We start from the raw sequence: 112,073 nt of genomic DNA, 5'->3' as shown, positions 1-112,073 counted from the left end.
TGCGGGCATCATCATGGACGCAAAACTGCCGGTCCGTTTGCGCGTCCTCATACCTGCGGTGGAGAATTCCATCTCGGCCAATGCCTTCCGTCCGAGCGATATTCTGACCAGCCGCAAGGGAATTACGGTCGAGATTGGCAACACTGACGCGGAAGGCCGCCTTGTCCTCGCCGATGCGCTGGCATTGGCCGATGAGGAAGAGCCGGAAATCCTGATTGACATGGCAACGCTGACGGGCGCAGCGCGTGTTGCGCTTGGCCCGGATGTGCCGCCCTTTTATTCGACGGATGACGGCTTTGCGGCCGATGTGGCCAAGGCGTCCGAAGCCGTGGCAGATCCGGTCTGGCGCATGCCGTTGTGGCAGCCCTACGAAGCAAGGCTCTCATCCCGCGTGGCCGACATCAACAATGTGACGACCGATGGCTTTGCCGGGTCGGTGACAGCGGCACTGTTTCTGAAGCGCTTTGTCGAGAAGACCAGGGTCTGGGGGCATTTCGATATCTATGGCTGGAACCCGGTGGAGAAGCCGCATTCTCCCGTTGGCGGGGAAGCGCAGGCCATCAGGGCACTCTATCACGTATTGAAGATGCGCTTCCCGGCCGGGAAGTAACGGGGGTACGTCAATCTGTGTCCGGCCGGAAGTTGCAGACCGGTTATGACCGCTTGCACTTCAGGCTGCGAGGAATAAAATGATACGGAACCGAAATGATCTCGGAAGCCGTCTATGCAGATTGAGTTGAAGCCGTTTCAGGCGCTGACATTGTGGAAGGAAATTGCGGTCTCCGAAGTGCGGGATGACGCGCATGACCTGACGATGCGGCAATTGGCCGTGCTGCTGACGGTTTATCTCGAGCCGCCGCCGCACACGATTCGTGGTATGGCTGCCAAGCTGAAGGTGACCAAGCCGGTGATCACCCGCGCGCTGGATACAATGGGTGGTTATGGTTTGGTCGACCGGCACCGTGACGAAAAAGACAAGCGCAATGTTCTCGTCAAAAGAACGGTAAAAGGTGCGCTCTATGTTGAAAAGCTCGGCGATCTCGTCATCGCCAAGGCAAGAGGATTACCCCTGTGACATTGGATAAACGGTTGAATGCATTCCGCCCCGATCTGGCGGACGAAAGCCTGCGCGGACAGGTGGAAGCGGAGCACTTCGTGCAAGGCAAGCCCATGCGCATTGCCGATCCGGTCGTTGATGTGCGTGGTGCAGCACGCGGCGATGCTGGCGTAACCACACAGTTCCTGTTCGGCGATGACGTCCTCGTGTTCGAAGACAGCAATGGCTGGTGCTGGGTCCAGAACGAACGGGACGGATATGTCGGCTATGTCGTCGATACGGCGCTGGACAAGCGTTATGATGAGCCCACGCATATCGTCATCGCGCCGCGCACATTTGTCTATCCCGGATCTGATCTGAAGTTTCCCCCGACCAATGCACTGTCCATGGGATCGCTCGTCACAATAAAGGGCGGCGAGGAACGCCGTGGAACGCTCTACGGCATCCTGCCAAGCGGCGAGGCCATCATTGCCAAGCATCTCGTTCCGATTGATGAAGTCACCGATGATCACGTGGCGGTTGCCGAGACCCTGATGCACACGCCCTATCTGTGGGGCGGTGTGTCCGGTTTCGGAATTGATTGCTCCGGTCTCGTCCAGTTGTCCCTGCTGATGACCGGTCAGTCCGTCTTGCGCGACTCCGACATGCAGGCTGATACAATCGGCGATGCGATCGAGCCGGACGCACATTACAACAATCTGAAACGCGGTGATTTTGTTTTCTGGAAGGGGCATGCGGCGATGATGGCCAGCCACTCCATGCTGCTGCATGCAAGCGGTCACACGATGAGCGTGACGCTTGAGCCTCTGCACGATGCCATCGAGCGTATTGCCTATCTCTACGGCAAGCCGACAGTGGTGCGGCGGCTCTAGTCAGATAGCCCCTCAGTTGGTTGGAACAGAGGGGCTATCATTTTCTTTACCTGTTCAGGTTCAGGCGGCCGATAGTTCAGCCACCTGCTGGAATGTGCGGATGATCTGCAGGCAGGCGCGCGCCGCCTCCTGTCCCTTGATCAGGAAGTGTTTGGTGAAGAAGTCGATGTGTTGGGTGGTTTCCTGGAAATGATGCGGCGTCAGCACGGCTGACAGCATGGGAACGCCGGTCTCCATCTGGGCGGTAAGAAGCGCATTCACCACCGTACCGGCGACGAAATCGTGCCGGTAGATCCCGCCATCGACGACGAGACCGGTTGCGACAATCGCGTCGTACTGGCCGGTCTCGGCGAGCTTCTTGGCCAGCAGCGGAATGTCGAACGATCCCGGCACATCATAGACGTCAAACCGTCCGGCAGTGATGCCTTGGCTTTTGAGTTCGCCCTCAAAGCCGATACGGCACTGATCGACGATTTCCGCATGCCATCGCGCCTGGATGAAGGCGATGCGCGGGGCGAAATGTGGGGTATTGTTATTCTGGAACTGATCCATGTCGGTCTCCTCAAGAGTTGACGTGAATCAGGGCACAACCAAAAACGGTCAGGGACTGCCGGAAAGGCAGCCCTTGCTTTCAGTTGTTCTCTTTCATCCGGACTATACCGTCGGCTTCGGAATTGCACCGAAATCTGCTGACCTTTCCGGCAAGCCGGAAAGCGCTCGCGGGCTCGCACCTGACATCTTTCGATACCCAGTGATTACCGCCGGTGGGGAATTGCACCCCGCCCTGAGAACACTTGCGGGGGCAATCTATCCGAAGGTTTCCGGCCGTCAAAGCCAAATTTTTCTAATACTGGGCTTTCCGGTCGACAATATTTTTAAGCGGCTCGCCGCGCTCGAAGGATTCGATCTGGGCGACGATCTCCGGAACCAGCGCAGACGGGCTGGAGCTTGCGGCCGCATGCGGTGTGATGATGACCTGAGGATGCGTCCATAGCGGGCTGTCCTTCGGCAGGGGTTCCCTGTTGAACACATCAAGCGTGACAGCCGACAGCATGCCGCGTTCCAGCGCGGCCAGGATATCCGCCTCGTTCTGCAGCCCGCCGCGCCCGGCATTGATGAGAATCGGTGCGCCGAGCGGCCCGTCGGCCTTCATCTGGGCAAAAAGGCTCATCGACAGGATGCCCTTGGTCTCCGGTGTCAGCGGCAGCAAGGAAACGATGATATCCGCATCCTTCAGGAAGTCCTTCAACCCATCATTGCCGTGATGGCTGGTCACGTCTTCGACGTTCTGGGGGCGGCGGCTCCAGCCGCTGACCTTGAAACCCAGCATGCGCAGCTTCAAGGCCGCGTCACGGCCGAGCACGCCCATCCCGAGTATGCCGACATTCACCTCATGGGCTGCCGGCTGGCGCCGGTCCTCATGCCAGACCTTGCCGGCCTGCTGCTGCCGGTAGCGCAGGCCGAGGCGGTGGTGATCCAGCACCTGCCAGACCACATATTCCGTCATGCGCATGGTCAGATCAGGGGACACGATGCGCACGATAGGCACATCGGGAATCCGGTCATCATGGAAGACGTGGTCCACACCGGCGCCCAATGAGAAAATGACTTCGAGGTTCGGCAGGTCCGCGAGGGAACCGGGGCGCTGTTTCCAGACCAGTGCGTAGCGAACCTTTTCCTTGTCCGTATCGGTGTTCAGGACAAGTTTGCGCTGCGGGGCGTTCTTGGCAAACTCCGATAGCCAGACCTCCGGGTCCCATCCCGTTACAGCCAGAAAAATCGTGTCGCTTGTCCCGGTCATTCGCTTACTGCTCCCTGTTCCGCCGTTTCTATCCTGAAGGCAGCTGCCATCAGTGCTTTTGTATAATCGCTCTTCGGATTGGCGAAGATTTCCTCCGACGGGCCATATTCAACCGCTTTGCCATTGCGCATGACAAGCACGTCATTGGCCAGCGCTTTCACCACCTTGAGATCGTGGCTGATGAAAAGATAGGCCAGATTGTGCTTTTGCTGCAATCCGCGCAAGAGGTCGACCACCTGCGCCTGCACGCTCATGTCGAGCGCCGACGTCGGCTCGTCCAGCATGACGAAGCGCGGGTTGAGAACCATGGCTCGGGCAATGGCGATGCGTTGGCGCTGACCACCGGAAAATTCATGCGGATAGCGGAAGCGGTTCTCCGGGTCGAGATTGACCTCCTTGAGTGCGGCAACGACACGTGCATCGCGCTCATCAGCCGACAGTTTCGGCTCATGTACGGCAAGGCCCTCGGCCACGATATCGGCAATCGACATGCGCGGCGACAGCGACCCGAACGGGTCCTGAAACACGATCTGCAGCTCGCGCCGCAGCGGCCGCATTTGCTTGAAGGAAAACTGGTTGATGTCCTTTTCGCCGAAACGGATGACCCCTTGAGATGAAATCATGCGCGACAGCGCAAGCCCGAGCGTGGTTTTGCCCGAGCCGGATTCGCCGACAACCCCAAGCGTCTGTCCGGCACGGATGGTCACATCGATACCATCGACCGCCTTCACATGATCGACGGTGCGCCGCAGGAAACCCTGCTTGATCGGGAACCAGACCTTCACCTGCTCGCCGCGCATGACGGGCGCGGCGGACAGATCAGCGGAGGGGGGATTGCCCTTGGGTTCGGCGGCAAGCAGATGCCGCGTATATTCATGCTGCGGATTGTCGAAGATCTGTCTGGTGGGACCGGTCTCGACGATTTTGCCCTTGGTCATGACGCAGACGCGATCGGCAATCTTGCGGACGATGCCAAGGTCATGCGTGATGAACAGCATGGACATGCCCTGTGCCTTCTTGAGGTCGGCAAGCAGTTGCAGGATCTGCGCCTGCACGGTTACGTCAAGCGCCGTGGTCGGCTCATCGGCGATCAGCAGCTTCGGCTTGTTGGCGAGCGCCATGGCAATCATCACACGCTGACGCTGACCGCCGGAGAGCTGGTGCGGGTAGGCATCGAGGCGTTTTTCCGGCTCGCGGATGCCCACTTCATGCAGAAGCGCCAGTGTGCGTTGCCTCGCTGGTTTGTCAGCCATGCTCTGGTGCAGCTTGAGGACTTCGACAATCTGCTTCTCGATCGTATGCAGCGGATTGAGCGAAGTCATTGGCTCCTGGAAGATCATGGTGATGTCGTTGCCGCGCACACGCCGCAGATCATTCTCGTTGCTGTCCAGAAGATCCTGCCCGTTGAACAGGATCTGGCCGGAGGGGTGCGAGGCCGGTGGGTAGGGCAGAAGCTTCAGGATCGATAGGGCCGAGACCGACTTCCCGGAGCCGGATTCACCGACAAGCGCGACGGTTTCTCCCTGGGCGATGTCGAACGAGACATGATCGACGGCAATCGACTGGCGGCTGTTCTGGGTAAAGGCAACCGAGAGATCACGGACGGAAAGAAGGGGGGACGCACTCATTTGAAAGCCTTGCGCGGATCGAACGCGTCACGGGTCGCTTCGCCGACAAAGATCAGAAGCGACAGCATCAGCGAGATGACGATGAAACCGGTCAGGCCAAGCCATGGGGCCTGCAGGTTGTTCTTGCCTTGCGCCAGAAGCTCGCCCAGCGAGGCGGAGCCCGGTGGCAGGCCGAAACCGAGGAAATCGAGCGAGGTGAGCGTCGTGATCGATCCATTGAGGATGAAGGGCAGGAAGGTGAGCGTCGTCACCATGGCGTTGGGCAGGAGATGGCGGAACATGATTGTCCGGTCACGGACGCCGAGCGCCCGGGCGGCATTCACATACTCGAAATTGCGGGCCCGCAGGAATTCGGCGCGGACGATGCCGACAAAATGCACCCATGAGAACAGCAGCATGATGGAGAGCAGGATCCAGAAGCCGGGCGGCAGGATCGAAGCCATGATCAGGAGGAGGTAGAGGGTTGGCACTGAGGACCAGATTTCGATGAAGCGTTGCGCCAGAAGATCGAGCCAGCCGCCGAAATAGCCTTGCATGGCGCCGGCCGTCACCCCGATCACCGCTGACGCCGCTGTCAGGATCAGTCCGAACAGCACGGAAATGCGGAAACCATAAAGCGCCCGGGCAAACACGTCGCGCGCCTGATCATCCGTGCCCAGAATGTTCATGTTGCCGAACGTGCAGTTGGCGTCGTTCACACCCTGCGGATAGCGGGCACAACGCTCCTCGGGCGTATAGAGCCAGAATGGTTTTGACGGTGCCGTATCGGGAAGCTCGTTGTTGACGGTGCGGTAGGAGTAGCGGATCGGCGGCCAGATGGCCCAGCCATTGGCGTTGATCTCGTCCTGGATCACCGGATCGCGATAATCGGTCACCGCATAAAAGCCGTTGAACTTCTCTTCCGGATAATCAACGAGAACGGGAAAGAGAATCTCGCCCTTGTAGGAAACAAGGATCGGCCGGTCATTGGCAATGAATTCGCCGAACAGCGAAGCAATGAACAGGAACAGGAACAGCCACAGGGCCCACCAGCCGCGGCGGTTGGCCTTGAAGTTCTGCCAGCGGCGGGCATTGAGCGGTGACAACCGCGGACGGCGAACAGCAACGGGCTGCGTGCCAATGCTTGTATCGGTCATCAGACATCCCTCCGCTCGAAATCAATACGCGGGTCGATCCATGTGTAGAGGAGATCGGACAGGAGGCTGACGATGACGCCGACAAGGGCGAAAATATAGACCGTGGCAATCACCACCGGATAATCGCGGTTGATGATCGATTCATAGCCAAGCAATCCAAGCCCATCGAGCGAGAAAATCGCCTCGATCAGCAACTGGCCGGTGAAGAAAATTGAAATGAAGGCGCTGGGAAAACCGGCAATGACGATGAGCATGGCGTTGCGGAAGACGTGCCCATAGAGAATTTTGCGCTCGGTCAGACCCTTTGCCCGCGCCGTGGTGACATATTGCTTGCGGATTTCATCTAGGAACGAATTCTTGGTCAAAAGGGTCGTCGTGGCGAAGGCCGACAGCAGCATGGCCGTCAACGGCAGGGCAATGTGCCAGGCATAGTCGACGACCTTGCCGAAGAACGAGAGCTCGGCGAAATTGTTGGACGTCAAGCCGCGCAGCGGGAACCAGTCGAAGAATGAGCCGCCGGCAAAAAATACGATCAGCATGATGCCGAAGAGAAATCCCGGTATCGCATAGCCAACCACGACAACGGCACTGGTCCACACGTCAAAGGCAGAACCGTCCTTGATGGCTTTGCGAATGCCGAGCGGGATGGAGATGGCATAGGATATCAGTGTCATCCATAGGCCAAGCGATATCGAAACCGGCAGTTTCTCCTTGATGAGCTGCACCACGCTGATGTCGCGGAAATAGCTGTTGCCGAAATCAAACCGCAGATAGTTCCATACCAGGATACGGAAACGCTCGAGCGGCGGCTTGTCCAGCCCGAACTGCTTTTCGAGGCTGGCTATGAACGCGGGATCAAGACCCTGGGCGCCGCGATATTTCGAATTGGCCGTGCCGAGGCCAAGCGATTCGTTGCCGTGGCCAAAATCGGCGCCGCCACCGCCGATGCGGTCAAGCGCGTTGCCGCCCTGTCCGGTGAGCTGGCCGATAATGCGCTGGACCGGGCCGCCGGGAACGAACTGTACAATGACGAAGCAGACAAGCAGAACTCCGAACAGGGTCGGTATCATCAGGAGCAAACGCCGTAGAATATAGGCTCCCATTAAGACGGTGCTCCCGGGGATGTCATTTTAAATCTTGCCAATTGCCTTCGCCTTTGTTTCGTCAAGCCACCAGAGCGTTTCAACCGGAAAGCCGTAATCGGGTTTGGGCTCCTTGAAGCCGAACATGTCCCAATAGGCGATGAGGTGATTCGCACTGTACCAATTTGGAATCCAGTCGCGCCTTATACGCAAGAGTCGATCCAGAACACGCATAATCGTGACCAGTTCAGCGCGTGACCTCACGTCGCCGACTTTCTGGATCAGCGCATCGATCACCGGATCCGCAACACCAGCGAAATTGGTGGACCCGGGCAAAGCAGCCGATTTGGAGCCGAACATGGCCTGCAGGCTTTCCTGCGTCGGTGTGGAACCAAGCGAATAGGCCGCTCCCATCATATCGAAATCGAAGGCCTGCAGCCTGACTTGATACTGGGCCGGATCGACCAGGCGCAAAGTGGCATTGATACCGATGGCGTTCAGATTGTTGATGAAAGGTGTCGCTGAACGGGTGAAGACTTCCGCCTGGATCAGCATTTCCACGTTGAGGGGTTTGCCGCTGCGATCGGCGAATTTGCCATTCTGGCGCGTATACCCCGCTGCAGTGATCAGTTCGACCGCGCGGCGCAGGTTGTTTCTGTCGCGCCCCGAACCGTCCGATGCGGGTTGCAGAACCGCATCACCGAAAATCTCCGGCGGCAGCCTGTCGCGCAGCGGTTCGATAATGGCCAGTTCTTCGGCGGAAGGTTTGCCTTCGGCGCGGAAGTCGGATTTCTCAAACAGTGACTGCGAGCGTTTGTAGACATCGTAGAACAGGTTCTTGCTGGTCCACTCGAAATCAAAGCACAGGGCGATGGCTTCGCGCACCCGCGGGTCGCGGAACTGTTCCCGGCGCTGGTTCAGCGCCCAGGCCTGCATCATCGGCCGCTTTTCGCTGGAGAACTCGCGTTTGACGACGCGCTTCTGCTGTATGGCAGGGAAATTGTATTCGGTCGCCCATGTCTTGGCCACGGATTCGGAGCGCCAGTAAATATCGCCCTTCTTGAAGGATTCGAAATCGGGTTGCCGGTCGCGAAAGAACTCGATGCGGATGCGGTCGAAATGGTTGGAGCCGCGCTGCACGGGCAAATCCTTCGCCCAGTAATCGGCAACACGTTCGTATTCGATTGTTTGGCCGGGGAGGATGATACCCGCACGATAGGCACCGGAACCGAGTGGCGCCTCCAGCGTCGATGCATCGAAATCCCGCGTGGCATACCACGCCTTGGAAAAGATCGGTATTCCCGCCGCTATGTCGAGAATGGCCCGGTCGGAATGATTGCCGGAAAAGGTCAGGCGCACCGTGTGGTCATCCACAGCGGCAATTTCCTTGAGTTCCGCCATCATCACCACGAGATCGGGATGCCCCTTTGCCTTGAGCGTCTCGTAACTGAACACGGCGTCATGGGCGGTGAGAGGGGAGCCGTCATGAAAACGCGCTTGCGGGCGCATTTTGAATGTGAATGTCCGTTTGTCCGGGGAAACCGTAACGCTTTCGGCAACCAGGCCATAGATCGAATCGGGCTCGTCCAGCGCCGATGTCATCAGGGAATCGAAACACAGTTCCACACGCGGCGGCGCATCGCCGCGCGCGCTGAAACCGTTCAGCGTGTTGAACGTTTGAGGCGATTGGTTGAGTATCCATATGGACGGCGAGAAGCAGAACGTTCCGCCTTTCGGTGCATCGGGATTGGTGTAATCGAAATGCGTGAAATCCTTGGGATATTTGAGGTCGCCAAAGGCGGAAAGGCCATGCAGCGGCACATCCGTTTTCACCTCCGCCAATGCCAAATGCGGAGCAAGGGCGGACAAAGCCGCCGCGCCGGAGTATTTCAGCAGACTACGGCGGTTCAGATGAACTTTGATCATTGAGCCCGCGCCTTCAGGGCCTGTTCCTTGGCAGGATCGATCCACCAGGAGAACGGATCGATGCCAATATAATCCGGCTGCTTCTCAGGCATCCCAAACTTGTTCCAATAGGCAACCTTGACCTTGTCATCGTACCACTGCGGAACAACATAGTAGTTCCACAGCAGAACCCGGTCGAGCGCATGGGTTGCTGCCACAAGCTCCTCGCGATCCTTGGCAAAGATCACCCTGTCGATCAGCGTGTCTATGGCCGGATTTTTGATACCCATATAATTGCGTCCGCCAGGCATATCGGCGGTACTGGATCCCCAGAAATCGCGCTGCTCGTTCCCCGGCGACAGAGTTTGTCCGATTCCGGCGATCGCCATTACGTCATAATCATAATCATTGACCCTGGCCGCATATTGGGCTGCATCGACAGCACGTATCTGCGCGTCTATGCCAAGTTTGCGCAGATTGGTCATGAAGGGTCCGATCGTCCGTTCGTCGCCCGGATCATCCGCCAGAAATTCGATGGTTAGGGGTTGGCCAGTCGCTGTATTGATGAGCTTTCCATTTTTCTGATCATAACCAGCTTCCCGCAATAGCGAGGCGGCCTTGCGTAGATTGTCGCGTTGTGCCTGCGGCGTGTCAGAAACCGGGTTCTTGAACGCCTCATTGAAAACCCCTTCCGGTACCTTACCTTTGACCGCCTGAAGTATCTCCAGTTCTTTGCCTGTCGGGAGGCCGCTTGATGCCAGCTCCGTGCCGGAGAAATAGCTGTCTATGCGCTTGTATTGACCGAAAAATACATTTTTGCTCATGGATTCAAAATCAAAGGCAAAGTTCAAGGCTTCGCGTACCTTAATATCCTTGAACTTGTCGCGACGCGTATTCAGGAGAAATCCTTGCATGCGGCCAGACGAGCGCTGAGGATACACGGCCTTGATGACATCCCCTCTGGTGAATGCCGGGAAGTCGTAGCCGCGCATCCAGCGGCCAATACTCGGTTCGCCGCGGTAATCCTGGAATCCGCCCTTTTTGAAGGCTTCCCACATGGCGTTTGCGTCGCGGAAATATTCATAGCGAATACGATCGAAATTGTTGCGCCCGACATTGGTGGGAAGATCCTTGCCCCAGTAATCGGGCACCCGGCTCCATACGATGGTTTTGCCGAAGTCGACGCTTTCGATTTTATAAGCCGCTGAGCCCAGAGGGATTTCCGTCGTGGGCTTTGTGATGTCACGTGGCTTGCCGGATTGATCGGTGCTTTCCCACCAGTGTTTTGGCAACACGGGAAACTCGCCGACGATGCCGGGCAATTCACGGTTGCCGCCGCCCGCAAACGTGAAGGTAACCTCTCGGTCCCCGGTCTTCTCGGCCTTTGTCACGTCATGATAATACTTGTTGTAAATCGGGCTCTGCGCCTTCAGAGTGTCGAACGACCAGATGACATCATCGACGGTGATGGGCAGCCCATCATGCCATTTTGCAGCCGGGTTGAGACGGAATTTCACCCAGGAAAAATCATCGGGGTAAGCAACCGCTTCTGCGAGAAGTCCGTAATTTGTTGCTGGTTCGTCAAGCGCACGGCTGAGAAGTGTATCGTAGAGGTATCCGCCCAGGATAGTTCCGCCGGGAAGCCCTGCTGCCGATGTTCCCTGAACAACAAAGGGATTGAGACTGTCAAATGAACCCTGAGCGATTTGATTCAGCGTTCCGCCTTTCGGCGCATCGGGATTTACAAAATCAAAATGCTTGAAGTCCGGCCCGTATTTCGGCTTGCCCAGAGCGCTGACCGCCGTCCGCCACTCTGTTTCCGCAGCCCGTGCGTTCGATAGGGGGATCGCGGCTGTCATGGCAAGGAGGGCGAGGCTGGTCAGGAACGGGCGGAAGTGCAAATCAGGTCTCCACGGTTTCTCTTTTTTGGGCAGTCTAAGAGAAAATGCGGCGGAGAACAGGCCTTCGGCAAAAAAACACGCAGTCTTGATGCCGATACGAAAAAGCCGGGCACTGGGCCCGGCCTTTTCTGGGAATGGGCAACCGAGCTTACTTGGTCGGTGCGGGCGCTGCACCATCGGCAGGCTTAGCCGCATCCGCGGGCTTGTCGCCGGCGGCAGGGGCTGCGTCAGCAGCGGGAAGCGGCTTGGGGCTGTCGGAAAGCGTGCGCAGATAAGCGATCAGGTCCGCGCGCTCATTGTCCTTCTTGTCACCGGCAAAGCCCATGGCCGTGCCTTTGATATAGCCCTTGGGCGATGTCAGGAAGTGATTGAGGTGATCGAACGTCCAGAGTTCCTTGCCGCCCTTGGAGAAATCCTTGATGGCGCCGGAATAGCTGAAGCCTTCATGTGTGGCGATAGGACGGTCAACGATGTCCCACAGGTTCGGACCGACCTTGTTGGCGCCGCCCTTTTCGCCGGTGTGGCAGGCCTGGCAGCGCTTGAAGATAGCTTCGCCGCGTGTTGCATCCGCCGATGCGAGCAGGGTCGCGATCGGTACAGCCGCAGCCGCTGCGGCTGGCGCGCCAGCTTCACCTTCCCCGCCGGCTTCGGCAGCCTGGATGATAAAGCCGGGTTTTTCGGGCGCACGGGAATCAAATACGAAATCCGAAAGGATGCCCGCTGTCATGACAACGAAAACTGTTGCCAGGAACGCCATGGCATATTTGTTGAATGCGCTCGAATCCATTGTCGATCATTGCTCCTCTTGCGGAGGTTCTCATTATCTGGTCAATGCAGACCGCTGCATTACTTGACGAGAGTCCCCTCGTGATCGCGCGGAAACTAGGTCTTTTGCTCAAGACTTGCAACACATATAAGGGCAGTTCTGCCTGAGACTTTTTGACACCGTAGGGTGCTTGTGACGATGAAAATATTGACCCTGATTCCCGCCCGCATGGCCTCCACGCGCCTCCCCGGCAAGCCATTGGCCGATATTGCCGGCAAGCCGATGATCGTGCATGTGGCTGAACGGGCCCTGGCGGCCGGTCTCGGCCGTGCCGTTGTTGCCACCGATAGCGCCGAAGTGAAGGCGGCGGTCGAGTTGCACGGACTTGAAGCCGTCATGACGCGCAGTGACCATGAATCGGGTTCGGACCGCATCTACGAAGCCTTGCTGGCGCTCGATCCGGAAGGCACTGTCGATGCCATCGTCAATGTCCAGGGCGACCTGCCGACCATTGATCCGGAATTGGTCAAACGCGCGCTTCTGCCGCTGCGCGAAGGCCCGGCCGATATCGCTACATTGTGTGTCGAGATCACCAGGGACGATGAAAAGACCAATCCGAACGTGGTCAAGATCGTCGGCTCGGGCATCGGCACCGGGAAAATGCGCGCGCTCTACTTTACGCGTGCGACAGCTCCCTATGGCAATGGCCCGCTCTACCACCACATCGGTCTATATGCCTATCGCCGCGCCGCGCTGGAGCGATTCGTCAGACTTGGCCCGTCGCCGCTCGAACAGCGCGAACGGCTGGAACAGCTGCGCGCGCTGGAAGCCGGCATGCGCATCGATGTCGAGATCGTTGATTCGGTGCCGCTGGGTGTTGATACCCGAGAAGATCTTGAGCGGGCACGTGACATTCTTACTTCAATAAAGGGCAATTGATTATGGCCAAGACCAACCGCATCTCCTTTCAAGGCGAACCGGGTGCCAATTCCGACACCGCATGCCGGAACATGTTTCCGCACATGGAGCCGTTGCCATGCCCGACCTTTGAGGATGCGTTCAACGCGGTTGAAAGCGGGGCGGCTGATCTTGCGATGATCCCGATCGAGAACACCATCGCCGGACGCGTGGCGGATATCCACCACCTCTTGCCGGAATCGCGCCTGCACATTGTCGGCGAATATTTTCTGCCGATCCATTTCCAGCTGATGGTTCTTCCGGGCACCAAGCGCAGCGAGATCGTCACGGTTCACAGCCATATCCATGCACTGGGCCAATGCCGCAAATATATCCGCAAGAATGGCTGGAAGCCGGTCATTGCCGGGGATACGGCGGGTGCCGCGCGGCTCGTCTCCGATGTCAAGGACAGGACGATGGCGGCGCTGGCGCCGCGGCTCGCCTCCAGTCTCTATGGTCTCGATATCTTGGAAGAGGATGTCGAGGATACGGAAAACAACGTCACGCGCTTCGTCGTTCTGAACAAGACGAAAAAGTGGGCGCCGCGCACGTCTGACGAACTCATGATGACGACCTTCGTTTTTCGCGTGCGCAACGTTCCGGCGGCGCTCTACAAGGCGATGGGCGGCTTTGCCACCAATGGCGTCAACATGACCAAGCTGGAAAGCTATCAGATCGACGGCAAATTCACGGCGACACAGTTTTACGCTGATATTGAAGGGCATCCGGATGACAAGAATGTCGCCCATGCCCTGGAGGAACTCGAGTTCTTCTCCAAGGAGGTGCGGATTCTCGGCGTCTACCCGGCGGATACGACATTCCGCAGCAGCCAGGGCGATGGTGAGTAGATTGAGTTTTTAGTCTTCCCAGTTTTCAACGTTAAGTCTCTCGACTCTCTGAAATTCGCGAACATTGCGTGTGATGAGGGTCAGGGACCGCGCGAGGGCCTGCCCTGCGACCAAAACATCGTAAGGACCGATGGGATTGCCCGAGCGTGCAAGCTTCGCCCGCAACTCGCCCGCATGTCTGGCGTCGTCCAAGTCAAACTCAAGTGTTTGGAATTGCAAGCTTTCAACAAGACCGAGATTGTGAACGGCGCGCTGCGATTTGTAGGCTCCGTAAAATAGTTCATGGGCGACAATGGCCGAAATTGCAAAGTCCTGTGGCTGATGTCGGCGCAGTTGGCTGTGCAGCCGCTCATTGCCTTTCAACAAAGCAATGATTGCATTGGTATCAAGCAGGAATTTCATTTGAAATAATCGAGGTTAGGTCTTTCCTGTGCTGCCGGTTTCTCGTTTGCAGCTTTTGCAAAGTCGTCGTCTACCGGGGCTGTAAGAGCATCCAGCCAAGCCCAATTCTCCGGCACCGGTTCAAGAATAATGGATTGCCCGTGACGCCGTATACGAACCTCTGCTGCATCAAATCGGAACTCCTTTGGAAGGCGCACGGCCTGCGAGCGTCCGGACCAGAAGATTTTGGCTTTTTCCATGTCTCACCTCCTTTGAGATATGACAATAATATATACCAATTAAGCAATAGTTTCAATTCAACCTTGGTAGGACTTAGACGTCACTCTCGACCCAGCTGCGGATCAGATGAGCAGCGATGGCGCCGGGTGGCGGCGTCATCAATCCTTCCGGATGCGTCCGGTCGAGCATCAGGGCCACTTCATCGCGTGTGAACCAGCGGCCCGCCTCCAGCTCCGCCTTGTCGAGGGTGTAATCGTCGGACAAAGCCTCCGCATGGCAGCCGATCATCAGCGAATAGGGGAAGGGCCAGGGTTGCGATGCATGATAGACCACCCGGCCGATGGGCAGGTTGGTTTCTTCCAGCGTCTCGCGCCGCACGGCATTCTCGATGGTTTCCCCCGGTTCAATGAACCCGGCAAGGCAGGAATACATACCCGGACCGAAATGGGGTCCACGTGCCAAAAGACACTTGTCGCCGCGCACCACCATCATGATGGCAACCGGATCTGTGCGCGGAAAATGCTGGGCGTCGCAATGCGGGCAAGTGCGCCGGTACCCGCCATCCCGCATCACCGTTTCCGTTCCGCAGCGTCCGCAGAAACGGTGATTCTCATGCCATGTCAGCAGTGAAACGGCTTGCGCCATAGCGCCCAGCTGATCTTCGGGTATGAGGCCTTGCGTGTAGACTGGACGGTATTCAATGGCCTTGATTGCCTCGGGAAGCGCTGTCAGGTCAATGCCGCTCACAGCGGCGAGAACCGGCATATCCTCCTGCATTCCCAGATAGATTGTCCTGTTTGGATTGGGCAGCAGTGCTGCGGCGTCTTCAAGGGCGAAGAAAGCGTTGCCCATGCCGTTTCCCTGCGACACCAATATCTGGCCTTGCCCGATCAGCAGCATGCGCGCCCTTGCATCCGCAAGCGCGACCGTTACCACATCATCGCTGCGGTTTTCGGCGTGGCGGTTTATCCTGTTGCCGGCGAAGCCGACGAAACGGCTCGCTTCCGCTTCCGGAACATCGTAAAGGCGAAATGACATAAGTGGGCTCCAGAAGGCGGGTCCGGAAGGGGACTGGTGGTGATGCTGATTAGATAGCGTTGAGAATGGCGTTCGCAAAGTCCCGTGCGTCTTTTTCGCCGTAGGGTTCGCGCGTGCCATAGCCCCAGACGGGACCGGGCCATGCTGGATCTCCGGTGTTGCGGGCGATGATATGCAAGTGCAGCTGCCGGACGATATTGCCGAGAGCTCCGGTGTTGATCTTTTCGCAATTGACGACAGCCTTGAGCGCCTGTGCGGCAATGCCCGATTCAAAGACAAGCATTGTCTGATCGAGGGGGGTAAGGTCGTGGATCTCGCTGATATCTGCCCTTTGCGGCACGAGAATGAGCCAAGGCCAGCGCCGGTCATTCATCAGGCGCAGATCGCAAAGGCCCAGCCTTGCAATGGGAATCGTATCGGCTGCAAGTTTGCTATCGAGTATGAACGTCATGATTTGCAACAATTAGCAGTTTTTTTGTCGTCCCGCTTGCTTTTTGCGCAAAGATTGCCGATATGAGCCTCGGGAGGTTGGTGGTGGACGAGCCACTCGCCAACCGGGTCAGGTCCGGAAGGAAGCAGCCCCAACGAGCCAGGCACGGGTCGCCGTGCCAGCCTCCCACCTTTATCCTCTTTAAAGCCGTGATCCGGCATTGACGCTGCGGTGTGCAGCGGTACAAACTTGCCCGGTGGAACGAATTCGACATTCGCACCCCGTTTGACATCACGCGGAACATGCGACTGTCAGAATCGGACCACTGGCGCCATGAAGAGCAATGCAGGAGCGGAATCAATCGGGATGGACACCAAAACGGCAGATAGCGCCTATCGCGTGCTCGCCCGCAAATATCGCCCGCAGAATTTCGACGATCTGGTCGGTCAGGAGCCGATGGTCCGGACCCTGACCAATGCGTTCGAGACTGGCCGCATCGCGCAGGCTTGGATGCTGACTGGTGTCCGGGGGGTCGGCAAGACCACTACGGCGCGCATTCTGGCCCGTGCCCTCAATTACAAGACAGCGGAAATCGACAGGCCGACGATCGACCTGTCTGTTCCCGGTGAACATTGCCAGGCGATCATGGAAGGCCGCCATGTCGATGTCATCGAGATGGATGCCGCCTCGCATACGGGTATCGATGATATCCGTGAAATCATTGAGCAGGTTCGTTATCGCCCGGTTTCGGCCCGGTATAAAGTCTATATCATCGACGAAGTGCACATGCTGTCCAATCAGGCTTTCAACGGCCTGTTGAAAACATTGGAAGAGCCGCCGCCGCACGTCAAATTCATCTTCGCCACCACCGAAATCCGCAAAGTTCCGATCACGGTGCTGTCGCGCTGCCAGCGTTTTGACCTGCGCCGCATCGATGCAAACATGCTGACGGCGTTGCTGAAGAAAATTGCCGACAAGGAGAGCATTACGGTTGATGCCGCATCCCTGGCGATGATCGCCCGCGCGGGCGAAGGCTCGGCGCGCGATTCCCTGTCGATCTTTGATCAGGCAATCGCCCACGGTGCGGGCAATGTCGATGCCGAGACGGTGCGCTCCATGCTGGGGCTGGCGGATCGTGCCCGGATCATCGATCTTTTCGAGATGCTGATGCGCGGTGACGTGGCTTCCGCTTTGCGTGAGTTTCGCGCGCAGTATGATGTCGGGGCAGATCCCAGTGTTGTTCTGTCCGATCTTGCCGACTTCAACCATCTGGTGACGCGTATTCGCTTCACCCCGGATGTCGCGGACGACATTTCCCTGTCCGAGGATGAACGCCTGCGCGGACGGGATTATGCCGAAAAGCTTTCCATTCGAATTCTCTCCCGGACATGGCAGATGCTGCTGAAAGGCATTGCCGAGGTGGATGCGTCCAATCGCCCGGTTCAGGCCGCGGAAATGCTGTTGATCCGGCTGGCGCATGCAGCCGATTTGCCGACGCTGGATGAAGCGCTGAAATTGCTGGAAAACGGGGCGTCTTCGACAGGGCAAGCGCCGCGGAGCGATGGTCCACGCTCCGGCAATGGCGGCGGCGAGAGCATGAGCCGCGGTACTCCGGCGGATGCTGTGGCGCCCGTGCGCAGTTCCGTAACCTCCGGCGGTGGTGCCACCATGCGGCTGGTTGAGCAATCAGTACAGCCGGCACATGTTGTTCCGGTCCAGCCGGCTGCCGAGGAGCAGACGCCGGCTGTTCCCGTTACCAGCATCGCCGATATCGTGGCGCTCGCCGACAAGCAGCGCAACATGCAGTTCAAGATACTGGTCAAGAACTGCGTACGGCTCGTCAGCATCAAGCCGGGGCGGCTTGAGATCAATCTGACCGACGACGCGCCAAAAACGCTTTTGACAGACCTGTCGCAGAAGCTCAGTGAATGGACCGGCGCGCGCTGGATGGTATCCCTGTCACGGGAACAGGGCGGCCGGACCATCAATGAAACCGAAACGGCCCGGCGCGATTCCATGCTCAGCGACGCACGCGCCGATCCGGATGTCGCGGCGATCCTGTCGCGGTTCCCCGGTGCCAAGATTATCAATGTACGAATCGCAACACCTGCCGGGCAGGGAAATGGCGATCCGGATGGCATGGACGGGATCGGCTCCGGCGATGATACGCTGGCCCCCGTCGAAGAAGACGATTGATCAAAAGGAGTTTTTCCCATGCGTGACATTATGGGCATGATGAAACAGGCCAAGGAAATGCAGGGTAAGATGGCCGCCATGCAGGAGGAAATCGCGGCGCTGGAGGCCGAGGGCCATTCCGGTGGCGGTCTCGTCACGGTCAAGCTGTCCGGCAAGGGGGCGCTGACATCGCTCAAGATTGATCCATCGCTCTTCAAGGAAGACGATGTGGAGATTCTTGAAGACCTGATCATCGCCGCCCATAACGAGGCAAAGGCGAAAGTTGAGGCCATCATGGCGGAAAAAACCCAGGCGCTGACAGCGGGCCTGCCGATACCGCCAGGTTTCAAGCTGCCTTTTTGAGAGCGGGTCTACAACTGCAAGCTTCTTGGAAAAGATGCGAGCGTGACTTATACTGCTCTTGGAGTGGGCGGCGAGCTTTCGCTCGCCACCCCTCCTCATTCGTGAAAATTGACCCGGACGGTCCATGACCAGCTCGTCCGGGTTTTCTTCACTATGAGGGTGATGCTAAACGGAAAAATCCGCATAGTTCACCTCCAAGTTCAAAGGCAAGGCTGTTGCCGCAGTCGGGTAGCCTATTCTCCCGATGCACCGGCTGGTACGGTGCTTCTGCTTCGCCTTCGAACTTTTGCGCTGTCCGGCGCTTGAGGCGATGATTGCTTCGTTTGTCGTCGGCAACAACGAATGCAGGGTTGTAAATTACGGTCCTCTTTTCCGCTTGAGTTGAGTTGCCGGTGCGTCTCCGATTCCCTATGGGCAAAATTTGCTTTAAACCGGCGATATGTCGAAACGAATCGCCGGTCCCGAAATTGAACGCCTGATCCAGCTTCTGGCCAAAGTGCCGGGGCTCGGGCCGCGTTCTGCCCGCCGTGCGGCGCTGCATCTCATCAAGAAAAAAGAAGGGCTGCTGATCCCGCTGGGTTCCGCCATGCAGGACGCAGCCGATAAGGTGCGTATCTGTTCCACATGCGGCAATGTCGATACGTCTGATCCGTGCATGATCTGTACCGATCCGCGCCGCGAGCGGGCGACGCTGATTGTGGTCGAGGATGTTTCCGACCTTTGGGCACTCGAGCGGGCCGGGTCAATGAATGTCCGCTACCATGTGCTGGGCGGACGGTTGTCGCCGCTCGATGGTGTCGGCCCTGATGATCTCAACATCGGCAGTCTTGTCAGCCGCGTGGCGGAGGGTGAGATCAAGGAGGTCATTCTCGCCGTCAATGCGACGGTGGAGGGGCAGACGACCGCACACTACATCACCGACCAGCTCGCGGATTTCGACGTGCGTATCACGCGGCTGGCGCATGGCGTTCCCGTTGGCGGGGAACTTGACTATCTGGACGAGGGCACGCTGGCTGCTGCCCTGCGCGCGCGGACCTCTATATAGGGAGAAGGCTTTTGATCAGACGCTCGATGCGACTTGCCCTTACGGCGTTGATTGCAACCTTTCTCCATGTAACATCGGGGCTGGCCGCGTCAAAACCGGAAGTTGAAGCGCAGTTCCGGGCATGGCTTGCCAATGATCTTTGGCCCGAAGCCAAGGCTCAGGGTATTTCCAAGGCGGTTTTTGAGCAGGCTTTTTCCGGCGTCACCCTCAATTTCGATCTGCCCGATCTGGTGATGCCGGGTGAAAAACCACAGACACCCAAAGAGCAACGGCAATCGGAGTTCGGTTCACCCGGCAAATACTTCAATGACAAGACCGTCAACGCGGTGACATCGGGCGGCGCAGCGCGGGTTGGCCAATATGCCAAAATCCTCAAAGCAGTTGAAAGCAAATATGGCGTTCCGGGACCGATCGTTCTTGCCATATGGGGGCGCGAAAGTGGCTACGGCAGCGTCAAAATCCCCTACAACGCCTTTACCGTGCTCGGCACGAAAGCCTTTCTGGCAACGCGGAAGGACATGTTCCGCAAGGAGCTTTTAGCCGCGCTCCAGATCGTGGAGAAAGGCTATATCGGCGTTGCAAGCATGAAAAGCTCGTGGGCGGGGGCGCTCGGCCAGCCGCAATTCATGCCGACATCCTATCTCGAACACGCGGTGGATTTTGACGGCGACGGCAAACGGGACATCTGGAATTCCGTTCCTGATACACTCGGTTCCATCGGTCATTATCTCGCGCAATATGGCTGGCAGCGCGGCCGCGACTGGGGCTATGAAGTCAGCGTTCCGCAGAATGTCAGCTGCTCCCTGGAAGGCCCGGATCGGGGCAAGCCGTTCGCCGCATGGGCCAAGCTTGGTATTGCCCGCGTCAACGGCAAGCCGTTTCCGGCCAGTGAAACCAATCGCGAGGGCTTTCTGCTGATGCCGGCCGGGCGCCATGGTCCGGCTTTTGTGGTCACCAAGAATTTCTATGTGATCAAGGAATACAATATGAGCGATCTCTACGCGCTGTTCATCGGGCATGTGGGAGACCGCATTGGCAATGGTGCGAAGGGTTTTTCCGCCGGCTGGGGTGATGTCGGCGGCCTCTATCGCTCGGACATTGCCGGGTTGCAGAAGGTGCTGGAAAAGAAGGGTTATGACGCCGGGGGAGCTGACGGCTTTCCGGGCTTCAAGACGCGGCGTTCCATCGGTGATTGGCAAATGAAACAGGGCCTGCCTGCCACCTGCTTCCCCGACAAAGATCTCGTCAAGGCGATACGCTGAATGCCGAGGCAATATCAATCAGGTGTCTGAGCGCCGGTAACGGGTCATCGCGGCGCCAGACAAGCCCGGTCTCGATCCGTGGCGGCGTGCGTGACAGTTTCAGGTAACGCACTCCGGTCCGGCCAAGATTCTGCAGCGATTCCGGCACGAGTGCGATTCCCATCCCCGCGGAGACCAGGCTGATGATTGTTTGCATCTGGATGGCTTCCTGCCCGATGCATGGGACGGCACCATTGCCGGCATAATAGCCGGTGATCAGATCGTGAAAGGCCGGTGCACTGCGGCGGGGAAAGATAATCAATGGCTCCGACAGTGCGCCTTTGATGTCGAGCACTCCGCTGGACAGATCAAACCTGCCTGATGCCACCCATTCCTCCGGGACTGCAGCGACAAGTTCCTCCTGAAGCAATGACAGATAGGCGAGAGATGCGTGAAGGCTGGCGCGTGACGGCGGAATGATCAAGCCGGCGTGAATGTTGCCATTCAGAAGCGCTTCGATCTGCACGTCGCTGGTTGCCTCCTGCAGGGCGATCTGCACATCGGGATAGCCCGTCTTGTAACGGCCGAGCAGTGCCGGCAGCAGGCTGTAATCGGCTGTGCTGACGAAAGCGAGTTTCAAGCTGCCCATGGTGCCCCGCGCCAGTTGCCGGGCAATGCCGGGAAGCGCGCCTGCGTCGTCCAGAACCTTGCGTACATGGTCCAGCCATTGGATGCCCGCAGGTGTCAATGCGACGCTGCGCTTGGTGCGCGTGAACAATTCGACGCCAATTTCCTCTTCAAGCGCGAGTATGGTCTGGCTGAGGGGCGGTTGAGTCATGTTGAGCCGCGCCGCAGCTCTCCCGAAATGCAGTTCTTCAGCAACAGTGATAAAGTAGCGCAGCTGGCGCAGATCCATATCGTATCTCTAATATGAAATACGACCTAATCAAGCATGAATTATATATTTCACACATGTTTGGAAACGCTCTAAACAGAAGGCAATCCGGTCTTGAACCCAATGTCTTAGTGGAGAAACAGCCATGGCGGTCAATGAACGCTCAAAACACATCACGCAGGGAATAGCGCGCTCGCCCAACCGGGCCATGTATTATGCGCTGGGCTATGAGAAGGCGGATTTCGACAAGCCGATGATTGGCATTGCCAATGGCCATTCCACCATCACGCCTTGCAATGCCGGCTTGCAGCCGCTCGCCGATGCGGCGGTTGCGGCGGTCAAGGCAGCGGGCGGCAATCCGCAAATTTTTGGCACGCCGACCATCTCCGATGGAATGGCGATGGGCACGGAGGGCATGAAATACTCGCTCATTTCGCGCGAGGTAATCGCCGATTGCATTGAGACATGCGTCAATGGTCAATGGATGGACGGCGTTCTGGTGCTGGGCGGCTGCGACAAGAACATGCCCGGCGGCATGATGGCCATTGCCCGGACCAATGTTCCGGCAATCTATGTCTATGGCGGCACGATCAAGCCGGGCAAGTGGAAAGGAAAGGACCTTTCCATCGTCTCGTCGTTCGAAGCGGTGGGGTCTTTCATGGCTGGCAAGATGAGCCAGGAAGATTTTGAAGGCATCGAGCGGCATGCCTGCCCCTCCACGGGTTCCTGTGGCGGCATGTATACCGCCAACACCATGAGTTCCTCGTTCGAGGCGTTGGGCATGTCGTTGATGTCCTCGTCGACCATGGCCAATCCGGATGCCGAAAAGGCGGACAGCACGGCCGAATCCGCCCGCGTCCTCGTTGAGGCCGTACGCCGGGGTATCCGCCCGCGGGACATCATCACCCGCAATTCCATCGAAAATGCCGTTTCGCTGATCATGGCCACGGGCGGGTCGACCAATGGCGTTCTGCATTTTCTGGCCATCGCCCATGCGGCGGAAGTCGAATGGACGCTGGATGATTTCGAGCGTGTGCGCCGCAGGGTTCCGGTGATCTGCAACCTTCGGCCATCCGGCCAGTACATGGCCGTGGATCTGCATCAGGTCGGCGGCATCCCGCAGGTCCTGAAAATCCTGCTCAATGCCGGTTTGCTGCACGGTGACTGCCTGACGATCACCGGCCGGACCATTGCCGAGGAACTGGCCCACGTTCCCGATGCTCCGCCTGCCAATCAGAATATCATCAGGCCGATAGACAAGGCTCTCTACAAGGAGGGACATCTGGCTATCCTCAGAGGCAATCTGGCGACGGGTGGCGCTGTCGCCAAGATCACTGGTCTTAAAAATCCTGTTATCCAGGGCCCCGCACGGGTGTTCGATGACGAGCAGTCTGCGATGGATGCCATCCTCTCGGATAAGATCAGGCCGGGCGATGTGGTGGTCCTGCGTTACCTCGGCCCCAAGGGTGGTCCCGGCATGCCGGAAATGCTGGCGCCGACATCGGCAATCATCGGACGCGGTCTGGGTGAAAGCGTCGGGCTCATCACCGACGGACGGTTCTCGGGCGGAACATGGGGCATGGTTGTCGGCCATGTCACGCCGGAAGCCTTCGAGGGCGGCGCAATTGCCCTCGTCAGGGAGGGCGATACGATTACCATCGATGCCCACAAACAGCTGCTGCAGCTTGAAGTCAGCGATGCCGAACTGGAAGAGCGCCGCAAGGCATGGCGGCAACCAGCTCCTCGCTATACACGCGGTGTGCTGGCCAAATTTGCCAAGCTGGCGAAATCCGCCAGTGAAGGAGCCGTCACGGGTTAGAGGATGGCTCTTGCCATTGTCGCGATGGCAAAAACAGTCTGTCAAAGCATGGGTGGTATGAATGCCACCCATGAAATGCGATCCTGACGCGCAGTCGAATAGTCAGGAAATCAGCACATGCCAGCCTTGGTGAATGGACAATGGATCAAGGGCGAAGTCGCCGCCAGCGAAATGAAAAACGGGGCGTTCCACCGCGAACCGACCCGGTTTCGCAACTGGATTACGGCAGATGGCGTGCTCGACAAGGAGGGGACGCCGACCTTCAAGGCAGGGGCCGGTCGCTACCAGCTCTTTGTTTCCTATCTCTGTCCCTGGGCTTCGCGGACGCTGATCTTTCGTCATCTCAAGGGGCTGGAAAATATCATCAGCGTTGCGGTTGCCGAGCCCGCGCTCGGTGAAAACGGCTGGACATTCACCAATCTCGTTGATGCCGGGCAAAAAGCGCCGCCGGTCCATTACCTGCATCAGCTCTACACTGCCAGCCTTGCGACCTATACGGGCAAGGTTTCGGTGCCGGTGCTGTGGGACCGCCAGGAGGGACAGATCGTCAACAACGAGTCCGCCGATATCATCCGCATTCTGAACAGTGCTTTCGATGGGCTGACCGGTGACAGAAGAGACTTTTATCCCGAAGGCCTGCGGCCGGAGATCGAGCGGTGGAACGGCCTCATCTATGACAATATCAACAACGGCGTCTACCGCGCCGGTTTTGCGAAATCACAGGCAAGCTATGACGAAGCCGTGCGCGATGTCTTTGCGGCGCTTGACCGCGTGGAAATGCATCTGGCCGATCATCGTTATCTGGCGGGGCACTACCTGACGGAGGCCGACTGGCGGCTGTTTGTTACGCTCGTCCGGTTTGATGCCGCCTATAACGGCGTTTTCAAATGCAACATCCGGCGGCTCGAGGACTATCACCATCTCTCCCATTATCTGCGTGAGCTTTATCAATTTGAAAACGTGCGCGACACAGTGAAAATCGATCATATCAAGGCGGGGTATTATTCCATCGCTTCGGTCAATCCGGCGGGTATTGTGCCTGCTGGTCCATTGATTGACTTCGACCGGCCGCATGATCGCGAGCGCCTGACGGGCAAGGGTATTGCCATGCGTTAGCCCGTCGAAAGACAGAACTCAAAATAACAAAGCCCGATGGCCGGATGGAAATGTCCGGCCATCGGGCTTTTTGCATTGCAGCACAATTTTCCTTGTTTTCTGGCTTGTCAGGAATACCCATATGTGAAAATAATATTTACAAAAGAAGATCGAGGAGGAGTAAACGATGAAATATCCGACCGGTTCCCGGTGTCTGGAACAGCGCTGGATACTGTCCGGAGACGTGGGCGAGGTGCAGGTGTGACCGGGTTTTCACCGACTGTCGGCGTCTCCTCGACACATCCGAAGAACATGCCAGCCGATCATGCGGCTCTGCCGGTCTGGAATGCAGAAAACTGGTTTTATGAGGATTGGCCGGTCGGGCAGAAAATCCGTTCGTTGCGGCGAACGATTTCCGAGAGCGACAGCCATTTCTTCAACACGCTGGTCACCGACATCCATCCCTATGTGCAGGACCAGATGTTTGCGGAAAGCGAAGGTATTTTCGGCCGGCGGCTCGTCGCTGGAGCCTTTGTCTTTTCCGCCGGGCTTGGCCTTGTTGCGACCAACTGCGTCAACGCGTTTTCCTATGGCTACGACAAGCTGCGTTTCATCAAGCCGGTGTTCCTGAACGATACGATTTACACGATCAGGACCAATCTCGATAAGCGCCCGCGCTACAAGGATTTGGGGCTGATCCGCGCCAGCTATGAGGTGTTCAAGAACGAAGGCGAGCTCGTTCTCTACTGCGAGCATCTGCAAACGGTGAAATATCAGAACCCCGCCGATTTTATTGGAAAGACCGAGAAGTGATGACCACGGACAATGCTGATCTGCCGCTTGCCGGCCTGCTCGTCGTTGATATGAGCCAATTCCTGTCAGGCCCCTATGCCTCGCTGCGCCTGATGGACCTCGGCGCGCGTGTCATCAAGATCGAGCGCCCCGACGGCGGCGACCTTTCGCGCCGGCTTTATCTGAGTGATACCGAAATCGGCGGCGACTCGACGATTTTTCATGCGATCAACCGGGCCAAGGAAAGTCTCGCGATCGATCTGAAAAGTGCGAGCGACCTTGCGTCCCTGCGAACATTGCTCGGCAAGGCCGATGTTCTGATCCAGAATTTCCGCCCCGGCGTCATCAAGCGACTGGGACTGGATTACGAGGCGGTGAAGGCCATCAATCCGCGGCTGGTCTATGCCAGCATCAGCGGCTACGGCGAGGAGGGCCCCTGGGTGGGCCGTCCCGGGCAGGATCTGCTGGCGCAATCGCGCTCGGGCTTGATGTGGCTGAACGGCGATGAAAGCCAGGGGCCTGTACCATTCGGGCTTGCGGTTGCGGACATGCTGGCGGGTGCCGCTACGGTTCAGGGCGTTCTCGCCGCTCTGGTCAGGCGCGGGATCAGCGGAACCGGCAGCCATATCGAAACGAGCTTGCTGGAATCGCTGATCGATTTCCAGTTCGAAGTGCTGACCACGCATCTGAATGACGGCCGCCGGCTGCCCAAGCGCTCCGATTTCCGCAGCGCCCATGCCTATCTCTCCGCGCCCTACGGTGTCTATCCGACCAAGGATAATTTTCTGGCGCTCGCCATGACGCCGCTGCCGAAGCTCGCCGATCTTCTCGGCCTGGATGAACTGGCACCCTATCGCGACACCCCTGCCAGCTGGTTCACCGCCCGGGATGAGATCAAGCGCATCATCGCCCAAAAACTCGCCACCCAGCCGACGGAACACTGGCTCTCGATCCTCGAACCCGCCGATATCTGGTGCGCGAAAGTCCTGAACTGGGAAGAGCTGATGGCCAGCGAGGGTTTCAAGGTTCTCGATATGCTGCAAAGGGTGGAGCGGGCAGACAATGTTTCCATCCTCACGACGCGCTCGCCCATCCGGGTCAATGGCAAACGGGCAAAGTCGGACCGCGCCGCGCCCCGCATCGGTGAACACAGCGAGGCGATTCGCAAGGAGTTCGGCCTGTGAGCAGCGTTGCGTTGAAAGGCATGACGTGGAGCCACCCGCGCGGCTATGACCCCATGGTCGCCTGTTCGACGCTCTGGCGGGAGAAGACGGGCGTCACCGTTGAATGGGCCAAGCGCTCGCTGCAGGATTTTGAATCCTTTCCCGTGGAGGAACTGGCCCGAACCTATGATCTGATCGTCATCGATCATCCGCATGTCGGGCAGATTACCGCGGAGAACTGCCTCGCCCCGCTGGATGTTGCCGGCCGGGAGGCGGAGCGCCTCGCGCTGCTCAAGGGCAGCGTCGGGCAATCCTATCCGAGCTACCACTGGCAGGGACAGCAATGGGCGTTTCCGGTCGATACGGCAACGCAGGTTTCCGCTTGGCGCCCCGATCTCTTGGAGCAGTCGCCTGGCACCTGGGATGAAATGCTGGTTCTCGCCCGCGCAGGCAGGGTTCTTCTTCCGCTCCGGCCGCCGCATTCGCTCATGACCTTTTACACCTTAAGCGGAAACATGGGGACGCCCTGCGCCACGGCACCCGGAGACCTGATCGAACGGCAGCATGGTATTCGCGTTGTGGAAATGATGCGCGAGATCAGCGCTCTCGTTGATCCCGCCTGCTTCGAGATGGATCCGATTGCCGTGCTGGAACGGATGGCTGCAGCCGGGTCGGCGACTGCCTGCGCTCCGCTGATTTACGGCTACGTCAACTATGCCATTCCCGGGTTCCGGCCGCACTGTGTGGCCTTTGCCGATATGACGGCGGCGGGCGGCAGCGGGCCGGCGGGCTCAGCGCTTGGCGGTACGGGTATTGCTGTTTCCGCTTTTTCCGAACACGGGCAAGCGGCTGTCGATTTTGCCTACTGGATTGCCAGCGGCGATGTTCAGCGCGGTCCCTATGCGCGAACGGGCGGACAACCTGGACATGCGGATGCGTGGGAAGACGCTGCGGTCAATGCGGCAGCGTCAAACTTCTACGCGGCAACGCGCCGGACATTGGAAGCCGCGTGGGTGCGCCCGCGCCACAATGGTTACATGGCGTTTCAGCAATCGGCGTCAGATCGCCTCAACGCGGGTTTGCGCGGTCACCATAGAGCGGAAACCATTATCGATGATCTCAACGATCAGTTCCGCCGGAGTTTCGGCGTGTAGCGTCAGCCCCTGCCGGCGCGCATCTGTCCGGAGCGGCCATAGTCGCTCGGGCAGATACCAATGCCGCGCTGGCATTCGGGAGGATTTTTTCCCGTAATTTCGGTTTCCCGCGGCGTCCACGTCGCATAAGTCGAGCCGCAGGCAGACAAAGCCAGGCCACTTAGGAGTGTCGCGATGGTGATGAATTTCATTCTATGACCTCGACCCAAACAACGAAGGTCACATCTGCCGCAAATGGGCCAGAATGTCAAAGCGGCAAGGAGGGCACCGGAGGAATTGCCTCAAGCGTACCGCTTTTCAGGCCGGGCATCCGCTCCGCGGACGTCCGGATGGGCATTGACTGCGGTGATCACCGCAAGAGCGGCGAGCGAGTTGACGCTGCGATTGCCGCGGTTGAATGCGGTCATCACGGTCTTGGCGATGATCCTGGCTTCTTCATCGCTGCTCGATTGCACAAGAAGGGTGGTGGCGGCCCTGTTGTAGGCCGCCTGCATCAGGTCCCAGTCGTCCTGTGAATAGGCTGGCTCTGGAGGATTTGTGAAAGGCATGGGGAATGGTCCTTTCCTGAATCGAATGAAATCCCGCTTGGGAAAAAGGCTAGCCCTTCAAATGCGGCATGGCAATTCGAAACGATTTGTTGCGCCTGTGGAAGAGCTTACCGCAGTGCAAACAGACAGGCAGCGGGTCCGAACATGGCAAATGCCGTCATGGGTATTGAGCCGGCTTCCACGGTTTGCGGGATGCTGGTCCGAAACCCGCTACATCGTGTTTTCAGCGTCTGTTCTGGCTTGGATATGCCGCGAAAGCCGGGACCACCTCTGGCTGAACCAGGGTGTGACAAGTGAAACCTTTTCAAAGTGTTGGCTGGAGAAAGACGGCTTGGTCTCCTCGAATGTCCAGACCTTGAAGTTCGTCAGCTGGTGCGGCCCGAATGTATAGATGAGAGGAATATCAGCCGCGTCCCGTCCACGGGCGACAACGATGCGGCCAATGCGGCGCTTGTTATGGCGTGCGTCGAATGTGTGCCATTTGCCGCCGAGGTATACCTCGAACCAGGCATTGAAATCCATGGGTGCGGGATCGGCGGGGACACCGATGTCGCCCATATATCCATTGACGTAACGGGCCGGGATGTTCATGCAGCGGCAGAAGGCAACAGCCAGATGCGCAAAGTCGCGGCAGACGCCAACCCGCTCTTCATGTGCCTGCGCGGCGGTTCGTGTAGCGCGGGCAAATCCATAGCTGAATGTCAGGCGCTGATTCACGTAATCACAGATGGCCTGAACGCGTGTCCATCCCGGTTGCACCTGACCGAAAAGGCTCCATGCCAGATTGCTGAGTTCATCCGTTTCGCAGTAACGGCTTGCCGACAGAAAGGCCAGGCACTCGGTCGGCAGCTTGTCGACGGTCAACTCCCGGGCATCGCCGTCAATGGGATCCGGCAAGCCATCATCCCGCAGCACCGCGTCGTATTTCAACGAGAGATTTCCGGCAGGAGCCAGAAGCCGCAGGCAATTGTTGCCGAACAGATCGCGAAAATTCTCCAGCTTCACATCGGGTGTAACGATAGGGCCGCGCTCGCAAACAAGATCGGAAAGCCGGTCCGTCTCCAGATTCAGGTAGGTCGTCATGGGCGTTGGTTCGTTGCATTGAATAGCAATTTCATATCCGACACGGATCAGCATGGCGCATCCTTTTGGGGTTTTGAGGAGAACGCGACAATGACGGTTTGGGTTCCTGTCCGGCGAAAGAAAATATCGCGCGAGGATATCCCTGCAGGGTCCTTCAGCTTTTGTTGACCATAGGCCGGTAAAATCTGAAACGAATGCGCGCGAAGCCCGTTATGCCTGGAGAATGCCATCGTGAAAACCGGTGGATACCCGCAGGGCAGGCCGATTTGAGAATTGGTACGCGTCAGAAGGTGAATGCCGATCTTGCTCCAGAAATGGTTGGGAAGGGCTATGGCAGTAAAACACGGAATATCGCATCGACCTGTTGCCGCTGTTGTCCGCACGCAGATCGCGCGGCAGGAGTTCCGCAATGCGGTGCAGTCCTCCCATCCGTCTCAGGCCGACCGGGAACTTCCTGCCCAGTTCACAGAGTTGCTCAAACGCCTTGAAAAGGCCGAGAAACGCAAACGATAGCCTCCATATGACGGGAACAGGTCAGTTCCGGCTGACATCCTGCATGACCTTGCCCTGGGAGGCGAGATGCGGGTAACGCCCGTATTTTGCCGTGTAGTTGACAAAGCTGCCAAAGGACAAGGCAAACGCCAGGAAGATGAAAAAGACGATGCCAAGACGCTGTACAAGCATGACGGATACCCCTGTGGAACTGGTGCAACACTATGCGGGGTAACCTGAACAGGCGCGGAACCTGTCGTTCATGCAGTGTTTCATTTTGTTAAAATTCTATGAAATTTTTGCCTGTGCCGGGGGGTGTCCCGGCTTCGCCTGCGATGCCGGCTGGAACCGCTGGGGCTGATTTTTTCACCGACCAGCGGTGATGCAGCCGTGCCAGCATCAGGTAGATAACCGGTGTCGTGTATAGTGTCAGAACCTGCGAAACGATCAGGCCGCCGACGATGGTGATGCCGAGGGGGCGGCGCAGTTCCGTGCCAGGACCGGTAGCAATGATCAGCGGTATGGCGCCCATGATGGCGGCGAGCGTTGTCATCAGGATCGGCCGGAAGCGTTTGAGACACGCCTGATAAATGGCGTCCTCGGCCGATAGGCCGGAAACCCGTTCGCCGTGCAGCGCGAAATCCACCATCATGATGCCGTTCTTCTTGACGATGCCGATCAGAAGAATGATGCCGATGAAGGCAATCAGCGTCAGGTCCGTGCCCGTGACCACCAGTGCTAGCAGGGCGCCAAGCCCCGCAGACGGCAAGGTAGAGATGATGGTCAGCGGGTGGGCGAGGCTTTCATAGAGAATGCCCAGCACGATATAGACCGTCAGCAGCGCCGCCAGGATCAAGAGGGGCTGGCTGCCCGTGGACTGGGTGAGCGATGCCGCATCGCCGGCAAATTCCGCATGCAGCGAATCCGGAAGATGCATCTCCAGTACAGCCGACTGCACCGCGTTGTTAGCCTCTTCCAGGGAGGTCCCCAGAGCCAGATTGTAGGAAATGGTGACAGATGGAAACTGGCCCTGATGATTGACGACGAGCGGTGCCAGTGTGCGCTCGATCTTGGCCACGCTGCTGAGCGGCACCTGAATTCCACCGGTTCCGGTGACATGCAGATTGGCGATCTGCGCGGGATCGCGCGCATAATCATTGTTTGCTTCGATCACCACCCGGTACTGGTTACGCGCGGAATAGATGGTGGAAATCTGCCGTTGCGAAAAAGCGTTGTTGAGCGCGCTGTCTATATCGCCGATTGCAACCCCCATCCGGGCCGCGGCAACGCGGTCGATGGTGACGTTGGCCTGCAAGCCGTTCGGCTGGCGGTCGGTCGCAACATCGGTCAGCCCCGGTTCCAGCTTCAGGCGGTCAAGTATCTTCGGCGCCCAGGTGACAAGCTCGTTGTAGTCGGCATCCCACAGGGTGAACTGATATTGCGACTGGGTGGAGCGGCCGCCGGCACGGATGTCGCCCGGCGAGAACAGGAACGTCGAAAGGCCGGCGACGGATGCAAGCGATTTGCGCATGCGGTCGATCACGACAGCGGTCGGGTCGCGCTGTTTCTCCGGCTTCAGTGAAATCAGCAACTGTCCGCGATTGACGCCGGAGGAAAAACCGCCGCCGCCCACCGAGGAGCCAACGCCGGCAACGGCTGGATCCTGGCCCGCGATCTCCGCGGCCTGCCGTTGCAACAGCACCATAGCCGGATAGGAGATGTCGGTGGAGGCCTGGGTGCCGCCCATGATGAAACCGGTATCGTCCTGCGGGAAGAAGCCTTTTGGAACCTTGATGTAGAGAAAGACCGTGATGGCCACGCATGCAAAAATCACGAGAACAGCCAGGACCCGGTGATAGAGAACGCTCTTCAGTGTGCGGCCGTAGAAGCCGATGACCGCATCCAGCGTGCCTTCGACAATACGGCCGAAAACGCCCGGGCGCGCGTCGGTGTCATGGGGTTTCAGCCTGTGCCCGCAGATCATGGGCGTGACGGTCAGCGATACCACGGTTGAAACCGCAATGGTGAATGCAAGCGTCAGCGAGAAGGTCTGGAAGAAACGGCCGACAATGCCGCCCATGAAGAACAGGGGAATGAAGGCGGCAAGCAATGACAGGCTGATGGAGACAACGGTGAACCCGATCTGCCGCGCGCCCTCCAGTGCCGCACGCATCGGCTTCATGCCTGCTTCCAGATTGGCATAGATGTTTTCAATCATCACGATGGCATCATCGACAACGAACCCGACGGATACGGCCAGCGCCATCAGGGAAAGATTGTCGATGGACAGGCCCCAGGCCCACATGGCGGCAAACGTGCCGGCCAGCGACAAGGGCACGGTCACACCTGCCGCAAAGGTCGGTGTGGCGCGCCGCAGGAAAACCATGACGACAGCCATCACCAGGCAGATGGTGGCCAGCAGGGTCCACTGCATGTCGTTCACGCTGGCATGGATGGTCGTGGTGCGATCCGAGAGGACGGCGATGTCGATGCCGGGGGGGATCAGCCGTTTCAGATCGGGCAGCAGTGTCTTTACCGCATCGACGGTGGTGATGACATTGGCGTTGGCCTGTTTTGTGATGTTGAGAAGCACCGACGGCTTGCCGTTATACCAGGCATCCGAACGGCTGTTTCTGACCCCCTGGTCGACAGTGGCGATATCGGAAAGGCGCACGGCGGTTCCGTCACCGCTGCGGATAATGACGCGGCCATAATCCTCCGGTGTTTTCAGTTGTGCATTGGTGCCGATCGAGAAGGCAAAATCGGTGCCGTCGATTGAGCCGACCGGCTCGGCCACATTGGCATTGGTGATCGCCGTGCGCACATTGTCGAGTGACATGCCCATGGCTGCGAGCCGGTCGGGATCGAGGCGGATGCGCACCGCAGGCTGATCGGCGCCGCTGGCCGTCACCTCGCCGACGCCGTCGACTTGCGAAATGCGCTGGACGATAACCGTGTCCGCCGCATCGTAGATGGCGCTGGGCGCGATCGTATCCGACGTCAGCGCCAGAATGAGCACGGGAGCGGCGGCCGGGTTGACCTTGCGGAAACTGGGCAGCGTCGGCAGGTCGGACGGCAAGTCGGTTGCCGCTGCATTGAGCGCGGCCTGCACATCCTGTGCCGCACCATCAACATCGCGTGACAGGTCGAACTGGACTGTAATGTTGGTCGATCCGAGCGAACTGACCGAGGTCAGTTCGGTGACGCCGGCGATGGAGCCAAGGCGCCGTTCCAGCGGGGCGGCGACGCTGGCGGCCATTGTCGCAGGATCGGCGCCGGGACGGCTGGCCGATACGCGGATGGTGGGCAGGTCGACAGAGGGCAGGCTGGCGACCGGCAGAAAGCCATAGGCGACAATCCCGAGGATCAGCAGGCCCAGCGCCAGAAGCGTGGTTCCAACAGGTCTGCGGATGAACGGGTCGGAAATGTTCATAGGGCGCCGTCCGTTTCAGGGGCAGGCGTGCCGGTCGGCCGTCCGATGATGCGGCTGCGCAGCCGTTCGAAACCGAGATAGATGACGGGCGTTGTATACAACGTCAGAAGCTGGCTGAGGACGAGGCCGCCAATGATGCTGATGCCGAGCGGGATTCGCAGTTCCGATCCTGTACCCTGGGCCAGTGCCAGCGGCAGGGCACCGAAGAGCGCCGCGAGCGTCGTCATCATGATCGGGCGGAAACGCAGGATCGAGGCTTTAACAATCGCCGCGCGCGGGTCCAGTCCTTCGGTTCGTTCGGCTTCCAGGGCAAAGTCGATCATCATGATCGCGTTCTTCTTGACGATACCCATCAGAAGCACGATGCCGATGAGCGCGATGATGGACAGATCCTGGCCAAACAGCATCAGTGCAACCAATGCCCCGACACCCGCTGAAGGCAGTGTCGACAGGATGGTAATCGGATGGATGGCGCTCTCGTAGAGCACGCCAAGCACGATGTAGATCGTGACAATGGCCGCAAGGATCAGCCATGGCTCACCCGCCAGAGAACTGGCAAACTCGGCGGCATCGCCGGAATATTGCCCGCGGATGGAATCGGGCAGGGCGATTGCCTTTTGCGCCGATTGGATCGCGGTGACGGCATGGCTGAGCGATGCGCCCGGAGCAAGGTCGAAACTCACCGTGACAGCAGGAAACTGCTCGTCATGGCCGATGACGAGGGGCGCTGTTGTGAACGAGGCGGTGGCAAATGCACTGAGCTGCACCTGTGTACCGCCCGCACCGCTGACGTAAAGCTTGTCCAGCGATTTTGGGTCTGCCTGATATTGCGGCGAGGCCTCGAGGATGATGCGGTATTGGTTGGCCTGTCCGTAAATGGTACCGATCTGGCGCTGGCCAAAGGCGTCATTGAGAGTGTCGCTGACCGCCTGCATCGACACGCCAAGCCGGGAAGCCGTTTCACGGTCGACATTGACGAAGATGCGCCCGCCGCCCATTTCGACTTCCGAAGCGACATTGATCAGGGAAGGATCGCGCTGCAGTTCCGTTGCAAGCCGCTGCGCCCAGTTGACGACGGTCGCCGTATCCGTGCCGGTCAATGTGTACTGATAGGGCGCACGGCTTGTCCGGGTGCTGATGCGGATGTCCTGCACGCTCTGGAATGTGACCTGCACACCCGGAATGCCGGTGGTTTCGCCGCGCAAACGATCGATGATCTGGGCCGCTGAATCAGACCGCTGATCCTGCGGTTTCAGCACGAGGCTGAGCGTGCCGGTGTTGGGCGTGAGATTGGTCGTGCTGGTTCCGACGACGGATACAACACCGGCGACGTCGGGATCGTGTTGCAGCCTGTCGGTGACGATTGCCTGGGTCCGCTTGATTGCCTCGAACGAGGTCGTCGGCTCGGTTTCGATGATGGCCGTTATCAGCCCCGTATCCTGCGAGGGCAGGAAGCCTTTGGGAATAATGACGTAAAGCGCAACGGTTGCCGCCAGGGTTATGGCTGTCAGCAGCAGCATGAGTTTGCTGCGGTCCAGCGCCCAGAGAAGGCTGCTGCGATAGCCCGCTATGATCCGGTCCATCCCGCGGTCGATGCCATGCAGAATGCCGCGGCGTTCGCCTTCACCCCTGCCGTGCAGAATGCGGGCACACATCATCGGTGTCAGTGTCAGCGAAACCACCGCCGACACGACAACGGCGATCGTCAGCGTCAATGCAAATTCGCGGAACATGCGCCCGACAATGCCGGTCATGAACAGCAGGGGAATGAAGACGGCGATCAGCGAAACGGTCAGCGATATGATGGTGAAGCCGATCTCGCCCGCGCCCTTGAGCGCTGCGTCGAGGGGACCTTCGCCGTCCTCTATGTGACGCACGATATTCTCGATCATGACGATCGCGTCATCGACCACGAAACCGGTGCCGATGGTAAGGGCCATCAGGGAAAGATTATCCAGGCTGAATCCTGCAAACCACATCACGCCGAATGTCGCCACAAGCGACAGCGGCAGCGCAACACCCGCGATAATGGTGGCCCGGACGGTCCGCAGAAAGATGAAGACGACAAGAATGACCAGCGCGACGCTGATGGCAAGGGTCAGCTGCACGTCGTGGATCGAGGCGCGGATCGTATTGGTCCGGTCGTTGACCACATCCAGGGTGACACCCGCGGGCAGGGCTTGTTTGAGCCGTGGAATCTGCTGCAGCACGCGCGAGACCGTGTCGATGACATTGGCGCCCGGCTGGCGCATCACATCGATGACAACCGCCGGCTGCCCCTGATACCAGGCACCGACGCGGGCGTTCTCCAGCCCCTCGACGACCGTTGCCACGTCCTTGAGCAGGACGGGGGAGCCGTTCTTGTAGGTGACGATGATGGCGTTGTAGGTCTGCGGATCGACGATCTGGTCATTGGCAGAAATGGTATAGGACTGATGGGTGCCATCGAGCGCGCCCTTGGCACCGGCAACGCTGGCATTGGTGATCGCCGTGCGGATATCTTCGAGCGATATGCCATAGGAGGCAAGCCGTGGCAGGTCCGCCTGTATCCGCACCGCCGGCCGCACGCCGCCCTGGATATTCACATTGCCGACGCCGGTCACTTCGCTCAGGCGCTGCGCCATCATCGTGTCGGCAAAATCGCTGAGGTTGCGGATCGAATAGCTCGTCGAGCGCAAGGCGAGGGTGATGATCGGCGTATCGGCGGGATTCACCTTCGCATAGGTCGGCGGGTAGGGCAGGGTTCGCGGCAGCATGGAGCCGGCGGCGTTGATCGCGGCCTGCACGTCCTGCGCCGCTCCGTCGATATCCCGGTCGAGATCGAACTGGAGGGTGACCTGGCTGATGCCGAAAGCGCTCGAGGATACCATCGATGAAAGCGAAGGAATCTGTCCCAGCTGCCGTTCAAGCGGAGCGGTGACGAGAGAAGCCATGGTGTCGGGATTGGCACCCGGCAGCTGCGTCGTCACCTGGATCGTCGGAAAGTCCACCTGCGGCAAGGGGGCAACCGGTAGCGCGAGATAGCCGAGGATCCCACCGAGCAGGACGGCAATCCCCAGCAGCGAGGTGGCTATCGGACGGTGGATGAAGGGGGTGGAAACACTCATTTCGCGGTTCCGTTGTCAGCCTCTTCGCCGTTTGCGCCAGCATTCTTCTGGTTGCGCCGTTTGTGTTGCCGTTCGCCGCTCTTGGGTGCACCCGCCGATTGTTTGTCATCGGCCGCCGGTGTGCTGTCCGGTGCAGGCGCAGCCCCCTGATCTGCGGTGCTGGTCACCTGCACCTTGGCGCCATCCTGCAGCCGGGCAAAACCGGTGGTGACGACGCGGTCACCGGCTGCAACGCCATCGGCAATGACCGCCTGCACATCGTCCTGCTGCCCAACGGTAACTGGGCGCATGGCAACCGTATCGTCCGGCTGGAGCAGATAGACAAAGGTTCCCGACGGCCCGCGCTGCACCGCTGCAGTGGGGACGACAATCGCGCCGCCAAGTGTCTGGACGAGCAGCCGCGCATTGACGAATGCACCGGGCCAGAGAACCAGTTTGTCATTGGGAAAATTGGCCTTTAGCTTCACCGTTCCCGTGGCCGGATCGACCTGATTGTCAATGACGGCCAGCATGCCGTTGTCGATGACGGTTTTGCCATCACCGGAAATGGCTTGCACGGCCAATGTGCTGGCCGAACTTGCCCGGTTGATCTTGCTCAGTTGCTGCTGCGGAATCGCAAATTGCACCGATATCGGCTTGATCTGCGAAAGCGTGACGATTCCCGTTGCATCGGAGGTGCTGACAATATTGCCGATATCGACATTACGGATACCGGTGCGCCCGTCGATGGGAGCCCGGATGACCGTATAGTCCAGCGTTGCCTGCGCGCTCTCGATGGCAGCTTCGTCGGATTTGATCTGCGCTTCGTACTGCGCCACCAGGGCGCGCTGCGTGTCCGCCTGCTGCTGGGTACCGGCATTGGTCTGGGCAAGCTTCGTATAGCGTTCGAGATCCAGCTTGGCGTTGGTAAGGAGTGCCTGATCCTGTGCCTTTTTTGCCGTCGCCTGGTCGAACTGTGCCTTGTAGATCGCATCATCGATGCGGGCGAGCACATCGCCCGCCTTCACATCCTGGCCTTCCTGGAATTCGATGGCCGCCAGTTTGCCGCTGACCTGCGAGCGGACCACCACGGAGTTGAGAGGCCGCACCGATCCGACGCCATCGATATAGACGGGGACATCGGCGGATTTGGCTTGTGTCACCAGGACGGGCGTGGGGCCGAGGCTCTGTCCGCCGCCGCGCCGCGACCCGCCGCGGCGGCCATTGTCACGCTGGCCGCCGGCCGGTGCGGCGGCATTCTGCGCCGAGATACCCAGGCCATTTGTCCACCAGCGATCCCGCGTCACATAGGCGCCTGTACCCAGCGCCGCAATGACCAGGACCGATATCAGGACACGCGATTTCGATACCATTCACTCACCTGTTCTTGTCGTCCCTCGAAAGGGCATAAGTTAAACAGGACATTAGCGGGTATTGGGGTTGCTTGGAAATTGCCGCAGCCATTAAATTTTGTCCATATTAGAGCCGCTTTTGCTTGCGTCTATACGCCGTTCAAGGCTAGGAAGAATCCGAAACAGATCGCCCTTCTCAAGGTGCCACTTGCTCACTGCCACACGGCTCTATATCGCGTCTTTCGCCCTGACGCTTCTCGCCCTGTTTGCCGTCCTCCAGCTGGGACTGCTTTCGGCCCTGCTATCGGGACTTCTTGTCTACAACCTCGTGCATCTTGCCGCACCCGTGCTGGGTAAACTCGGCGTTTCCAACAGCTTGACGAAGACTCTGGCGCTGGCCCTGCTGGCGATCATTTTCATCCTTCTGATCGTTGCCGCCGTGGTCAGCGGCCTCGGGCAACTGACCAACGGTACCGAAGGGGTTGTCTCGCTGTTCAAGAAGATGGCTGAAATCATCGATACGGCGCAGGTCCACCTGCCAGACTGGGCGAAGGCGTATTTTCCCGCCAGTCTTGATGAGCTGGAATCCATGGCGGCCAAATGGCTGCGCGAGCATGCCGGGCAGCTGCAACTCGTCGGCCGTGATTTCGGCGTTCTGATCGTTCGCATCATCGTCGGCATGGTGATCGGCGGCATGATTGCGCTGAGCACGGTGAATGCATCGCGCGAGCCGGGTCCTCTGGCGGTGGCGCTGGTTGACCGGGCAAGCCTCCTCAGCGGCGCGTTCCGCAACATCGTTTTCTCGCAGATACGCATTTCGGCGCTGAACACGTTTCTGACGGCGATCTATCTCGTCGTCATCCTGCCGATCCTTGGGGTGCACCTGCCGCTGGTCAAGACCATGATCGTGGTGACCTTTGTCGCCGGTCTGCTGCCTGTCATCGGCAATCTGATTTCCAACACCATCATCGTGGTTGTGGGCTTGAGCGTGTCGTTCATCGCTGCCGTCGGCTCGCTTGCCTTCCTCGTGGTCATCCACAAGCTCGAATATTTCCTCAACGCCCGGATCATCGGCGCCCGCATCAAGTCCCGCTCCTGGGAACTGCTTTTGGCCATGGTTGTGCTGGAAGCGTGGTTCGGCGTGGCCGGGCTCGTCGCCGCCCCGATCTACTACGCCTATCTGAAGGACGAGCTGACGCTGCGCAAGCTCATCTAGAGCCTTTCCTGCTTAAACAGATCTGGTTCCATTTAAGCAGGAAAGGCTCTAGTCCGCCGGGTCTGTTGCGCTGCGCGCAAACAGCTGTTCGAACCCATCGACATATTTTTCAAAAAGTCTGGAGAAGATTGCGATGTCTTCGGCAGGCCAGTCGGCGACCACGCTTTCGACAACCGACTGCTTCAGCGCGTGAAGTTCGGCGACCAGGCGTTGCCCGAGCGCTGTCATGACCACGACGATCCGCCGTGCATCGGTTTGCGATGCCTTCCGGCGCAATACATTCTTGGCGACCATCTCCGCCACGATACGGCTGGCGCGCGAGGGGTCGATCCGCAGGGTGTCGGCAATGACGCCGACCGTCACCTCGCCGGCGAATTCGCCGCGGCGGACCGCGTCGAGAACGTCGAGATGGGTCAGTTCAAGGCCGGGCGCCAGCTTCTGTATGGCAAGACGGGCAATCACCCGCCGGCCGGTCATCAGCCGCATGCGGGTCATCACCCGCCCGATGCGCAACAGATCATCATTCGACCCGGTTTGCGGGGTTTCAATTTTTTGTGTCGTCGTAGTTTCCGTCATGATTCCAGCATAACAGATGCCTATCAGCATTAAAATATGCAAAAGGCATTAAAGTGCGATTGACATATGTATGCTAATAGCACATAAATTGCGCCAATCAAAACCGGATACCCCGCTCCATGAACATGACCAACACGTTCGAGCCGCTCGTTGCGGACCCGCGCAAGCGGTTGATGCTTTTCTTCCTTCTGATGGCGGCCATGTTCATGGCTGTGCTCGACAACCAGATCGTGTCGACGGCGCTGCCGACCATTGTCGGCGAATTCGGCGAGCTTGAGCGTTTCGCCTGGATCGGCTCGGCTTATCTGCTTGCCGTCAGTGCGGTGATGCCGGTCTATGGCAAGCTGGGCGACCTGTTCGGGCGCAAATATGTGATGATCGCCGCTATATCCATCTTCACGCTGGGTTCGGCGGTCTGCGGCCTGGCCATTTCCATGAACACGCTGATTGCAGCGCGCGTGCTGCAGGGGCTGGGCGGCGGCGGCGTCATGGTCTCGATCTTTTCCGTCACTGCCGATCTGTTCGAGCCGCGCGAGCGCGCCCGCTACCAGAGCTATATCAGCCTTGTGTTCATGGCGTCCGGCGCCATCGGGCCGGTGCTTGGCGGCACGATGAGCGATCTGTTCGGCTGGCGTTCGATCTTCCTGATCAATCTGCCGATTGGTATTGCCGTCATCGCCGGACTGGCCTTCATGCTTCCCTACCGCAAACCGGCACGCAAGCCCAAGATCGACTATGCCGGCGCGGTCCTGCTCGCCCTGACCACGACCAGCCTTGTTCTGGCTGCCGATGGCGCCCAGCTGTTCGGGTCGCTGCTGGCACCCCAGACTGTTTCGCTTGTGGCATTTGCCATCCTTTGCGCCACGGCATGGATCCTGGTCGAGCGCCGCGCGCCCGAGCCCATCATTCCGCTTTCCCTTTTCCGCAATTCGACCTTCACCCTGTTCCTGATCATTTCGATTGCCAGCGGTTCGATCGCCATCGGCATGGTCAATTACTTCGCCTTCTTCCTGCAGACCACGACGGGTCTGTCCCCGTCGCTCGCAGGGCTGCTGTTCATTCTTCTGACCGGCGGCATTGTCGGCGGCTCGCTTTTGACCGGCCGGCTGATCTCGACCACCGGCCGCTACAAATACCTTTCCGTCGCCAGTCTCACGCTCAGTGCTATCGCTTTTGGCCTGCTCACTCAGGTGCATGCGGGAACGCCCGTGTTTATCATCGGCCTGTTGATGCTCATGCACGGCGCTGGCATCGGCGTCGGCCAGCAGCTTCCGATCATCGGCGTGCAGAATGCAGCGGGCAGCCGCGACGTCGGCGCCGCGACCGGTTCGGTGTCGCTGGCCCGCATGGCCGGCGCCTCGATTGCCATTTCAGCCTATGGCGCGATCATTGCGGCCAACCTGCCGCATGGTGCCGGTGCCATTCCCGGCGTCGGCAATATCGGTGAACTGACGCCCAAGATGATGGCGGCGCTTCCCGAGGCAACGCGCCGGATGCTTGCCGACAGCTACGCCGCCGCCTTCACCCCACTGTTCCTGACGGCGGCCTGCATCGCTTTGTTCGGACTGCTGATGGCCCTGCTTTTGAAGCCTGTGCAGTTGCCCGTGGCCGCTGCAGCCAGGAAGTTGGACGACGCTGTCGCGGAGGCGGCGGAATAGGCGAACCGCGCGCCGGAGGTTTTGTAGGCTTCAATATACAAACCGGTGCCCTAACCCCTTCCGCCCGCTTCACTTTCCCATTATGGTCCGCAATGAGACCGGTCGAAATGGGTCGGTCTTGGGGCTTAGAAACCCCACCGCAAGCGGTTGGCATCAACCGCAATGATGCCTCCTCAGCCCTATGGCCGGGGAGGTCTCGGCGTATGTCCAGAGCTTCGGCTTAAAGGCCGTGGCGGTCGTCTTGCGGCGGCTTTCTAACTCCCCGGTCACCAGAGGATAAACCTCGGGTGACCACTTTCCTCGCGAGACAAGGGAGTGAACATGGACAATTACAATTTCTGGTCAAATCTGCTCGACACGTTCCAATCCTCGCCCGATTGGATCAAGGCGCTCTGGCTGATCGTCCCGCCCGCCTTTCTGCTGGCGCTCGTCGCCTTGACGCTGCGTTTCCGCATCGAGAGCAGAAAAGTGGAAAGACGTTTTGACGGTGAGCTGGTCTATTCCATCCACCGCGATGCGGACAACCAGCTGCATGTCATCAGCCATATCCCGCTGGCCGAAGGCAGGGCGCCGCTGCTGCTGCTCAATCCAGCAGACACCACAGAAACGGCGCAGGGCCTCATCGGCAAATAGGACAAGCCCGCTCTCGCGCGCGGCGGCAAGGCCTGTGCGCTTTCATTGACCGGCAGCGGAAGACGTCATCCACCGGCGGTACGTCCTGGTGAGGCGTGCCGACTTGAATTGTGCAATCACCAGCGCCCATGCCGGAGAGACGCCGGGAACCGGTGTGAGGCCAGCGCTCAGGCGGCGGAGCTGGTATTTGACCACAGCCATGCTGGCGAGGGAGGCTAGGACTTTGCTTTTCCAGCGGATCGGCGGCAGTTCGGGCCGCGGATCAGCACCTTGCCGCCAAACAACCGGAAGATCGGGGCGAATGGCCAGCGCCGTGCCGATACCTGCCATTGCCACGCCGCTATCCAGCACCTTTTGAACAACCTCGATCCGGCGGATACCGCCGGTCACCATCACAGGCATTCTGGCGACCGCCGCGATATCCCGGGCGAATTCGAGGAAATATGCCTCGCGGCTCAACGTTCGCCCATCGCGCGCACTGCCCTGCATGGCCGGTGCCTCATAACTGCCGCCCGAGAGTTCGACGAGATCGACATCGAGGCCGTTCAGCATTTCCACCACGCGCTTCGCATCGTCGGCATCAAAGCCGCCACGCTGAAAATCGGCCGAATTCAGTTTCACCGCCACGGAGAACCCTGGCGATACGGCCGCGCGTACCTCTTTCACCGTCTCCAGCAGTAGCCGTGCCCGGTTCTCCAGTGAGCCGCCCCACCTGTCATCCCGCCGGTTGGTCAGAGGCGACAGGAACTGGCTGATGAGGTAGCCGTGGGCCGCATGGATCTGGACGCCGGCAAATCCGGCTGTCTCGGCAATCCTGGCGGCTTTGACGAAGCGCTGGATGATGTCATGGATGCCGCTCTCCGTCATGGCCTTCGGCATCGGAAACAGTTTCGAGTGTTTTCCGAGGTCGAGCGCGACGGCGGAAGGAGCCTGGGTTTCCTGGCCCATATTCTTCATGACCTGCCGCCCGGGGTGATTGAGCTGGAGCCACATCTGCGCCCCATTGGCCTGACCGACGCGCGCCCAGGCGCGAAAAGCCGCAAGATTGCGCTCGTCCTCCAGCACGACTCCGCCGGGGCCTGTCATGGCGCGGCGGTCGATCATGACATTGCCGGTCAGGATCAACCCGGCGCCGCCATCCGCCCAAGCCTTGTAGAGTGTCATGAGCGCGGCGGAGGGGCCATGCGCCGCATCGGCCATGTTCTCTTCCATTGCCGCTTTGGCAATGCGATTGTGAATAATGCTCCCGTTGGGGAGGGTAAGGGATTCGAAAGGTGACATTTTATGACCAGAAAGTTGACGTTGGCATCGGTCTAACGTTAAAGTGAACTTTAAGGTCAAGCAAAAAATCGACGGATCATGAAAATAGGCGAACTTGCCCAGCAGACGGGATTGGCACCGTCAAAGATACGGTTTTACGAGGCGGAGGGTCTGATCGGCACGGTCGACCGCAGCCTTGGCGGCTACCGGCAGTATCCGGCGCGCACGAAGCAAGTGCTGGAATTGGTCATTCTTGCTCAGCAGGCGGGGTTTTCGCTTGCCGAGATCCGCACGCTGGTTGCGCAGCAGGGCAAGGGACCCGTGGGGCATGATGTGATGCTTTCCGGCCTGCGCAAAAAGCTTGCTGAGATTGAAGCCCTGCAGGAAAAACTGGCTGAAACCCATGCCGGCCTGAGGCTGGTCATCGACCGGATCGAAAACACGCCGCCGGGCGGCGATTGCTTCGAGTGCACGGAAGGCGTTCTGCAGGACCTGCGCGGCATGCGCTGAGATGTCCGGAAGGATCGTGGCGGCATTTTTCTGACACCGCGTTGGACACCGCTGATGCAGGTATGACGTCGTTCGATCTCAAAGGCTGGTCTTTGATCAAAGAGCCATCGATTTCGGAGCCGCTGATTTGGAGGATTGTGCAACAAGCCTGCAGGATTGCGCTACTGCTTCGGGCCGGTCCTGCGGCATAGCTGGTTGCCCCACACATCTCCTCATCTCAAAAGGAAATCATCCATGGCTCTTGCTAAAGGCTATGCGGCAACCGACGCCTCCAAACCGCTTACCCCGTTTGTCTTCGAACGGCGGGAACCCAATGACGATGACGTCGTCATCTCGGTCAAATATTGCGGGGTCTGCCACTCCGATATCCATCAGGCGCGCGACGAATGGGGCGGTTCCAAATTTCCCATGGTGCCTGGTCATGAGGTCGCCGGTATCGTGACGACCGTCGGTGCAAAGGTAACGAAGTTCAAGAAGGGCGACCGCGTCGGCGTTGGCTGTTTCGTCAATTCGTGCACGAAATGCGCGGCGCGCGATGCCGATCTCGAGCAGTATATGCCGGGCATCGTCCTGACCTACAATGACGTTGAAGCCGATGGTGTCACGCCCACCCAGGGCGGCTACTCGGATTCCATCGTGGTCAAGGAAGGCTACGTCCTTTCCATTCCGGACAACCTGCCGCTCGATGCCGCCGCTCCGCTGCTGTGCGCCGGCATTACGCTTTATTCGCCGCTGCGGCACTGGAAGGCGGGGCCGGGCAAGAAAATCGCCATTGTCGGCATGGGCGGGCTTGGCCATATGGGCGTCAAGCTGGGTCATGCGATGGGGGCGGAGATCACGGTCCTCAGCCAGACCCTGTCGAAACAGGATGACGGGTTGAAGCTGGGCGCAAGCCATTATTATGCAACCAGCAATCTCGAAACGTTCAAGACACTCGCCGGGACCTTCGACGTCATCATCTGCACCGCCGGTGTGGCGATTGACTGGAATGCCTATCTCGGCCTGCTCAAGATCGACGGCACCATGGTCCTCGTCGGGGCACCGGAGCACCCGGTTCCCGTCAATGCCTTCTCGGTAATCGCCGGGCGCAAGAGCCTTGCGGGTTCAGGTATCGGCTCGATCAAGGAAACCCAGGAAATGCTGGATTTCTGCGGCGAGCACAACATCGTTGCCGAAATCGAGACCATCGATATCAAAGATATCAACGAAGCCTACGAACGCATGCTCAAGAGCGACGTGCGCTACCGCTTCGTCATCGATATGGCCACCCTGTAACCACAAGACAGTTGCCGGAGGAGCTGCACAAGCCAATCTGCTCCTCCGGCAAAAATGCGGCGCATCACTGTGCCGGTGTGAACACCGCGCAGGGCGCGGCAATGCCGCGCAACTGATGTTTGCCGAGTGACGTCAAGGGCTGCGCCGTTTCCGCCGCGAACGCGCCGGAGAGCAAGACTGTGTGGCCAAGCGGGCGGCAAAGGCCCTCCAACCGGCTGACCAGATTGACGGCGGGACCGATGGCGGTGAAATCCAGGCGGTCAGCCGTGCCGATATTGCCCCACAACATGTCGCCGAGGTGCAGTGCCGCACCGAACGATAGCGGCGGCATGCCCTGCGCGGCGCGAGCACGGTTGAGATGGTCCATCCCGGTACGGGCAGCGGCAACCGCGCGCAGCGCCGCGCCGCAGGCGCTGGCGGCACCGCGCTCGCCAACCGGAAAGATCGCCAGAACGCCATCGCCGATGAATTTCAGTACCTCGCCGCCAAAGGCATGGACGGCACCGGCGATCCGGTCGAACCACGCGTCGAGTGCGGCAATCACGTCCTTCGCTTCTGTTGTTTCCGACAATTCGGTGAAGCCGCGAAGATCGGCGAACAACAGGGCGGCCCGGATGGTCTCGCCGGGCTCGCGCCGCAAACGCCCAGCCAGGACCTGTGTCGCGCTGCGCCGGCCGAGATAGGTGGTCAGCAGTGCGGTCAGTGTTGAGCGCGCGGCCAACAGTGCCAGAGGCGCAGCGGCAAAACGGGCGGCTTGGCGCAGCAATTCCGACTGTTCGCTGGTCAGCGGGCGGTGCGCGGCCCAGCCAAGCACGGCACCGTTGGCGAAATCCTCCTGCACGGTATTCGTCCCGAGGCTGGCCAGCCAATTGCTGGCAAGGTCAGTGTCCTGGGACTCGGCTGGCCCGGCCAGGCCCAGCGCCTCGATCACCTGTCCCGTGTCGGCGCGCCACAGCCATGTACGCCGTCCAATGACCGGATGGGGCGCCGCCTGGGTAAGCGTGCCGCCTGCCAGCGGCAGGCCGTCGGCGATGAGCCGGGCGGCGAGCGTCGTCAGAAAGGCATCGCCATCCGGCATACCGGTCGCTTCGTCGACGAGAAAGGAAAGAGCGGACGGCAACTGCATGGCTGCCATCATGCAGCGATGCTAGGCCCCTGTCATCCGCTTTTGTTTCTTGCGCGAAATCCCGATTGGCTTACATTGCGCGATGCCGAAGTGAGTGTGCGTCCTGTTGGGAGGAGATCACCGATGACCGAGACGCTTCGCAACGAAATCGAGATCGCCGCCCCGCAGGCGACGGTCTTCGCCTTCCTCACCGATCCCGACAAGATCCTGCGCTGGATGGGGACGAAAGCGACAATCGAGCCGCATCCCGGCGGCATTTATCTCCTTAGCGTCAATGACACGCACACGGTTCGCGGCCAGTTCACCGAGGTCATTCCAGTGCACCGTCTGGCCTACAGTTTTGGCTGGGAAGGGCACGAAAATGTGCCGCCAGGTTCGAGTCTGGTCGAGATCGACCTTATAGAGAAGGAGGGAGGCACGCTGGTGCGTTTCACCCATAGCGGGCTGCCGGACGAGACGGAACGCGCCAACCACGAAAAGGGCTGGAACCACTACCTGCGCAGGCTGGTGGTGGCGGCAGCCGGCGGTGACCCCGGACCGGACAAGCCGCTTGGTTCGTAGAGGTCGTGGAAAAAGGCCCCCGGGCATCCGGCTGAGTTTGTCCGGGAAATCCCGTCACAATTGTAACTCCCATGCTTTCGGTATCCGGCCCTAAACTCAGGACCGGTAAGCAACATGTCGCACCGGCTCGTACGGACGGCAGACAACCGAAGGAGAAAGACCATGACATCACATGTGACCGGAACACGCGAGGAATGGCTGGCTGCGCGGATCGGCCTGCTCAAGGAGGAGAAGGATCTGACGCGGCGCAGCGATGCGCTGGCACAGCGGCGCCAGGAACTGCCCTGGGTTCGTATCGACAAGGAATACCGCTTCGATACCGACGCTGGAAGCGCCTCGCTGGCGGATCTGTTCAAGGGCCGTTCGCAGCTTCTCGTCTACCACTTCATGTTCGGACCGGATTATACGGCCGGCTGCCCGTCCTGCTCGGCGATCGCCGACGGTTTCAACGGCATCACCGTCCATCTGGAAAATCATGATGTCGCCTTCTCGGCGATATCGCGTGCACCGCTTGCCAAACTGCAGGGTTTCAAGCAGCGCATGGGCTGGAATTTCCCCTGGGCTTCGTCGTTCAACAGTGATTTTAACCAGGATTTCAGCGTCCTGTTCACCGAGGAGCAACAGCGCAACGGCGGCATAGAATACAATTTCCGCCGGGAGGCAGCCGCACCGCAGCCGCCATCGGACAAGACAGCTCCGGAACGGCAGCCGCGCGGTGAAGAAGGGCCGGTCGATCTCATGGCGGCCATGACAGGCACCGATGCGGCCACCTTCACCCGTGACCGGCCGGGACTGAGCGCTTTCGTGCTCGATAAGGGCGTCGTCTACCACACCTATTCCAGCTATGCGCGCGGCCTCGATGGCATCTGGGGCATGTATCAATGGCTGGATCGTGCCCCGTTCGGGCGTAACGAGACCGGTGTCTGGTGGCGTCATCACGACAAGTACGGCCAGGGTTGAACGGTGATGTTCGGCCCGGACTCCGGCAGCGCATCCGATCCCGGCCTAGCCGGCTGGCTGCGTCTCGCCGCAGCACCGACATTCGCCGTCATGGCGCTCGTCACAGCCCTCTCCGGCGACGCCGGCATGATCTGCTCGGCGATGCCGAATACATCGCCCTTCAGCGGCATGACCCTCATGTATGTGCTGATGAGCATTTTCCACGGCATGCCGTGGCTCAACCTGATGGCACGGTTGCGGCGCAGTGCCGCCCGCCGGGTTTGACCCGGAGCGTGTAAGCAGCACCAATCCGGCGCGCGGCCTCGCGCGCCGGGATCGGAAGCCCGGGTAAAGATCAGGTCAGGGGGATGGCGAGGCTGGTCTTGACCCTGTCCATTACCACAACCGTGCGGAAGCGTTTGACATTGTGGTTGGCAAAGAACAGCCGCCGGGTCAGGCCTTCATAGGCGGCCATGCTGGCCACGATGATCACGAGCATGAAATCGGCCTCACCGGTGACATAGTAGCATTGCTGCACCTCCGGCGCGGCGGCAAAGCTCCTTTTCGCTGCATCGATCAGATCGATGCGCTCGCTTTCCACCTCCACTTCGACAAGGATCGTGATGGGCTGCCCGAGCCTGGCGGGGTCGAGGACGGCGACATTGGCCTCTATCACGCCGCTTTCCTCCATGCGCTTGATGCGGCGCTGCACCGCTGGGGCGGAAAGGTGGACCGCTTCACCGATGACCCGTTGCGGCGTCGCATTGTCCTTTTGCAGAATGTCGAGGATCGCAAGATCGAAATGATCGAGATCGGCTGGCGCTGTCGGCAGTGGTTTGGTCATGAAACATCCCCTTTATGCAACAAACTTGCGCGGCACGCGCCCAATAAGAGCATTTTTCTCGCTTCTAACGCATTATAAATGCGCAAACAGCAGGAGTGAAAGAGCAATGTTGATCCTCAACCGGCATACCGGCCACAACGGGCCGCTTGATCCGCGCGACGCGGAGACGCTTGGTGTCGGCGCTGCGGCGGAAGTGGAACGGTATCTGTCCCATCGGAACAACCACGCGCCGACGCCTCTGCATGCATTGCCGGCGCTGGCCGCCGGTCTCGGCATTGCCACGCTCCACGTCAAGGATGAGGGCACGCGCCTCGGTCTCGGCAGCTTCAAGGCGCTGGGCGGTTCCTACGCCGTGATCCGGCTCGTGCTTGAGGAAGCGGAGCGGCAATTGGGACGCCCCGTGGATGTTGCGGAACTCCACACGCCGCCCGTCCGCGCCATTGCCAGCGGCATGACCTTCGGTTGTGCGACCGATGGCAATCACGGCAAGTCCGTTGCTGCCGGTGCCCGGCTTGTGGGCGCGCAGTCGGCGATCTTCGTGCATGCCGGGGTGAGCGACGAGCGGGTGGCGGCCATTGCCCGCTACGGCGCCGAGATGATCCGCGTCGACGGCACCTATGACGATTCCATCCGCGAGTCGGCGCGGGTGTGCGCGGCCAATGGCTGGACTATCGTGTCCGACACTTCCTGGCCAGGCTATGAACGCATTCCGGGGCTGGTGATGCAGGGTTATACGGCCATCATCCGTGAAGCCTTGCGTGCATTGCCGCAAGCGCCAACCCATGTCTTCGTGCAGGCGGGCGTGGGCGGTGTCGCCGCTGCGCTTGCAGCATATCTGGCGCTTGTGCTTGGAAAAGAACGTCCGGCCTTCATCGTGGTCGAACCGGCCCGCGCCGCCTGCATTTTTGCCAGCGCGCAGGCGGGCGAGGTGGTCAAGATCGCCCACGGCGAAGCCACCGTCATGGCGATGCTCGAATGCTACGAGCCGTCACCCGTGGCCTGGCGTATCCTCTCCCGCGCCGCCGATGCGTTCATGACCGTTGAAGAGGAAGGGGCCGTCGCGGCGATGAACCGCCTGGCCCGGCCGCTTGGAACGGATATAGCTGTCGTTGCGGGGGAAAGCGGCGGCGCCGGTTTGGCGGGCCTGCTCGCTGTCGCTGAAGATCATGACATGCGCCAAGCCATCCGTCTTGATGCCGGTTCACGCGTGCTCATCGTCAACACCGAGGGGGCGACGGACCCCGAGCGCTATACGCAGCTCGTGGGGGTGGCGCCGGAGATGGTTTTGCGCACTGCAATCTGAGCCTGTCGAACCACACAGAGCCGGGAATGCCAGCCATTCAGTAATCGCTGCAGTTTAAGCTAGATACTACCCTGCATCAAAAGCAGATGGGGCGGCACACCAAGTGCCTTTGCCAAACGGTCGATCACCAGAACCGTCGGATTTCTGACGCCTCTTTCGACACCGCTGATATAGGTCCGGTGCAACTCTGTCTCAAAGGCAAGCTGCTCCTGAGATAGGCCCATCTCTTCCCGGATTCTTCTCACATTTCTGCCAACGATCTGCCTTGAGTCCATGGCGGCATGTGGCCGTGCATGTAGCTTTTAAGTCTACACACTATGAGTAACAATAGGCGAAAAGTGCTGGTCAATGCGTTTGCGATATGTATACTATAAGTCACAATTAACGTTGAATTTTTGAGCCATCGATATGGATACCTACAATTTCTGGCAGGATTTTTTTGACACATACCAATCGCTCTCCGATTGGCTGAAGGTGCTGTGGCTGATCGTTCCGCCCGCCTTCGTGCTGGGGCTGGTGGCGCTGACGCTGCGGTTCCGGCTTGCAGGCAGGCAGATGAACGGTGCTCTTGATGGGGAACTGGTCTATTCCGTCCGCCGCGATGCGCAAAACCGGATCCATATCATCAGCCACATGCCGCTTGGCGACAGCAATCCACCGCTGCTCCTGCTTGACCCGGCGGGCGATGACAAGGCGGAGCACGGCCGCGAGCAGCATATTGGCTGAATTTCTTAAGGATGGACTGGCTCTGGGCGTGATATGATCCTTCCATTGTCGCGCCCGAAAAGGTATGAGCCGCGTATGTCCAGTCCCATGTCATCACTCGAAAACGCCGCAAAATACCTCTCGCCCGAAGACAAGGCGCAGTTCGTCAAGATCAAACGCGAGATGGAAAAAGCCGGTGCTTCCAGAAAAAGCATCGAAGAACGTCTGAACGCCTTCATCTGGGATGTGATCGAGTCCGATGATGACGAGGAAGAGGACGAGGACGAGTAGGCATCCCTTGTTCAAGGCTTCGCGCCGCCGGATTTGACGAAATCCACGAATGCGCGCAAGGGGGCTGGCATGAGCCTGCGGCTCGGATAGTAGAGAAAAGGCCCGGAAAAGCTCTGCCACCATTCGGGCAGAACGGGCCGGAAGGCACCGCTTTCAAGACCGTCTTGCAAAAACTCCTGGAATGTACTGATAATCCCCAGTCCCGCCAGCGCTGCGCCGCGTTCCAGGTCCATGGTTGAAGCAATCAATGGTCCCGTCGGGTTGACCTTCACCAGTTCCCCATTCCGCTCGAACTCCCACGGTGCGATGGCGCCGCTGGCAAAGCGGTGGCGTATGCAGGCATGCTGCAGCAGATCCTTCGGGTGCTGCGGTTCGCCATGCTTTTCCAGATAGGCCGGTGCTGCAACGCAGATGAAACGCTGGGTGCGCGGGCCGATGGGCACGGCGATCATGTCCTGCTCGATACTTTCATCATAGCGGATACCCGCATCGAAACCGGCTGCCAGCACGTCGATGAAGGTGTCGTTGGTCGTCACCTCAAGCCTGATGCCCGGATATGCCGCGAGGAACCGGTTGACGATCGGCGGCAGGATGCAGTGGGCAACGATGGTGGGAACGTTCAGCTTCAGCGTTCCGGTCGGGCTGTCGCGAAAACTGTTGAGCGCGTCGAGCGCGCCGGTGATCTCACCGAGTGCCGGCGTCAGCCGTTCGAGCAGCCGTGTCCCGGCCTCCGTGGGCGTAACGCTGCGGGTGGTGCGGTTGAGCAGGCGCACGCCGACACGCTCCTCCAGCCGCCGGATGGCGTCGCTGAGCGACGAAGCCGAAACACCGCGCAGCTTGGCGGCACCGCGAAAGCTGCGGGCTCGCGCCACGGATACAAGCGCATCGAGATCGCTGAGATTGGGATCGTTCATTGTTCGGTTTTCCGTACAGCCCGTACACAGTATGGCGGATTATCGCACAAATAGCGCTGGTTTATAAAGAGCCAACCTGCCGCAGGAAGTGCGGTGGCAAAAGGAGTTCGACAAGATGCAAATTCGTCCATTGGGTACAACCGGCCCGCAGGTCTCGGCATTGGGCCTCGGCTGCATGGGCATGTCCGGCATGTATGGGCCCGCCGACCGCGCCGAGAGTATTGCGACCATTCATGCCGCGCTGGAAGCGGGCATCAACCTGCTGGATACCGGCGATTTCTACGGCATGGGCCACAATGAGCTGCTCATCAGCGAGGCCCTTAAAGGCACAAAGCGCGATCAGGCGATCCTCAGCGTCAAATTCGGGGCGCAGCGCGATCCTGCCGCCGGCTGGATCGGCTTTGACGGACGGCCTGCGGCGGTGAAAACCTCGCTCGCCTATTCCCTGCAGAGGCTCGGTGTGGATTATATCGATGTCTATCGTCCGGCGCGCCTTGATCCGAACGTGCCGATCGAGGAAACCATCGGCGCCATCGCGGAGATGGTGAAGGCCGGATTTATCAGGCATATCGGCCTGTCGGAAGTCGGTCCCGAAACCATCCGCCGCGCCGCCGCGGTCCATCCGATTGCCGATCTGCAGATCGAGTATTCACTGATTTCGCGCGGTATCGAGGAGCATATTCTCGGCACCTGCCGGGAACTGGGCATCGGCATCACCGCCTATGGCGTGCTGTCGCGTGGCCTGATCAGCGGGCACTGGCGCAAGGACGCTGCGGGTCCCGCCGATTTCCGCGCCCACAGCCCGCGCTTTCAGGGCGAGAATGTCGACAAGAACCTGCGTCTGGTCGATGCCTTGCAGGGCATTGCCGAAGCCCGGGGCGTCACGGTGGCACAGATCGCCATTGCCTGGGTCGCCGCACAGGGCGATGACATCATTCCCGTCGTCGGTGCCCGCCGCCGGGATCGCCTGAGCGAAGCACTGGGCGCGCTGGATGTACACTTGTCCAGGGATGATCTTGACCGCATCGAGCAGGCCGTGCCGAAAGGGGCTGCTGCCGGAGAACGCTATGCCGCCGCACAGATGGCACATCTCGACAGCGAAGCGGGCGGCCACTGATCGGCGTTCGCCGGTTGCTCCTGCAAAAAATCTAATGGATGGCCGTGTGCACCCGGCCATCATCGGGCGGGGCAAACGCGGTGGCGATGCGCGCGCCGATATAGTTCTCGATGTTTTCCACGTGGCTGATCTGCTTGCGGAAATCCGTCAATCTTGCGCCTTCAAGATCGGTTCCGGCAGGCAGCGGCGTTGCGGTCGGGTCGTAATATTTATCGCCGATGCGCAGTTCATAATAGAGATGCGGCCCTGTGGAGAGGCCGGTGGAGCCGATATAGGCAATGACCTGTCCCTGGCTGACGCGCTGGCCGACCTTCAGCGATGGCGGGGTTCGCGAAATATGCGAATAGGTGGTGAAGAAGCCGCCATCATGCTTGATGCGGACATATTTGCCATAGCCGGATTCCGATGAAATCAGCACCACCTCGCCATCGCCCGCCGCAAGAATGGGCGAGCCGAAGGGCGCGGCGTAGTCCACGCCATTGTGATGCTTGCGCACCTTCAAAATCGGATGGGTGCGCCAGGCAAAGCCATCGCCGAGCCGCCCGTTGGGCACCGGATTTTTCATCAGGGTCTTGGAGGCAGACTGGCCGTCCTCGTCGAAGAACTCCGCCTTGTTGCCGGGCGCTGCACGGTAATGATAAAACCGCTTGGTCTTGTCCTTCATGTTGAAGGTTACGGCAACGGGTTCGGATTCGCCCTGTTCATTGGTGCGGAACACCAGTTCGACGGATTGGTCGAGCAGGGCCGCATCGGTCAGCTTGATGCCGTTTTCCTTGGCAAGCTGCAGAATTTGTCCCGCCATGTGGGCCGGAACATTCAGCTTTTCCAGCTGCTGCATGGCGGCAGGAAATTCCTTTTCGGCCGCCTGCGCCCGGTCATCCCTGCGCGTATCGGTGCTGGCCACGTCCGTGCTGGCGATATGGGCTTCATGCGCGAGGCGCTCGAACTGCCGCGGGTTGCTGACACGCCGCAGGACGCCGCCATCGTCGCGCGCCAGATCGGATGGCGGGCTGTCATGCCGGAAAAGCCGCGCCATCAGCAGCCGCTCCGGCGCATCCTTGCGCGGCGCCTTTTCCAGGAGAAGCTCGATGCGCTCCGGCGAGGCGCTGCTGCTGGCCGTCAGTGCACTCTGCAGCGCCGCCCGGTCCTCGTCGGTCATGTTGGCCGCAGCGAGCAGGCTGCCGATATCGATGCCCTGGGCGGGCAGGGCGACCACCTGCTCGACGGCAGGAGCCGGTTGCACCTTGGCGGTGCTGACATTGATCGGCGTGCCGCGCACCAGAATGCGCTCCTCACCCAGGCTCGCCAGGGCAACGGGCATGGCTTTTGTCACGGTTTTTGCGGATTTCTCCGTCAGGATGGACTGGAACGGATCGCTGCTGGCGGGCGGAAACCGCTGGGCGAATGCAGCGGCATGCCCCGCGCTGACCCGCGCGGGCACCTGCCTGGTCGCACCGATCTTGACCTGGCGATAGGCGAATTTTTCCGTCGAACCATCAGCCTGGCTTTCCAGCACCTTGGCCACCGGCGCCGCCTGCACGATGGCGGGCGGAGGCAGGCGGTCGCCTTTCGGCGCAGCTTCAGGCCGTGTTCGCAGCGGTGCGGCAATGGCGGCTATGGCCACGGGTGGACGCCGGTTCATGACGGCGAGAACGCCCGCAAACATGGCGGCAGAGGCAATCACCGCCACCAGAATGGCCGAGAGAAAGCGCGCATGGGTGAAAAGCGAAAAGCGGACAATGCGCGATATCTGGCGGATGGCGCCAAAATTATCGTCGATTGCCTGTTCGATTCTGCTTTTTGCGTTTGATCGCGTCATCAGGTCCCGTACGTCACGCTTCCATTGCGCGCGAGGTTATTGTGTAACGTGGCAATATCGAGGCACGCGGAACTTTATCCCCAACAAACCGCACTGCGCCCCTTATAAGGGCTGGTTCGGCAATTGGCGAGCAATCATTTGCCGATGAATTGTCTGTTCAAAGCTTCCGGTATCAGCATGTCAGAAGTCCTGTTGTAGGCTGAAACAGCACGGCGGGAAATTGGACTTTCGACGAACGAGCCTTGCAATGGGGCAGCGGACACGCGTTATTTTCGTCGTGTTCGCATTGGTAGCCATACGTATTTCCCAATTCCGTTTTTGCGCCTACCCTTTGAATCTGGCGTTGCTGAATGTGCGCTGCCTGAACCATGAGAGGAACGGATTATGCGCGAACTGATGGAATACGAGTTGGATTACGTGACTGGCGGTGGTGGCAACAGCGGTAAGGGCGGCAGTGGCAAAAGCGGCAACGGCAAAAGCGGTAGTAGCGGTAGCAGCAAGGGCGCCTCTTCGGGCAAGGGGCACACCAGCAGCAGTCCGGCACACGCCAAAGGTCAGACAAACGGCAAGCCTGGCAACGAAAGCCCGACGCACAACAGTCTGAGCATCGGTGTATCAGGCACCACGGACAATCACGGTCATTCCAGTGTGACAGGTTCGGCGAGTTATACGCATACGTGGTAGCGCACGTTTGTCCGGATTAACGGGCAGCAGCGCGCGAAGCATTGCGGCTTTGCTCCTGTTGTTGTGCGCCGTGGTCTCTTCCGTCGCCCGCGCTGCGCCGCAACCGCCGCATTCGCTTCAGGCGGCGATGGATTTCGATTGCGGCTTCAAGCAGGAAATGATGCGGCCCAAAATGAGCCGGAATGGGGATATCCTCTGCTACTACGGTCAGATCAATGCTGAAACCGAGCGGCTGTTCCGGACAAATCTGACACGCGACATTCGCTATCTCATCGTTCGCTCAAGCGGCGGTGAGATGTTTGCCGCGAAAAACATCGGCCAGATGCTGGAACGCGTTCAGCCGGCCATTATCGTTGACCGCATCTGTGCATCGGGATGTGCGTATTATTTCTTCCTTCCACTGGAGCGCAAGGTGATCAAGCGCCACTCTTTTGTCGGTTTCCACGGCGGTCCGCCCGAAACCAGGGACAAGCTGTTCAAAACAGCGGCTGGTGCAGCCTTTTTCAGCAACGCAACACGGCAGGATCAGCGAAGAATACTGGCGAAGTGGCGGGATCTTCTTGATTGGCAGAACGCCATGCTTAAGAGAACCGGCGTGAACAAGATGCTTATTTACTGGAACCCGGCCAAGCGCATCCGCAAGGACCTTGAGCCGGGCTGCTATGCGCCCAACAAGCCCATATGGGCGCCATCGCCCAAAACCCTGAAGTCCTTCGGCGTCAAAGGGCTGATGTCGGCATGGTATCCCGCTTCGTACCGGGACATGTACAGGTTCGGAAAAGAACACGATCCCCACAGCTGCCTCGTCCCGTGAGGATAGCGCCCCTGATCCAGCCCGGCGAGGCTATCCTGGCCAAGCAATGTCGGAATCCCTTATAGCCAATCGTCTTCAGGACGCAGAAGCGATGGAGGACCGCCATGACCATAACCATTACCGCCTTTGAACGCTCGCCCGACAAGGGCCAGGGCCTGGCGCGCGACATGCGCGTGCGCTGGGCGCTGGAGGAAGTGGGCGCGCCCTACACAACCAGACTTGTTTCGTTCGCGGCGATGAAGGAGCCCGCGCATCTGGCGCTGCAGCCGTTCGGGCAGATTCCGACCTTTGAGGAAGACGGGCTCGCGCTGTTCGAATCCGGCGCCATCGTCCTGCATATCGCCGGGCGCCATCCCGGCCTCCTGCCGGATGACGGCAATGCGCGGGCGCGCGCCATCGCCTGGATGTTTGCCGCTGTCGCCACGGTGGAGCCGCCGATCCTCGAGCGTCAGGTTGCCCTGTTTGCGGAAGGGGACAGGAACTGGCGCGCGGAGCGCATGCCTCTTGTCGACGGGCGCATCCGCGACCGGCTCGGCGAACTGTCCGCCCGGCTGGGTGAGGGCGAGTGGCTCGACGGCGCGTTCAGCGCCGGGGACCTGATGATGGTGCACGTGCTCATCCGGCTGCGGGCATCGGGCATAGTGGCGCAGTACCCTAACCTTGCCGCCTATGTCGCGCGCGGCGAGGCGCGGCCCGCCTACCAGCGCGCCTTCGCTGCCCAGCTGGCGGTGTTCACCGCCGCGCCGGATCGCGATTAGGGCGCGATAACGCCTAGGCGGCTGCCTTGCGATAGGCCGTGACGGCAAGCCAGATTGCGGAAAGCAGGAAATAGAACGCGCCGAACGCCGCATAGGGCGCAATGTCCCGTATTGTCGGCGCAACAGTGCCGATGGATCGGCTGATCATGAAGCCGCCGGCGAGCGCCGATTGCGCACCGCTCAGGATCATCGGCCATTGCGCGCCATAAGAACGCCAGCGCTTTATTCCCGTGTTCAGCTGCAGCAGGCCTGAAAAGATCGCCCAGACGCCAAACGCCGCCAGAACGGCATACATGCTGCTGCTGAGTGCCGCGATGACGGCGAGCGTCGTTAGGGTGCTGACGGCGACATTCAATGCTTGGGACGGGTTGGCTTTGAGCCCGCCATTGACCCTTGCATCAACCAGATTGGCGAGGGCGTCCCATGCCGGGTAGATGACGAGCAGAAGCATGGCGAGAGCGGGTTGGGCGCTGAAGAGAATGGCGGCGGCAACCCATGCGACGGAGAAGATGGCGCGTGCGAAATAATAGGTTCGCAGCCAGCTGGACGGAGTTGAAGATTGGCTTTGCATTGGCAGATTCCTTGTGGTTATCTACCTACCAGTAGGAAGGTTATGTGTGCGAGTCAACCCGGTGCCCGAACACCTCATTGTGAGAAGCGGGAGCCATGCGCCGTCTTGACATTCAGCCTACCAGAAGGTAGGCAGCGCTATGAAATCAATGGCTTCGACTTCGGAAAAGATTCTTGATATCGCGCAGTCTCTCATCGTCGCGGGGGGCTACAACGGCTTCAGCTATGCCGATATCTCGGCTGCGATCGGCATCCGCAAGGCGAGCATCCACCATCACTTTCCGACGAAAGCTGAACTGGTTGCCGTACTGGTGGACCGTTACAGGCAGCAGGCCGAAACCGGTCTGCAAGCGCTGCGCGCGCAGGTTGCGAGCCCTGCCGAACAGTTGCAGTTCTATCTGAACTACTGGGACACGTGCATTCGCGACGCCGCGCAGCCCTTCTGCGTCTGCGCGATGCTGGCTGGCGAGATGCAGATGCTGCCTGATGAGGTTGCATCACGCGTCCGCGCGCATTTCCAAAGCCTCGCGGCATGGCTTGCGTCGGTGCTGAGCGCCGGAGCGCAGCAGGGCCTGTTCCGGTTGAACGGGCGGCCCGAGGAGGAGGCACAGATGCTGATGGCCTCGGTTCATGGGGCCATGCTCTCCGCGCGGGCTTTTGGCGACCCCGGATTGTTCATTGCCATCATCAGCACGCAGATCGCCAAGCTGACGAAATAGCCAGCGCAGACGGCCTGCGAGGCGGCGTGCTTTGCCGCCAATACCCGGCATCGGCTGCCTTGTACGCTGGCGGGTGCCTATGCGGGGCGAGACTGATGTCCTGCAAGGCTAGAATTCTGTTGTTTTTGATTGATTGGTAAGCAGCGCCGCCGCCGTGGTTCCAAGAACCGCCGCGATCTTGGCGACAATCGTAACGGTTGGATTTCGCGTTTCCCGCTCGATGCCTGAGATATAGGTGCGGTCAATATTTGCTTGGGCTGCGAGCTCTTCCTGAGAAAGATGCAGCTGTTGTCTGCCAAGCCTGACATTCCGCGCCAGAATTCCGCGAACGTTTTCCATTCTGCGGATTGATCATGCTGTAGACAATAGTCCAACGGATTATAGTCCACAAAAGTGCTTTCGCTTTCAGTCTGTTGACTATAATCTACATGCCGTCGTATGGGCGAGGATTGCAAATGTTGGATATGATTTTCCAAGGCATAGCTTTGTTTCTGCTGATCTTCTGCGGCAGTCAGGTTGTGATTTTCATTGGCCTCGTTCTTTGGGTTGTTTGGATAGACGCTATCAAGCCAAGAATGATACCAGAAGCTGAGATCGACCGCATAGCAGGTGATATTATTGCCAGCTACGCCGATCCAGAAGGCGAGGCATTCACGCGTCATCAGTATGCTTGGGATCGAAGCGACGGCGCGGAGCAGACCTATTGGCACCGAGTGCGGAAGGCAGTTAGGAGGCATTTGGCGTAGCCGTGAGGTCGCCATTCGAAATGGCCCACCACATCCGCATGCTGATGTGCTGGCGCTGCGATTGTATCAAAGGAAATGGTGCCGCTTCCCGGAATCGAACCGGGTACCCCATCATTACGAATTGGACAGCATCTCCCTAAACTTAATCACCACAATGCTGCGACATCTTGATTTTAAGCGAATGTCAGATCTGCTGGTGCGTCTCCTTCTGTTAAGGAATGCTGATATTTGTCAGTCATGTCCTAGTTGCAGCAGACCTTACGGACATAGGTGTTTGGAAACGTCAGAAAAGCATCATCGGGTATGTGATGAGCATCCTTCAGGGCTCGAACCAATCGTTTCCCATCTGTTTCATTAAAAGTATCATTCAGCGTCACGGCAAACCATCCATTTGTGACGAGATAAGCTGACGTTTTCAACGGAGAGCTCTTCACAAAACTCTCGGCATCCTCGAAATTGTTAAAGCTCTTGATTTGTATTCTGCGCTCACTGAAGCCGCCGCCATCGTATTGCTGTACCCAGACCCACGTATGATGCATGAAGCCACGCACGCCAGTTGAAGTGATTACTTCGTACCAACGTTCATGCCCCCCTTGAATTGTTACTGGAGTGCCGTTCACGAGGTCTGCAATCGTCATAGATTTCCCATCCGGCTGTGCTTTGATAGGTGCTTGACCTTTTGGATGCCTAACGCGCCCTGTCTTCGCCTCAGGGATTGCGAAACGATTGCTCGCAAGAGATGTGGTCTGCTGTGCAGGGGTATTGTTAGTAGTAGGAGATGCTGTCTGAGCAGATGGTGTATCAGTTAGAGTAGCAGTCACGACCTTAAATAGCGCCATTTCGCTCCCGGACAGATACCGAATGTCGTTACTATTATATTTGAGGGAGAGTTGAAGCAGACCTGGATCTACTCCCATTTCGATCATGTAGGTGATTACATCTGCCGTAACTTGCTGAACTTGGGAAACGGCATCGTCCACACTCATTCCATCAGAAGTGCTGAACGAAGATTTGTGGACTCCGATTGAACCTGGCGTGGCCAAACGCGAGACGCCCCCGATAAAGGCCAATGAACAGGCAGATGCGCATTCCATTCCACGCACCTGAAGGGTGTTCAGTTTGTGCGCTCTGATTAATCTTCCCAATTCCATGGCCTTGAACAGGTTGCCGCCAGCTGAATTGAAGGTAATGACTAATGGATTGTGGGAGCGGATCATCGCGTTGAACGCACTCAAATCGTCTGAATACTCAAATTCGCCGCTCACAAGAATGTATTTTGTGCCATTTGGCGTTGTTTGTGATTCATAGATAAGCGCCGCATGTGCGGTCGCTATCCACAGAAAAGAAATTAACAATACACGAAGAATAATCATCGTTATTGTAAATATCATGATTTTTATTTTCCACAGAGTCTAATTTTTCTTTGGAAGAAATCATATCAAATATATAAGTGCAACTCTAAAAATAATGAGCCGATATGCTAAGGCTATTCGTAGTACGTTCTGTGTTAATAGGCTTAATCCAACACGCCAACGCACAGCCACTCACCTACCCGATGGGAGGATAGCAAACTAGCTTTGACTATGGCGATGAGGTGCGTTCGGGTCGGAAGAGCGTCGTTAACCGCTGCCATTGGCGATCATGGGGTTTAGCCGTCTGTCGGGACGCATGCAGATTTGCCGCTTCTCTGGTAAATCTTACATCCACTACATTTGCAAGGCAGGCCGTTGCCATCAGTTATGGTGCATCCATGCCGCAAGCATAAAATCTTGGTGGCACTATAATGAGCCTGCATTCCGTAGGAGAGATGCTTGTCCGCTGCATTGCTGAAGTTGTGGTGCCGCTTCCCGGAATCGAACCGAGGACCCCATCATTACGAATGATGTGCTCTACCAACTGAGCTAAAGCGGCAGGGAAGGGACTTCCCGATCCCTGGGCCGGCCATCGGGATGTGCCGGAGGGATGACGCGCCTGATAGCGTTATTGCATCAGGAATGCAAGCCTCGTGATACCGGCTTTTGCCTGAAACCGAGAAAATCCCTGCGCTCACCAAGTCTTGTTGCCAGCAGTACAGCCAGATTGGAATATTTCCATTTTGCCGATAGACAAGCGTGCAGGAGAGGTTAAACTTTCGGTTGTGGTCATGCGGCCCAGGGAGGGGCGGTGACCAAGGCGTTCTGGGAGGAACCGATGGCCAAAGTCGAACTGGTGGTCAATGGGCGCGCCGTCAAGGGCGAAGCCGAAGACCGCACGCTGCTTGTACATTTCCTGCGTGAAAATCTGGGACTGACGGGAACCCATGTGGGGTGCGACACCTCGCAATGCGGTGCCTGCGTCGTGCATGTGGACGGGCGGGCCGTCAAATCCTGCACCATGCTGGCGGTGCAGGCGTCCGGCGCCGAGGTGACAACCATCGAGGGCATTGCCCTCAATGGCGAGTTGCATCCGGTGCAGGCGGCCTTCCGCGAGCATCACGGCCTGCAATGCGGTTTCTGCACGCCGGGCATGATCATGTCGTCGGTGGATATGATCCGCCGCCACCCGGAAGGGCTCGACGAGGCGACGGTGCGCGCGGAGCTGGAAGGCAATATCTGCCGCTGTACCGGTTACCACAACATTGTTCAGGCCGTGCTCGACGCATCGGAAAAAATGGGCAAGGGCGCCGTCAAGGCCGCCTGAGAAATCAATTCACGTCGTGCAGTCCGCTTCCGGCCAAACAGACAGTTGAGACATTTTGGCGAGGCGCCTGCGGCAGGGAGGTAGTGTCATGGGTGTCGAAGGGATTGGATCACGCGTTCTGCGCAAGGAGGACAAGCGGTTCCTCACCGGTAAGGGCCGCTATACCGACGATATGGTCGTGCCGGGGATGAAGCACGCGGTCTTCGTGCGCAGCCCGCATGCCCACGCGAAAATCACCGGGATCAGCACGGGCGCAGCGCAGAAGATGCCCGGCGTCATCGGGGTGCTCACCGGCAAGGAATTGAAGGCCGACGGCATCGGCAATCTCATCTGCGGCTGGATGATCCAGTCGAAGGATGGCACGCCGATGAAGATGGGCGCCTGGTCGCCGCTCGCCACCGATACGGTGCGCTATGTCGGCGATGCGGTGGCGATCGTCGTCGCCGATACCAAGGGCGAGGCGCGCGATGCCGCCGAGGCGGTGGAAATCGCCTATGAGGAGCTGCCCGTCGTCGTCAGCGCCGTCGAGGCGTTGAAGCCGGGCGCGCCGCAAGTGCACCCGGAAGCACCGGGCAACCTGATTTTCGACTGGGATATCGGCGATGAAAAGGCGACAGCCGACGCGTTTGCCCGCGCGGCGCATGTGACGACGCTCGATATCGACAACAACCGCCTCGTGCCCAATGCCATGGAGCCGCGCGCGGCGCTTGGCCAGTATGATGCGGCAGAAGATCACTACACCTGCTGGACCACCTCGCAGAACCCGCATGTGGCGCGGCTGGTGATGAGCGCGTTCTACAATGTCGCGCCGGAAAACAAGCTGCGGGTGATCGCGCCGGATGTCGGCGGCGGTTTCGGCTCGAAGATTTTCATCTATCCGGAAGAGATCGTCTGCCTGTGGGCATCGAAGAAGACGGGCGTTCCGGTCAAGTGGGTGGCGGACCGCACGGAAAGCTTCCTGTGCGATGCGCATGGGCGCGACCACGCCACCCATGCGCAGATCGCCTTTGACAAGGACCACAAAATTCTCGGCCTGAAGGTGGAAACCATCGCCAATCTCGGCGCCTACATGTCGCTGTTTTCGAGTTCCGTGCCGACCTATCTCTATGCGACGCTTCTGTCCGGCCAGTATGATATTCCGGCGATCCACGCCAATGTGAAGACGGTCTACACCAACACGGCGCCGGTCGATGCCTATCGCGGTGCCGGGCGGCCGGAAGCCTCCTATGTGCTGGAACGCATCATGGAGACGGCGGCGCGCGAGCTGAACATATCGCCGGCGGAATTGCGGCGGCGCAATTTCATCCGCGCCTTCCCGCACCAGACGCCTGTCATCATGGCCTATGATGCCGGGGATTTCGACGCGACGCTCGACGCCAGCATGAAGGCGGCCGATTACGCCGGTTTCGAAAAGCGCCGTACGGAAGCCGCCGGGCGCGGCAAGCTGCGCGGCATTGGCATGAGCTGTTACATCGAGGCCTGCGGCATCGCGCCGTCGGCGGCGGTCGGGGCGCTGGGCGCCGGTGTCGGCCTGTGGGAAAGCGCCGAGGTGCGGGTCAATGCCGTCGGCACCATCGAAATCCTCACCGGCTCGCATTCGCACGGGCAGGGGCACGAAACCACGTTCGCCCAGCTGGCGGCGGAGCGCTTCGGCGTGCCGCTCGACAGCATTTCCATCGTGCATGGCGACACGGACAAGGTGCAGATGGGCATGGGCACCTATGGCTCGCGCTCCGGCGCGGTCGGCATGTCCGCCGTGGTCAAGGCCATGGACAAGGTCGAGGCCAAGGCCCGGAAGATCGCCGCGCATCTGCTCGAAGCCGACGAGGCGGATATCGAGATCAAGGACGGCAATGTGCGGGTGGCGGGGACGGACAAGTCGCTGCCGTGGTTCCAGGTGGCGCTCGCCTCCTACACCGCGCACAACCTGCCCTCCGGCATGGAGCCGGGGCTGAAGGAAACCGCGTTCTACGATCCGAGCAATTTCACCTTCCCGGCTGGCTGCTACATCTGCGAGGTGGAGATCGATCCGGAAACCGGCACGACGGAGATCGTGCAGTTCGTCGCCGCCGATGATTTCGGCAAGATCATCAATCCGATGATCGTCGAGGGGCAGGTGCATGGCGGCCTGGCGCAGGGCATCGGCCAGGCGCTTCTGGAAGGCACGCATTACGATGAAAGCGGCCAGCTGCTGACCGCGAGCTACATGGACTACACCATGCCGCGGGCGCAGGACCTGCCGTCCTTCAACGTCATGACGACGGAAACCCCGTGCCCGTCCAATCCGCTGGGGATCAAGGGCTGCGGCGAGGCTGGCGCCATCGGTTCGCCGCCTGCCGTGATGAATGCCGTCACCGATGCCATCCGCAACAACAGCCTGAGCATGCCCGCGACCCCGCAAAAGGTCTGGGCTGCCATTCAGGCGGCGAAATAGGGAGATGTGCCATGTATGAAACCCAGTATCATCGGGCCACGTCGGTCGAGGATGCCGCAAAACAAATGGGCGCGGCCGAGGACGGCAAATTCCTTGCTGGCGGCATGACGCTGATCCCGACGATGAAGCAGCGGCTGGCGTCGCCGAGCCATCTGATCGACCTGCGCCATATTCCCGGCCTGAAAGGCATCACCATCACCGGCAGAACCGTGCGTATCGGCGCGGCGACCACGCATTATGACGTCGCGGTTCATGCCGAGCTGGCAAGGCTTTGCCCGGTGATCACGCATCTGGCGGCCCATATCGGCGATCCGCAGGTGCGCAATATGGGCACCATCGGCGGCTCGGTGGCCAATAACGATCCGGCAGCCGATTATCCCGCGGCGCTGCTTGCCCTCAATGCAACCGTCATCACCAGCGCGCGCTCGCTTGCCGCTGCGGATTTCTTTGCCGGCCTGTTTGAAACGGCGCTGGAACCCGACGAGATCGTCACGGCCGTCGAATTCACCGTGCCTGACAGGGCAGCCTACAAAAAGTTCCCGAATCCGGCATCGCTCTATGCCATGGCCGGCGTGTTCGTTGCCAAGGCTGGCCATGAGGTGCGGGTTGCGGTGACCGGGGCTGGCGAGAACGGCGTGTTCCGGGCGCAGGCGCTGGAGGCGGCGCTGGCAAAGAATTTCAGTGCTGCGGCGCTGGACGGCGTTGTGGTTTCCGCCGATGGCCTGATGTCCGACATGCATGCGTCGGCCGACTACCGCGCCAATCTGGTGAAGGTCATGGCCAAGCGTGCCGTGGCGGAGATCGCGGGTTAGGCCTGTCGCAGCACGATCACCGCATAGCGGCAGGGCTCGGCGCTCTCATTCGCGAAGATGCAGTCATTGGGGGCGCCAAGTTTGAGGCAGTCGCCCGCTTCAAGCCGATGAAACGTTTCACCCTCGGTAAAACTCAGCACGCCGCTTAAAATCCAGATCAGTTGCTGCTGGAAGGTATAGGCGGAAGCGGGGAGTGCCACCCGCGCCTTTGCCGGCAGCTCGACATGCACCACATCGACGGGCAGGCCGGAGGCGGGCGAGACATGCCGGCGGATATAGCCGGTTTCGGGATCGGTCCACAGCGGCTGGTCCTGGTAACGCAGCAACCGTCCTTCCTGCATTTCCGCCCGCGCCATCAGCGTTGACATGCTGAGGCCGAAAGCCCCTGAGAACCGCGCCATCAGCATGGCCGTCGGGCTGCTCTGGCCGCGCTCCACCCTGTTGATCATGGCGCGCGACACACCGGATTTTTCCGCGAGCTCCGTCAGCGACCAGCCGCGCGCCTCCCGCTCGACCCGGATGCGAGCGCCGATTTTTGCATCGACATCGTCTATTTTATGAGACATAATGAAACTATAGTAGACGAATGAAAAGGGTGCAAGTTGTGATCGTGCGTGCGGCCAGTGAGGCGGATCTTCCAGCCATTCTCGAGATTTACAACGATGCTGTGCTGCACACCACGGCGATCTGGAACGACATGCAGGTCGATCTGGTGAACCGCAGGGTCTGGTTCAACGAGCGGCGGTCAAAGGGATTTCCGGTGCTGGTCAGCGCCGATGATGACGGCGGTATCAACGGCTATGCTTCCTTCGGCGACTGGCGTGCCTTCGATGGTTATCGTCACACGGTCGAGCATTCCGTGTATGTCCATAAGGCAGCGCGCGGCGGCGGGATCGGGAAGGCCCTGATGCTGGCGCTGATTGGCGAGGCGCGGGCGCTTGGCAAGCATGCGATGGTTGCCGGTATCGAGTCCGGTAATGCAGCGTCCATCCGCCTGCACGAAAAGCTGGGCTTTCAGGCGGTGGGCCATCTGCCTGAGGTGGGAACCAAATTCGGCAAATGGCTTGACCTGACATTCATGCAGATCACTTTGGACAAGGCTCCGCCGCGTTAGGCGGCGCAGAGTTTTGCCTTCGCCTCGCGGTATTCGCGCTCCAGCCGCTCAACATAGTCTGCGGCGCCGGTTACTTCCTTGATCGCGCCGATGCCCTGGCCGCAACCCCAGATGTCTTTCCAGGCCTTGGCGCCGGTGGTTGCCGCTTCGAAATCCATCTTGGATGGATCGGCTTCCGGCAGGTGATCGGCGTCCATCCCCGAATTGACGATGGATGGCTTGAGATAATTGCCGTGGATGCCGGTGAAATAGTTGGAATAGACAATGTCGGACGAGGCGGAATCAACGATCATCTGCTTGTAGGCATCGACGGCGCGCGCTTCCTTCGTCGCAATGAAGGGCGAGCCGATATAGGCAAGATCCGCACCCATGGCCTGTGCCGCCAGAACCGCCTTGCCCGTGGCGATGGCGCCGGACAGCAGCAGCGGCCCGTCGAACCATTCGCGGATTTCCTGGATGAGCGCAAAGGGCGACAATGGTCCGGCGTGCCCGCCTGCACCGGCGGCAACCGCGATCAGCCCGTCCGCGCCCTTGCGGATAGCCGAATTGGCGTGGCGGTTGTTGATGATGTCGTGTAGCACGATCCCGCCATAGGAGTGGATGGCGGCGTTGACTTCCGGCACGGCGCCGAGGGATGAGATAACGATCGGAACCTTGTATTTCACGCACATGGAAAGGTCATGCTCGAGGCGCTTGTTGGACCGGTGCACGATCTGGTTGACCGCAAACGGTGCGGCTGGACGGTCCGGGTTCTTGGCGTCATGGTCGCGCAGGCCTTCGGTGATCTCAGCCAGCCATTCATCGAGCTGGGCCTCTGGCCGCGCGTTCAGGGCAGGGAAGGAGCCGACAATGCCGGCCTTGCATTGTGCCAGCACGAGGGCCGGGTGCGAAATGATGAACAGCGGTGCGCCGACAACGGGAATGCGCAGCGTCTTCGTCAGGATTTCGGGCAATGCCATGTTCTTCCTCCCATGGAACAAATTTTGACGTTTCCGTAAACGTAACTCTTTTTAGCAGACCGCGTGCCGTGATCAAGCGAAAGGTTGGCGCGGTTGCCTGCACCTGATCAAAGGCGTGTGAGCGGTGCGCACAGATCAGTAAAGATGATCCGGGTGCCTCACCGCAAGGGCGATGGCATCGGCCACCTCGTCTTCCCTGTCCCGCAAGACGCTGGTCGCCACGCGGATATAGCTGATCGGCCGCACGGAACATTTCTTGCCCGCAAGGACGGCAACGCCGCGCGCTGCGAGGGTTACCAAAGCAAATTGTTCGGACGCCACCGGAATCCACAGGCAGAGGCCTTCGCCGCCGGAAAGATGGACGCCGCGCTCGCCGAGGGCCTGCATCAGCCCATCGCGCCGTTGCTTGTAAATGCTGCGGGCATGTTTCATGCTCGCCTGTGTCGCTTGGTCCTTGAGGAGGAATGCAACTGCCGATTGCAGGACCCGGCTGGTCCAACCTGCGCTGAAGCTGCGGTAGGACTGGATCTGCTCGACGATGCGCGTCGAACTCGACAGCACCGCCAAACGCAGGTCGGGCCCAAGGGATTTGGAATAGGAGACGATGTGCACGACCCGGTCCGGAAAACGGTCGCCAAGGCTGACCGGAGGCAATGAGGAGATGTCTCCCACGCCGTCATCCTCGATGATGAGCGCATCGCTGCTGCTGAGAATGTCTGCGAGTTCCGCAAGCCGGGCAGCACTCACGCCGCGCCCGGTAACCGCATGCGTGCGCGGCTGGAAGAGGAAGGCCGCGGGTTTGCGTTGCAGCGCATCGGCAAGTGAATCGGGCAGCGGCCCGTTTTCGTCACACTGGACCGGCAGGATGTGGGCACCGAGATCTTCCAGAATGTCGAGGAGCCGCATCGCCGTGGGGTCTTCAATGGCGACGAACGATCCGGGCATCACCAGCGCATGCAAGAGCGCGTAGACCGCGTTGTAACCGCCATTGGTGGCAAGAAAGGCTTCGGGTTTGTAGGGCCAGCCTGGTTTTACCGCTGCTTCCAGCTCCGACAGGATGGGAATGCGCCGATAGCTGTTGAGGGTTTCCGCCGAGGCTCCATGCGCCAGGGCATCGGCCAGTGGTGGCAGGAGGTGGACATCCGGAACCGCCATGGAAAGGTCCAGTACGTCATCACCGTAATCGCCTGAACTCGCCAGCCGCAGGGGTTTGGGCGCGATGCGGTCACCGCTGACCCACGTGCCATTGCGTCCCCGTCCGGTGATGATCTTCTGGCGCCGCAACTCGCTCCAGGCTTCCGAAACCGTCGCCGGGCTGATGCCGAGGGTATAGGCGAGATCGCGGATGGCGGGCAGTTTGGTGCCGACGGGAATGGCGCCTGCGCGGATCAGGGCGCTGGTTTCGATGGCGATACCGCGCATTGTCCGGTCATTCAACTTTTCTGCAAACCACTGAACCGAGGCTAATTCGCTCATTTCCATCCCTCTTTTAAATGTTCAGTAACGTAATAGTATTTGATCAGTCAATAATGAACATTTAGCTTCCCTCACGAAAACCGAAATTGCAATGAGGAAATGTCTTGCGTATCACTGTTCGACTGGCTGTCCGCGATTGGGATTATTATACGCCGCTGGCGTTGGGTGACGTCACGTCCGAGAGGCTTGATGTCAAAGTCGACCGGGTCGGCACGCTGATCGGCAATGTCGCAGCCGATCCGCACCATGATGCGGCCGAAATGTCCTTCAGCCGTTATGCGTCGGCGCGGGCCAATGGTGAGACCGATGTCATTGGCGTTCCCAACTTCGTCATGCGCGGCTTTCGCCATCGCTGCATCATCACGGCCAGAAACAGTCCGGTCACCCGGCTGGAACATCTGGCGGGCAAGAAGATTGGCGTGACCGGCTGGCGCGATTCCGGCAATACCTGGACCCGCGCGGCGCTTTCCCATTCCGGCGTCGGTATCGAGGATGCATTCTGGTTTGCCGGCCGCCTCACCGAGGCTCATCCCATCACCGACAGGCTCGATGGTTTTGGCCGCCCTGGCCGCATTGAAGCGGTGCCGGGCGAGCGGCCGATGATGCAATTGCTGGAAACCGGCGAGCTTGACGCCGTGTTCACGCCGTTCATGCCCGAAGGCTTTTTTGGCCCTGCGTCCAAATTCCGCCACGTGCTGACGGATTTCCGGGCGGAGGAACTCGCCTATTTCCATGAGGTTGGCTACGTTCCCGGCATGCATCTCCTTGGGCTGAAGGCATCCTTTGTGGCCGAGCATCCCTGGCTGCCGGAAGAGCTCAGCAATCTGCTGGATGAATCGCAGCGCGTCTGGCTGGAGAAGCGGCGCAAATATGCCGACACCACGCCATGGATCATCGATGAGCTTGGCCACGTCGCCCGGGATTTGCCTTCTCACTGGAACGACAGCGGTTTTGCCGTCAACGAACGGATGATCGCTGATTTTGCCGAACAACTGCACCTGCAAGGATTGACACCGATGCTTCTCTCACCCGCCGACCTTTTCCCGCATCACAGTGACCAGATGTCCGGCTCCATCAGCCGCACGGGAGTTCCGGCATGAGGGTCGCTCTGGGCCAATTTGCCGTCAGCAAGGTCTGGCAGGAAAATGCCGACATCTGCACAAAGCTGATGCGCGATGCCCATGCGGGCGGCGCCGATCTGCTGGTCCTGCCGGAAGGCATTCTTGCCCGCGACATCACCGATCCGGATATCGTGCTGAAGACGGCGCAGCCGCTGGACGGCCCGTTCATGACGCAATTGCTGGCCGAAAGCCGCAACAGCGACATGACCGTGATGATGTGCGTGCATGTCCCGACCGGCGGTCAGCGCGTCTTCAACAATCTGGTGACCATCCGCCGCGGCGAAATCGTCGCCCAATATCTGAAGCTTCATCTTTATGACGCTTTTGCCGCCAAGGAATCCACCAATGTGCAGCCGGGCGGTGAAATTCCCGGTCTCATCGACATTGCAGGGCTCAAGCTTGGCCTCATGACCTGTTACGACCTGCGCTTCCCGGAACTGGCGCGCCGCCACGCGGTGGATGGCGCGGACGTGCTCATCCTTCCCGCCGCATGGGTCAAGGGCCCCGGCAAGGAGGCGCATTGGGAGGTGCTGGTGACGGCGCGGGCGCTGGAAAACACCTGCTACATCGTTGCCGTGGGTGAGTGCGGCGAGCGCAATATCGGTGCCAGCATGGTGGTGGACCCGCTCGGGGTGGCCGTTGTGCGGGCGGGGGAAGGCCCTGCGCTGATCTTCGCCGATATCGATCCCAAGCGCATCAGTCATGCGCGTGCGGTACTGCCGGTTCTTGCCAACCGCCGTTTTGCCCGGCCCGAACTGGCCGGTACGACCGCCTGAACGCAATAGGTTTTCAAGAGATATAAAAAGGGGAACAATAATGAAACTCAAACACCTGACCTTTACCGCGCTGTTTGCGGCAACTCTCGCCGCTGCACCCGCAATGGCCGCGGAGGTGACCATCGCCAAGCAGACGGTCAATGAGGCCTTGCGGGCCAAGCTGCCCGAGGAAATCCGCAAGGCCGGAAGCATCACCTCGGTCAACAACGGTTCCTTCCCACCCTATGAAATCGTCACGGGCAACACGGAAATGCAGGGCGCCAGCGCCGATCTGACCAAGGCTGTCGGCGAGCTGTGGGGTGTCGAGATCAAGCATGCGACGGTCAGCGGCCTTCCGGCGCTGTTGAGCGGCATCAATTCGGGCCGTTACCAGTTCGCCATGGGTCCGGTGGGCGACTACCCCTCGCGCCAGGGCGCCAATGACTTTGTCGATTATGTGCAGGAGTTCGTGGTGTTTGCCGTACAGAAGGGCAATCCCAAGGGCATTACCTCGCTCGACAACACCTGCGGCAGCCGCATTGCCGTCATGGCGGGTGGTTCGGCCGAAAAGGTCATCAAGGAGCAGGCGGAAAAATGCACCAAGGATGGCAAGGCAGCCATCGAGGTCCAGTCCTTCACCGACCAGCCCACCTCGATCCTGGCGGTCCGCTCAAAGCGGTCCGATGCCTTCTTCTCCTCGCAGGCGCCACTGATCTATTTCGTCGAGCAGGCCAATGGCCAGCTCGAGCTGACGGGAACCGGCCTGAAGAACGGGTTCGACGATATTTTCCAGGGCGCCGTGGTCGCCAAGGGTTCGCCACTTGGCGGCATCTTCCTGGAAAGCATCAAGACCCTCATGGACAATGGCACCTATGCTGCCATTTTGAAGAAGTGGGGCCTTGAGAAGAACATGTTGAAGGAGCCCGGAATCAATCTCGCGGGCAAAGCTGCAAAATGACCCAAAACACGTCAACACTGGCATCGCCCGCAAAGGGCGATGCAGAGGCAGTGCTTCGCGATGTGGCGAACGCGCATAAGCCCTTTCGCACGGATCGCTGGCTCCTGTGGGGCATCACGCTCCTGATTGCCGCGAACTTCCTCTGGATCGTCGCCAACAACCAGAATTTCGGCTGGCCGATCGTGTTTCAATGGTTCACCGAAGCCACTGTTCTGCGCGGCCTCTACGTTACGCTGGGCCTGACCGTCGTCGCCATGGCCATCGGCGTGGTCATCGGGCTGGTCCTTGCCATTGCCCGCATGTCGAACGACCGGCTGGCAAGTTCCCTGGCGGGTCTTTACATCTGGTTCTTCCGCGGGACGCCGCTGCTGGTCCAGTTGATCTTCTGGTACAATCTCTCGACGCTTTTCCCGGAGATTTCCATTGCCATTCCCTTCGGTCCGACACTGGCGAGCTGGAACACCAATGATCTGATCACGCCGATGACGGCAGCCATTGCCGGCCTTGCGCTGAACGAGGCAGCCTATATGGCTGAGATTATTCGCGGCGGCCTCCTGTCGGTCGACAAGGGCCAGATTGAAACCACCGAAGCTTTCGGCATGACGCGCACCCGCGCCCTCTGGCGCATCATCATTCCCCAGGCCATGCGCTCCATCGTGCCGCCGACCGGCAATCAGCTGATCAGCATGATCAAGGCAACGTCACTCGTCAGCGTCATCGCCATGGCCGATCTGCTCTATTCGGTGCAGGCGGTCTATAACCGGACCTTCGAGGTCATCCCGATGCTGATGGTGGCGGTGATCTGGTACCTGTTCATCACGTCGATCCTCAATGTCGGGCAGGGTTTCATCGAGCGCTACTATGGTCGCGGCGAACGGGGTTCTTCAACAACCAGGAAGCAGGATAAGGTTGCCGCTGCTGCGTTGAGCGCCGCAAAGGCAGTGCCGGCCCTGGCGCAGGAGGCAAGCAAATGACCGCGCAGTTTTCCATGAACGGCACCGAACCGGGCGAAGCGCTGGTGCGGGCCCGCAATGTCCACAAGTCGTTCGGCGACGTGGAGGTATTGAAGGGCATTGATCTCGATGTTGCCCCGGGCGAAGTCGTGGTTGTCCTCGGCCCCTCCGGTTCAGGCAAGTCCACGTTCCTGCGCTGCATCAACCATCTGGAGGCCATCGACCGCGGTTCCATTGTCGTGGCCGGCGAACAGATCGGTTACTCCCTGCGCAATGGCCGGCTCAACAAGCTGCCGGCGCGGGCCATTGCCGTGCAGCGGCGCCAGATCGGCATGGTGTTCCAGCAGTTCAACCTCTACCCGCATATGACCGCCTTGCAGAACATCATCGAAGCGCCCATCGGCGTGCACAGGCAAAGCCGCAAAGAGGCTACGGAACTTGCCATGGAACTGCTGGCCCGCGTCGGGCTGACTCACAAGGCCGATGCCTATCCCCGGCAATTGTCCGGCGGTCAGCAGCAACGCATCGCCATCGCACGGGCACTCGCAATCCGCCCCAAGCTGATGCTGTTCGACGAGCCGACCTCGGCGCTCGATCCGGAACTGGTTGGCGAAGTGCTGGCGACCATGCGCGATCTGGCTGACCAGGGACTGACGATGATTGTGGTCACGCATGAAATCGGTTTTGCCCGGGAAGCTGCTGACCGGGTGGTCTTCATGGATGGCGGCTATATCGTCGAACAGGGCAAACCCGAAGACGTTCTCGGCAACCCGCAGCATCCCCGCACACGGGCGTTTCTGAGCCGTTTCATCTGAATATCGATCTCCCGGCCGTCCGCTCGCGTTCGATGCCGGGGATATTCGCTTTGTATAGAGCGCCAATTCGGGCGAAAACCGCCATCATTGCGCCGCGGTAGTCTTGAATAAGCAGTCAAATCGTCTATGCCTAGCCGGGTCATACGCGCTGCTTTGAAGGGGAAATCGTCGAGTTGGAAGCGATTGAACAAGCCATCCGAAATGCTTTCGCCAAAGCGGATGTGAGCAACCCTGCCGTTCGTCAGAAGATTTACGAATCAGCCTGGACCGCGCATGAGCGTTCGCTGATCGCCAATGGTGCGCTGGATGAGACCGAACGTGAAGAGCGCCGGGAGCATCTCAAAGCCACGATCACACGCATAGAGGGTGAATCGCGCGATGCGCCGCGTGTCGCACCGGAACCCGTCGCGGAACGGCGCGAGCCGTCCATGTCGGCGGGCCCCGCACAATCCAGGCAGGCGGCGTCCAGCCGTGTCGAACCATCCATGGGCGGATCGCTGGATTCCGACCTTGGCCCGGCGGACAACAGCCGTGCCGACAATTACCGGCCCGCCTACAACCAGCCGCGCGTGAAGAAGACCCGCGAACGCCAGAAGGCGCGTGGCCTGACGAAATTCGTCATTATGGTGGCCATTCTGCTGGTGGCGATCGGTCTTCTCTGGCTTGTTGCATCGGGCCTTATCAATTCGAAGCCATCCGGCAGCACACCGCCTGCGTCGAGCGCTGGTCCTGCCGTTGGCAGCCACGAGCCGATGAAGGGCGGGCAGCTTGCCGCGGAAGGCAATTGGATTTCCATTTTCGACCCGTCCGACATGACCCGCGTTTCGATGGCAGGCAGGGCGACAGCCAGCGTTGCCGGCGACAATTTGCAGAAATTCGTGCGGATCAAGTCTCCGGGCCAGAACGATGACATCAGCTTCCAGGTCGGGCAGGGCGTTCTGCAGCAACTGGCGGGTAAGCACGCCATCTTCGATATCATCGCCAAGGCGGAGGACGGTTCGGCGACGCAGATGGCGGTCAGCTGCGATTTCGGTGCCCTCGGCGATTGCGGACGCAAGCGCTACGACGTGACCGATGCAAGCAACGAGTATCTGTTCGAATTGCAGTTTCCGGAAGGCAAGAAGCCGGGTGCGGGTGGTATCATCAAGATCAACTCGGATATTGCCCGCACGGGAAAAGCGATCGATATCTTTTCCATCCGCGTGCTGGTCGCGAACTGAACCAGCATGGCGCGGGCGTTCCTGTCCTCGGGTGATCTGATTGCGGACCGCCGCGCTTCCTATGCTGATATGCTGTTTGAGTCCGGTGACCATGTGGCCGCCGCCGATCTGATGCGGCAGGCGCTGGACATCGTGCCGGCATGGACCGCCGGGCTCTATCGCCTGGGCGAAATGGAGGAAGCTGCGGGTGACGAGGATGCGGCAGCCGAAACGTGGCGGCGCCTGCTGGAACTCGACCCCGATGACCGCTTCGGTGCCACGCTGAAACTGGCGGCCTCGGGCTATGCGGTGGTGCCGGACAATCCGCCGACGGCCTATGTCGAGACCCTGTTCGATGCCTATGCCCCGACCTTCGAGGCGGCACTTCTGGAAAAGCTGCACTATCGCGTGCCGGAACTTTTGGCCAAGGCCATCAAGGCGGCCGCGCCCGGAAGACACTATCAGTCCATGCTCGATATCGGCTGCGGCACAGGGCTGATGGGTGATTATTTCCGGGCGGATGTGAACCATATGGCCGGTATGGACCTCTCCGAGGCCATGTTGCAGAAGGCCGAGGAAAAACATGTCTATGACCGCCTCTTCAAAGGTGATGTCAATGAACTCCACTATCCCGCAGGTTCGGCCGATCTCATTATCGCTGCGGATGTGTTTGTCTATGTCGGCGATCTCGACAGGGCCTTTGCCCGTCTGGTTGAGGTGCTTGGCCCTGATGGGCTCTTTGCCTTTTCAGTTGAAACCCATGCCGAAGATGGCGAGCTGATCCTGCAATCCTCGCTGCGCTACACCCATTCGGAAGAGTATGTCCGCCGCCTCCTGGCCGAACATGGGCTTGCCCCGGTAACGATCGGGCGCGAGGCGATCCGCTTTGACCGCGGCGAACCCCTGCAGGGCCTGATCACCGTTGCCAGGCGCGCCTGATCAGTCTTTCCGGAACATCAGGCGGCCCATCCAGCCGGTAATCACGGCCAGAAACACGGCAAACAGGCCGTAGAGAAGGCTGTTCTCATGCGCAGCCTTGTAGATGCGGTATTCCAGCCCGGCTTTCACGATATTGAGGCTGGTCGAGCTTTCGCGCAGGAATTCGCCGTTGCGGAACAGAAAGGCCCGCGCCTGATGCTTGCCGACCGGCACATTGGCAGGCAGGGACAAAGTTGCGCGGAACAGGGTCGATGACAGGAACTGCACCTCACCCGGACGCTGGCTGTAGAGGCTCTGCTTGAGTTTCAACCTTGGCAGTTCCTTGGTGAATTCCCGCAGCGATGCGCTGGAACTGAATCCGTCGGGCATCGGCTCGTAATAGATATTGTTCACGCCGAGGGCCAGTTGGGCAAATATCTTGGGAACGGCAATATCCTGGAGGTTTCGTGTCGAGGCCAGCGAATAGGACGCCGGAATATGCTGGAACGTTACCGATTCCGCATTGATCCAGACGCCGAAGAACCGGTCCTTGCGCCGCACAACGAAATCGCGTTCTGGGCCTTGCAGGATCACGACGATATCATAGCGGCCTTGCCGCTGGATCAGCGGGTCGGCATTGTCGAGCGCGCCGAAGACAGTCAGGTCCGTGCCGCGAAAGCCCGAGGTGATGGCAATCGTGTCGGTCGACAGGCCGATCTCGACGGTTTCCTTGTTGCCCGGTACCTGTTGCGCCGCGGCTGTGGACAGCGATGCCAGGATGAGAAGAAGGGTGGCTGCCAAAGCTCTCATGATGCCCCCGGGGCCGCCAGCGCAATGGCGATCGAATAGAGATCATCCGGGGTCACAAAGAGTTCGATGGCAAGGCGCAGGCCCACGGCCAGAACCAGCGTGGCGAGCAGCGCGCGCAATTGCTCGCCGCGCAGTTTTTGCCCGATGCGGGTGCCGTATTGCGCGCCGATGACGCCGCCGCTCATCAGGAGAAAGGCCAGCACGATATCGACCGACTGGTTGGTCGTTGCCTGCATGACGGTGGTAAAAGCCGTCACGAACACGATCTGGTAGAGCGATGTCCCGATAACCACATTGGTCGGCACTTTGAGAAGATAGATCATGGCCGGAACCATGATGAAGCCGCCGCCCACACCCATGATCGAGGACAGGAAGCCGATGGCTGCGCCAAGCGCCAGGATCGGGATGATGCTCACATAGATCTTCGAGGCGCGAAACCGCATCTTGAAAGGCAGGCGGTGCACCCAATTGTGCTGTCCCGGTTTCTTGAGGCTGGCAAGCTGTCCGGCCCTTGTCCGGCGCATGGATCTGACGCTTTCCAATAGCATGAGCCCGCCGATCGTGCTCAGGAAGATCACGTAGAGCAGGGACACGATCAGGTCGAGCTGGCCGAGTTCGCGCAGCAGGACAAAGACGTAAATGCCGATGCCTGCGCCCGCCACGCCGCCAATGACAAGCAGCGTCCCCAGTTTGACGTCGAGCGTGCCACGCTTGAAATGTGACAGCGCGCCTGTGAAGGACGAGGCAATGACCTGGTTTGCGCCGGTGGCAACAGCAACGGCGGGCGGGATGTTGTAGAAGATCAGCAGCGGCGTGATGAGGAACCCGCCGCCGACGCCGAACATGCCCGACAGGAATCCAACTGCTGCCCCCATGCCGAACAGCACGAAGATATTGACCGAAATCTCGGCTATTGGCAGGTAGATTCCCAATTCAGACCCCGAACCCATCACGGCGTTGTGGCGATTGTTCGCACACCAGTGGAACGAATTTGACATTCGCGCCCCATTTGACATCACGCGCACCACGCGAATGTCAAATTCAAAGTTCCACTGGAACCATATACTTCCTAGTGGTCCTATGATTCTGACATTTGCCTGAATGGCTTGTATCAGAGGAATGCAAATGTCAGAATCGGACCACTAGAATGACAGTAATTCTTTAATGCATTCTGCGCGCAGGCTGACACAGGATGCTTTAAGTTTCTTGCCCTCAGCCGCGCGCCGAGTCAAACAATGACTGCTGGGGCGTCAGCGTGTTGCCCCAAACACGAACCCGTGTGTCGCAACAGTCGCCTTGGCCGGTTCAGGTGTTCTTTTCGAGCAGCCGCTTGACCAGGTCCTTGTCGATATTGCCCGTTGGCTTCAGGCCGTTGCTCTTCTGGAACGCCATGATGGCATCGCGGGTTTTCGCGCCCATCCTGCCGTCCGACCCGCCCGCATCATAGCCATTCTTGTTGAGAATCAGCTGAATGTTGCGGATGGCCTTTTCCATATTGATGGACCCGGTGGTGGCCGGGCTCTCGCGCCATTCCTCCGGAACGCTCAAGGCATTGGTATCCGGATTCATCTGTTTTGGCTTCCACAGCTCGGTGGCTTCGCGCGCCCGTGTCAGCTGATCGGAGGTCATGGCCTTTGCCACTTCATCGCGCTTCTGGCCGGCATCCTTGTCGCCAGCGTTGGCGGCGAGGGCAAACCACTTGTAGCTCTCTTCCAGATTCTGCCGCATCCCCATGCCCTTGGCCGACAGGATGGCGAGATTGAACTGGCTGTCCTTCACGCCAAGTTCGGCCGCCCTGGTAAACCACATGACCGCGGATTCATTGTCCGGCGCACCATTTGCACCGGCTGCGAACAGCACGGCCAGATTGTGCATCGCGCTGGCATTGCCCTGTTCGGCGGCCAGTTGGTAATAGGTCTTTGCCTTGGCGAGATCGCGCGGAACACCGAGGCCTTTTTCGGCAAAATTTCCCAGGCGGTATTGTGCCGGTGCAAAACCCTTGTCGGCCGCAAGCGTGTACCACTCGGCTGCCTTGGCGTAATCGCTCTGGACACCCCGGCCTTCCATGTAGCGGTCGCCGATTTCAAACAGAGCCTTGGTATTGCCGCTGGCCGCCGCTTCGCGCAGGGGTTCCGGGCCTGCTTCGGCCGGAATGGCGGGAATCTGGCTGACATTCGCATCGACCTTCGCTGCCGCCGGGACATTCGTGCCGGAAGTCTGGGCGGCAATCAGGCTGCCCACGGTTTCCTGCGTTGGTGCGGGTGCAGCGGCTTGGTCCTCGTTCGGGGTGCTTCCGGCAGCAGTTTGTGGGGCGGGGGCAGGCGCGGACGGCGCCGGTGCCGCCGGAGCCGCGGATACGGCCACCTGCGCCTTGGGTTCGGCCGCCGGCACCATCGGTGCTGCAACGGAACCGGTATCGCTGCTCATCGCCGCCGGACCGCTGAAGAAGGCGTTCTTCAGCTGCAGGCCCGCGATCGCGATCATGATGGCGCCAATGGCGAGGAGAATGGGCTTGCGCTGGCGGACCAGGAGGCTGCCCTTCTTGCCTTCAACGCTGTCCTTGCGGCCAGAACCGCGTGTCTGGCTTTCGACTTCAGCCGCCGCTGCCTGCGCAGCGCGGCGGGCTGCGGCGATGAAATCCGCCTTGCCAATGCCTGTATCGCCCGCCAGGTGCATCTCGCGGCGTTCGTCGCGCACCCGCTTGAGGATGGAGTTGAGATCCGGCATGCCCGAGCCGGGTTCAAGCGGCCGGTTGAGAATCTCGGCGTCAAGATCAGCCTTGTCGTCGTTTTTTTCATCGCTGCCGATTGTCTCGATGACCGGTTCCCGGTGCGCCTGTTCCTGTCTGCCGCGGGATTTCATGCCGCGCGTGAGGCTGCCCAGCAGGGATTTGCGTGCCGGAGCCGCTTCGTCCATGGCCTCGGCATCGTCTACGGCCATTGTCATGTGCGCCGAAACATCATCCAGCTTGGAAAAGACCGGAGCTTCAAAAGCGGCCTCGGCGTCGCGGTAGGGCGTTTCATAGGCGTCAACCGTGGCCTTGGCTTTGGGGGCCGCGGCAACATGTGATCCGGCAGCCGCGCCATTCTCCAGCGAGCCAAGGCGGTCTACGATCTTCAAAAGCGTGTCGTGGATGGCTTCGAAGGTCTTGGAGTTGCGGTCTTCCGATTTGCGGGCAAGGCCTTCCAGGGTTTTCAGATCGTCGGCAAGCTCGCGGGCAATGACGCCGTCATGGGCATTGCCGAAATTGGCCGAATTGCGGATGGCTTCCGACGCCGCCTGGCGTGCAGCTTCCACGACGAAGTCGCGGTTCATGGCCATCGATTCCTCGATGGCATCAAGGCGCGGCGGGATGGCGGCAAATTCCGCATAGCGATCGTTGGAATGGGAGAGGTGTTCGGCAAGACCGGCAATCTGCAATTCAAGATTGCGGATTGCATCGTTCGAACCTTCGGACTGCGGCACATTCTCGGCGATATAGCGTGCCATGTCGTCGAAGCGGGCTTCGAGATTGTCGGTCAGCCGGATGTCGCTGTGCTCGGCCATCATGTGATGATCGTCGAGACGGCGGGTCAGCTCTTCGAAGCGCTGGTCGATCTGGTGCATGAATGCCGGATCGGCAGCCGGCGCCTGCTGGGGCGCTGTTTCCAGGCGGTGGATGACGTGCAGGACCCGGTCTTCCAGATCGCGGAAATCGGAAATGCTGATGGAGGCCGGTGTGTTTTCGAGATGACGGGTGACGGACGACAGCTGTTCCGACAGCGCGTCAAGATTGACCGCCGGCGTTGCGCGCATCGCCGCCAGATGATCAACGCGCTCGGCCAGTTCGCCCATGCGCTGCAGGATTGTGTCCGAGGTGCGGTCATAGGCAACCGCCTCGACCTTGCTGCTCAGGGTTGCGATGCGCGCTTCAAGGCGCTCGAATGCATCGGTGTCAATGTGATTTGCGTGGGCAGGACGGGCCGTTGCCACGATGGCGCGGCTGATTTCATCGAGCCGCTCATCCATCTGGCGCATGAAATCGCCATTCACGCCGGATGTCCCCGTGCGCGACATCTGCTCCACCGCGCTGGCCAATGTCTTGAGCTTGTCTTCGACTTTCTTCAGCGGAATTGACTGCGGCAGTACATCCACCGCCTGGCGGATCTGGTCGAGCCGCCCGCCCAGCGGATGATCCTGACGGAACGCATCGAAGCGTTCATCCATCGCATCCCAGCGATTGTTCAGGTTTTTGACCGATTCTTCGCGGGCGAGCGTCGTGACCGTGCGCTTCAATTCATCGAGATCGCCGCGCAGCATTGACAGATGGCCATTGTCCGCGCGGCCGGTCCTGTCGTTCAGGTTGCGGCTTGCGGTTGACTGGTGCAGGCGCTGCAAGGTTTCCGTGTGCGGTTCGGCGGAAGGCCGGGCCGGCGCGCGGGCATCGTCGCGCATTTCCTCGCGCAACTGCTTGATGCGGGCAGCAATGGCCGAAAGGTCATGCTTGCCTTTCTGGGGCTTGCTGGCAAAGGACGGCAGGTCGTCGGATGGCTTGTGTTTCGGCGCTGATGCCGCGCCCGCGCGGGAAGCCAGTGCGGCGAAGCGGTCGGCAATATCCGTCTGGTCCTGGTCGACATCCGGATAATCCGGCTCCATCGTCTCGCGCAGCTGGCTTTCCAGCGCTTCGAGCGTGCGGTTGATACTGTCCAGCGATGTGGTCTCGCGGCGTGACCGGTTCACATTGACCTGTTCCAGTAGTGACCTTTGGTTCGTCATGGACGCCTGCTTTGCCGTGTTTACGCCGGTGATCCGGCGGGTTAATTCTGTTTCACGGGGCAGGTCCGGACGCGCTGGCGATGTTCGCCTGCCACCCTGGCCTTGTCTGGTCTCGGTCTTCCGAAGTTCAAGAATGCGTTCTGCACATTGCCAATCCGGAAAGCCGGGACCGTTTGCCCCATGCGGTCCGACAAGCCGTGAAAAACAAATCACTCATAGACACGGTTCACCGACACCGTGACATTGGCGAAACGTGGTAAACAACTGGTTAAGAGATGGGCTGCAACCGTTAAAAATGTGATACGCTGGCATTGTAATTCATAGACGCGGCACCGGCCGAAATCGCTTGAATCCATCTCTCATCGCCATCGTCCCGTTAAACAGGGCATCCCATTCAGAAAGATTGATCCACAGGAGCAAAACTTCACAAAATTTTGACGTTTACGGAAACGTCAAAATTTGCTAGAGAGATGGAAAATCCGACGGCACCGAAGTCTCCGGGCCGTTTTGCTCGTTTATGTTTTGGAGGAAACTGATGCCGAGTTATCGCGCGCCCGTCGAAGACACGCTTTTCATTCTGAACGATGTCCTGGGCTATGAACGCTACAACAATCTGCCAGGTTTCGCCGATGCATCGCCGGATATCGTCGCGGCAATCCTGAGCGAAGGCGCCAAGCTGGCCGAAAACACGCTGTTTCCGATCAACCAGTCCGGTGATCATGAAGGCTGCGTGCGTCATGCGGACGGCACGGTCACCACACCCAAAGGCTTCAAGGCCGCTTTCGACCAGTACCGCGAGGGCGGCTGGATGAGTTTGGCTGTACCGGCGGAGTTCGGCGGTCAGGGTCTTCCCTATGCGCTGCATGTTGCCGTTGGCGAATATATGTCCTCGGCCAACATGGCGCTGGTGATGTATCCCGGCCTGACGCAGGGAGCGATCGCCGCGATCCTGACCCATGGCACCGACGACCAGAAGCAGACCTATCTGCCCAAAATGGTCGATGGCACCTGGACCGGCACGATGAACCTCACCGAGCCGCATTGCGGCACCGATCTCGGCCTGCTGCGCACCAAGGCTGTGCCCAATGCCGATGGTTCCTACAAGATTTCCGGCCAGAAGATTTTCATCTCCGCCGGCGAGCACGACATGTCGGAAAACATCATCCATCTGGTGCTTGCCCGCATCGAGGGCGCGCCGGAAGGCGTGAAAGGCATTTCCCTGTTCATCGTGCCGAAGTTCAATCTCGACGACAGCGGCAATGCCGGTACGCGCAACGGTGTCTCCTGCGGTTCGATCGAAGAGAAGATGGGCATCCACGCCAATTCGACCTGCGTGATGAACTATGACGAAGCCACGGGCTACCTGATCGGCGGCGAGAACAAGGGCCTGCGCGCCATGTTCACGATGATGAACGAGGCGCGTCTCGGTGTTGCGCTGCAGGGCTTGTCCATCGGTGAAATCGCCTACCAGAACGCGGTGGAATATGCCCGCGAGCGTCTCCAGGGCCGTTCGTTGACCGGACCGAAAGCGCCGGACAAGAAAGCTGATCCGCTGATCGTTCACCCGGATATCCGCCGCATCCTGATGACGATCAAGTCGTTCAATGAAGCGGGCCGCGCCTTCATCCTGTGGTCCGCGCTCAAATCCGATGTCGCGCATCGTTCCGACGACGAGGGTGACAAGCAGATTGCTGATGATATTCTCAGTCTGATGACCCCCGTTCTCAAGGGTGTCCTGACGGACAAGGGGTTTGAACATGCTGTCATGGCGCAACAGGTCTATGGCGGTCACGGCTACATCGAAGAACACGGCATGAGCCAGTATGTGCGCGATGCGCGCATTGCCATGATCTATGAAGGTGCCAACGGCGTTCAGGCGCTCGATCTCGTTGGCCGCAAGCTTGGTGCCAATGGTGGCCGTGCCGTGATGGCGTTCTTCAAGGAAGTCGGCGATTTCTGCGAGGAGAACCGCGGCGATGAAAAGCTTGCCTTCTTCACCAAGCATCTGAAGAAAGGCCTCAATGATCTTCAGGCCGCCTCGATGTGGCTGATGCAGAACGGTATGGCCAACCCGGACAATGCCGGGGCCGCGTCGACCGATTACATGCATCTGTTCGGTCTGGTATCGCTTGGCTACATGTGGGCACAGATTGCCAAGGCATCCCATGCGAAACTGGCAGACGGTGCCGAAAAAAAGGATTTCTACGAGACCAAGCTCGTCACCGGGAAATTCTTCATGGAACGCGTCATGCCGGAAACATCGGCGCATCTCGCCCGTATCCAGACCGGCGCGGACACGATGATGGCGCTGACGGCGGAGGCATTCTGATTGATGCAAAAGGGAGCGGAGGCTCCCATTTGTAGCGAAAGGTAATTTCTAGGGAGGTTAGAGATGTCTATTCGGCCGGAAGACGTGTTGGGCGTGCCAAAACCCGACTGGAAGACTGACGATGTGGTGATGCTGCAGGACATGGCTTCAAAATTTCTCGAAGCCGAGGTTCTGCCGCACTATGACCGTTTCGAAAAACAGGAAATTTTTGACCGTTCGGTCTGGGAGCTTGCCGGCGAGAACGGCCTTCTGTGTGCTTCCATGCCGGAAGAATATGGCGGTGCCGGCGGCACCTATGCCCATGAAAGCGCCATCCTGGAAGCCATCAGCCATGTGGGTGTCGATGGTTTCGGCATAGCCCTGCACAATTCGATCGTTGCTCCCTATATTCTTCACTATGGTTCGGAAGAGCAGAAGAAGAAGTGGCTGCCGAAGATGGCGACCGGCGAACTGATCGGCGCCATCGCCATGACCGAGCCGGGTGCCGGTTCCGACCTTCAGGGCGTGAAGACAAACGCCAAGAAGGACGGCAATCAATACGTCATCAACGGATCGAAGACCTTCATCACCAACGGCCAGCTTGCCAATCTGGTTGTCGTCGTGACCAAAACGGACCCGTCGCAGGGCGCCAAGGGCACATCGCTCATTGTGGTCGAGACGGACGGACAGGAGGGTTTCGAACGTGGCCGCAACCTCGACAAGGTCGGGCTGAAATCGAACGATACCTCGGAGCTGTTCTTCAACAATGTCCGTGTGCCAACCGCGAACCTGCTTGGAACCGAAGAGGGGCAGGGTTTTGTGCAGCTGATGCAGCAATTGCCGCAGGAACGTCTTCAGATCGGCGGCACGGCCATTGCCATGGCCGAGCGCGCCATCGCAATTACCTCGGACTATGTCAAGGAGCGCAAGGCCTTCGGCAAGGCGGTCATCGATTTCCAGAACACCCAGTTCAAGCTGGCGGAGATGAAGACGGAAGCCACGATCGGCCGCGTCTTCTATAACCATTGCGTCGAACGCCACGTTAATGGCGGCCTCGACCCGGTCACTGCCTCCATGGCAAAATACTGGCTGAGTGACCTGCAGAACAAGATCGTTGACGAATGCCTGCAATTGCATGGCGGCTACGGTTACATGAACGAATATCCGATCGCACGTATGTTCCGCGATGCCCGCGTCCAGCGGATTTATGGCGGGACCAATGAAATCATGAAGCTTTTGATCGCCCGCAGCCTCTGAGGTGCGGTTCGAAAAGGGAGAATGAAATGGCCGAAGCATATATTTATGACCACGTCCGCACGCCGCGCGGCAAGGGCAAGAAGGATGGCAGCCTGCATGAAGTGCCCGCCGTCCGTCTCGGCGCCAAGGTGCTGGAAGCGCTGCGCGACCGCAATGGTCTCGACACGGGACTGGTCGACGACATCATCTATGGCTGCGTTGATCCCGTTGGGGAAGCGGGCGCGGTCATCCCGCGCTCATCGGCTTTTGAAGCCGGTTATGATTTCAAGGCGCCCGGCATGCAGATCTCGCGTTTCTGCGCCTCCGGTCTCGATGCGGTGAACTTTGCCGCTGCCAAGATCGTGCAGGGTGCCGATGACATCGTGATCGCTGGCGGTGTGGAATCCATGTCCCGCGTCGGCATGGGCATGTCCGGCGGTGCCTGGTACATGGATCCGTCCGTGGGCTTGCCCGGCTATTTCATGCCGCAGGGCGTATCGGCCGATCTGATCGCCACGAAATACGGTTTCACCCGCGACGATGTTGATGCCTATGCCGTGGAAAGCCAGAAGCGGGCAGGCGAAGCCTGGAAGAAGGGCTACTTCAAGAATTCCGTTCTCAGCATCAAGGACCAGAACGGCCTGACCATCCTTGATCACGACGAGCACATGCGTCCGGCGACGGACATGCAGGCGCTGGCGTCGCTCAACCCATCCTTCGTGATGCCGGGCGAAATGGGCGGCTTCAATGCCGTTGGCATCCAGGCGCATCCGGAAGTCGAAACCATCAATCACGTGCATCATGCCGGCAATTCCTCCGGCATCGTCGACGGTGCCGCCGGTGTCCTGCTCGGCTCGAAGAGCGCCGGCAAGGCATTGAGCGTCAAGCCGCGTGCCCGCATCCGTGCCTTTGCCAATATCGGTTCCGATCCGGCCTTGATGCTGACCGGTCCGGTCGATGTGACGGAAAAGCTGCTCAAGCGCGCCAAGATGAAGATTTCGGATATCGACCTGTTTGAACTGAATGAGGCCTTTGCGGCTGTCGTGCTGCGCTACATGCAGGCCTTCAACATTCCGCGCGACAGGATCAACGTCAACGGCGGCGCCATCGCCATGGGCCATCCGCTCGGGGCAACCGGTGCGATGATCCTCGGCACGGTGCTTGACGAGCTGGAGCGCCGCGATTTGAACGTCGCGCTGGTCACACTGTGCATTGGTGCCGGCATGGGCACCGCAACGATTATCGAACGCGTCTGAGGGAGAGCAGAAGATGAGCTATACAAACTTCAAATTCGACGTCGACGCGGACGGCATTGCGCTGGTCACCTGGGATATGCCCGACAAGTCGATGAATGTCTTCACCGAAGAGGTGATGAAGGAACTCGACGCCATCGTCGACCGCGTTGCCAAGGACGAAGCGATCAAGGGCGCGGTTATCACATCGGGCAAGGATACCTTCTCCGGCGGTGCGGACCTGACCATGCTCAAGCGCATGTTCCAGCTGTTCCAGGAGGAAAAAGCCAAAGATCCCAAGAAGGCCGTCGAGCTCCTGTTCGAAAACACCGGCAAGATGGGTGGCCTGTTCCGCAAGCTCGAAACATCGGGCAAGCCATGGGTTTCGGCCATCAACGGCACCTGCATGGGCGGCGCATTTGAAATGTCGCTAGCCTGCCATGGCCGCGTTGTCTCCGATGACCCGTCGGTGAAAATGGCGCTGCCTGAGGTGAAGGTCGGCATTTTCCCGGGTGCTGGCGGCACGCAGCGCGTTCCGCGCCTGACCAACCAGCAGGATGCCCTGCAGATGATGACGACGGGCTCCAGCCTGACCGCAGCCCGCGCCAAGGCCATGGGGCTTGTGCATGAAATTGCTCCGGCCAAGAAGCTCGTCGAAACCGCCAAGAAGATGATCAAGGCAGGTTTGAAGCCAGTCCAGCCATGGGATGAAAAGGGTTTCAAGCTTCCCGGCGGCGCGATCTATTCGGCAGCGGGTGCCAATCTGTGGCCAGCCGCCACGGCCATTCTGCGCCGCGAGACCTACGGCAATTACCCAGGCGCCGCGGCGATCCTGAAATCCGTCTATGAAGGCCTCCTCGTGCCCTTCGATACCGGTCTGAAGATCGAGCAGCGCTACTTCACCAACATCCTGCAGAGCACGGAAGCCGGCATGATGATCCGCTCGCTGTTCGTTTCCCTGCAGGAGCTGAACAAGGGCGCGCGCCGCCCGGCTGACGTCAAGCCGACCAAGTTCAAGAAGGTTGGTGTCATTGGTGCCGGTTTCATGGGGGCAGGTATCGCCTATGTCACAGCCAAAGCCGGAATTCCCGTTGTCCTGATCGACCAGACGCAGGAAGCCGCCGACAAGGGCAAGGCGCATACGGCCGAGCTGATCACCAAGGATATCCAGAGGGGCAAGGCAACGGCGGAAGACAAGGAAAAGCTGCTTGGCCTGATCACCGCCACCACGCAATATGCCGAGCTTGACGGTGCCGATCTCGTGATCGAAGCCGTGTTCGAGGACCGCGACGTCAAGCGCAAGGCAACGGAGCAGGCGGAAGCCGTCTTGAAGCCTGCAGCCGTGTTTGCCTCCAATACCTCGACACTGCCGATCACCGGTCTTGCCAAGGTTTCGGTGCGTCCGAAGAACTTCATCGGCATCCACTTCTTCTCGCCCGTCGACAAGATGATGCTGGTCGAGGTTATCCTCGGCAAGAAGACCTCGGAAAAGGCGCTGGCTGTCGCGCTTGATTATGTGCGTGCGATCAAGAAGACCCCCATCGTCGTCAACGATACACGCGGTTTCTACGTCAATCGCTGCGTCCTGCGTTACATGTCCGAAGCCTACAACATGCTCGTGGAAGGCGTTCCGCCTGCAATGATCGAGAATGTCGCCCGGATGGCTGGCATGCCGGTCGGACCGCTCGCGCTCAACGACGAGACGGCTATCGATCTGTCGCAGAAAATTCTCAAGGCGACACTTGCCGATCTTGGGCCGAAGGCCGTCGATCCGCGGCATGTGGAACTGGTCAACACGCTCGTCGACAAGTACGATCGCCGCGGCCGCAAGAACGGCAAGGGCTTTTATGACTATCCTGCCAAGCCCGCCAAGAAGCATCTGTGGCCGGAACTAAAGACGCTCTATCCGCAGCAGGACGCCGACAAGATCGATGTGGAAGTGCTCAAGCAGCGCTTCCTCTTCACCATCGCGCTGGAAGCAGCCCGTGTCATGGAAGAGGGGATTGTCACCGATCCGCGCGAAGCGGATGTCGGCTCGATCCTGGCGTTCGGCTTTGCGCCCTATACGGGCGGAACGCTGTCCTATATCGATGGCATCGGTGCAGCGAAGTTCGTGGAAATCGCCAAGGGCCTGCAGCGCAAATACGGTGCCCAGTTCAAGGCGCCGAAGCTGCTTCTCGACATGGCCGAGAAGGGTGACACCTTCTATGAACGCTTTAATCCCTATCCGGTTGAAGCCAAGAAGAAAAAGGCGGCCTGACTGAGATATGAGGGGATCACTTGCTGATCCCCTCATTGCCGTCGAACCATGCACGAGTTCTTTCTCGATATAAGAAAGTTTTCCGCGTTTTATCTCGACTTTTCCCCAATTCCCTCCTAAAACTTTAGTGAAGGTATTTTTTCCTTTTTCTGGAAGAGTCCCATGTTCTCACATGACCGTATCTGGGCGGCCATCGATGCGCTGGCAGAACGTCATTCGCTTTCCGTTTCCGGGCTGGCGAAGCGCGCCGGGCTTGATCCCACCACGTTCAACAAATCCAAGCGTTATGCGGTTGATGGCCGTGCCCGCTGGCCCTCGACGGAGTCGCTTGCCAAGATCATGGAAGCGACAGGCGCCTCGCTGGATGAATTCATGACGCTGGTTGTCGGCGGCAAGGGTGGAAGGGCCGGCGTGGGTGCCATGCGGTCCGTGCCGCTTCTGGGTTTCGCTCAGGCGGGTGCCGGCGGCTTCTTCGATGATGGGGGATTCCCGGTCGGCCAGGGCTGGGACGTGGTTGAATTTCCTGTCGGTTCCGGAGAAGCGGTTTATGCGCTCGAAGTTTCCGGGGACTCCATGCTGCCGCTCTACCGCGACGGTGACACGATCATCGTCGCTCCGGGAGCGCCGGTGCGCCGCGGCGACCGTGTTGTCGTTCGCACCAAGGAAGGCGAGGTCATGGCAAAAATTCTCGCGCGCCAGACCCCGCGCACCATCGAACTGCAGTCGATGAATCCCGAACACGTCAACCGGACCTTCGATGCCGTTCATATTGACTGGATCGCCCGGATATTGTGGGCCAGCCAATAAAGGGAACCTTTCCCCATGCGTCAGCTGCCGCTTTACATTCTGACCATCCTGGTCGGGGTCTGTCTGGCCTCTATCTTTATCGCCCCGTTCTATGCCGGACTGCCATCGGCGGGGGTAAGCGGGCAGAACGTAACGATATCGCCGGAAAACTTTCAGATTCCCGATGATGCGGATGGGGATGCACCGCCGCCGCAGGATGCTGCGCCGTCCGCTCCTCCAACCACTGCCGCCCGGCAGGTCGATCCGGACGGGTTTTCAGTGACCGGCAAGGAAACAGGCCCCCTGCAGCGCATTGAACCGCGCCAGCCTCTCAGTGATATAGGCCATGCGTCGCCGCCTGCGCCTCCCCCTCCTCCCGTACCCGTCGACACGACGGCACGGCCCAAGCTGCTCTACCGGCCGGTTGCGACAGCGGCAGGAACCGTGGAGGCCTCAGGCTACAGGATCGCCATCGAGGGGATCAATGTCGTGCCGCCGGAAGAAACATGTACTGCCGATGGCCCGGCATGGCCATGCGGTATGGCCGCGCGCACGGCCTTCCGCAACTGGCTGCGGTCGCGGGCGATAGAATGCAATGTTCCCGACCAGCCTCAGGACGCGCTCGTTTCCACCCAGTGCAAGCTCGGCACAACCGATCTGGCCGCATGGCTGGTCGACAATGGCTGGGCGCGGGCAAGCGATGGCTCGCCCTTGGCCGCGAACATGAAGAAGGCCGAGGAGGCAAGGCTCGGCATTTTCGGCAGTCCGCCGCCATCGCTCCCGGCAGCGGTGGATTTGCCGTCACCGGGGCTCAGCGGCGACCTGTCCCCGCCATCGTCAGAACCGCAGCCGGCACCCTTGCCAGTGCCCGCGCCCGATGCACCGTTCCCGCCGAAGCCGCAGTAGAAAGGTTTGAGGCGTCAGCCTTCGTGGCAGACGGCCTCGATATTGTGGTTGTCCGGATCCCGCACGAAGGCACCATAATAGTCCGGATGGTAATGGGGCCGTAGCCCTGGTTCGCCATTATCCTTGCCGCCGGCTTCCAGCGCTGCCTTGTGAAAGGCATCGACAAGCGCGCGCTTGCCGACACGAAAAGCAACATGCATAGGCGGGTTGTTCGGGATACCGCTGGCGAGCCAGAAGTCAGGCTTGCCGCCTTCGCCGAAGCCAGCGACATCGGCGCTTCCCGTCACCGATGCGGGAAATTCGACGATCAGCTCGTAACCAATGGCGGCAAGGGCTTTCTGGTAGAATTTCTTGCTCTCTTCGAAATTGCTGACATTCACGCCGGTGTGGTCAATCATCTGTTCCTCCCTCAGTTTGGCTGCGGGTATGGAAAAACTATGCCAGTTGGCCCGTCAACGCCTTTTTGATGAGCGCGCGCGTTTCGGCGATGCCGTAAAGCGCGACGAAGGAACCGAACCGCGGCCCGCGCTCCTGCCCGATCAGCACTTCATAGAGCATCTGGAAGAACGACACCGAAACGCCGGGTCCGCCTTCCGGGCTCTTCTTCGTGTGATCCTGATAGCGTTCGATGCCGCGGGCGACATCCAGCATGGCATTCTGGATGGTATTGCCATCGGCATCCGCCGGTAACGTGGCAAGCTGCGCGTCAATCCCCTTCAATGCCTCAAGCTCGACCGCGTCCGCCGCGCGGAACTTCTTGGTCGGCTTGACGAAATCATTGAAGTAGCGGATCGCATAGGTGACAAGCTCGTTCAGCTTCGGGTTGTTCTCCTGCGTCACGCCGGGTGCATAGCGGGAGATGAATCCCCAGAGAACATCGGCATTTTCGGCATTCGAAGCGCTGACGAGGTTGAGCAGCATGGCAAAGGGCACCGGCATATCAAGCACGGGCGGTGTGCCGTAGTGCTGATGCCAGACCGGATTGCCGAGGCGTTCCTTCCATTCCTGCCGCTGATAGGCGGAAAGAAAGGTGAAATACTCGTCCACGGCCTTCGGGATGACATCGAAATACAGCTTCTTCGCCGTCTTCGGCTTCTGGAACATGTAGAGCGCCAGGCTTTCCGTTGGCGCATAGGTCAGCCAGTCGTCGATCGTCAGGCCGTTGCCCTTCGACTTGGAAATTTTTTGCCCCTTGTCGTCGAGGAACAGCTCGTAATTGAAGCCTTCGGGCGCACGGCCGCCAATGGCGCGGCAAATCTTCGACGACAGGGTCACGGAATCGATGAGATCCTTGCCCGCCATCTCGTAATCGACGCCAAGGGCGGTCCAGCGCATGGCCCAGTCGGCCTTCCACTGACACTTGACCTTGCCGCCGGTCACTTCCGTTTCGATGTGCTCGCCGGTATCGGGGTCTTCATAGGTGATGGTGCCCTTTTGCACGTTGCGGGCGATCATCGGGACCTGCAGGACAACGCCGGTACGCGGGCTGATGGGCAGGAAGGGCGAATAGGTCGCCCGGCGTTCCTCGCCAAGGGTCGGCAGGATGATGTTCATGACATCGTCATAGGCCGCCAGCATCTTCAGCAATGTCGCGTCGAACCGGCCCGACGCGTAATAGTCCGTCGCCGACGCAAACTCGTAGTCGAAGCCGAAACGATCGAGAAACGCCCGCAGCCGCGCATTGTTGGCCGCGCCAAACGATGGATACTCGTTGGAGAACGGGTCGGGAATGCGGCTGAGCGGCTTGCCCAGATGCGAAGCCATCATCTCCCGGTTCGGCACGTTGTCCGGAACCTTGCGCAATCCGTCCATATCGTCCGAGAAACAAAGGACCTTTGTCTTGACGCTGTCCTTCGTCAGGACGCGAAAGGCATGGCGGACCATTGAGGTCCGCGCGACTTCGCCGAAGGTGCCGATATGCGGCAGACCAGACGGACCATATCCTGTCTCGAACAGGATCGTGTCGGGATAGCCGGACTTTTCATAGCGTTTGATGATCTTCTGCGCCTCCTCGAAGGGCCATGCTTTGGCCTCGGCTGCCGCCGCGATCAGCTCGGGGGTCAGTTCGATTGGGGTATTGGGGCGCGAAGTCATTCTTGGTTTCCTGTCATGGAGGTGAAGCGCGCGGACACTATGGCGGCAGCTTCGCCGCGTCAATTGCCACGGCGTCACACGAGGCTTGTGCCATGCGGTTTCAGTAGAAATCGACGGGGAAATACCGCAGATAGAGTTCGGAGGTCGTGCCCTTTTCCTCCATGGATTTCAATGCAAAGTTGAAAGCATCGACGAGATCGGTGTTTTTTGCGGTCGTGGCGATCATCATGCCGTCACCGAGAAACTGCGGCGCGATATAGGGCCCGCCGGAAAATGCGCAGCAATTCTGCGCTTCCGGGCTGCCGATCCAGAATGACATGTCTGACCCGTCGCCGAAGACCGCATCGATTTTCTTGTCGCGCAAATCCTTCAGCATCAACGCGCGCGTGGGATAGCCGACCCATCGGCCTTTCGGAAAGTAGTCGGTGAAAATCGCCTGATGCACCGACCCGTCCACGACGCCGACCACCTTCTTGTCGAGCTTGTCCGCCAGGGGTTCCTCCAGCGTCGTTTCCTTCAGGGTGACGAAACGGGCCGGCAGCCGCATGTAGGGGGCGGTGAATGCAAACTTTTCACGCAATTGCGCCGTGGGCTTCAAACCGGCGATGATGGCCTCAGCCTCGCCATTTTCCACGGTCTGCTGGAGTTCATTCCACGGGCGCGCTTCGATCTGGCAAATCGCTGTCACGTTCAATTCGGCGCAGATGGCTCGTACGAGATCAATGTTGAAGCCGGAAATCCGTCCGCTCGCGTCAATGAAATTGAACGGAGGATAATCCACCGTGGTCACAAACCGGATGCGCTCGACCGTCGAAAGGTTCGGCTTGGCAACGTGCTCCCGGCCATCCCAATAATGTGGAAAATCCGATGCTGCACTGATGGAAGACAGTCCTGCCAGAAGGAAACCTGCAGTGCAAAAAGCGATTGTCCGGATATGCATTCGATTTGAGAAACCCATGTGATTTGCCCGAAGAGTAGCATGGGCGCTCCCGACATGACAGGTCGATGGTTGTCCTGCGCCCCGTCGCGCCACCCGCAGGCTGAAAAGCACGCCTTCTGCGACTTATGAAGAATTGCCATTCATATGAATGGGCCTAACAATATCGGTCTTCACGTATCACACTGCGAATTGTTCCAAATTTCATTTTCAATTTTGAATTGTGGGTTGAGTTCATGTTGCTTGTGCCGCCTCCGCCGGGAATATTCACGTTAACTGTCGATACACTCAAAGATCCGGCGCGAAGCAGAGGATAAATGCGCGACCGCGATATTGAAGTGGCGCTGGCGGCGCGTCTTTACCGCGCCGGACTGGCAAAAATCCTGATCCTGCGTGCTTTCGGCGATTCAATCGCCGGCAAGACGTCCTTCATTGACGAGCTCTATGCCAGTGCGCGGGGTGAAGATGCGGTGATCGGGCAGTGTATTGCCGATGTGGCCGGTGTGGTTTTTGAATACGCACCGCAAACGACGGGCATTTTTCTGCGATCGGGGCCTGACATCACGGTTCTCCCGCATGCGCGCATTGCGACGACACTCACCCCCGACAGCAACGCGCTGATTTATATTGCGCCGACAATTGAGGATATCGCCTTTGTCAAACGCCGTCTGTCGGGCCGCAAGGATGTGGCTGCCCGATTGAGAGTGACCACGCCTTCCGGGGTGCGTGACCTTCTAAGGATCGGGCACCAGGAGCTGCTCGCCGACAAGGCTGCGCGGATGATCGAAGATTTCCGCTGCGAATACTCGGCGAAAACGGTCCTGACGGGTCAGCAGGGCATTCTGATCGGCATGCTGATAACCTGTCTTCTTTTGGATGCCCTTGAAAAGCAGCAGCTCGGCTGGAGGGGGCTGCATGTCTTTTTCTCGCTGTTCTTTCTTGCCTGCGTCCTGCTGCGCCTGGTGGCATGCAAACGTGCGAGCGGTGACGATCCGCCGCCTTTGCCGGCGATAAGTCCTGCAGAACTGCCGGTCTATACGGTCATGATTGCGCTGTATCAGGAAGCAGACGTTGTTCCGCAGCTTGTCAAAGCCATGCTGGCGCTCAACTGGCCGCGATCAAAGCTCCAGGTCCTCTTTCTCTGCGAAGCGGATGACGCGGCGACACTCACCGCATTAAGGTGTCAGGTTCTGCCTCAGTCTTTCGACATCATTCCCATCGCCGGATATGGCCCGCGGACGAAGCCAAAGGCGCTCAATTATGGGCTGCTGCTGTCGAAGGGGGCGTTTGTCGTGGTGTACGATGCCGAGGATCGCCCGCACCCAGACCAGTTGCTGGAAGCCTTTCAACACTTCCAGCGAGCCGATGAAAAGCTCGGCTGTCTCCAGGCCCCGTTGAAGATCGCCAATGCCCATGAAAGTCTCGTTGCCCGTATGTTTGCCTTCGAATATGCGGCACATTTCCAGAGCTTCCTACCCTGGCTTGCGCATCGCGGGCTGGTATTGCCCCTTGGCGGCAGTTCCAACCATTTTCGTTACGATTGCCTGATTGCCATCGGAGGCTGGGATCCGCACAACGTAACGGAGGATGCGGAGCTTGGGACCCGTCTGGCCCGCCTGGGATATCGGGCCGACATGATTGCCCGGGCGACCCTCGAAGATGCGCCGGCTGAAGCCGGTGTCTGGTTTCGCCAGAGAACACGCTGGTTCAAGGGCTGGATACAGACGTGGCTGGTGCAGATGCGTAAGCCGTTCACCGTTCTCGCGCAGTTGGGTTTCCGGCGCTTCATCGTCTATCAGCTTCTCGCCGCAGGGATGATCGTTTCATCCCTGCTTTATCCGCTCACGCTGCTGTTTATGCTCTCGGTCAGCTTCTGCTGGCTATCCGGCAGCGATGTCTTTGCCCGGCATCAGGATATTCTCTGCATCGACCTCATCAACATTGTGATGGGATATCTGTCGTTCCACAGGCTGGGGCAGCGCGCGCTGGCGGGCGCAACGATGCCCGGCAGAATCCTGCCGTGGATACCGCTCTACTGGCTGCTCATGTCCCTGGCGGCATGGCGCGCTTTGGGACAATTGAACACGCGGCCTTTCCTATGGGAAAAGACGCCGCACCGGCCAGCGCGATCTACTCAAGAAACCCCGGACCGGAACCAATGATCAGAGCGTCTTCATTGCCGATCACCCCGACATCCCGGTCCTTGTAGGGCAAGCTCAACAAAACCCGGCGGATAACGGCGATGCGGGCACGGCGCTTGTCATTGGAGCGCACCACCGTCCACGGGGCATGGGCCGTATGGGTTCGGGCCATCATCTCGTTCCGGGCGTCGGTATAGTCGTCCCACTTTTCAGCACCTGCAATATCCATCGGCGAGAACTTCCAGTTCTTCAACGGGCTATGGCGACGGTCGTGAAAACGTTTCAACTGCATGATCTGGCCGATATTGAGCCAGAATTTGAAGAAGAAAATGCCATCGGCGACGATCATGCGTTCGAAGCCGGGCGTCTCCTCCAGGAAGGATTCGTGCTGTTCCGGCGTACAGAAACCCATGACGGGTTCCACACCGCCGCGATTGTACCAGGAGCGGTCAAACGTGACGAATTCGCCCTTTGTCGGAAAGTGCGAAACGTAGCGCTGAAAATACCATTGCCCGCTTTCGGTTTCCGTGGGTTTGGGCAGGGCAACGTTGCGCGCATTGCGGGGGTTCATGTACTGGCGCAGTGTGAAGATGGTGCCGCCCTTGCCGGCCGCATCGCGCCCTTCGAAAACCGATATCACGCGGCCGCCCGTTTCCTGCAGCCAGCTCTGCATTTTGACCAGTTCGATCTGCAGCTGCTCGAGTGTTTTTTCGTATTCGTCCCTGTTCATTTTGTCTGTGTAGGGAAAATCGCCTGACGCAAGGGCGCCGTCGTCAATCCAGTCCGGCAGTTTCGCATCGTCGATGTTGAAACTCCGCTTCTTCCCATCGATCTTGAGTTTAAGCGTTGTCTTACCGACAGACGGCTGGTCGGATTTCTCTTTCGATTTTTTGGCCAAGACAGTCTCCCTCAATTGACATGAAGCCATGTTATTGGGACAGCGTTGTGGCGTCCAGTGTCGATGACAAGCATGGCAGGGCAGGGAGTTGAACGCATGAGCATATTCGGTTCGGGGCGGGAGAGCCGCGGGTTGCGGCAAAGGGCGATGCAGCGGATCATCCGTGCACGCTATATTCTCGGTGCCGCTGCCTTTCTCACCGCGCTCGTTCTGAATTCAGGCGCGTCCTGGTGGCTGAGTTTTGCCATTCTGATGCTGCTGCTTCTGGGGGTGGTCGCCCTGTCGGCAAGCATTCCGCGCATTGATGACACCAATCCTGCGCTGCCGGTCAGCGATCCGGCGATCTTCCGCCTGTCCGGCCAACAGCTTGCGGCGCAATTGCCGGATCCCCTGATCATCTTTGATCATGAAGGGACAATTCTTTACGTCAATCCGGCCGCCAACGGCGCATTCGGGCCTCTGGCGCGCGGCGGCACACTGCTTTTGCATTTCCGCGCACCGGAGATGCAGACGCTGGTCCAGTCGGTCATGTCGGATGCACAGGCGGGATCGATCGATTATTCCGAACGCGTTCCGGTTGAACGCTGGTATCGTGCCACCGTGCTGCGTCTGGATCAGGGCGGTTCCGACCGCCAGTACCTCCTGTCGTTCCGCGATCTGACCGAGGCGCACCGCCTGGAGCGCATGCGTTCGGACTTCATCGCCAATGCCAGCCATGAACTGCGCACGCCGCTGGCCTCACTCAGCGGTTTCATTGAAACGTTGCGCGGCCCTGCGCGCAACGACGCCGTTGCCCGCGACAATTTTCTGGAGATCATGCAGAAGCAGGCTGAGCGCATGGCGCGGCTCATCGATGATCTTCTCTCCCTGTCGCGCATCGAAATGAAAGCCCATATTGCGGTGAAGGATCAGGTGGACCTGACAACCGTTCTCAATCATGTGGTGGATACTCTCCGCCCGCTCGCCACCCATCTCGACATTGAAATTGAACGTCATATCGATCCGGGACCGGTCATGGTCCTCGGCGACCGGGATGAACTGACGCAGGTCTTCCAGAATCTTCTGGAAAATGCCTGCAAATACGGCCAGTCCGGCAAGAAGGTGGTTGTCGAGCTCAAGAACAATGGCGAGGGGATCAAGGCCACCGTTCAGGATTTCGGTCCGGGCATACCGGAGGAACATATCCCGCGGCTGACCGAGCGTTTTTACCGCGTCAATATCGAGACCAGCCGGGCTCAGAAGGGCACGGGCCTGGGTCTGGCAATCGTCAAGCACATCCTGACGCGGCACCGGGCCCGGCTCGTGGTGCGCTCGCGCGTCGGCGAAGGCTCATCGTTCACGGTGGCCTTCGGTCCGCAGAAAGCCAAGGCTTGATGCCAATAAAAAAGGCGCCTGAGGGCGCCTTTCCTTGCATTCCGTGTCTTGCCGATTACCGAACGCGGCGGCGATCGGATGCCGGCTGATAGGCCAGGCGGGCATGATAGGTGCAGTATGGACCGCCTTCGCCGACATCATTTCCGCAGAAGTGAAAATCAGGCTGCAGCGGGTCGCCCATCGGCCATTTGCAGGTGCGCTCGCTGAGCTGCACGAGTTCGAGACGCCGCGAGATCGGCACCACGACATCCGTCGAGGGCTTCATTACGGTCTGCGTCACCGTGTCAACGAAATATTCCTGCTGCAACGCCGTTGCGCCAACGCTCTTGGTCACAACGCGGCTCGTCATCTGCGCGGACGTGCTGACGCTGCTGCGATGTCCAGCTGAAGCGGTCGTGTTGACTTTCTTGCTGCGCGTCTGGGTCGATGTGGTCTTGCCGCGGCCTGACAGTTTCAGGCGGTGCACCTTCCCGATGACGGCATTGCGGCTGACGCCGCCCAGCTGTGCTGCGATCTGGCTTGCGCTCAGACCTTCGGCCCAAAGCTTCTTCAGCTGTTCTACGCGCTCATCTGTCCAGTTCATCTTCCTTGGCTCCGTATTGTGCGGACTCTAGGCTGAATCCTTCCCTCACATCTGGATTGCTCCAGATCGCAGATACTATATCTATCCAGGTGACGAGGTCCGCCGCACGAAATCTAGCTATTCCGTTTCTCAAGCTACAATATGCGATGACTCTGTGACAAGAGTCGGGCATGGCAAGCGGCTTGCTTTTTTGGGTTTTCCCCAACTTGCGCATGAAAACGTGACAGAAATGACATTTCCTGCAAATCCCGTCGCTTTTCGTATGGCCGCGTGGCTACAGATTTGAAAACCTTAGGGAAAGGCCGCTTGGCGCTGGCGCAAGACGGCGCATATGTTTTTGAAGTGTTCATTTGACAATTGCGGATTGAATGATGATATTACCAGCGTCAGGCCGCCCTTGTGGGCGGCTTTTTGATTTCATCGCTGCCGGTTTCTTCTTAGCAAACAGCAGATCAAAACAGGGTATTGGAGGCCCGAAACGACATGACGGACGCAAACGCGCAACCGCTATACGACACTTTTGCTCGTGCGGATCTGCGCTTTGAGCGAGGAGAAGGTGTTTGGCTGACGACCGAGAACGGTGAACGCTATCTCGATTTCGCTGCCGGCATTGCCGTCAATTCGCTGGGTTATTCGCATCCGCATCTCGTCGAGACCCTGAAGACCCAGGCTGAGAAGCTCTGGCATCTGTCCAATATTTATGAAATTCCGGGACAGAAGCGCCTTGGCCAGCGTCTTGTGGACAATACCTTTGCCGACAAGGTATTTTTCACCAATTCCGGCGCGGAAGCGCTGGAATGCGCGATCAAGACCGCGCGGCGCTATCACTATGTCAACGGTCAACCGGAACGGTTTCACATCATCACATTCGAAGGTGCCTTCCATGGCCGGACGCTGGCGACGATCGCCGCCGGTGGCCAGGAAAAGTATCTCGAAGGCTTCGGCCCCAAAGTCTCGGGCTTTGACCAGGTACCCTTCGGTGACGAAAAGGCATTGAAGGCAGCCATTGGCCCGCAGACCGCCGCCATCCTGATCGAACCGATCCAGGGCGAGGGCGGTGTGCGTCCCGTTCCGGACGAGGATCTGCGCCGTCTGCGCAAGATTTGCGACGAGAACGGCCTGCTGCTGATCCTCGACGAAGTTCAGTCGGGTGTCGGACGTACGGGCAAGTTCTTTGCATATGAATGGTCGGGCATTACACCCGATATCATGGCTGTTGCCAAAGGCATCGGCGGCGGTTTCCCGCTGGGGGCTTGTCTTGCAACGGCCGAAGCAGCCAAGGGCATGACCGCCGGTGTGCACGGCACGACCTATGGCGGCAATCCGCTTGCCATGGCCGTCGGCAACGCTGTGCTCGATGTCATTCTCGCCGATGGCTTTTTCGAGCATGTGCAGCAGGTTGCCCTCTTCATGAAGCAGGGCCTTGCCTCGATCTCCGATCGCTATCCCGACGTGATTGCGGAGGTGCGCGGCCGCGGGCTGTTGATGGGCATCAAGAGCGTTGTTCCCAATACGGCGCTCGTCCAGGCCCTGCGTGACGAACATCTGCTGACCGTTGGCGCCGGTGACAATGTCATCCGGTTGCTGCCCCCTTTGGTTGTGACCGAAGAAGAGGCACGCGAGGCCCTTTCCCGGATTGAAGCGGCCGCCGAACGGCTGTCGGTCTCGGCCCGGCAGAAGAGTGCGTAGGGAACTGTCATGACAATCAAGCAGGACCTCCGTCACTTCACGGATATCTCGGCGCTTTCTCCCGGTGTGTTGCGTTCCATCCTCGATGACGCGCGCGCGCGCAAGAACCGGCTCAAGGCAGGCAACATCGAAAAGCCGTTTGCAGGCAAGGTGCTTGCGATGATTTTCGACAAACCTTCGACGCGGACCCGCGTGTCCTTCGACGTCGGCATGCGCCAGCTGGGCGGCGAAACCATCATGCTCACCGGCTCCGAAATGCAGCTCGGCCGCAGCGAGACCATCGCCGATACGGCAAAGGTGCTTTCGCGTTACGTCGATATCATCATGATGCGCACGACGACGCACGACCGGCTGATCGAAATGGCCGAGAATGCAACGGTTCCCGTCATCAATGCCCTGACGGACGATACGCATCCATGCCAGATCATGGCTGACATCATGACCTTCGAAGAGCATCGCGGTCCGGTCAAGGGCAAGACATTCGCTTGGACGGGCGATGGCAACAATGTGCTGCATTCCCTTGTCGAGGCGGCGGCGCGCTTTGATTTCAACCTGAATATTGCCACGCCGGAAGGCAGCGAGCCCGAGAGCAAATATCTTGCCTGGGCCAGGAGCGCGGGCGGCAATGTCAAGCTGACGACCGATCCGATCGCCGCTGTCGAGGGTGTTGACTGCATCGTCACCGATACCTGGGTATCGATGGGGCAGGAAGGCCGGGCCCGCGGTCACAATGTGTTCATGCCCTATCAGGTCAATGACGCCCTGATCAGGCACGCCCATCCCGATGCCCTGTTCATGCACTGCCTGCCTGCCCACCGGGGCGAGGAGGTCACGGATTCGGTTATTGACGGGCCGCATTCCGTTGTCTTCGATGAAGCCGAAAACCGGTTGCACGCGCAAAAAGCCATTCTAGCCTGGTGTCTCGAAGGAGGTCGCCCGAGTGTCTGATATGCCTGACATCACCAAGCGCTCCGACGAATATGTCTTCGCCGGAGATGATGCGGTTGTGCCTTTTCAAGTCGAGGCACTCGATGCACGCGGGCGCGCCGTGCAATTGGGGGCGACACTGGACGATATTCTCAGCCGGCACGATTATCCGGAGCCGGTTGCTAAGCTCCTGGCCGAAGCGATTGTCCTGACCGTGCTCCTGGGAACGTCATTGAAATTCGACGGCAAGTTCATTTTCCAGTCGCAGTCCGACGGGCCGGTTGACATGCTGGTGGTTGATTTCCGCACGCCGAATTCGGTGCGCGCCTATGCCCGCTATGACGAAGACCGGCTGGCTGAGGCGATCGCCGCACACCGGCTTTCGCCGGAGCAATTGATGGGGACGGGAACGCTGGCCCTGACAGTTGATCAGGGTGAATACACCCAGCGTTATCAGGGCATCGTTGCACTTGACGGTTCCAATCTGGAGGAAATCGCCAAGACCTATTTCCGTCAGTCGGAGCAGATTCCAACCGACATCCGCCTGTCCGTCGCCAAGCTCATAGAGCGCGGCGAGGACGGCAAACCCGTCGAGCAGTGGCGTGCCGGAGGGCTGATCGTGCAGTTCCTGCCGGAATCCGAGCTGCGTATCCGCCAGCGTGATCTGCCGGCGGGTGACGCGCCGGATGCCGACGAGGATGAGGACGATGTTGAAGAGGACGACGATTGGGCTGAAGTGAAAGCCCTGGTTGCGACCATTGAGAGTTCGGAACTGACCGATCCGCAGGTGGGCGCCGAAAGGCTGCTGTACCGCTTGTTCCATGAGCGCGGCGTCCGTGTGTTCGACGCCGTGCCGGTGAATGACGATTGCTCCTGCTCGCGCGACAAGATTGCAGGTGTCCTCTCCGGATTTACCGCCGAAGAGATCACGGACAGTATCGAAGATGGCAAGATCAGCGTGACCTGCGAGTTCTGCTCGACGCATTACGAATTTGACCCGGCGGAATTCCTGCCAAAGAACTGATTATCCAAACGAGGATTGCCCTGTGGACGTACGCGACAGCAATGGAAATGAGCTTCAGGATGGCGATTCCGTCACTTTGATCAAGGACCTGAAAGTCAAGGGAACATCAGAGACGATCAAGCGGGGTACGCTCGTCAAGAATATCCGCCTGAATGGCCGCGAGGGTGAAGTCGAGTGCAACACCAAACAGGTCAAAGGCCTGGTTCTGAAAACGGAATTCGTCAAGAAGGCGTAATGCGAGGCCACAAACGCCGCACGTGAATTGCTATTTCAGCAGTCCGTTGGCGATCCGCCAGGATACCAGCGCCTCGTGGGCAGCGGTGACGGCAACCAGGACAATCAGGAACGCACCGATGATCAGCCACAACGGCCACGGCTTCGCCGAACGTTTGGCGAAGAGCCCGACGACAAGGCCCGGTACAAGCGCCAGCGCCAGAAGTTCGGGCAGTCCGGCCTTGCCGGCCTGGATGCTTGGCAGGACATAGCCCATAAAAAGCGCGCCAACACCCAGGGTAAAGGCAACAACGGAGCAGGCAAGCGCCTTCAGGTACGGCATCTCAGTTTGGGTGGTCATCAGGGCGTGTACTCATGCATGTGATCAAAACGGCGCTTGCAACGATTGCGCTCCGCAAAGGCGGCAGTCCGGCCGGGGCTTAGTTCAATGTCCGCAATTGATCCGGCAAATCAAGTGAAAAAGCCGGAATTTCGATATCGAACAAGTTTCCGGTTTCGCTTTCCATGGAATAGCGGCCAACCATGACACCGGATGTCGTTGTCAGCGGGCAGCCTGAAGAGTACTGGAACGAGTCGCCTGGATTGAGCACCGGTTGTTCGCCGATGACGCCGGGGCCGCGAATCTCTTCAATCTGGCCGTTCCCATCGGTGATTTTCCAATAGCGCGCCCGAAGCCGGACGGTGCCGTCGGATTCATTGGCGATCGTAATCCTGTATCCCCAGACGTATCTGTTTTCTTCCGGATTGGACTGCTCCTCCAGATAGAATGGTTCTACGATTACTTCAATATTCTGAGTGACTGCGCGATACATGATAAACCTTGTCTTATCAATGATATTGCGGGTCGAGGCCGTCTCGTCAACCATTACAATACATAAAGATGATTAATTTTAATGCGAATAGGCGATATTTTAGAAAATTTTATACTTAAATATACCAAAACCGCACTGAAACCAATTTCAGTGCGGTATCGCTTCCGTCTTACTTGGCCGCCTTGAGGGCGGCATCGAAATCCTCGATCAGATCGTCGGCATCTTCCAGGCCGACGGACAGGCGCAACAGTCCGTCCGAAATGCCAAGTTCAGCACGCGCTTCATCTGTAAGGTTTTTGTGCGTGGTTGTCGCGGGGTGAGTGATGAGACTCTTCGAATCCCCAAGATTGTTGGAAATCCGCACCACTTCCAGTCCGTTCTCGCAATCAAAGGCCGCCTTCTTGCCGTCCTTGAGTTCAAAGGCCACGAGCGTGGAGCCGCCGGTCATCTGCCTGGCGATGATATCGGCCTGCGGGTGATCCGCACGGCCGGGGTAAATAACCTTGGAAACTGCGGGATGATCCGCGAGGAAGCCGGCGATCTTTGCCGCACTTTCCGTTTGCTGGCGGACGCGGACGGGCAGGGTTTCCAGCCCCTTCAGCATGATCCAGGAATTGAACGGGCTGAGGCCGGGGCCGGTGTGGCGGAAATATTCATGAAGGTTTTCGTCGATCCACTTCTTGTCGGAAAGGATGACGCCGCCAAGACAGCGTCCCTGGCCTTCAATGTGCTTGGTGGCCGAATAGACGACGATGTGGGCACCAAGTTCCAGAGGCTTCTGGAACAGCGGGGTCGCAAACACATTGTCGACGATGAGCTTGGCGCCGACGGAATTGGCAACCTTCGCCACAGCAGCAATATCGACGATCTCGAGGGTTGGATTGGTCGGGCTTTCCAGAAACAGCGCCTTGGTGTTCGGGCGGATGGCCTTTTCCCAGTTCTCGGCCTTGGAGCCGTCGATCAGGGTAAAATCAACACCGTATTTCGGCAGGAGCGTCTCGATGATGTAACGGCACGAGCCGAACAGGGCGCGCGCTGCCAGAACATGGTCTCCGGCCTTGACCTGGCACAGGATCGCCGCTGCAACCGCAGCCATGCCTGAAGCCGTTGCGCGTGCGTCTTCCGCGCCCTCAAGTGCGCACATGCGCTTTTCAAACATATCGGTGGTCGGATTGGCGTAACGCGAATAGATGAAGCCGGGTTCTTCGCCCTTGAAGCGGGATTCAGCAGCTTCGGCCGTGTCATAGACAAAGCCCTGGGTGAGGAAGAGGGCTTCCGAAGTTTCACCGAAACCGGAGCGCAAGGTTCCGGCATGAACGAGTTGTGTCGCGGGGCGCAGCTTACGGGTTGTGGTCATCGTCTTCTCAATCTGCCAGAATCTGGCCAATAAAAAACCGGCCTTGCGGGAATCGCAAAAAGGCCGGACGAGACCGGGCCTCTTTTAGCAAATTGTTTAACGTGGCTGCAAGCCGGCCGGCCAAATCACCACGGGATAAAATTGCTTTAATCCTCTTGGCGGCTTGCGTCAATCGGGTGAGACGCTAAAGCTTTTGGGAAATTATATGAGGTTTCGGCGGTCGATATGAGTATACGTGAAGCGGGCATTCTGGCGGATAGTGGCATCAGGGCATTGCATCAGGCCGGTGCGCTGAAAACCGAGCGTGATTTCGACGCCGATCAGATCCAGCCGGCCAGTCTGGACCTGCGCCTGGGCACAAAAGCCTATCGGGTGCGCGCCAGTTTCATGCCAGGTCCAGGAACGCCTGTTATCGACAAGCTGGAAAAGCTCAAGCTGCATGAGATCGACCTCAGTCACGGTGCCGTGCTGGAAACCGGCTGTGTCTATATCGTCCCGCTGCTGGAAAGCCTGGCGCTGCCTGCCGGCGTTTCCGCATCGGCCAATCCCAAGAGTTCGACCGGCCGTCTTGATATTTTCACCCGCGTCATCGTTGACGGGGCACAGGAATTCGACAAGGTGCCTGCAGGATACCAAGGTCCCATCTATCTCGAAGTCAGCCCGCGTACCTTCCCGATAGTCGCGCGGGCGGGATCGCGTCTCTCCCAGATACGCTTTCGCACCGGACGGGCGCAGCTCGACGAGACGGAACTGACCGCATTGCATGCAAGCGAGACGCTTGTGGCATCGGACACCCCCAACATATCAGGCGGCGGCATTGCCCTGTCGATCGACCTGACGGGCGACAAGAACGGCCTCGTCGGTTATCGCGGCAAGCATCACACCGGGGTGGTGGATGTCGACAAACGCGGCGCGCATGACCTCTTTGATTTCTGGGAGCCGATCCATGACCGCGGCGCGCGCGAACTGGTGCTCGATCCCGATGAATTCTACATTCTCGTGTCGCGTGAAGCCGTGCATGTTCCTCCGCTCTATGCGGCGGAGATGACGCCGTTCGACCCGCTGGTCGGCGAATTCCGCGTCCACTATGCCGGGTTCTTCGATCCGGGCTTCGGCCATACGGCTGCTGGCGGCACCGGTAGCCGCGCCGTGCTTGAGGTGCGCAGTCACGAGGTGCCGTTCATTCTCGAGCATGGCCAGATTGTCGGCCGCCTGATTTATGAACACATGCTGGAACGGCCCAAGGCGCTCTACGGCACCGACCTCGGCTCGAACTATCAGGCGCAGGGCCTGAAACTCTCCAAACATTTCCGCTCGTGAGCGGCCGCTGATTGACAAAACGCCGGTTTGACGGCCTGGATGTGCGCTCGGATTGGTCAAGCAGGACGGGAGGTTTGCAATGCCTCAGAAAACCGGGTGGAAATGGCGTGCAGCAGCTGTTGTGCTCGCCATTCTGACGCTTATAGCGCTGCTGCCGCTGTTGTCGGTCGTGCTGACCTATGCGATCGCGAATACGCTTGGCTGTACGGTGGATGAGAACAGCGTTCACCCATGCCTTTTGGGCGGGCTCGACATTGGCGACACGCTTTACACCATGGGCGTGCTGGGCTGGCTGATGATTCCGGCTGCGCCGCTCCTGTTGATTGCGGTGCTGGGCTGGATCGGCCTGGGCATTGTCGCCATCGCCGGGCGCATGCGCCGCGGCTGATATACATGCTGTTTGCGGGGGGTGATGTGCGAATCCGGTTGACTATCGATCCCGGCTGCTTTTCATTCCGGTTATCTGCCCCGATGCAAGTCCGCGGGCATAGGCGGGTGTAGTTCAATGGTAGAACGGCAGCTTCCCAAGCTGCATACGAGGGTTCGATTCCCTTCACCCGCTCCATCCCTTGTTTGCAAGGCGCGCAAGGCGGCTGCAATGATACCGCCTCGCGCTGCTCCGGTCGTCAAATACCGATCTGCTCCAGCCATTTGCCGAGCGATTGCGCGATGTCCTCCGGTTGATCTTCCGGTGCATTGTGTTTGGCAGCACCGCAATTGACAACGCTCAGGTTGGCATAGTTGGCCCTGCACCAGGCGATCATGTCGGCCCCGATCGCCAGGCTTTTTCCCGGCCCTTCGAACGCCATCAACAGTTTCGGTACATCGACACTGTCGGCAAGCCAGGTGTTGAAATGCTGCATTCTTTCAATCACCGCCGCCGGTTCCCCGTCGACAGGCATGGAGCGTGTCCATTCGAGAACGGCCCGGCGGCTTTCAGGGGTAGTATAGGACTGCGTGTAGGCATGGAGATCCTCACCTGAAAGACCGGAAAGCACCGTGGCCTGCAGGGTTTGTTCAATGAAAGTGTTGCTCTGGAGCACGATGCTCTCGCCGAGCCCCTCTGTCTTCAACGCACGAAACCGTTCTGCAACCTCCGGCGGAAAATCGGCCCAATGCATCGGTCGCAGCATTGTTTCCATGAAGGCGACGCCCCGCACCCGCTCCGGATGACGCGCCGCCCAATCCAGGGCAAGCGTACCGCCCCAGTCGTGACCCGCAAGGATGACGCCGGTCAGTTCCAGCGCATCGAACCACGCATCGAGATAACGGGCTTGATCGGCAAAACTATATTCAAGCGGCGGCCTGCCCGAACGCCCCATGCCGATCAGATCGGGAGCCAGACGGCGATAGCCGGGCAGGGCGGGGGTGATGTTTCTCCACAAATAGGACGTGGTCGGATTTCCATGCAGGAACACAATGGGCGTGCCCACGCCCGTTTCTTCGTAGTATACGGTTGAATCAAGAATTGAGATCGATGGCATGAGATTGGCCTCTTCAAATATAGTAAGGTGCCTGTCTAATACCAAATGGACAGGTACCTGTCAATATCTGGAGGCTGCCTGCCTCGCGAATGGGAAACAGCACGCTGATGGGGTCACCAACGCCTAATCTTGGAATTCTTTTGCGGCTTCTGCATCAGCAATGGACGCAGGCTATCGACACCGCGCTCGATGAGGCGGGGTTCGTCGATATCCGTCCATCGCACTCGAACGTCCTGGCTTTCACGCCGTCATCCGGAATTCAGGTCAGCGAACTGTCGAAACTGTCGAAAACCCGCAAACAATCGATCACCCAGGCGGTGGAAGAGCTTGAAAAGCTTGGATATGTGGAGCGCCGGCCCGATCCGCGCGACAAGCGGGGACGCTTGGTCTTCCTGACGGTCCGGGGGCAGGCGGTGCAGCCCACGGCGATGGCGGCAGGCAAACGCATTCAGCAGAATTGGGAAAGTGTTGCCGGCAAGGAGACTATCGACGGTTTGACATCGACGCTGCAGCTCATACTCGAAAGACTGCCTCGCGGCGAATAGCAGCCCTGCATACCGCAGGCGGACTAGGCAGCTGCCGCCGTCAAATGCTCGACCAGTATCGATGCGCCGAGGATGATCAGCGCTGCACCGGCGACGGCTTCCGCCACACGTCCAAACCGCTCGCCGATCAGCCGGCCAACAAGCATGCCGCCGGACGACATCAAAAAGGTGGCGACGCCGATCGCAAGGGCGATAACGAGTATATTGACGTTGAGGAATGCCAGCGAAATGCCCACGGCCATAGCGTCAAGACTCGTCCCGATGGCGGTCGCCAGCAGCATATAGGCCGAATTTCCAACGCGCTCTTCCGTTTGCTGCCTTTGGCAACAAGCGGCGTACAGCATGCGGAAACCAACGGCTCCGAGAAGCCCGAAGGCAATCCAGTGATCGACCGCCTGTACAAAGCCGCTTGCGGCAACACCTGCAGCCCAGCCGATCAGTGGGGTGATGGCTTCCACTATCCCGAACACGGCGCCGGTACGAATGGATTCCGAAAATCGCGGGCGTCCCAATGCCGCTCCGCGGCCGACCGAAACGGCAAATGCGTCGACAGACATGCTGATAGCCAGAACAAGGATCGCTATGGGGGACATGGTAAGCGCCAGGCGGAACAATTCAGTTCGGTGGTGCCGTACGACCGCTCCGTCCGACAACACCACGGGTTCATCAGGCTTTTCGCAACTGACGGTCGGCATGTAGGGGGCGATGTGAAAAAAGTCAAGCAAAATCAAATAGTTAAATGCATATAGTAGTCATTTGCATCTGAGCGCTCGCGGTCCCTTAATATGGAGCGGGCGCAGTGCGATAATCCGGAGAGCACCGGCGAGGGATATCCTGCCAAAACTGAGAACTGATGGGAATGAGGCCCGGCACGGGGCATCGGGGAAGAATATCGCCGGGCCTCATGTTGCCCTGGAGAGTAGCAACCTGAAAAATCTGATCTGCGGATATGGCTTTTTCAAGAAGAGAATCCGTCGGGCAGCCTTCATCGGTATCGGCAAGCCTGCCTCGCCACGCCACGCCGGGAAATGGCATCAGTCACACGCTATGGGTGCGTTCAATTGAACGTTGATCAAGAAGGGCGTAATGTGGCGAGGGATAAATTGGAGGGAGCTGCCATGAAGAATATTCTTTCCCTGGTCGCCGCAGGTCTCATCGCGCTTGTGATGGGCCTGACGTCAATCGTATCCGCGCACGCCTCGCCGATCTCCGTGCAACGTGCACCGGTCGTGTCGAATGTGGAGCTGGTGAAGTACAAGCACAATCGCGGCAAGCATTGGGGCCACCGCCATCATCATCGCCACGGCTGGAGAGGTCATCACCACCGCCGCCATCACTGGAACAATCGGCATTATCGTCCTGGCTATTGGAAGCACCATCGTGGTCACCGGTACTATTACCGGTACTAACGCCTCATAATGGCCCCAAACGGATTCTTAACCTTCAGACAGGGGAACGGTCACGGGGACATATTGAGGAGATGGGTATGACTCTAGTGAAGCGCAGTTTTGCTGCCGTCGCGTGCCTTGGCTTGCTGGTTGCCGGCACGGCACTCTCGACGACGGGCAATTACAGCCTTGTCGGTTCCGCACTGGCCAAGAATGGTAATGGTGGCGGTGAGGGCGGCGGAAAGGGCAATGGCGGCGAAGGCCATGGCAATGCCAAGGCAGACCATGCGGATGACAAATCCAAGACCAAAGAAGCCGACCTGAGCGACAATAATCTGGACAAGAACACGCTTGGTCCTCTCAACGCCGCGCATGCATCCGCACGGGCACGGGAACGGGCCTCCCCTAATTCCTCTGTCGGCAAGATCGCCGCTTATGAGCGCAGCCGCGAGGCAGCACTTGCCATTAAAGACCCTACATTGAGGGAGCAGGCTCTTGCTGCCGCTGAAGCCAAACTGAGTATCGATTTTCATCGCACGCTCACCACGGCGCAAATTGACGAGGTGAACGACCTGCTGGACGCTCGCCGCTAGGGTTAGCGTGGCCCGTCGATAGGCCTGTCTGAAATTCCAGAAGGCTTCCGTGTCGCCGGACGCGGGGGCCTTTGCGTTTCCGGGCGTCAAACTCATTCCACATTTCTTTGTCGCTTTTCATGCATTTGCCGAAGTTTTGACGGAAGCCGGTGCGGCGTGGCCGTGAAGGAAATGACGCAGGTCTTTGCCGGCAGCGGCCAGCTCGTGTCCTATGAACAAGTCCTGAAAATGACGTCCCAATGAGAGCCTGGCCGGAATGGTTGTACTCATGATGGAATGCCAATATAATATGGTCACGCGGGGGCTTGGCTGTTTTTGGGCGTCTCACATCATGCGTAAACTGACATTCGAATCCGTTACCGTAGAAACCAGGCAGATCGGCACATACCGCAGCATTGCCTCGGTGAAAGAAGCCGCTGAATTTCTGTCGGACGATTGGCCGGCCCGGCACGGACCGAGTTATCTGGCTGCACAACAAATATGCCTTGATGCCTTGAATGGCGAGAGAACGGTGGGCGAAGCCCGAAAAGCCTTCATTGCGGCGGCAAAAACAGTCGATATTTTCGTGCAGGACCGGCGTTGACACCAGGCTGATCACCCCGCCTGCCTCGCCGCCATATCCAGACCATATTGGGATTGAAACGCTTGGCGAACGGGCTGTTGCCGTGCAATTGCTTGAACCGGGCCGCATATGGCCATATGTGAACACCATCGCTGCAACGCCGCCGCTATCGGAGTATCAATGTCGGACAAGATGAACCGTTTTCTGGGAGACACGCCGGGCCGTGTCCTGCTCAAGCTCATTCTCGTATCGCTTTTTGTCGGCGTGATCATGAATGCGTTCAACTGGTCGCCGCTCGATATTCTGTACGGCTTCGAGAATTTTGCCCGCCGCATCTGGAATCTCGGTTTTGGCGCGGTCGAGCGTTTTGCCGGTTATTTCCTCTTGGGCGCGGTCGTGGTTGTCCCGTGCTTCATCATTTTGCGGCTGCTGAGCTACAAGCGTTAAGCGCAAAAATATCGCCTTGGCCTGAATGAGCCACAATTGCTGGATATCGGCAGTGCGTCTCATTCAGGAATTGCTTATGCCCGATCATAGATTTCATTTGTCACGCCGCGGCTTTCTTGGGCTTGCCACCGTCTCGGCACTGTTGCCGCTGGCCGCCTGCCAGACGGTGACGCGCACGCCGGGGAAAAGCGCGGGTGTGTCTACGTCAGCCGCTTCGCTTGTGCAGAATATACGTTCTTCCAATGGATTGGCCGGCCTGACCGCCGATTCTTCTCTGGAAAGCGCGGCGCTGCAGCAGGCGGGTTACATGGCCAGCGCCGGCCGCATGTCCCATACGACCGGCTGGGGGCGGGATTTTGCCACCCGTGTGCGCAACAACGAGATCCACGGTATTGCTGCGGAGAATATCGCCGTTGGCCGCATGGAACTCGACCGGCTCTTTGCCATGTGGATGGCCTCGCCGCCGCATCGCCGCAATATGCTGGATCAGAAGTTCACCCGGTTCGGCCTTGCCTATTCGGAAGCTGCCAGCGGCAGCAGCCAGCGGTATTGGGCCCTGGTCCTTGCCAGCTGAACTATCGGCCAGGATTGGCCGATAGTTCTGGAAAAGCGCCGCGCGCAATGGCATAGGATACTGATAGCCCCTCTGGCGTCTTTCCCGGTGTCCCATGTCAACGCAAGTGTCCCATCCTGATGGATCAAAAATCGTTCGCCCATTCGAGGTGACGAACCGCCTGATGCTGTCGATCACGATTCCCGTGATGCTGGCATCGTTGACGACGCCCTTGCTCGGTCTCGTCGATACGGCTGTCATTGGCCAGCTCGGCGATCCGCATCTGCTCGGCGGCTTGGCAATCGGGGCCCTGGTTTTCGATTTCCTGTTCTCGACCATGAATTTCCTGCGCGCCGGAACAACCGGACTGGTGGCGCAGGCGATGGGTCGTCATGACAACGTGGAACAGCAAGCGGTGTTCTGGCGGGCAATCGGCATAGCCGTGCTTGTCGGCTTTGTTTTCATTGCGGTAACGCCGCTGGTGCTGACGGCAACGGTCCGCTTCATGAACCCGGATCAGGCGGTCGCCGATGCCATGTCCACCTATGTGTCGATCCGGCTCTTTTCCTCGCCGATGGCGCTGGGAAACTTTGTGGTGCTCGGTCTGCTGCTGGGGCAGGGCAAGGCGATGCAGGGCCTCTACCTGCAATTTCTGCTCAACGGCGTCAATGTGGTCATGACCTGCTGGCTCGGCCTGGTCATGGGCTGGGGCGTGGCGGGCATCGCCTGGGGAACCGTGCTTGGCGAAAGCGTCGCGCTGGTTGTCGGCCTGACCATGGTCTACTGGCAGTTTCGCGCGGTTCCCAATCCATCGCTTGCGCGCATCCTTGACATGCCGGCCATCCGGCGGATGTTTGCGGTTAACCGCGATATCATGCTGCGCTCATTCTTCCTGCTGATCGCCTATGCCTATTTCACCCGTGCTGGAACGGAAGCCGGTGCCGTAACCTTGGCAACCAACGCCGTGCTGATGAACTTTCTGCTGATCTCAGGCTATCTCATTGATGGGGTGACGACGGCAGCCGAGCAGATTTCCGGCCGTGCCGTCGGTGCGCATTATCGCCCGGCCTTTGATCGCGGCATCAAGCTTTCATTCCTGTGGGGGCTGGTCCTGGCTTCGCTGATGGCGCTGTTCTTCCTCATCTACGGCAATGCCATCGTGGCGGTTCTGATCAAATCCGCCGATGTTCAGGCCTTGGCCGCGCTCTACATGCCATGGGCCGCCCTGGCGCCCGTTACCGGGCTCTTGGCCTTCCACATGGACGGCGTATTCATCGGCGCCACCTGGTCACGCGACATGCGCAACATGATGATGCTGTCACTGGCCGGGTACTTCGCCGCCTATTTCATTCTGCCGCAATTCATGGGCAATCACGGGCTCTGGCTGGCGCTTCACCTTTTCCTCGGGCTGCGCGGTCTGTCATTGCTGGCAATCCTGCCGCGGCGGGCGCGGCTGCAGTTCGCCAGCTAGATCGTTCCGGAGCGCTGGCGGTCGGCGCGATCCAGCGCATGCTGGATCAGCCGGTCCACCAGATCAGGGTAGGGAATGCCGCTTGCTCCCAGTGTCTTCGGATACATGCTGATATTGGTGAAGCCGGGTATGGTGTTGACCTCGTTGACGACGGCGCTCATGTCCGGCCGCAGGAAGAAGTCGACCCGTGCCATGCCTTCACAGCCGAGGGCCCGAAAGGCCAGGCCTGCCATGTCCTGCAGCTGTTCCCGGACGGATGCGGGAAGATTGGCTGGAATGGACAAGGCCGCGCCGTCGGCATCGATATATTTGGCGTCATAGGTATAAAAGCCATGGCT

The 112,073-nt window shown here is 59.2% G+C and carries 111 protein-coding genes, 2 tRNA genes, 1 other RNA gene and 2 riboswitches (2 of these 116 only partly in view); of the genes, 66 read left to right on the top strand and 48 right to left on the bottom strand.

Annotation, left to right across the window (positions count from 1 at the left end; genetic code table 11):
* The 3 genes from C5750_RS21740 to C5750_RS21730 form a co-directional block, all read left to right on the top strand.
* A protein-coding gene (locus C5750_RS21740) for a leucyl aminopeptidase family protein (protein ID WP_105736647.1) crosses the window boundary here: on the top strand, positions 1-610 show its 3' end. The gene continues 764 nt to the left of window position 1, outside the view; 610 of the gene's 1,374 nt are visible here — the last part of the coding sequence; its start codon lies beyond the left edge, outside the window; its stop codon occupies positions 608-610.
* Positions 611-724: 114 nt separating this feature from the next.
* Positions 725-1,075, top strand: a complete 351-nt coding sequence (locus C5750_RS21735) for a MarR family transcriptional regulator (protein WP_105736645.1) — start codon at positions 725-727, stop codon at positions 1,073-1,075.
* On the top strand, positions 1,063-1,929 hold the full coding sequence (locus tag C5750_RS21730) for a C40 family peptidase (protein WP_199537990.1): 867 nt from the start codon (positions 1,063-1,065) through the stop codon (positions 1,927-1,929). Before C5750_RS21735 ends, C5750_RS21730 begins: the two co-directional genes overlap by 13 nt.
* 60 nt (positions 1,930-1,989) lie before the next feature.
* Here C5750_RS21730 and C5750_RS21725 read toward each other — a convergent pair whose 3' ends face one another.
* The 8 genes from C5750_RS21725 to C5750_RS21690 all read right to left on the bottom strand — a co-directional run bounded on the left by C5750_RS21725 (position 1,990) and on the right by C5750_RS21690 (position 12,169).
* The gene (locus C5750_RS21725; RefSeq protein ID WP_105736641.1) at positions 1,990-2,481 is read right to left on the bottom strand and encodes a 6,7-dimethyl-8-ribityllumazine synthase; all 492 of its coding nucleotides are present in this window, start codon (positions 2,479-2,481) and stop codon (positions 1,990-1,992) included.
* An 81-nt stretch (positions 2,482-2,562) separates the two neighbouring features.
* A riboswitch (FMN riboswitch) is annotated at positions 2,563-2,725 on the bottom strand.
* Between the two features lie 48 nt (positions 2,726-2,773).
* Positions 2,774-3,730 carry a 2-hydroxyacid dehydrogenase gene (locus C5750_RS21720; protein WP_105736639.1) on the bottom strand — a complete coding sequence of 319 codons (957 nt, stop codon included), beginning with the start codon at positions 3,728-3,730 and terminating at the stop codon, positions 2,774-2,776.
* Positions 3,727-5,358, bottom strand: coding sequence for an ABC transporter ATP-binding protein (locus C5750_RS21715; RefSeq protein WP_105736637.1), 1,632 nt, complete (start codon positions 5,356-5,358; stop codon positions 3,727-3,729). The genes C5750_RS21720 and C5750_RS21715 overlap by 4 nt, the downstream gene beginning before the upstream one ends.
* A complete protein-coding gene (locus C5750_RS21710; RefSeq protein ID WP_105736635.1) occupies positions 5,355-6,494 on the bottom strand; it encodes an ABC transporter permease in 1,140 nt (379 codons plus the stop codon). Before C5750_RS21710 ends, C5750_RS21715 begins: the two co-directional genes overlap by 4 nt.
* Positions 6,494-7,597: a microcin C ABC transporter permease YejB gene (locus C5750_RS21705; protein WP_105736634.1), complete on the bottom strand. Its 1,104-nt coding sequence runs from the start codon at positions 7,595-7,597 to the stop codon at positions 6,494-6,496. The genes C5750_RS21710 and C5750_RS21705 overlap by 1 nt, the downstream gene beginning before the upstream one ends.
* Before the next feature lie 27 nt (positions 7,598-7,624).
* A complete protein-coding gene (locus tag C5750_RS21700; RefSeq protein WP_105736632.1) occupies positions 7,625-9,502 on the bottom strand; it encodes an extracellular solute-binding protein in 1,878 nt (625 codons plus the stop codon).
* Entirely contained in the window at positions 9,499-11,340 is a 1,842-nt protein-coding gene (locus C5750_RS21695; protein WP_105736787.1) for an extracellular solute-binding protein, read from the bottom strand. The genes C5750_RS21700 and C5750_RS21695 overlap by 4 nt, the downstream gene beginning before the upstream one ends.
* Before the next feature lie 190 nt (positions 11,341-11,530).
* Positions 11,531-12,169: a c-type cytochrome gene (locus C5750_RS21690; RefSeq protein ID WP_105736630.1), complete on the bottom strand. Its 639-nt coding sequence runs from the start codon at positions 12,167-12,169 to the stop codon at positions 11,531-11,533.
* Positions 12,170-12,334: 165 nt separating this feature from the next.
* On the opposite strand from C5750_RS21690, the gene C5750_RS21685 reads away from it, so the two are divergent.
* Both C5750_RS21685 and C5750_RS21680 read left to right on the top strand, forming a co-directional pair.
* Positions 12,335-13,087 carry a 3-deoxy-manno-octulosonate cytidylyltransferase gene (locus C5750_RS21685; RefSeq protein ID WP_105736628.1) on the top strand — a complete coding sequence of 251 codons (753 nt, stop codon included), beginning with the start codon at positions 12,335-12,337 and terminating at the stop codon, positions 13,085-13,087.
* 2 nt (positions 13,088-13,089) lie between these two features.
* A complete protein-coding gene (locus C5750_RS21680; protein ID WP_199537980.1) occupies positions 13,090-13,953 on the top strand; it encodes a prephenate dehydratase in 864 nt (287 codons plus the stop codon).
* 9 nt (positions 13,954-13,962) lie between these two features.
* On the opposite strand, the gene C5750_RS21675 is transcribed toward C5750_RS21680, so the two are convergent.
* From C5750_RS21675 to C5750_RS21660, 4 genes are all read right to left on the bottom strand, one after another.
* Positions 13,963-14,355, bottom strand: coding sequence for a type II toxin-antitoxin system VapC family toxin (locus C5750_RS21675; RefSeq protein WP_105736626.1), 393 nt, complete (start codon positions 14,353-14,355; stop codon positions 13,963-13,965).
* On the bottom strand, positions 14,352-14,594 hold the full coding sequence (vapB, locus tag C5750_RS21670; protein WP_105736624.1) for a type II toxin-antitoxin system antitoxin VapB: 243 nt from the start codon (positions 14,592-14,594) through the stop codon (positions 14,352-14,354). The genes C5750_RS21675 and vapB overlap by 4 nt, the downstream gene beginning before the upstream one ends.
* 73 nt (positions 14,595-14,667) lie before the next feature.
* Positions 14,668-15,612, bottom strand: a complete 945-nt coding sequence (gene nudC, locus C5750_RS21665; RefSeq protein ID WP_105736622.1) for an NAD(+) diphosphatase — start codon at positions 15,610-15,612, stop codon at positions 14,668-14,670.
* A 49-nt stretch (positions 15,613-15,661) separates the two neighbouring features.
* Positions 15,662-16,066 carry an HIT domain-containing protein gene (locus tag C5750_RS21660; RefSeq protein ID WP_105736783.1) on the bottom strand — a complete coding sequence of 135 codons (405 nt, stop codon included), beginning with the start codon at positions 16,064-16,066 and terminating at the stop codon, positions 15,662-15,664.
* 69 nt (positions 16,067-16,135) lie between these two features.
* Here C5750_RS21660 and ffs point away from each other — a divergent pair.
* The 5 genes from ffs (at position 16,136) to C5750_RS21635 (ending at position 20,887) form a co-directional block, all read left to right on the top strand.
* An RNA gene (ffs, locus tag C5750_RS21655) (signal recognition particle sRNA small type) lies at positions 16,136-16,232 on the top strand.
* Positions 16,233-16,375: 143 nt separating this feature from the next.
* Positions 16,376-18,238 (top strand): DNA polymerase III subunit gamma/tau, encoded by a 1,863-nt coding sequence (locus C5750_RS21650; protein WP_105736620.1) that lies wholly within the window; start codon positions 16,376-16,378, stop codon positions 18,236-18,238.
* 18 nt (positions 18,239-18,256) lie between these two features.
* Positions 18,257-18,580 (top strand): YbaB/EbfC family nucleoid-associated protein, encoded by a 324-nt coding sequence (locus tag C5750_RS21645; RefSeq protein ID WP_091878585.1) that lies wholly within the window; start codon positions 18,257-18,259, stop codon positions 18,578-18,580.
* A gap of 439 nt (positions 18,581-19,019) precedes the next feature.
* Complete coding sequence (gene recR / locus C5750_RS21640) at positions 19,020-19,625, top strand: recombination mediator RecR (protein ID WP_105736618.1); 606 nt, start codon at positions 19,020-19,022, stop codon at positions 19,623-19,625.
* A 26-nt stretch (positions 19,626-19,651) separates the two neighbouring features.
* Entirely contained in the window at positions 19,652-20,887 is a 1,236-nt protein-coding gene (locus C5750_RS21635; protein ID WP_105736616.1) for a lytic murein transglycosylase, read from the top strand.
* Here C5750_RS21635 and C5750_RS21630 read toward each other — a convergent pair.
* A complete protein-coding gene (locus tag C5750_RS21630; protein WP_105736614.1) occupies positions 20,871-21,782 on the bottom strand; it encodes a LysR family transcriptional regulator in 912 nt (303 codons plus the stop codon). The genes C5750_RS21635 and C5750_RS21630 overlap by 17 nt on opposite strands.
* 124 nt (positions 21,783-21,906) lie before the next feature.
* On the opposite strand from C5750_RS21630, the gene ilvD reads away from it, so the two are divergent.
* The 5 genes from ilvD to C5750_RS21605 all read left to right on the top strand — a co-directional run bounded on the left by ilvD (position 21,907) and on the right by C5750_RS21605 (position 27,784).
* Complete coding sequence (gene ilvD / locus C5750_RS21625) at positions 21,907-23,580, top strand: dihydroxy-acid dehydratase (protein ID WP_105736612.1); 1,674 nt, start codon at positions 21,907-21,909, stop codon at positions 23,578-23,580.
* A gap of 117 nt (positions 23,581-23,697) precedes the next feature.
* Positions 23,698-24,696 carry a glutathione S-transferase family protein gene (locus C5750_RS21620; protein ID WP_105736610.1) on the top strand — a complete coding sequence of 333 codons (999 nt, stop codon included), beginning with the start codon at positions 23,698-23,700 and terminating at the stop codon, positions 24,694-24,696.
* A gap of 240 nt (positions 24,697-24,936) precedes the next feature.
* Complete coding sequence (locus C5750_RS21615) at positions 24,937-25,488, top strand: MaoC family dehydratase (protein ID WP_105736608.1); 552 nt, start codon at positions 24,937-24,939, stop codon at positions 25,486-25,488.
* A complete protein-coding gene (locus tag C5750_RS21610) occupies positions 25,488-26,651 on the top strand; it encodes a CaiB/BaiF CoA transferase family protein (protein ID WP_105736606.1) in 1,164 nt (387 codons plus the stop codon). Before C5750_RS21615 ends, C5750_RS21610 begins: the two co-directional genes overlap by 1 nt.
* Positions 26,652-26,671: 20 nt before the next feature.
* The gene (locus tag C5750_RS21605) at positions 26,672-27,784 is read left to right on the top strand and encodes an extracellular solute-binding protein (protein ID WP_105736782.1); all 1,113 of its coding nucleotides are present in this window, start codon (positions 26,672-26,674) and stop codon (positions 27,782-27,784) included.
* Between the two features lie 2 nt (positions 27,785-27,786).
* Here C5750_RS21605 and C5750_RS21600 read toward each other — a convergent pair whose 3' ends face one another.
* The 3 genes from C5750_RS21600 to C5750_RS21590 all read right to left on the bottom strand — a co-directional run bounded on the left by C5750_RS21600 (position 27,787) and on the right by C5750_RS21590 (position 29,469).
* Entirely contained in the window at positions 27,787-27,975 is a 189-nt protein-coding gene (locus C5750_RS21600; protein ID WP_105736604.1) for a hypothetical protein, read from the bottom strand.
* 90 nt (positions 27,976-28,065) lie between these two features.
* Positions 28,066-28,332 (bottom strand): hypothetical protein, encoded by a 267-nt coding sequence (locus tag C5750_RS21595; RefSeq protein ID WP_105736602.1) that lies wholly within the window; start codon positions 28,330-28,332, stop codon positions 28,066-28,068.
* A gap of 210 nt (positions 28,333-28,542) precedes the next feature.
* Positions 28,543-29,469: a transglutaminase-like domain-containing protein gene (locus tag C5750_RS21590; RefSeq protein ID WP_105736600.1), complete on the bottom strand. Its 927-nt coding sequence runs from the start codon at positions 29,467-29,469 to the stop codon at positions 28,543-28,545.
* A gap of 276 nt (positions 29,470-29,745) precedes the next feature.
* Here C5750_RS21590 and C5750_RS21585 point away from each other — a divergent pair, with 276 nt between their 5' ends.
* The gene (locus C5750_RS21585; protein WP_130268615.1) at positions 29,746-29,928 is read left to right on the top strand and encodes a hypothetical protein; all 183 of its coding nucleotides are present in this window, start codon (positions 29,746-29,748) and stop codon (positions 29,926-29,928) included.
* A gap of 21 nt (positions 29,929-29,949) precedes the next feature.
* On the opposite strand, the gene C5750_RS26660 is transcribed toward C5750_RS21585, so the two are convergent.
* From C5750_RS26660 to C5750_RS21570, 4 genes are all read right to left on the bottom strand, one after another.
* The gene (locus tag C5750_RS26660) at positions 29,950-30,099 is read right to left on the bottom strand and encodes a hypothetical protein (protein WP_158531260.1); all 150 of its coding nucleotides are present in this window, start codon (positions 30,097-30,099) and stop codon (positions 29,950-29,952) included.
* A gap of 88 nt (positions 30,100-30,187) precedes the next feature.
* Entirely contained in the window at positions 30,188-33,340 is a 3,153-nt protein-coding gene (locus C5750_RS21580; RefSeq protein WP_105736596.1) for an efflux RND transporter permease subunit, read from the bottom strand.
* Positions 33,337-36,447, bottom strand: a complete 3,111-nt coding sequence (locus tag C5750_RS21575; RefSeq protein ID WP_105736594.1) for an efflux RND transporter permease subunit — start codon at positions 36,445-36,447, stop codon at positions 33,337-33,339. The genes C5750_RS21580 and C5750_RS21575 overlap by 4 nt, the downstream gene beginning before the upstream one ends.
* The gene (locus C5750_RS21570) at positions 36,444-37,799 is read right to left on the bottom strand and encodes an efflux RND transporter periplasmic adaptor subunit (protein WP_105736592.1); all 1,356 of its coding nucleotides are present in this window, start codon (positions 37,797-37,799) and stop codon (positions 36,444-36,446) included. The genes C5750_RS21575 and C5750_RS21570 overlap by 4 nt, the downstream gene beginning before the upstream one ends.
* Positions 37,800-37,986: 187 nt before the next feature.
* Between C5750_RS21570 and C5750_RS21565 the strand changes: the two genes are divergently transcribed.
* Positions 37,987-38,994, top strand: a complete 1,008-nt coding sequence (locus C5750_RS21565; RefSeq protein WP_245421196.1) for an AI-2E family transporter — start codon at positions 37,987-37,989, stop codon at positions 38,992-38,994.
* A gap of 48 nt (positions 38,995-39,042) precedes the next feature.
* Here C5750_RS21565 and C5750_RS21560 read toward each other — a convergent pair whose 3' ends face one another.
* Complete coding sequence (locus C5750_RS21560; RefSeq protein WP_105736780.1) at positions 39,043-39,570, bottom strand: MarR family winged helix-turn-helix transcriptional regulator; 528 nt, start codon at positions 39,568-39,570, stop codon at positions 39,043-39,045.
* 119 nt (positions 39,571-39,689) lie between these two features.
* Between C5750_RS21560 and C5750_RS21555 the strand changes: the two genes are divergently transcribed.
* Positions 39,690-41,228, top strand: coding sequence for an MDR family MFS transporter (locus C5750_RS21555; RefSeq protein WP_105736588.1), 1,539 nt, complete (start codon positions 39,690-39,692; stop codon positions 41,226-41,228).
* Positions 41,229-41,549: 321 nt separating this feature from the next.
* On the top strand, positions 41,550-41,861 hold the full coding sequence (locus C5750_RS21550; protein ID WP_105736586.1) for a hypothetical protein: 312 nt from the start codon (positions 41,550-41,552) through the stop codon (positions 41,859-41,861).
* 42 nt (positions 41,862-41,903) lie between these two features.
* On the opposite strand, the gene C5750_RS21545 is transcribed toward C5750_RS21550, so the two are convergent.
* Complete coding sequence (locus C5750_RS21545; protein ID WP_105736584.1) at positions 41,904-43,142, bottom strand: NADH:flavin oxidoreductase/NADH oxidase family protein; 1,239 nt, start codon at positions 43,140-43,142, stop codon at positions 41,904-41,906.
* 78 nt (positions 43,143-43,220) lie between these two features.
* Between C5750_RS21545 and C5750_RS21540 the strand changes: the two genes are divergently transcribed.
* Positions 43,221-43,631 carry a MerR family transcriptional regulator gene (locus tag C5750_RS21540; protein WP_105736582.1) on the top strand — a complete coding sequence of 137 codons (411 nt, stop codon included), beginning with the start codon at positions 43,221-43,223 and terminating at the stop codon, positions 43,629-43,631.
* 234 nt (positions 43,632-43,865) lie between these two features.
* A complete protein-coding gene (locus C5750_RS21535) occupies positions 43,866-44,906 on the top strand; it encodes an NAD(P)-dependent alcohol dehydrogenase (protein WP_105736580.1) in 1,041 nt (346 codons plus the stop codon).
* A 64-nt stretch (positions 44,907-44,970) separates the two neighbouring features.
* Here C5750_RS21535 and C5750_RS21530 read toward each other — a convergent pair whose 3' ends face one another.
* Positions 44,971-46,032 carry an adenylate/guanylate cyclase domain-containing protein gene (locus C5750_RS21530; protein ID WP_105736778.1) on the bottom strand — a complete coding sequence of 354 codons (1,062 nt, stop codon included), beginning with the start codon at positions 46,030-46,032 and terminating at the stop codon, positions 44,971-44,973.
* A gap of 123 nt (positions 46,033-46,155) precedes the next feature.
* Between C5750_RS21530 and C5750_RS21525 the strand changes: the two genes are divergently transcribed.
* The 3 genes from C5750_RS21525 to C5750_RS21515 all read left to right on the top strand — a co-directional run bounded on the left by C5750_RS21525 (position 46,156) and on the right by C5750_RS21515 (position 47,817).
* Positions 46,156-46,593: an SRPBCC family protein gene (locus C5750_RS21525; RefSeq protein WP_105736578.1), complete on the top strand. Its 438-nt coding sequence runs from the start codon at positions 46,156-46,158 to the stop codon at positions 46,591-46,593.
* 162 nt (positions 46,594-46,755) lie between these two features.
* Positions 46,756-47,553 carry a DUF899 domain-containing protein gene (locus C5750_RS21520; RefSeq protein ID WP_105736576.1) on the top strand — a complete coding sequence of 266 codons (798 nt, stop codon included), beginning with the start codon at positions 46,756-46,758 and terminating at the stop codon, positions 47,551-47,553.
* 6 nt (positions 47,554-47,559) lie between these two features.
* Entirely contained in the window at positions 47,560-47,817 is a 258-nt protein-coding gene (locus C5750_RS21515; RefSeq protein ID WP_105736574.1) for a hypothetical protein, read from the top strand.
* Positions 47,818-47,887: 70 nt separating this feature from the next.
* Here C5750_RS21515 and C5750_RS21510 read toward each other — a convergent pair whose 3' ends face one another.
* Complete coding sequence (locus tag C5750_RS21510; protein ID WP_105736573.1) at positions 47,888-48,376, bottom strand: Lrp/AsnC family transcriptional regulator; 489 nt, start codon at positions 48,374-48,376, stop codon at positions 47,888-47,890.
* A 106-nt stretch (positions 48,377-48,482) separates the two neighbouring features.
* Here C5750_RS21510 and C5750_RS21505 point away from each other — a divergent pair, with 106 nt between their 5' ends.
* On the top strand, positions 48,483-49,679 hold the full coding sequence (locus C5750_RS21505; protein ID WP_105736571.1) for a diaminopropionate ammonia-lyase: 1,197 nt from the start codon (positions 48,483-48,485) through the stop codon (positions 49,677-49,679).
* Between the two features lie 59 nt (positions 49,680-49,738).
* On the opposite strand, the gene C5750_RS21500 is transcribed toward C5750_RS21505, so the two are convergent.
* Positions 49,739-49,954, bottom strand: a complete 216-nt coding sequence (locus C5750_RS21500; RefSeq protein ID WP_105736569.1) for a helix-turn-helix domain-containing protein — start codon at positions 49,952-49,954, stop codon at positions 49,739-49,741.
* Between the two features lie 133 nt (positions 49,955-50,087).
* On the opposite strand from C5750_RS21500, the gene C5750_RS21495 reads away from it, so the two are divergent.
* Positions 50,088-50,405 carry a hypothetical protein gene (locus tag C5750_RS21495; RefSeq protein ID WP_105736567.1) on the top strand — a complete coding sequence of 106 codons (318 nt, stop codon included), beginning with the start codon at positions 50,088-50,090 and terminating at the stop codon, positions 50,403-50,405.
* A gap of 75 nt (positions 50,406-50,480) precedes the next feature.
* A complete protein-coding gene (locus C5750_RS21490; protein WP_105736566.1) occupies positions 50,481-50,675 on the top strand; it encodes a hypothetical protein in 195 nt (64 codons plus the stop codon).
* Positions 50,676-50,686: 11 nt separating this feature from the next.
* On the opposite strand, the gene C5750_RS21485 is transcribed toward C5750_RS21490, so the two are convergent.
* Positions 50,687-51,589: a LysR family transcriptional regulator gene (locus C5750_RS21485; protein WP_105736564.1), complete on the bottom strand. Its 903-nt coding sequence runs from the start codon at positions 51,587-51,589 to the stop codon at positions 50,687-50,689.
* Between the two features lie 115 nt (positions 51,590-51,704).
* On the opposite strand from C5750_RS21485, the gene C5750_RS21480 reads away from it, so the two are divergent.
* Positions 51,705-52,706 carry an aldo/keto reductase gene (locus C5750_RS21480; RefSeq protein ID WP_105736563.1) on the top strand — a complete coding sequence of 334 codons (1,002 nt, stop codon included), beginning with the start codon at positions 51,705-51,707 and terminating at the stop codon, positions 52,704-52,706.
* Between the two features lie 31 nt (positions 52,707-52,737).
* Here C5750_RS21480 and C5750_RS21475 read toward each other — a convergent pair whose 3' ends face one another.
* Positions 52,738-54,525 (bottom strand): M23 family metallopeptidase, encoded by a 1,788-nt coding sequence (locus C5750_RS21475; protein WP_105736561.1) that lies wholly within the window; start codon positions 54,523-54,525, stop codon positions 52,738-52,740.
* Positions 54,526-54,909: 384 nt separating this feature from the next.
* Between C5750_RS21475 and C5750_RS26655 the strand changes: the two genes are divergently transcribed.
* The 3 genes from C5750_RS26655 (at position 54,910) to C5750_RS21465 (ending at position 56,781) form a co-directional block, all read left to right on the top strand.
* Positions 54,910-55,209, top strand: a complete 300-nt coding sequence (locus tag C5750_RS26655) for a hypothetical protein (protein WP_158531261.1) — start codon at positions 54,910-54,912, stop codon at positions 55,207-55,209.
* A gap of 49 nt (positions 55,210-55,258) precedes the next feature.
* A complete protein-coding gene (locus C5750_RS21470; protein ID WP_105736559.1) occupies positions 55,259-56,023 on the top strand; it encodes a hypothetical protein in 765 nt (254 codons plus the stop codon).
* A gap of 104 nt (positions 56,024-56,127) precedes the next feature.
* Positions 56,128-56,781 (top strand): glutathione S-transferase family protein, encoded by a 654-nt coding sequence (locus C5750_RS21465; RefSeq protein WP_105736557.1) that lies wholly within the window; start codon positions 56,128-56,130, stop codon positions 56,779-56,781.
* Between the two features lie 13 nt (positions 56,782-56,794).
* On the opposite strand, the gene C5750_RS21460 is transcribed toward C5750_RS21465, so the two are convergent.
* Complete coding sequence (locus C5750_RS21460; RefSeq protein WP_105736555.1) at positions 56,795-57,352, bottom strand: DUF308 domain-containing protein; 558 nt, start codon at positions 57,350-57,352, stop codon at positions 56,795-56,797.
* 139 nt (positions 57,353-57,491) lie between these two features.
* Here C5750_RS21460 and C5750_RS21455 point away from each other — a divergent pair, with 139 nt between their 5' ends.
* Positions 57,492-58,070: a TetR/AcrR family transcriptional regulator gene (locus C5750_RS21455; RefSeq protein ID WP_105736553.1), complete on the top strand. Its 579-nt coding sequence runs from the start codon at positions 57,492-57,494 to the stop codon at positions 58,068-58,070.
* Positions 58,071-58,178: 108 nt separating this feature from the next.
* Here C5750_RS21455 and C5750_RS21450 read toward each other — a convergent pair whose 3' ends face one another.
* Positions 58,179-58,409 (bottom strand): helix-turn-helix domain-containing protein, encoded by a 231-nt coding sequence (locus tag C5750_RS21450; protein WP_105736551.1) that lies wholly within the window; start codon positions 58,407-58,409, stop codon positions 58,179-58,181.
* 116 nt (positions 58,410-58,525) lie between these two features.
* Between C5750_RS21450 and C5750_RS21445 the strand changes: the two genes are divergently transcribed.
* The gene (locus C5750_RS21445) at positions 58,526-58,816 is read left to right on the top strand and encodes a hypothetical protein (protein ID WP_105736549.1); all 291 of its coding nucleotides are present in this window, start codon (positions 58,526-58,528) and stop codon (positions 58,814-58,816) included.
* Positions 58,817-59,058: 242 nt separating this feature from the next.
* Here C5750_RS21445 and C5750_RS21440 read toward each other — a convergent pair whose 3' ends face one another.
* Together C5750_RS21440 and C5750_RS21435 are read right to left on the bottom strand one after the other, a co-directional pair.
* Complete coding sequence (locus C5750_RS21440; RefSeq protein ID WP_245421195.1) at positions 59,059-60,207, bottom strand: hypothetical protein; 1,149 nt, start codon at positions 60,205-60,207, stop codon at positions 59,059-59,061.
* A gap of 444 nt (positions 60,208-60,651) precedes the next feature.
* Positions 60,652-60,727 (bottom strand) — tRNA-Thr (locus C5750_RS21435).
* 279 nt (positions 60,728-61,006) lie between these two features.
* Here C5750_RS21435 and C5750_RS21430 point away from each other — a divergent pair.
* From C5750_RS21430 to C5750_RS21420, 3 genes are all read left to right on the top strand, one after another.
* Entirely contained in the window at positions 61,007-61,495 is a 489-nt protein-coding gene (locus tag C5750_RS21430) for a (2Fe-2S)-binding protein (RefSeq protein WP_105736548.1), read from the top strand.
* 88 nt (positions 61,496-61,583) lie between these two features.
* Entirely contained in the window at positions 61,584-63,929 is a 2,346-nt protein-coding gene (locus C5750_RS21425) for a xanthine dehydrogenase family protein molybdopterin-binding subunit (RefSeq protein WP_105736546.1), read from the top strand.
* A gap of 11 nt (positions 63,930-63,940) precedes the next feature.
* A complete protein-coding gene (locus C5750_RS21420) occupies positions 63,941-64,741 on the top strand; it encodes an FAD binding domain-containing protein (protein WP_105736544.1) in 801 nt (266 codons plus the stop codon).
* Here C5750_RS21420 and C5750_RS21415 read toward each other — a convergent pair.
* Positions 64,738-65,307: a helix-turn-helix domain-containing protein gene (locus tag C5750_RS21415; protein WP_105736542.1), complete on the bottom strand. Its 570-nt coding sequence runs from the start codon at positions 65,305-65,307 to the stop codon at positions 64,738-64,740. The genes C5750_RS21420 and C5750_RS21415 overlap by 4 nt on opposite strands.
* A gap of 20 nt (positions 65,308-65,327) precedes the next feature.
* Between C5750_RS21415 and C5750_RS21410 the strand changes: the two genes are divergently transcribed.
* Positions 65,328-65,855 carry a GNAT family N-acetyltransferase gene (locus tag C5750_RS21410; protein ID WP_425350500.1) on the top strand — a complete coding sequence of 176 codons (528 nt, stop codon included), beginning with the start codon at positions 65,328-65,330 and terminating at the stop codon, positions 65,853-65,855.
* On the opposite strand, the gene C5750_RS21405 is transcribed toward C5750_RS21410, so the two are convergent.
* Both C5750_RS21405 and C5750_RS21400 read right to left on the bottom strand, forming a co-directional pair.
* On the bottom strand, positions 65,852-66,814 hold the full coding sequence (locus C5750_RS21405; RefSeq protein ID WP_105736540.1) for an NAD(P)H-dependent flavin oxidoreductase: 963 nt from the start codon (positions 66,812-66,814) through the stop codon (positions 65,852-65,854). The genes C5750_RS21410 and C5750_RS21405 overlap by 4 nt on opposite strands.
* A gap of 135 nt (positions 66,815-66,949) precedes the next feature.
* Positions 66,950-68,290 carry an aminotransferase-like domain-containing protein gene (locus C5750_RS21400; protein ID WP_105736772.1) on the bottom strand — a complete coding sequence of 447 codons (1,341 nt, stop codon included), beginning with the start codon at positions 68,288-68,290 and terminating at the stop codon, positions 66,950-66,952.
* A gap of 104 nt (positions 68,291-68,394) precedes the next feature.
* Here C5750_RS21400 and C5750_RS21395 point away from each other — a divergent pair, with 104 nt between their 5' ends.
* The 7 genes from C5750_RS21395 to C5750_RS21365 all read left to right on the top strand — a co-directional run bounded on the left by C5750_RS21395 (position 68,395) and on the right by C5750_RS21365 (position 75,030).
* The gene (locus C5750_RS21395; RefSeq protein ID WP_105736538.1) at positions 68,395-69,390 is read left to right on the top strand and encodes a substrate-binding domain-containing protein; all 996 of its coding nucleotides are present in this window, start codon (positions 68,395-68,397) and stop codon (positions 69,388-69,390) included.
* A complete protein-coding gene (locus tag C5750_RS21390) occupies positions 69,387-70,187 on the top strand; it encodes a deaminated glutathione amidase (RefSeq protein WP_105736536.1) in 801 nt (266 codons plus the stop codon). Before C5750_RS21395 ends, C5750_RS21390 begins: the two co-directional genes overlap by 4 nt.
* A 40-nt stretch (positions 70,188-70,227) precedes the next feature.
* Positions 70,228-71,124 (top strand): ABC transporter substrate-binding protein, encoded by an 897-nt coding sequence (locus tag C5750_RS21385; protein WP_105736534.1) that lies wholly within the window; start codon positions 70,228-70,230, stop codon positions 71,122-71,124.
* Positions 71,121-72,098 (top strand): amino acid ABC transporter permease, encoded by a 978-nt coding sequence (locus tag C5750_RS21380; RefSeq protein ID WP_105736532.1) that lies wholly within the window; start codon positions 71,121-71,123, stop codon positions 72,096-72,098. Before C5750_RS21385 ends, C5750_RS21380 begins: the two co-directional genes overlap by 4 nt.
* A gap of 14 nt (positions 72,099-72,112) precedes the next feature.
* On the top strand, positions 72,113-72,892 hold the full coding sequence (locus C5750_RS21375; protein WP_105736770.1) for an amino acid ABC transporter ATP-binding protein: 780 nt from the start codon (positions 72,113-72,115) through the stop codon (positions 72,890-72,892).
* Positions 72,893-73,113: 221 nt separating this feature from the next.
* On the top strand, positions 73,114-74,112 hold the full coding sequence (locus tag C5750_RS21370; RefSeq protein WP_130502070.1) for a hypothetical protein: 999 nt from the start codon (positions 73,114-73,116) through the stop codon (positions 74,110-74,112).
* A gap of 6 nt (positions 74,113-74,118) precedes the next feature.
* On the top strand, positions 74,119-75,030 hold the full coding sequence (locus tag C5750_RS21365) for a methyltransferase domain-containing protein (protein WP_105736528.1): 912 nt from the start codon (positions 74,119-74,121) through the stop codon (positions 75,028-75,030).
* Here the strand turns inward: C5750_RS21365 and C5750_RS21360 are convergent, their stop codons facing one another.
* The 3 genes from C5750_RS21360 to C5750_RS21350 form a co-directional block, all read right to left on the bottom strand.
* Positions 75,031-75,819, bottom strand: a complete 789-nt coding sequence (locus C5750_RS21360) for a TIGR02186 family protein (RefSeq protein WP_105736526.1) — start codon at positions 75,817-75,819, stop codon at positions 75,031-75,033.
* On the bottom strand, positions 75,816-76,751 hold the full coding sequence (locus C5750_RS21355; protein ID WP_105736768.1) for a sulfite exporter TauE/SafE family protein: 936 nt from the start codon (positions 76,749-76,751) through the stop codon (positions 75,816-75,818). Before C5750_RS21355 ends, C5750_RS21360 begins: the two co-directional genes overlap by 4 nt.
* Positions 76,752-77,124: 373 nt before the next feature.
* The gene (locus C5750_RS21350) at positions 77,125-80,574 is read right to left on the bottom strand and encodes an SEL1-like repeat protein (protein WP_105736524.1); all 3,450 of its coding nucleotides are present in this window, start codon (positions 80,572-80,574) and stop codon (positions 77,125-77,127) included.
* Positions 80,575-81,109: 535 nt separating this feature from the next.
* Between C5750_RS21350 and C5750_RS21345 the strand changes: the two genes are divergently transcribed.
* The 6 genes from C5750_RS21345 (at position 81,110) to C5750_RS21320 (ending at position 89,302) form a co-directional block, all read left to right on the top strand.
* Entirely contained in the window at positions 81,110-82,903 is a 1,794-nt protein-coding gene (locus C5750_RS21345) for an acyl-CoA dehydrogenase C-terminal domain-containing protein (RefSeq protein WP_105736522.1), read from the top strand.
* Positions 82,904-82,966: 63 nt separating this feature from the next.
* The gene (locus tag C5750_RS21340; protein WP_105736520.1) at positions 82,967-84,139 is read left to right on the top strand and encodes an acyl-CoA dehydrogenase family protein; all 1,173 of its coding nucleotides are present in this window, start codon (positions 82,967-82,969) and stop codon (positions 84,137-84,139) included.
* A 26-nt stretch (positions 84,140-84,165) separates the two neighbouring features.
* Positions 84,166-85,374: an acetyl-CoA C-acetyltransferase gene (locus C5750_RS21335; RefSeq protein ID WP_105736518.1), complete on the top strand. Its 1,209-nt coding sequence runs from the start codon at positions 84,166-84,168 to the stop codon at positions 85,372-85,374.
* A 13-nt stretch (positions 85,375-85,387) separates the two neighbouring features.
* Positions 85,388-87,610 (top strand): 3-hydroxyacyl-CoA dehydrogenase NAD-binding domain-containing protein, encoded by a 2,223-nt coding sequence (locus C5750_RS21330; RefSeq protein WP_105736516.1) that lies wholly within the window; start codon positions 85,388-85,390, stop codon positions 87,608-87,610.
* Between the two features lie 162 nt (positions 87,611-87,772).
* A complete protein-coding gene (locus tag C5750_RS21325) occupies positions 87,773-88,417 on the top strand; it encodes a S24 family peptidase (RefSeq protein ID WP_105736514.1) in 645 nt (214 codons plus the stop codon).
* Positions 88,418-88,432: 15 nt separating this feature from the next.
* On the top strand, positions 88,433-89,302 hold the full coding sequence (locus C5750_RS21320) for a thermonuclease family protein (RefSeq protein WP_105736513.1): 870 nt from the start codon (positions 88,433-88,435) through the stop codon (positions 89,300-89,302).
* A 14-nt stretch (positions 89,303-89,316) separates the two neighbouring features.
* Here C5750_RS21320 and C5750_RS21315 read toward each other — a convergent pair whose 3' ends face one another.
* The 3 genes from C5750_RS21315 to C5750_RS21305 form a co-directional block, all read right to left on the bottom strand.
* On the bottom strand, positions 89,317-89,700 hold the full coding sequence (locus tag C5750_RS21315) for a VOC family protein (protein WP_105736511.1): 384 nt from the start codon (positions 89,698-89,700) through the stop codon (positions 89,317-89,319).
* A 37-nt stretch (positions 89,701-89,737) separates the two neighbouring features.
* The gene (locus C5750_RS21310) at positions 89,738-91,396 is read right to left on the bottom strand and encodes a lysine--tRNA ligase (RefSeq protein ID WP_105736509.1); all 1,659 of its coding nucleotides are present in this window, start codon (positions 91,394-91,396) and stop codon (positions 89,738-89,740) included.
* Positions 91,397-91,496: 100 nt separating this feature from the next.
* The gene (locus C5750_RS21305) at positions 91,497-92,336 is read right to left on the bottom strand and encodes a transporter substrate-binding domain-containing protein (RefSeq protein WP_105736506.1); all 840 of its coding nucleotides are present in this window, start codon (positions 92,334-92,336) and stop codon (positions 91,497-91,499) included.
* Between the two features lie 314 nt (positions 92,337-92,650).
* Between C5750_RS21305 and C5750_RS21300 the strand changes: the two genes are divergently transcribed.
* Positions 92,651-94,495: a glycosyltransferase family 2 protein gene (locus C5750_RS21300; protein WP_105736504.1), complete on the top strand. Its 1,845-nt coding sequence runs from the start codon at positions 92,651-92,653 to the stop codon at positions 94,493-94,495.
* On the opposite strand, the gene ppk2 is transcribed toward C5750_RS21300, so the two are convergent.
* A complete protein-coding gene (gene ppk2, locus C5750_RS21295) occupies positions 94,464-95,372 on the bottom strand; it encodes a polyphosphate kinase 2 (RefSeq protein WP_245421194.1) in 909 nt (302 codons plus the stop codon). The two genes, C5750_RS21300 and ppk2, sit on opposite strands and share 32 nt — an antisense overlap.
* Positions 95,373-95,468: 96 nt before the next feature.
* Between ppk2 and phoR the strand changes: the two genes are divergently transcribed.
* The gene (phoR, locus tag C5750_RS21290) at positions 95,469-96,746 is read left to right on the top strand and encodes a phosphate regulon sensor histidine kinase PhoR (protein ID WP_105736500.1); all 1,278 of its coding nucleotides are present in this window, start codon (positions 95,469-95,471) and stop codon (positions 96,744-96,746) included.
* Positions 96,747-96,801: 55 nt separating this feature from the next.
* Here phoR and C5750_RS21285 read toward each other — a convergent pair whose 3' ends face one another.
* Positions 96,802-97,329 carry a GcrA family cell cycle regulator gene (locus tag C5750_RS21285; protein WP_105736498.1) on the bottom strand — a complete coding sequence of 176 codons (528 nt, stop codon included), beginning with the start codon at positions 97,327-97,329 and terminating at the stop codon, positions 96,802-96,804.
* A gap of 483 nt (positions 97,330-97,812) precedes the next feature.
* Between C5750_RS21285 and C5750_RS21280 the strand changes: the two genes are divergently transcribed.
* The 4 genes from C5750_RS21280 to C5750_RS21265 are packed head-to-tail and all read left to right on the top strand — an operon-like array spanning position 97,813 to position 101,204.
* Positions 97,813-99,018, top strand: a complete 1,206-nt coding sequence (locus C5750_RS21280) for an aspartate aminotransferase family protein (protein WP_105736496.1) — start codon at positions 97,813-97,815, stop codon at positions 99,016-99,018.
* 9 nt (positions 99,019-99,027) lie between these two features.
* A complete protein-coding gene (gene argF / locus C5750_RS21275; RefSeq protein WP_105736494.1) occupies positions 99,028-99,966 on the top strand; it encodes an ornithine carbamoyltransferase in 939 nt (312 codons plus the stop codon).
* Between the two features lies 1 nt (position 99,967).
* The gene (locus C5750_RS21270) at positions 99,968-100,969 is read left to right on the top strand and encodes an Hsp33 family molecular chaperone (protein WP_105736492.1); all 1,002 of its coding nucleotides are present in this window, start codon (positions 99,968-99,970) and stop codon (positions 100,967-100,969) included.
* Positions 100,970-100,991: 22 nt separating this feature from the next.
* On the top strand, positions 100,992-101,204 hold the full coding sequence (locus C5750_RS21265; protein WP_162800123.1) for an alkylphosphonate utilization protein: 213 nt from the start codon (positions 100,992-100,994) through the stop codon (positions 101,202-101,204).
* Positions 101,205-101,234: 30 nt separating this feature from the next.
* Here the strand turns inward: C5750_RS21265 and C5750_RS21260 are convergent, their stop codons facing one another.
* From C5750_RS21260 to C5750_RS21250, 3 genes are all read right to left on the bottom strand, one after another.
* Positions 101,235-101,543 carry a hypothetical protein gene (locus tag C5750_RS21260; RefSeq protein WP_110003307.1) on the bottom strand — a complete coding sequence of 103 codons (309 nt, stop codon included), beginning with the start codon at positions 101,541-101,543 and terminating at the stop codon, positions 101,235-101,237.
* A gap of 79 nt (positions 101,544-101,622) precedes the next feature.
* A complete protein-coding gene (apaG, locus tag C5750_RS21255) occupies positions 101,623-102,015 on the bottom strand; it encodes a Co2+/Mg2+ efflux protein ApaG (RefSeq protein ID WP_105736766.1) in 393 nt (130 codons plus the stop codon).
* A gap of 169 nt (positions 102,016-102,184) precedes the next feature.
* Positions 102,185-103,372: an O-succinylhomoserine sulfhydrylase gene (locus tag C5750_RS21250; RefSeq protein ID WP_105736764.1), complete on the bottom strand. Its 1,188-nt coding sequence runs from the start codon at positions 103,370-103,372 to the stop codon at positions 102,185-102,187.
* A 62-nt stretch (positions 103,373-103,434) separates the two neighbouring features.
* Positions 103,435-103,514, bottom strand: a riboswitch (SAM riboswitch).
* A gap of 83 nt (positions 103,515-103,597) precedes the next feature.
* On the opposite strand from C5750_RS21250, the gene C5750_RS21245 reads away from it, so the two are divergent.
* The 3 genes from C5750_RS21245 (at position 103,598) to C5750_RS21235 (ending at position 105,257) form a co-directional block, all read left to right on the top strand.
* Positions 103,598-104,692, top strand: a complete 1,095-nt coding sequence (locus C5750_RS21245) for a 2'-deoxycytidine 5'-triphosphate deaminase (RefSeq protein ID WP_105736486.1) — start codon at positions 103,598-103,600, stop codon at positions 104,690-104,692.
* A gap of 79 nt (positions 104,693-104,771) precedes the next feature.
* The gene (locus C5750_RS21240; RefSeq protein WP_105736484.1) at positions 104,772-105,080 is read left to right on the top strand and encodes a hypothetical protein; all 309 of its coding nucleotides are present in this window, start codon (positions 104,772-104,774) and stop codon (positions 105,078-105,080) included.
* A 103-nt stretch (positions 105,081-105,183) separates the two neighbouring features.
* Positions 105,184-105,257 (top strand) — tRNA-Gly (locus tag C5750_RS21235).
* Between the two features lie 61 nt (positions 105,258-105,318).
* Here the strand turns inward: C5750_RS21235 and C5750_RS21230 are convergent.
* Positions 105,319-106,176 carry a haloalkane dehalogenase gene (locus C5750_RS21230; RefSeq protein ID WP_105736482.1) on the bottom strand — a complete coding sequence of 286 codons (858 nt, stop codon included), beginning with the start codon at positions 106,174-106,176 and terminating at the stop codon, positions 105,319-105,321.
* A gap of 107 nt (positions 106,177-106,283) precedes the next feature.
* Between C5750_RS21230 and C5750_RS21225 the strand changes: the two genes are divergently transcribed.
* Complete coding sequence (locus C5750_RS21225; RefSeq protein ID WP_245421193.1) at positions 106,284-106,721, top strand: MarR family winged helix-turn-helix transcriptional regulator; 438 nt, start codon at positions 106,284-106,286, stop codon at positions 106,719-106,721.
* A 23-nt stretch (positions 106,722-106,744) separates the two neighbouring features.
* Here C5750_RS21225 and C5750_RS21220 read toward each other — a convergent pair whose 3' ends face one another.
* Positions 106,745-107,314, bottom strand: coding sequence for a manganese efflux pump MntP (locus tag C5750_RS21220; protein ID WP_105736762.1), 570 nt, complete (start codon positions 107,312-107,314; stop codon positions 106,745-106,747).
* A 525-nt stretch (positions 107,315-107,839) separates the two neighbouring features.
* Here C5750_RS21220 and C5750_RS26410 point away from each other — a divergent pair.
* From C5750_RS26410 to C5750_RS21190, 6 genes are all read left to right on the top strand, one after another.
* Positions 107,840-108,130: a hypothetical protein gene (locus C5750_RS26410; protein ID WP_130502069.1), complete on the top strand. Its 291-nt coding sequence runs from the start codon at positions 107,840-107,842 to the stop codon at positions 108,128-108,130.
* Between the two features lie 77 nt (positions 108,131-108,207).
* On the top strand, positions 108,208-108,702 hold the full coding sequence (locus C5750_RS21210; protein ID WP_130502068.1) for a Holotricin-3 precursor: 495 nt from the start codon (positions 108,208-108,210) through the stop codon (positions 108,700-108,702).
* Between the two features lie 331 nt (positions 108,703-109,033).
* Positions 109,034-109,285 (top strand): DUF982 domain-containing protein, encoded by a 252-nt coding sequence (locus C5750_RS21205; RefSeq protein WP_158531262.1) that lies wholly within the window; start codon positions 109,034-109,036, stop codon positions 109,283-109,285.
* A gap of 159 nt (positions 109,286-109,444) precedes the next feature.
* The gene (locus C5750_RS21200) at positions 109,445-109,711 is read left to right on the top strand and encodes a DUF6460 domain-containing protein (RefSeq protein ID WP_105736471.1); all 267 of its coding nucleotides are present in this window, start codon (positions 109,445-109,447) and stop codon (positions 109,709-109,711) included.
* A gap of 76 nt (positions 109,712-109,787) precedes the next feature.
* Positions 109,788-110,285 (top strand): CAP domain-containing protein, encoded by a 498-nt coding sequence (locus C5750_RS21195; RefSeq protein WP_105736760.1) that lies wholly within the window; start codon positions 109,788-109,790, stop codon positions 110,283-110,285.
* Between the two features lie 94 nt (positions 110,286-110,379).
* The gene (locus C5750_RS21190) at positions 110,380-111,735 is read left to right on the top strand and encodes an MATE family efflux transporter (RefSeq protein WP_105736469.1); all 1,356 of its coding nucleotides are present in this window, start codon (positions 110,380-110,382) and stop codon (positions 111,733-111,735) included.
* Here C5750_RS21190 and C5750_RS21185 read toward each other — a convergent pair.
* Positions 111,732-112,073, bottom strand: partial view of a D-alanine--D-alanine ligase family protein gene (locus C5750_RS21185; protein WP_105736467.1) — the 3' end only. The gene runs 744 nt beyond the window's last position; the window shows 342 of its 1,086 coding nt (coding positions 745-1,086); its start codon lies off the right edge, out of view — the gene reads right to left on this strand; its stop codon occupies positions 111,732-111,734. The genes C5750_RS21190 and C5750_RS21185 overlap by 4 nt on opposite strands.

It is taken from the genome of Phyllobacterium myrsinacearum (assembly GCF_002980555.1).
GTDB lineage: Bacteria > Pseudomonadota > Alphaproteobacteria > Rhizobiales > Rhizobiaceae > Phyllobacterium > Phyllobacterium myrsinacearum.
The sequence above is the reverse complement of the archived record's forward strand: the minus strand, read 5'-3'. Positions and strand labels throughout refer to the sequence as shown.

What these genes read in the sequence shown, in the direction of transcription:
- C5750_RS21735 (WP_105736645.1), top strand. Translation starts at nt 725, where the DNA reads ATGCAGATTGAGTTGAAGCCGTTTCAGGCGCTGACATTGTGGAAGGAA.
- C5750_RS21725 (WP_105736641.1), bottom strand. Translation starts at nt 2,481, where the DNA reads ATGGATCAGTTCCAGAATAACAATACCCCACATTTCGCCCCGCGCATC.
- C5750_RS21720 (WP_105736639.1), bottom strand. Translation starts at nt 3,730, where the DNA reads ATGACCGGGACAAGCGACACGATTTTTCTGGCTGTAACGGGATGGGAC.
- C5750_RS21715 (WP_105736637.1), bottom strand. Translation starts at nt 5,358, where the DNA reads ATGAGTGCGTCCCCCCTTCTTTCCGTCCGTGATCTCTCGGTTGCCTTT.
- C5750_RS21710 (WP_105736635.1), bottom strand. Translation starts at nt 6,494, where the DNA reads ATGACCGATACAAGCATTGGCACGCAGCCCGTTGCTGTTCGCCGTCCG.
- C5750_RS21705 (WP_105736634.1), bottom strand. Translation starts at nt 7,597, where the DNA reads ATGGGAGCCTATATTCTACGGCGTTTGCTCCTGATGATACCGACCCTG.
- C5750_RS21700 (WP_105736632.1), bottom strand. Translation starts at nt 9,502, where the DNA reads ATGATCAAAGTTCATCTGAACCGCCGTAGTCTGCTGAAATACTCCGGC.
- C5750_RS21695 (WP_105736787.1), bottom strand. Translation starts at nt 11,340, where the DNA reads ATGACAGCCGCGATCCCCCTATCGAACGCACGGGCTGCGGAAACAGAG.
- C5750_RS21690 (WP_105736630.1), bottom strand. Translation starts at nt 12,169, where the DNA reads ATGGATTCGAGCGCATTCAACAAATATGCCATGGCGTTCCTGGCAACA.
- C5750_RS21680 (WP_199537980.1), top strand. Translation starts at nt 13,090, where the DNA reads ATGGCCAAGACCAACCGCATCTCCTTTCAAGGCGAACCGGGTGCCAAT.
- C5750_RS21675 (WP_105736626.1), bottom strand. Translation starts at nt 14,355, where the DNA reads ATGAAATTCCTGCTTGATACCAATGCAATCATTGCTTTGTTGAAAGGC.
- vapB (WP_105736624.1), bottom strand. Translation starts at nt 14,594, where the DNA reads ATGGAAAAAGCCAAAATCTTCTGGTCCGGACGCTCGCAGGCCGTGCGC.
- nudC (WP_105736622.1), bottom strand. Translation starts at nt 15,612, where the DNA reads ATGTCATTTCGCCTTTACGATGTTCCGGAAGCGGAAGCGAGCCGTTTC.
- C5750_RS21650 (WP_105736620.1), top strand. Translation starts at nt 16,376, where the DNA reads ATGAAGAGCAATGCAGGAGCGGAATCAATCGGGATGGACACCAAAACG.
- C5750_RS21645 (WP_091878585.1), top strand. Translation starts at nt 18,257, where the DNA reads ATGCGTGACATTATGGGCATGATGAAACAGGCCAAGGAAATGCAGGGT.
- recR (WP_105736618.1), top strand. Translation starts at nt 19,020, where the DNA reads ATGTCGAAACGAATCGCCGGTCCCGAAATTGAACGCCTGATCCAGCTT.
- C5750_RS21635 (WP_105736616.1), top strand. Translation starts at nt 19,652, where the DNA reads ATGCGACTTGCCCTTACGGCGTTGATTGCAACCTTTCTCCATGTAACA.
- C5750_RS21630 (WP_105736614.1), bottom strand. Translation starts at nt 21,782, where the DNA reads ATGGATCTGCGCCAGCTGCGCTACTTTATCACTGTTGCTGAAGAACTG.
- ilvD (WP_105736612.1), top strand. Translation starts at nt 21,907, where the DNA reads ATGGCGGTCAATGAACGCTCAAAACACATCACGCAGGGAATAGCGCGC.
- C5750_RS21620 (WP_105736610.1), top strand. Translation starts at nt 23,698, where the DNA reads ATGCCAGCCTTGGTGAATGGACAATGGATCAAGGGCGAAGTCGCCGCC.
- C5750_RS21610 (WP_105736606.1), top strand. Translation starts at nt 25,488, where the DNA reads ATGACCACGGACAATGCTGATCTGCCGCTTGCCGGCCTGCTCGTCGTT.
- C5750_RS21605 (WP_105736782.1), top strand. Translation starts at nt 26,672, where the DNA reads ATGACGTGGAGCCACCCGCGCGGCTATGACCCCATGGTCGCCTGTTCG.
- C5750_RS21600 (WP_105736604.1), bottom strand. Translation starts at nt 27,975, where the DNA reads ATGAAATTCATCACCATCGCGACACTCCTAAGTGGCCTGGCTTTGTCT.
- C5750_RS21595 (WP_105736602.1), bottom strand. Translation starts at nt 28,332, where the DNA reads ATGCCTTTCACAAATCCTCCAGAGCCAGCCTATTCACAGGACGACTGG.
- C5750_RS21590 (WP_105736600.1), bottom strand. Translation starts at nt 29,469, where the DNA reads ATGCTGATCCGTGTCGGATATGAAATTGCTATTCAATGCAACGAACCA.
- C5750_RS21585 (WP_130268615.1), top strand. Translation starts at nt 29,746, where the DNA reads ATGGCAGTAAAACACGGAATATCGCATCGACCTGTTGCCGCTGTTGTC.
- C5750_RS26660 (WP_158531260.1), bottom strand. Translation starts at nt 30,099, where the DNA reads ATGCTTGTACAGCGTCTTGGCATCGTCTTTTTCATCTTCCTGGCGTTT.
- C5750_RS21580 (WP_105736596.1), bottom strand. Translation starts at nt 33,340, where the DNA reads ATGAACATTTCCGACCCGTTCATCCGCAGACCTGTTGGAACCACGCTT.
- C5750_RS21575 (WP_105736594.1), bottom strand. Translation starts at nt 36,447, where the DNA reads ATGAGTGTTTCCACCCCCTTCATCCACCGTCCGATAGCCACCTCGCTG.
- C5750_RS21570 (WP_105736592.1), bottom strand. Translation starts at nt 37,799, where the DNA reads ATGGTATCGAAATCGCGTGTCCTGATATCGGTCCTGGTCATTGCGGCG.
- C5750_RS21560 (WP_105736780.1), bottom strand. Translation starts at nt 39,570, where the DNA reads ATGACGGAAACTACGACGACACAAAAAATTGAAACCCCGCAAACCGGG.
- C5750_RS21555 (WP_105736588.1), top strand. Translation starts at nt 39,690, where the DNA reads ATGAACATGACCAACACGTTCGAGCCGCTCGTTGCGGACCCGCGCAAG.
- C5750_RS21550 (WP_105736586.1), top strand. Translation starts at nt 41,550, where the DNA reads ATGGACAATTACAATTTCTGGTCAAATCTGCTCGACACGTTCCAATCC.
- C5750_RS21545 (WP_105736584.1), bottom strand. Translation starts at nt 43,142, where the DNA reads ATGTCACCTTTCGAATCCCTTACCCTCCCCAACGGGAGCATTATTCAC.
- C5750_RS21540 (WP_105736582.1), top strand. Translation starts at nt 43,221, where the DNA reads ATGAAAATAGGCGAACTTGCCCAGCAGACGGGATTGGCACCGTCAAAG.
- C5750_RS21535 (WP_105736580.1), top strand. Translation starts at nt 43,866, where the DNA reads ATGGCTCTTGCTAAAGGCTATGCGGCAACCGACGCCTCCAAACCGCTT.
- C5750_RS21530 (WP_105736778.1), bottom strand. Translation starts at nt 46,032, where the DNA reads ATGCAGTTGCCGTCCGCTCTTTCCTTTCTCGTCGACGAAGCGACCGGT.
- C5750_RS21525 (WP_105736578.1), top strand. Translation starts at nt 46,156, where the DNA reads ATGACCGAGACGCTTCGCAACGAAATCGAGATCGCCGCCCCGCAGGCG.
- C5750_RS21520 (WP_105736576.1), top strand. Translation starts at nt 46,756, where the DNA reads ATGACATCACATGTGACCGGAACACGCGAGGAATGGCTGGCTGCGCGG.
- C5750_RS21515 (WP_105736574.1), top strand. Translation starts at nt 47,560, where the DNA reads ATGTTCGGCCCGGACTCCGGCAGCGCATCCGATCCCGGCCTAGCCGGC.
- C5750_RS21510 (WP_105736573.1), bottom strand. Translation starts at nt 48,376, where the DNA reads ATGACCAAACCACTGCCGACAGCGCCAGCCGATCTCGATCATTTCGAT.
- C5750_RS21505 (WP_105736571.1), top strand. Translation starts at nt 48,483, where the DNA reads ATGTTGATCCTCAACCGGCATACCGGCCACAACGGGCCGCTTGATCCG.
- C5750_RS21500 (WP_105736569.1), bottom strand. Translation starts at nt 49,954, where the DNA reads ATGGACTCAAGGCAGATCGTTGGCAGAAATGTGAGAAGAATCCGGGAA.
- C5750_RS21495 (WP_105736567.1), top strand. Translation starts at nt 50,088, where the DNA reads ATGGATACCTACAATTTCTGGCAGGATTTTTTTGACACATACCAATCG.
- C5750_RS21490 (WP_105736566.1), top strand. Translation starts at nt 50,481, where the DNA reads ATGTCCAGTCCCATGTCATCACTCGAAAACGCCGCAAAATACCTCTCG.
- C5750_RS21485 (WP_105736564.1), bottom strand. Translation starts at nt 51,589, where the DNA reads ATGAACGATCCCAATCTCAGCGATCTCGATGCGCTTGTATCCGTGGCG.
- C5750_RS21480 (WP_105736563.1), top strand. Translation starts at nt 51,705, where the DNA reads ATGCAAATTCGTCCATTGGGTACAACCGGCCCGCAGGTCTCGGCATTG.
- C5750_RS21475 (WP_105736561.1), bottom strand. Translation starts at nt 54,525, where the DNA reads ATGACGCGATCAAACGCAAAAAGCAGAATCGAACAGGCAATCGACGAT.
- C5750_RS26655 (WP_158531261.1), top strand. Translation starts at nt 54,910, where the DNA reads ATGCGCGAACTGATGGAATACGAGTTGGATTACGTGACTGGCGGTGGT.
- C5750_RS21465 (WP_105736557.1), top strand. Translation starts at nt 56,128, where the DNA reads ATGACCATAACCATTACCGCCTTTGAACGCTCGCCCGACAAGGGCCAG.
- C5750_RS21460 (WP_105736555.1), bottom strand. Translation starts at nt 57,352, where the DNA reads ATGCAAAGCCAATCTTCAACTCCGTCCAGCTGGCTGCGAACCTATTAT.
- C5750_RS21455 (WP_105736553.1), top strand. Translation starts at nt 57,492, where the DNA reads ATGAAATCAATGGCTTCGACTTCGGAAAAGATTCTTGATATCGCGCAG.
- C5750_RS21450 (WP_105736551.1), bottom strand. Translation starts at nt 58,409, where the DNA reads ATGGAAAACGTTCGCGGAATTCTGGCGCGGAATGTCAGGCTTGGCAGA.
- C5750_RS21445 (WP_105736549.1), top strand. Translation starts at nt 58,526, where the DNA reads ATGTTGGATATGATTTTCCAAGGCATAGCTTTGTTTCTGCTGATCTTC.
- C5750_RS21440 (WP_245421195.1), bottom strand. Translation starts at nt 60,207, where the DNA reads ATGATATTTACAATAACGATGATTATTCTTCGTGTATTGTTAATTTCT.
- C5750_RS21430 (WP_105736548.1), top strand. Translation starts at nt 61,007, where the DNA reads ATGGCCAAAGTCGAACTGGTGGTCAATGGGCGCGCCGTCAAGGGCGAA.
- C5750_RS21425 (WP_105736546.1), top strand. Translation starts at nt 61,584, where the DNA reads ATGGGTGTCGAAGGGATTGGATCACGCGTTCTGCGCAAGGAGGACAAG.
- C5750_RS21420 (WP_105736544.1), top strand. Translation starts at nt 63,941, where the DNA reads ATGTATGAAACCCAGTATCATCGGGCCACGTCGGTCGAGGATGCCGCA.
- C5750_RS21415 (WP_105736542.1), bottom strand. Translation starts at nt 65,307, where the DNA reads ATGTCTCATAAAATAGACGATGTCGATGCAAAAATCGGCGCTCGCATC.
- C5750_RS21410 (WP_425350500.1), top strand. Translation starts at nt 65,328, where the DNA reads ATGAAAAGGGTGCAAGTTGTGATCGTGCGTGCGGCCAGTGAGGCGGAT.
- C5750_RS21405 (WP_105736540.1), bottom strand. Translation starts at nt 66,814, where the DNA reads ATGGCATTGCCCGAAATCCTGACGAAGACGCTGCGCATTCCCGTTGTC.
- C5750_RS21400 (WP_105736772.1), bottom strand. Translation starts at nt 68,290, where the DNA reads ATGAGCGAATTAGCCTCGGTTCAGTGGTTTGCAGAAAAGTTGAATGAC.
- C5750_RS21390 (WP_105736536.1), top strand. Translation starts at nt 69,387, where the DNA reads ATGAGGGTCGCTCTGGGCCAATTTGCCGTCAGCAAGGTCTGGCAGGAA.
- C5750_RS21385 (WP_105736534.1), top strand. Translation starts at nt 70,228, where the DNA reads ATGAAACTCAAACACCTGACCTTTACCGCGCTGTTTGCGGCAACTCTC.
- C5750_RS21380 (WP_105736532.1), top strand. Translation starts at nt 71,121, where the DNA reads ATGACCCAAAACACGTCAACACTGGCATCGCCCGCAAAGGGCGATGCA.
- C5750_RS21375 (WP_105736770.1), top strand. Translation starts at nt 72,113, where the DNA reads ATGAACGGCACCGAACCGGGCGAAGCGCTGGTGCGGGCCCGCAATGTC.
- C5750_RS21365 (WP_105736528.1), top strand. Translation starts at nt 74,119, where the DNA reads ATGGCGCGGGCGTTCCTGTCCTCGGGTGATCTGATTGCGGACCGCCGC.
- C5750_RS21360 (WP_105736526.1), bottom strand. Translation starts at nt 75,819, where the DNA reads ATGAGAGCTTTGGCAGCCACCCTTCTTCTCATCCTGGCATCGCTGTCC.
- C5750_RS21350 (WP_105736524.1), bottom strand. Translation starts at nt 80,574, where the DNA reads ATGACGAACCAAAGGTCACTACTGGAACAGGTCAATGTGAACCGGTCA.
- C5750_RS21345 (WP_105736522.1), top strand. Translation starts at nt 81,110, where the DNA reads ATGCCGAGTTATCGCGCGCCCGTCGAAGACACGCTTTTCATTCTGAAC.
- C5750_RS21340 (WP_105736520.1), top strand. Translation starts at nt 82,967, where the DNA reads ATGTCTATTCGGCCGGAAGACGTGTTGGGCGTGCCAAAACCCGACTGG.
- C5750_RS21335 (WP_105736518.1), top strand. Translation starts at nt 84,166, where the DNA reads ATGGCCGAAGCATATATTTATGACCACGTCCGCACGCCGCGCGGCAAG.
- C5750_RS21330 (WP_105736516.1), top strand. Translation starts at nt 85,388, where the DNA reads ATGAGCTATACAAACTTCAAATTCGACGTCGACGCGGACGGCATTGCG.
- C5750_RS21325 (WP_105736514.1), top strand. Translation starts at nt 87,773, where the DNA reads ATGTTCTCACATGACCGTATCTGGGCGGCCATCGATGCGCTGGCAGAA.
- C5750_RS21320 (WP_105736513.1), top strand. Translation starts at nt 88,433, where the DNA reads ATGCGTCAGCTGCCGCTTTACATTCTGACCATCCTGGTCGGGGTCTGT.
- C5750_RS21315 (WP_105736511.1), bottom strand. Translation starts at nt 89,700, where the DNA reads ATGATTGACCACACCGGCGTGAATGTCAGCAATTTCGAAGAGAGCAAG.
- C5750_RS21310 (WP_105736509.1), bottom strand. Translation starts at nt 91,396, where the DNA reads ATGACTTCGCGCCCCAATACCCCAATCGAACTGACCCCCGAGCTGATC.
- C5750_RS21305 (WP_105736506.1), bottom strand. Translation starts at nt 92,336, where the DNA reads ATGCATATCCGGACAATCGCTTTTTGCACTGCAGGTTTCCTTCTGGCA.
- C5750_RS21300 (WP_105736504.1), top strand. Translation starts at nt 92,651, where the DNA reads ATGCGCGACCGCGATATTGAAGTGGCGCTGGCGGCGCGTCTTTACCGC.
- phoR (WP_105736500.1), top strand. Translation starts at nt 95,469, where the DNA reads ATGAGCATATTCGGTTCGGGGCGGGAGAGCCGCGGGTTGCGGCAAAGG.
- C5750_RS21285 (WP_105736498.1), bottom strand. Translation starts at nt 97,329, where the DNA reads ATGAACTGGACAGATGAGCGCGTAGAACAGCTGAAGAAGCTTTGGGCC.
- C5750_RS21280 (WP_105736496.1), top strand. Translation starts at nt 97,813, where the DNA reads ATGACGGACGCAAACGCGCAACCGCTATACGACACTTTTGCTCGTGCG.
- argF (WP_105736494.1), top strand. Translation starts at nt 99,028, where the DNA reads ATGACAATCAAGCAGGACCTCCGTCACTTCACGGATATCTCGGCGCTT.
- C5750_RS21270 (WP_105736492.1), top strand. Translation starts at nt 99,968, where the DNA reads ATGCCTGACATCACCAAGCGCTCCGACGAATATGTCTTCGCCGGAGAT.
- C5750_RS21260 (WP_110003307.1), bottom strand. Translation starts at nt 101,543, where the DNA reads ATGACCACCCAAACTGAGATGCCGTACCTGAAGGCGCTTGCCTGCTCC.
- apaG (WP_105736766.1), bottom strand. Translation starts at nt 102,015, where the DNA reads ATGTATCGCGCAGTCACTCAGAATATTGAAGTAATCGTAGAACCATTC.
- C5750_RS21250 (WP_105736764.1), bottom strand. Translation starts at nt 103,372, where the DNA reads ATGACCACAACCCGTAAGCTGCGCCCCGCGACACAACTCGTTCATGCC.
- C5750_RS21245 (WP_105736486.1), top strand. Translation starts at nt 103,598, where the DNA reads ATGAGTATACGTGAAGCGGGCATTCTGGCGGATAGTGGCATCAGGGCA.
- C5750_RS21240 (WP_105736484.1), top strand. Translation starts at nt 104,772, where the DNA reads ATGCCTCAGAAAACCGGGTGGAAATGGCGTGCAGCAGCTGTTGTGCTC.
- C5750_RS21230 (WP_105736482.1), bottom strand. Translation starts at nt 106,176, where the DNA reads ATGCCATCGATCTCAATTCTTGATTCAACCGTATACTACGAAGAAACG.
- C5750_RS21225 (WP_245421193.1), top strand. Translation starts at nt 106,284, where the DNA reads ATGGGGTCACCAACGCCTAATCTTGGAATTCTTTTGCGGCTTCTGCAT.
- C5750_RS21220 (WP_105736762.1), bottom strand. Translation starts at nt 107,314, where the DNA reads ATGTCCCCCATAGCGATCCTTGTTCTGGCTATCAGCATGTCTGTCGAC.
- C5750_RS26410 (WP_130502069.1), top strand. Translation starts at nt 107,840, where the DNA reads ATGAAGAATATTCTTTCCCTGGTCGCCGCAGGTCTCATCGCGCTTGTG.
- C5750_RS21210 (WP_130502068.1), top strand. Translation starts at nt 108,208, where the DNA reads ATGACTCTAGTGAAGCGCAGTTTTGCTGCCGTCGCGTGCCTTGGCTTG.
- C5750_RS21205 (WP_158531262.1), top strand. Translation starts at nt 109,034, where the DNA reads ATGCGTAAACTGACATTCGAATCCGTTACCGTAGAAACCAGGCAGATC.
- C5750_RS21200 (WP_105736471.1), top strand. Translation starts at nt 109,445, where the DNA reads ATGTCGGACAAGATGAACCGTTTTCTGGGAGACACGCCGGGCCGTGTC.
- C5750_RS21195 (WP_105736760.1), top strand. Translation starts at nt 109,788, where the DNA reads ATGCCCGATCATAGATTTCATTTGTCACGCCGCGGCTTTCTTGGGCTT.
- C5750_RS21190 (WP_105736469.1), top strand. Translation starts at nt 110,380, where the DNA reads ATGTCAACGCAAGTGTCCCATCCTGATGGATCAAAAATCGTTCGCCCA.